This window comes from Bradyrhizobium sp. AUGA SZCCT0182, assembly GCF_018130185.1.
In the GTDB taxonomy this organism is placed as follows: domain Bacteria; phylum Pseudomonadota; class Alphaproteobacteria; order Rhizobiales; family Xanthobacteraceae; genus Bradyrhizobium.
On record NZ_JAFCLY010000027.1, the window covers coordinates 1 to 110,888 of the forward strand.

General features: G+C 63.3%; 111 protein-coding genes and 1 other RNA gene (1 of these 112 running past the window's edge). 72 read left to right on the forward strand and 40 right to left on the reverse strand.

Annotated features, from left to right (window positions below):
• Window positions 1–498 precede the first annotated feature (498 nt).
• From JQ611_RS25570 to JQ611_RS25580, 3 genes are all read right to left on the reverse strand, one after another.
• A complete protein-coding gene (locus JQ611_RS25570) occupies window positions 499–939 on the reverse strand; it encodes a hypothetical protein (RefSeq protein WP_212270113.1) in 441 nt (146 codons plus the stop codon).
• A gap of 115 nt (window positions 940–1,054) precedes the next feature.
• Window positions 1,055–1,423 carry a YqjD family protein gene (locus JQ611_RS25575; RefSeq protein ID WP_212270112.1) on the reverse strand — a complete coding sequence of 123 codons (369 nt, stop codon included), beginning with the start codon at window positions 1,421–1,423 and terminating at the stop codon, window positions 1,055–1,057.
• Window positions 1,424–1,504: 81 nt separating this feature from the next.
• Window positions 1,505–2,557 (reverse strand): AI-2E family transporter, encoded by a 1,053-nt coding sequence (locus JQ611_RS25580; RefSeq protein WP_212391980.1) that lies wholly within the window; start codon window positions 2,555–2,557, stop codon window positions 1,505–1,507.
• A 482-nt stretch (window positions 2,558–3,039) separates the two neighbouring features.
• Here JQ611_RS25580 and JQ611_RS25585 point away from each other — a divergent pair, with 482 nt between their 5' ends.
• Window positions 3,040–3,801: a L,D-transpeptidase gene (locus tag JQ611_RS25585; protein ID WP_212391943.1), complete on the forward strand. Its 762-nt coding sequence runs from the start codon at window positions 3,040–3,042 to the stop codon at window positions 3,799–3,801.
• A gap of 26 nt (window positions 3,802–3,827) precedes the next feature.
• Window positions 3,828–4,463, forward strand: a complete 636-nt coding sequence (locus JQ611_RS25590) for a DUF2865 domain-containing protein (RefSeq protein WP_212466953.1) — start codon at window positions 3,828–3,830, stop codon at window positions 4,461–4,463.
• A 145-nt stretch (window positions 4,464–4,608) separates the two neighbouring features.
• Here JQ611_RS25590 and JQ611_RS25595 read toward each other — a convergent pair whose 3' ends face one another.
• Complete coding sequence (locus JQ611_RS25595) at window positions 4,609–6,702, reverse strand: methyl-accepting chemotaxis protein (protein ID WP_212466954.1); 2,094 nt, start codon at window positions 6,700–6,702, stop codon at window positions 4,609–4,611.
• Between the two features lie 193 nt (window positions 6,703–6,895).
• Between JQ611_RS25595 and JQ611_RS25600 the strand changes: the two genes are divergently transcribed.
• Window positions 6,896–7,051 carry a Thivi_2564 family membrane protein gene (locus tag JQ611_RS25600; protein WP_211999735.1) on the forward strand — a complete coding sequence of 52 codons (156 nt, stop codon included), beginning with the start codon at window positions 6,896–6,898 and terminating at the stop codon, window positions 7,049–7,051.
• A gap of 54 nt (window positions 7,052–7,105) precedes the next feature.
• Here the strand turns inward: JQ611_RS25600 and JQ611_RS25605 are convergent, their stop codons facing one another.
• A complete protein-coding gene (locus JQ611_RS25605; protein WP_211999734.1) occupies window positions 7,106–7,306 on the reverse strand; it encodes a CsbD family protein in 201 nt (66 codons plus the stop codon).
• 268 nt (window positions 7,307–7,574) lie between these two features.
• On the opposite strand from JQ611_RS25605, the gene JQ611_RS25610 reads away from it, so the two are divergent.
• Window positions 7,575–9,263 carry a methyl-accepting chemotaxis protein gene (locus JQ611_RS25610; RefSeq protein ID WP_212466955.1) on the forward strand — a complete coding sequence of 563 codons (1,689 nt, stop codon included), beginning with the start codon at window positions 7,575–7,577 and terminating at the stop codon, window positions 9,261–9,263.
• 27 nt (window positions 9,264–9,290) lie between these two features.
• Here the strand turns inward: JQ611_RS25610 and JQ611_RS25615 are convergent, their stop codons facing one another.
• From JQ611_RS25615 to cysD, 3 genes are all read right to left on the reverse strand, one after another.
• Window positions 9,291–11,453 (reverse strand): malate synthase G, encoded by a 2,163-nt coding sequence (locus tag JQ611_RS25615; RefSeq protein ID WP_212466956.1) that lies wholly within the window; start codon window positions 11,451–11,453, stop codon window positions 9,291–9,293.
• Between the two features lie 136 nt (window positions 11,454–11,589).
• Entirely contained in the window at window positions 11,590–13,506 is a 1,917-nt protein-coding gene (gene cysC / locus JQ611_RS25620) for an adenylyl-sulfate kinase (RefSeq protein WP_212466957.1), read from the reverse strand.
• Window positions 13,507–13,530: 24 nt separating this feature from the next.
• The gene (cysD, locus tag JQ611_RS25625) at window positions 13,531–14,325 is read right to left on the reverse strand and encodes a sulfate adenylyltransferase subunit CysD (protein ID WP_212270115.1); all 795 of its coding nucleotides are present in this window, start codon (window positions 14,323–14,325) and stop codon (window positions 13,531–13,533) included.
• 254 nt (window positions 14,326–14,579) lie between these two features.
• On the opposite strand from cysD, the gene cysG reads away from it, so the two are divergent.
• The 12 genes from cysG to JQ611_RS25685 all read left to right on the forward strand — a co-directional run bounded on the left by cysG (window position 14,580) and on the right by JQ611_RS25685 (window position 25,973).
• A complete protein-coding gene (gene cysG, locus JQ611_RS25630) occupies window positions 14,580–16,031 on the forward strand; it encodes a siroheme synthase CysG (protein WP_212466958.1) in 1,452 nt (483 codons plus the stop codon).
• Window positions 16,028–16,345, forward strand: a complete 318-nt coding sequence (locus tag JQ611_RS25635; RefSeq protein WP_192737192.1) for a DUF2849 domain-containing protein — start codon at window positions 16,028–16,030, stop codon at window positions 16,343–16,345. The genes cysG and JQ611_RS25635 overlap by 4 nt, the downstream gene beginning before the upstream one ends.
• A gap of 12 nt (window positions 16,346–16,357) precedes the next feature.
• Window positions 16,358–18,013 carry a nitrite/sulfite reductase gene (locus tag JQ611_RS25640; protein WP_212466959.1) on the forward strand — a complete coding sequence of 552 codons (1,656 nt, stop codon included), beginning with the start codon at window positions 16,358–16,360 and terminating at the stop codon, window positions 18,011–18,013.
• Window positions 18,000–18,515 carry a DUF934 domain-containing protein gene (locus JQ611_RS25645; protein WP_212270103.1) on the forward strand — a complete coding sequence of 172 codons (516 nt, stop codon included), beginning with the start codon at window positions 18,000–18,002 and terminating at the stop codon, window positions 18,513–18,515. Before JQ611_RS25640 ends, JQ611_RS25645 begins: the two co-directional genes overlap by 14 nt.
• Window positions 18,512–19,243, forward strand: coding sequence for a phosphoadenylyl-sulfate reductase (locus JQ611_RS25650; RefSeq protein WP_212391957.1), 732 nt, complete (start codon window positions 18,512–18,514; stop codon window positions 19,241–19,243). Before JQ611_RS25645 ends, JQ611_RS25650 begins: the two co-directional genes overlap by 4 nt.
• Window positions 19,244–19,353: 110 nt before the next feature.
• Window positions 19,354–20,355, forward strand: a complete 1,002-nt coding sequence (locus JQ611_RS25655; RefSeq protein WP_212270101.1) for a sulfate ABC transporter substrate-binding protein — start codon at window positions 19,354–19,356, stop codon at window positions 20,353–20,355.
• Between the two features lie 64 nt (window positions 20,356–20,419).
• Entirely contained in the window at window positions 20,420–21,226 is an 807-nt protein-coding gene (gene cysT, locus JQ611_RS25660) for a sulfate ABC transporter permease subunit CysT (protein WP_283813791.1), read from the forward strand.
• Window positions 21,227–21,233: 7 nt separating this feature from the next.
• The gene (gene cysW, locus JQ611_RS25665; RefSeq protein ID WP_212466960.1) at window positions 21,234–22,196 is read left to right on the forward strand and encodes a sulfate ABC transporter permease subunit CysW; all 963 of its coding nucleotides are present in this window, start codon (window positions 21,234–21,236) and stop codon (window positions 22,194–22,196) included.
• The gene (locus tag JQ611_RS25670) at window positions 22,186–23,235 is read left to right on the forward strand and encodes a sulfate/molybdate ABC transporter ATP-binding protein (RefSeq protein WP_192737199.1); all 1,050 of its coding nucleotides are present in this window, start codon (window positions 22,186–22,188) and stop codon (window positions 23,233–23,235) included. The genes cysW and JQ611_RS25670 overlap by 11 nt, the downstream gene beginning before the upstream one ends.
• Before the next feature lie 163 nt (window positions 23,236–23,398).
• Window positions 23,399–23,896 carry a CAP domain-containing protein gene (locus JQ611_RS25675; RefSeq protein ID WP_212270098.1) on the forward strand — a complete coding sequence of 166 codons (498 nt, stop codon included), beginning with the start codon at window positions 23,399–23,401 and terminating at the stop codon, window positions 23,894–23,896.
• A gap of 104 nt (window positions 23,897–24,000) precedes the next feature.
• Window positions 24,001–25,179, forward strand: coding sequence for a DUF3734 domain-containing protein (locus JQ611_RS25680; protein ID WP_212270097.1), 1,179 nt, complete (start codon window positions 24,001–24,003; stop codon window positions 25,177–25,179).
• Between the two features lie 5 nt (window positions 25,180–25,184).
• Window positions 25,185–25,973, forward strand: coding sequence for a 3-hydroxybutyrate dehydrogenase (locus tag JQ611_RS25685; protein WP_212270096.1), 789 nt, complete (start codon window positions 25,185–25,187; stop codon window positions 25,971–25,973).
• A gap of 123 nt (window positions 25,974–26,096) precedes the next feature.
• Here the strand turns inward: JQ611_RS25685 and JQ611_RS25690 are convergent, their stop codons facing one another.
• Window positions 26,097–27,473: a flippase gene (locus tag JQ611_RS25690; protein ID WP_212467000.1), complete on the reverse strand. Its 1,377-nt coding sequence runs from the start codon at window positions 27,471–27,473 to the stop codon at window positions 26,097–26,099.
• A 239-nt stretch (window positions 27,474–27,712) separates the two neighbouring features.
• A complete protein-coding gene (locus JQ611_RS25695; RefSeq protein WP_212466961.1) occupies window positions 27,713–28,552 on the reverse strand; it encodes a protein-disulfide reductase DsbD domain-containing protein in 840 nt (279 codons plus the stop codon).
• A gap of 149 nt (window positions 28,553–28,701) precedes the next feature.
• Here JQ611_RS25695 and JQ611_RS25700 point away from each other — a divergent pair, with 149 nt between their 5' ends.
• From JQ611_RS25700 to JQ611_RS25710, 3 genes are all read left to right on the forward strand, one after another.
• On the forward strand, window positions 28,702–29,379 hold the full coding sequence (locus JQ611_RS25700) for a YqgE/AlgH family protein (RefSeq protein ID WP_212270093.1): 678 nt from the start codon (window positions 28,702–28,704) through the stop codon (window positions 29,377–29,379).
• A 335-nt stretch (window positions 29,380–29,714) separates the two neighbouring features.
• The gene (locus tag JQ611_RS25705; RefSeq protein ID WP_212466962.1) at window positions 29,715–31,205 is read left to right on the forward strand and encodes an amidohydrolase family protein; all 1,491 of its coding nucleotides are present in this window, start codon (window positions 29,715–29,717) and stop codon (window positions 31,203–31,205) included.
• Window position 31,206: 1 nt separating this feature from the next.
• Window positions 31,207–32,142, forward strand: a complete 936-nt coding sequence (locus JQ611_RS25710) for a GTP-binding protein (protein ID WP_212265514.1) — start codon at window positions 31,207–31,209, stop codon at window positions 32,140–32,142.
• A 163-nt stretch (window positions 32,143–32,305) separates the two neighbouring features.
• On the opposite strand, the gene JQ611_RS25715 is transcribed toward JQ611_RS25710, so the two are convergent.
• Window positions 32,306–33,193 (reverse strand): TauD/TfdA family dioxygenase, encoded by an 888-nt coding sequence (locus JQ611_RS25715; protein ID WP_212265515.1) that lies wholly within the window; start codon window positions 33,191–33,193, stop codon window positions 32,306–32,308.
• Between the two features lie 240 nt (window positions 33,194–33,433).
• Window positions 33,434–34,213, reverse strand: coding sequence for an SDR family NAD(P)-dependent oxidoreductase (locus JQ611_RS25720; protein WP_212466963.1), 780 nt, complete (start codon window positions 34,211–34,213; stop codon window positions 33,434–33,436).
• A gap of 95 nt (window positions 34,214–34,308) precedes the next feature.
• On the opposite strand from JQ611_RS25720, the gene JQ611_RS25725 reads away from it, so the two are divergent.
• The 3 genes from JQ611_RS25725 to JQ611_RS25735 all read left to right on the forward strand — a co-directional run bounded on the left by JQ611_RS25725 (window position 34,309) and on the right by JQ611_RS25735 (window position 36,092).
• Window positions 34,309–34,827: a GNAT family N-acetyltransferase gene (locus JQ611_RS25725; protein WP_312012180.1), complete on the forward strand. Its 519-nt coding sequence runs from the start codon at window positions 34,309–34,311 to the stop codon at window positions 34,825–34,827.
• A 14-nt stretch (window positions 34,828–34,841) separates the two neighbouring features.
• Window positions 34,842–35,576, forward strand: coding sequence for an SDR family NAD(P)-dependent oxidoreductase (locus JQ611_RS25730; RefSeq protein WP_212208565.1), 735 nt, complete (start codon window positions 34,842–34,844; stop codon window positions 35,574–35,576).
• A gap of 117 nt (window positions 35,577–35,693) precedes the next feature.
• On the forward strand, window positions 35,694–36,092 hold the full coding sequence (locus JQ611_RS25735) for a CsbD family protein (protein ID WP_212391970.1): 399 nt from the start codon (window positions 35,694–35,696) through the stop codon (window positions 36,090–36,092).
• A gap of 131 nt (window positions 36,093–36,223) precedes the next feature.
• On the opposite strand, the gene JQ611_RS25740 is transcribed toward JQ611_RS25735, so the two are convergent.
• The gene (locus JQ611_RS25740) at window positions 36,224–37,921 is read right to left on the reverse strand and encodes an SGNH family hydrolase (protein WP_212466964.1); all 1,698 of its coding nucleotides are present in this window, start codon (window positions 37,919–37,921) and stop codon (window positions 36,224–36,226) included.
• 158 nt (window positions 37,922–38,079) lie between these two features.
• On the reverse strand, window positions 38,080–39,504 hold the full coding sequence (locus JQ611_RS25745) for a lytic murein transglycosylase (RefSeq protein ID WP_212466965.1): 1,425 nt from the start codon (window positions 39,502–39,504) through the stop codon (window positions 38,080–38,082).
• Window positions 39,505–39,717: 213 nt separating this feature from the next.
• On the opposite strand from JQ611_RS25745, the gene JQ611_RS25750 reads away from it, so the two are divergent.
• The gene (locus tag JQ611_RS25750; RefSeq protein ID WP_212466966.1) at window positions 39,718–40,596 is read left to right on the forward strand and encodes a UTP--glucose-1-phosphate uridylyltransferase; all 879 of its coding nucleotides are present in this window, start codon (window positions 39,718–39,720) and stop codon (window positions 40,594–40,596) included.
• Between the two features lie 131 nt (window positions 40,597–40,727).
• On the opposite strand, the gene JQ611_RS25755 is transcribed toward JQ611_RS25750, so the two are convergent.
• Window positions 40,728–42,236, reverse strand: coding sequence for a diguanylate cyclase (locus JQ611_RS25755; protein WP_212265522.1), 1,509 nt, complete (start codon window positions 42,234–42,236; stop codon window positions 40,728–40,730).
• Window positions 42,237–42,365: 129 nt separating this feature from the next.
• On the opposite strand from JQ611_RS25755, the gene JQ611_RS25760 reads away from it, so the two are divergent.
• The 8 genes from JQ611_RS25760 to JQ611_RS25795 all read left to right on the forward strand — a co-directional run bounded on the left by JQ611_RS25760 (window position 42,366) and on the right by JQ611_RS25795 (window position 48,432).
• Complete coding sequence (locus JQ611_RS25760; protein WP_192736901.1) at window positions 42,366–42,623, forward strand: hypothetical protein; 258 nt, start codon at window positions 42,366–42,368, stop codon at window positions 42,621–42,623.
• Window position 42,624: 1 nt separating this feature from the next.
• The gene (locus JQ611_RS25765) at window positions 42,625–42,927 is read left to right on the forward strand and encodes a hypothetical protein (protein ID WP_212466967.1); all 303 of its coding nucleotides are present in this window, start codon (window positions 42,625–42,627) and stop codon (window positions 42,925–42,927) included.
• Window positions 42,928–43,057: 130 nt separating this feature from the next.
• Window positions 43,058–43,489 (forward strand): helix-turn-helix transcriptional regulator, encoded by a 432-nt coding sequence (locus tag JQ611_RS43075; RefSeq protein WP_409411298.1) that lies wholly within the window; start codon window positions 43,058–43,060, stop codon window positions 43,487–43,489.
• 129 nt (window positions 43,490–43,618) lie between these two features.
• Window positions 43,619–44,416 carry an enoyl-CoA hydratase/isomerase family protein gene (locus JQ611_RS25775; RefSeq protein ID WP_212466969.1) on the forward strand — a complete coding sequence of 266 codons (798 nt, stop codon included), beginning with the start codon at window positions 43,619–43,621 and terminating at the stop codon, window positions 44,414–44,416.
• 317 nt (window positions 44,417–44,733) lie between these two features.
• Window positions 44,734–45,228, forward strand: coding sequence for a copper chaperone PCu(A)C (locus JQ611_RS25780; protein ID WP_212265525.1), 495 nt, complete (start codon window positions 44,734–44,736; stop codon window positions 45,226–45,228).
• A gap of 185 nt (window positions 45,229–45,413) precedes the next feature.
• Window positions 45,414–47,174 (forward strand): PQQ-dependent dehydrogenase, methanol/ethanol family, encoded by a 1,761-nt coding sequence (locus JQ611_RS25785; protein WP_212265526.1) that lies wholly within the window; start codon window positions 45,414–45,416, stop codon window positions 47,172–47,174.
• 92 nt (window positions 47,175–47,266) lie between these two features.
• Window positions 47,267–47,785 (forward strand): c-type cytochrome, encoded by a 519-nt coding sequence (locus tag JQ611_RS25790; protein ID WP_212265664.1) that lies wholly within the window; start codon window positions 47,267–47,269, stop codon window positions 47,783–47,785.
• Window positions 47,782–48,432 carry a hypothetical protein gene (locus tag JQ611_RS25795; protein WP_249133450.1) on the forward strand — a complete coding sequence of 217 codons (651 nt, stop codon included), beginning with the start codon at window positions 47,782–47,784 and terminating at the stop codon, window positions 48,430–48,432. Before JQ611_RS25790 ends, JQ611_RS25795 begins: the two co-directional genes overlap by 4 nt.
• Window positions 48,433–48,804: 372 nt before the next feature.
• On the opposite strand, the gene JQ611_RS25800 is transcribed toward JQ611_RS25795, so the two are convergent.
• On the reverse strand, window positions 48,805–49,665 hold the full coding sequence (locus JQ611_RS25800; protein WP_212265527.1) for a L,D-transpeptidase: 861 nt from the start codon (window positions 49,663–49,665) through the stop codon (window positions 48,805–48,807).
• Between the two features lie 881 nt (window positions 49,666–50,546).
• Here JQ611_RS25800 and JQ611_RS25805 point away from each other — a divergent pair.
• Both JQ611_RS25805 and JQ611_RS25810 read left to right on the forward strand, forming a co-directional pair.
• Entirely contained in the window at window positions 50,547–50,948 is a 402-nt protein-coding gene (locus tag JQ611_RS25805; protein ID WP_212466970.1) for a hypothetical protein, read from the forward strand.
• A 607-nt stretch (window positions 50,949–51,555) separates the two neighbouring features.
• On the forward strand, window positions 51,556–51,984 hold the full coding sequence (locus JQ611_RS25810) for a universal stress protein (protein WP_212466971.1): 429 nt from the start codon (window positions 51,556–51,558) through the stop codon (window positions 51,982–51,984).
• A 1,268-nt stretch (window positions 51,985–53,252) separates the two neighbouring features.
• Here JQ611_RS25810 and JQ611_RS25815 read toward each other — a convergent pair.
• Both JQ611_RS25815 and JQ611_RS25820 read right to left on the reverse strand, forming a co-directional pair.
• The gene (locus JQ611_RS25815; protein ID WP_212466972.1) at window positions 53,253–56,129 is read right to left on the reverse strand and encodes an EAL domain-containing protein; all 2,877 of its coding nucleotides are present in this window, start codon (window positions 56,127–56,129) and stop codon (window positions 53,253–53,255) included.
• A 120-nt stretch (window positions 56,130–56,249) separates the two neighbouring features.
• Entirely contained in the window at window positions 56,250–57,248 is a 999-nt protein-coding gene (locus JQ611_RS25820) for an NAD(P)H-quinone oxidoreductase (protein ID WP_212466973.1), read from the reverse strand.
• Between the two features lie 105 nt (window positions 57,249–57,353).
• Here JQ611_RS25820 and JQ611_RS25825 point away from each other — a divergent pair, with 105 nt between their 5' ends.
• The 3 genes from JQ611_RS25825 (at window position 57,354) to JQ611_RS25835 (ending at window position 58,767) form a co-directional block, all read left to right on the forward strand.
• Window positions 57,354–57,545: a DUF1192 domain-containing protein gene (locus JQ611_RS25825; RefSeq protein WP_192736889.1), complete on the forward strand. Its 192-nt coding sequence runs from the start codon at window positions 57,354–57,356 to the stop codon at window positions 57,543–57,545.
• A 51-nt stretch (window positions 57,546–57,596) separates the two neighbouring features.
• The gene (locus tag JQ611_RS25830) at window positions 57,597–57,875 is read left to right on the forward strand and encodes a hypothetical protein (protein ID WP_212391534.1); all 279 of its coding nucleotides are present in this window, start codon (window positions 57,597–57,599) and stop codon (window positions 57,873–57,875) included.
• A 379-nt stretch (window positions 57,876–58,254) separates the two neighbouring features.
• A complete protein-coding gene (locus JQ611_RS25835; RefSeq protein ID WP_212466974.1) occupies window positions 58,255–58,767 on the forward strand; it encodes a DUF1465 family protein in 513 nt (170 codons plus the stop codon).
• A 107-nt stretch (window positions 58,768–58,874) separates the two neighbouring features.
• On the opposite strand, the gene rpmE is transcribed toward JQ611_RS25835, so the two are convergent.
• Window positions 58,875–59,102: a 50S ribosomal protein L31 gene (rpmE, locus tag JQ611_RS25840; protein ID WP_192736886.1), complete on the reverse strand. Its 228-nt coding sequence runs from the start codon at window positions 59,100–59,102 to the stop codon at window positions 58,875–58,877.
• Window positions 59,103–59,283: 181 nt separating this feature from the next.
• Between rpmE and JQ611_RS25845 the strand changes: the two genes are divergently transcribed.
• Entirely contained in the window at window positions 59,284–61,143 is a 1,860-nt protein-coding gene (locus JQ611_RS25845; RefSeq protein WP_212466975.1) for an ABC transporter ATP-binding protein/permease, read from the forward strand.
• Between the two features lie 131 nt (window positions 61,144–61,274).
• Here JQ611_RS25845 and JQ611_RS25850 read toward each other — a convergent pair whose 3' ends face one another.
• Together JQ611_RS25850 and JQ611_RS25855 are read right to left on the reverse strand one after the other, a co-directional pair.
• Window positions 61,275–62,306 carry a peptidoglycan -binding protein gene (locus JQ611_RS25850; protein ID WP_212265535.1) on the reverse strand — a complete coding sequence of 344 codons (1,032 nt, stop codon included), beginning with the start codon at window positions 62,304–62,306 and terminating at the stop codon, window positions 61,275–61,277.
• Between the two features lie 12 nt (window positions 62,307–62,318).
• Entirely contained in the window at window positions 62,319–63,317 is a 999-nt protein-coding gene (locus tag JQ611_RS25855) for a flagellar motor protein MotA (protein WP_212213250.1), read from the reverse strand.
• 175 nt (window positions 63,318–63,492) lie between these two features.
• On the opposite strand from JQ611_RS25855, the gene JQ611_RS25860 reads away from it, so the two are divergent.
• The 4 genes from JQ611_RS25860 to JQ611_RS25875 all read left to right on the forward strand — a co-directional run bounded on the left by JQ611_RS25860 (window position 63,493) and on the right by JQ611_RS25875 (window position 69,504).
• Complete coding sequence (locus JQ611_RS25860; RefSeq protein WP_212466976.1) at window positions 63,493–63,774, forward strand: hypothetical protein; 282 nt, start codon at window positions 63,493–63,495, stop codon at window positions 63,772–63,774.
• Window positions 63,775–63,806: 32 nt separating this feature from the next.
• Window positions 63,807–64,835 (forward strand): cyclopropane-fatty-acyl-phospholipid synthase family protein, encoded by a 1,029-nt coding sequence (locus JQ611_RS25865; RefSeq protein WP_212466977.1) that lies wholly within the window; start codon window positions 63,807–63,809, stop codon window positions 64,833–64,835.
• Window positions 64,836–65,146: 311 nt separating this feature from the next.
• Window positions 65,147–66,352 (forward strand): efflux RND transporter periplasmic adaptor subunit, encoded by a 1,206-nt coding sequence (locus JQ611_RS25870; RefSeq protein WP_212265538.1) that lies wholly within the window; start codon window positions 65,147–65,149, stop codon window positions 66,350–66,352.
• A 5-nt stretch (window positions 66,353–66,357) separates the two neighbouring features.
• On the forward strand, window positions 66,358–69,504 hold the full coding sequence (locus JQ611_RS25875; RefSeq protein ID WP_212466978.1) for a multidrug efflux RND transporter permease subunit: 3,147 nt from the start codon (window positions 66,358–66,360) through the stop codon (window positions 69,502–69,504).
• A gap of 85 nt (window positions 69,505–69,589) precedes the next feature.
• Here the strand turns inward: JQ611_RS25875 and JQ611_RS25880 are convergent, their stop codons facing one another.
• The 8 genes from JQ611_RS25880 to tkt form a co-directional block, all read right to left on the reverse strand.
• Window positions 69,590–70,378 carry an inositol monophosphatase family protein gene (locus tag JQ611_RS25880; protein ID WP_212466979.1) on the reverse strand — a complete coding sequence of 263 codons (789 nt, stop codon included), beginning with the start codon at window positions 70,376–70,378 and terminating at the stop codon, window positions 69,590–69,592.
• A 102-nt stretch (window positions 70,379–70,480) separates the two neighbouring features.
• Window positions 70,481–71,599, reverse strand: a complete 1,119-nt coding sequence (locus JQ611_RS25885) for a tetratricopeptide repeat protein (RefSeq protein ID WP_212466980.1) — start codon at window positions 71,597–71,599, stop codon at window positions 70,481–70,483.
• Between the two features lie 8 nt (window positions 71,600–71,607).
• Window positions 71,608–72,312 (reverse strand): thiamine phosphate synthase, encoded by a 705-nt coding sequence (locus tag JQ611_RS25890; RefSeq protein WP_212466981.1) that lies wholly within the window; start codon window positions 72,310–72,312, stop codon window positions 71,608–71,610.
• Between the two features lie 2 nt (window positions 72,313–72,314).
• The gene (locus JQ611_RS25895; protein ID WP_212466982.1) at window positions 72,315–73,340 is read right to left on the reverse strand and encodes a class I fructose-bisphosphate aldolase; all 1,026 of its coding nucleotides are present in this window, start codon (window positions 73,338–73,340) and stop codon (window positions 72,315–72,317) included.
• Window positions 73,341–73,450: 110 nt separating this feature from the next.
• Window positions 73,451–74,518 carry a class II fructose-bisphosphate aldolase gene (fba, locus tag JQ611_RS25900; RefSeq protein ID WP_212032941.1) on the reverse strand — a complete coding sequence of 356 codons (1,068 nt, stop codon included), beginning with the start codon at window positions 74,516–74,518 and terminating at the stop codon, window positions 73,451–73,453.
• A gap of 58 nt (window positions 74,519–74,576) precedes the next feature.
• Window positions 74,577–75,773: a phosphoglycerate kinase gene (locus tag JQ611_RS25905; RefSeq protein WP_212466983.1), complete on the reverse strand. Its 1,197-nt coding sequence runs from the start codon at window positions 75,771–75,773 to the stop codon at window positions 74,577–74,579.
• A gap of 151 nt (window positions 75,774–75,924) precedes the next feature.
• Window positions 75,925–76,932 carry a type I glyceraldehyde-3-phosphate dehydrogenase gene (gene gap, locus JQ611_RS25910; protein ID WP_212265545.1) on the reverse strand — a complete coding sequence of 336 codons (1,008 nt, stop codon included), beginning with the start codon at window positions 76,930–76,932 and terminating at the stop codon, window positions 75,925–75,927.
• A 381-nt stretch (window positions 76,933–77,313) separates the two neighbouring features.
• The gene (gene tkt / locus JQ611_RS25915; RefSeq protein WP_212391553.1) at window positions 77,314–79,296 is read right to left on the reverse strand and encodes a transketolase; all 1,983 of its coding nucleotides are present in this window, start codon (window positions 79,294–79,296) and stop codon (window positions 77,314–77,316) included.
• Between the two features lie 376 nt (window positions 79,297–79,672).
• On the opposite strand from tkt, the gene JQ611_RS25920 reads away from it, so the two are divergent.
• The 8 genes from JQ611_RS25920 to JQ611_RS25955 all read left to right on the forward strand — a co-directional run bounded on the left by JQ611_RS25920 (window position 79,673) and on the right by JQ611_RS25955 (window position 84,467).
• Window positions 79,673–79,993, forward strand: coding sequence for a DUF4164 domain-containing protein (locus JQ611_RS25920; protein WP_192736870.1), 321 nt, complete (start codon window positions 79,673–79,675; stop codon window positions 79,991–79,993).
• A complete protein-coding gene (locus JQ611_RS25925) occupies window positions 79,990–80,373 on the forward strand; it encodes a cell division protein ZapA (protein WP_212265547.1) in 384 nt (127 codons plus the stop codon). Before JQ611_RS25920 ends, JQ611_RS25925 begins: the two co-directional genes overlap by 4 nt.
• Before the next feature lie 219 nt (window positions 80,374–80,592).
• Window positions 80,593–81,486: a LysR family transcriptional regulator gene (locus tag JQ611_RS25930; RefSeq protein WP_212391555.1), complete on the forward strand. Its 894-nt coding sequence runs from the start codon at window positions 80,593–80,595 to the stop codon at window positions 81,484–81,486.
• A gap of 95 nt (window positions 81,487–81,581) precedes the next feature.
• Window positions 81,582–82,067 (forward strand): nuclear transport factor 2 family protein, encoded by a 486-nt coding sequence (locus tag JQ611_RS25935; protein WP_212466984.1) that lies wholly within the window; start codon window positions 81,582–81,584, stop codon window positions 82,065–82,067.
• A 52-nt stretch (window positions 82,068–82,119) separates the two neighbouring features.
• Window positions 82,120–82,280, forward strand: a non-coding RNA gene (gene ssrS, locus JQ611_RS25940) — 6S RNA.
• Window positions 82,281–82,397: 117 nt separating this feature from the next.
• Window positions 82,398–82,973: a 5-formyltetrahydrofolate cyclo-ligase gene (locus JQ611_RS25945; protein WP_212265550.1), complete on the forward strand. Its 576-nt coding sequence runs from the start codon at window positions 82,398–82,400 to the stop codon at window positions 82,971–82,973.
• 3 nt (window positions 82,974–82,976) lie between these two features.
• Window positions 82,977–83,804 carry a TIGR00282 family metallophosphoesterase gene (locus JQ611_RS25950; protein WP_212466985.1) on the forward strand — a complete coding sequence of 276 codons (828 nt, stop codon included), beginning with the start codon at window positions 82,977–82,979 and terminating at the stop codon, window positions 83,802–83,804.
• Between the two features lie 21 nt (window positions 83,805–83,825).
• On the forward strand, window positions 83,826–84,467 hold the full coding sequence (locus JQ611_RS25955; RefSeq protein ID WP_212466986.1) for a hypothetical protein: 642 nt from the start codon (window positions 83,826–83,828) through the stop codon (window positions 84,465–84,467).
• 50 nt (window positions 84,468–84,517) lie between these two features.
• Here the strand turns inward: JQ611_RS25955 and ppk2 are convergent, their stop codons facing one another.
• From ppk2 to JQ611_RS25970, 3 genes are all read right to left on the reverse strand, one after another.
• On the reverse strand, window positions 84,518–85,438 hold the full coding sequence (ppk2, locus tag JQ611_RS25960) for a polyphosphate kinase 2 (RefSeq protein WP_212416203.1): 921 nt from the start codon (window positions 85,436–85,438) through the stop codon (window positions 84,518–84,520).
• Window positions 85,439–85,555: 117 nt separating this feature from the next.
• A complete protein-coding gene (locus JQ611_RS25965; protein ID WP_212466987.1) occupies window positions 85,556–86,980 on the reverse strand; it encodes a methyl-accepting chemotaxis protein in 1,425 nt (474 codons plus the stop codon).
• 195 nt (window positions 86,981–87,175) lie between these two features.
• A complete protein-coding gene (locus tag JQ611_RS25970; RefSeq protein ID WP_212466988.1) occupies window positions 87,176–88,933 on the reverse strand; it encodes a methyl-accepting chemotaxis protein in 1,758 nt (585 codons plus the stop codon).
• Window positions 88,934–89,134: 201 nt separating this feature from the next.
• Between JQ611_RS25970 and JQ611_RS25975 the strand changes: the two genes are divergently transcribed.
• The 13 genes from JQ611_RS25975 to JQ611_RS26035 all read left to right on the forward strand — a co-directional run bounded on the left by JQ611_RS25975 (window position 89,135) and on the right by JQ611_RS26035 (window position 97,311).
• Entirely contained in the window at window positions 89,135–89,881 is a 747-nt protein-coding gene (locus tag JQ611_RS25975; protein WP_212466989.1) for a YebC/PmpR family DNA-binding transcriptional regulator, read from the forward strand.
• 241 nt (window positions 89,882–90,122) lie between these two features.
• A complete protein-coding gene (ruvC, locus tag JQ611_RS25980; protein WP_212265556.1) occupies window positions 90,123–90,650 on the forward strand; it encodes a crossover junction endodeoxyribonuclease RuvC in 528 nt (175 codons plus the stop codon).
• Complete coding sequence (ruvA, locus tag JQ611_RS25985; protein ID WP_209837862.1) at window positions 90,647–91,264, forward strand: Holliday junction branch migration protein RuvA; 618 nt, start codon at window positions 90,647–90,649, stop codon at window positions 91,262–91,264. Before ruvC ends, ruvA begins: the two co-directional genes overlap by 4 nt.
• Before the next feature lie 25 nt (window positions 91,265–91,289).
• Window positions 91,290–91,607, forward strand: coding sequence for an NIPSNAP family protein (locus JQ611_RS25990; RefSeq protein WP_212265557.1), 318 nt, complete (start codon window positions 91,290–91,292; stop codon window positions 91,605–91,607).
• Window positions 91,604–92,158: a hypothetical protein gene (locus JQ611_RS25995; protein ID WP_212265558.1), complete on the forward strand. Its 555-nt coding sequence runs from the start codon at window positions 91,604–91,606 to the stop codon at window positions 92,156–92,158. Before JQ611_RS25990 ends, JQ611_RS25995 begins: the two co-directional genes overlap by 4 nt.
• Window positions 92,155–93,204 carry a Holliday junction branch migration DNA helicase RuvB gene (gene ruvB, locus JQ611_RS26000; RefSeq protein ID WP_212265559.1) on the forward strand — a complete coding sequence of 350 codons (1,050 nt, stop codon included), beginning with the start codon at window positions 92,155–92,157 and terminating at the stop codon, window positions 93,202–93,204. The genes JQ611_RS25995 and ruvB overlap by 4 nt, the downstream gene beginning before the upstream one ends.
• A gap of 104 nt (window positions 93,205–93,308) precedes the next feature.
• Window positions 93,309–94,172, forward strand: a complete 864-nt coding sequence (locus JQ611_RS26005; RefSeq protein ID WP_212466990.1) for a DUF6869 domain-containing protein — start codon at window positions 93,309–93,311, stop codon at window positions 94,170–94,172.
• Between the two features lie 91 nt (window positions 94,173–94,263).
• Window positions 94,264–95,175, forward strand: coding sequence for a metallophosphoesterase (locus JQ611_RS26010; RefSeq protein WP_212265561.1), 912 nt, complete (start codon window positions 94,264–94,266; stop codon window positions 95,173–95,175).
• A gap of 72 nt (window positions 95,176–95,247) precedes the next feature.
• A complete protein-coding gene (locus JQ611_RS26015; protein ID WP_212265562.1) occupies window positions 95,248–95,463 on the forward strand; it encodes a hypothetical protein in 216 nt (71 codons plus the stop codon).
• Between the two features lie 8 nt (window positions 95,464–95,471).
• On the forward strand, window positions 95,472–95,762 hold the full coding sequence (locus JQ611_RS26020) for a type II toxin-antitoxin system RelE/ParE family toxin (RefSeq protein ID WP_212265563.1): 291 nt from the start codon (window positions 95,472–95,474) through the stop codon (window positions 95,760–95,762).
• Window positions 95,759–96,205, forward strand: a complete 447-nt coding sequence (ybgC, locus tag JQ611_RS26025; protein ID WP_212265564.1) for a tol-pal system-associated acyl-CoA thioesterase — start codon at window positions 95,759–95,761, stop codon at window positions 96,203–96,205. The genes JQ611_RS26020 and ybgC overlap by 4 nt, the downstream gene beginning before the upstream one ends.
• A 71-nt stretch (window positions 96,206–96,276) precedes the next feature.
• Window positions 96,277–96,744 carry a nuclear transport factor 2 family protein gene (locus tag JQ611_RS26030; RefSeq protein ID WP_212466991.1) on the forward strand — a complete coding sequence of 156 codons (468 nt, stop codon included), beginning with the start codon at window positions 96,277–96,279 and terminating at the stop codon, window positions 96,742–96,744.
• A 6-nt stretch (window positions 96,745–96,750) separates the two neighbouring features.
• The gene (locus JQ611_RS26035; protein ID WP_212466992.1) at window positions 96,751–97,311 is read left to right on the forward strand and encodes a TetR/AcrR family transcriptional regulator; all 561 of its coding nucleotides are present in this window, start codon (window positions 96,751–96,753) and stop codon (window positions 97,309–97,311) included.
• A 172-nt stretch (window positions 97,312–97,483) separates the two neighbouring features.
• Here JQ611_RS26035 and JQ611_RS26040 read toward each other — a convergent pair whose 3' ends face one another.
• Complete coding sequence (locus JQ611_RS26040) at window positions 97,484–98,128, reverse strand: glutathione S-transferase family protein (protein WP_212466993.1); 645 nt, start codon at window positions 98,126–98,128, stop codon at window positions 97,484–97,486.
• A 109-nt stretch (window positions 98,129–98,237) separates the two neighbouring features.
• Between JQ611_RS26040 and JQ611_RS26045 the strand changes: the two genes are divergently transcribed.
• Window positions 98,238–98,948, forward strand: coding sequence for a TetR/AcrR family transcriptional regulator (locus JQ611_RS26045; RefSeq protein WP_212466994.1), 711 nt, complete (start codon window positions 98,238–98,240; stop codon window positions 98,946–98,948).
• 154 nt (window positions 98,949–99,102) lie between these two features.
• Here the strand turns inward: JQ611_RS26045 and JQ611_RS26050 are convergent, their stop codons facing one another.
• Window positions 99,103–100,068, reverse strand: a complete 966-nt coding sequence (locus JQ611_RS26050) for a glyoxylate/hydroxypyruvate reductase A (RefSeq protein ID WP_212466995.1) — start codon at window positions 100,066–100,068, stop codon at window positions 99,103–99,105.
• 316 nt (window positions 100,069–100,384) lie between these two features.
• On the opposite strand from JQ611_RS26050, the gene JQ611_RS26055 reads away from it, so the two are divergent.
• From JQ611_RS26055 to JQ611_RS26065, 3 genes are all read left to right on the forward strand, one after another.
• Entirely contained in the window at window positions 100,385–100,753 is a 369-nt protein-coding gene (locus JQ611_RS26055; RefSeq protein ID WP_212391583.1) for a YciI family protein, read from the forward strand.
• On the forward strand, window positions 100,750–102,024 hold the full coding sequence (locus JQ611_RS26060; protein WP_212391584.1) for an RNA polymerase sigma factor: 1,275 nt from the start codon (window positions 100,750–100,752) through the stop codon (window positions 102,022–102,024). Before JQ611_RS26055 ends, JQ611_RS26060 begins: the two co-directional genes overlap by 4 nt.
• 94 nt (window positions 102,025–102,118) lie before the next feature.
• Window positions 102,119–102,337, forward strand: coding sequence for a hypothetical protein (locus tag JQ611_RS26065; RefSeq protein WP_192736847.1), 219 nt, complete (start codon window positions 102,119–102,121; stop codon window positions 102,335–102,337).
• On the opposite strand, the gene JQ611_RS26070 is transcribed toward JQ611_RS26065, so the two are convergent.
• Window positions 102,338–102,634 carry a hypothetical protein gene (locus JQ611_RS26070; protein ID WP_212391588.1) on the reverse strand — a complete coding sequence of 99 codons (297 nt, stop codon included), beginning with the start codon at window positions 102,632–102,634 and terminating at the stop codon, window positions 102,338–102,340. It lies immediately after the preceding gene.
• An 81-nt stretch (window positions 102,635–102,715) separates the two neighbouring features.
• The gene (locus tag JQ611_RS26075; RefSeq protein WP_211999484.1) at window positions 102,716–103,141 is read right to left on the reverse strand and encodes a globin family protein; all 426 of its coding nucleotides are present in this window, start codon (window positions 103,139–103,141) and stop codon (window positions 102,716–102,718) included.
• Window positions 103,142–103,792: 651 nt separating this feature from the next.
• Here JQ611_RS26075 and JQ611_RS26080 point away from each other — a divergent pair.
• From JQ611_RS26080 to JQ611_RS26090, 3 genes are read left to right on the forward strand one after another with little or no spacing between them, the layout of a single operon-like run.
• A complete protein-coding gene (locus tag JQ611_RS26080; protein ID WP_212391614.1) occupies window positions 103,793–104,218 on the forward strand; it encodes a DoxX family protein in 426 nt (141 codons plus the stop codon).
• Between the two features lie 24 nt (window positions 104,219–104,242).
• Window positions 104,243–104,779 carry an SRPBCC family protein gene (locus JQ611_RS26085; RefSeq protein ID WP_212466996.1) on the forward strand — a complete coding sequence of 179 codons (537 nt, stop codon included), beginning with the start codon at window positions 104,243–104,245 and terminating at the stop codon, window positions 104,777–104,779.
• A gap of 55 nt (window positions 104,780–104,834) precedes the next feature.
• Window positions 104,835–105,251, forward strand: coding sequence for a VOC family protein (locus tag JQ611_RS26090; protein ID WP_212391592.1), 417 nt, complete (start codon window positions 104,835–104,837; stop codon window positions 105,249–105,251).
• A gap of 122 nt (window positions 105,252–105,373) precedes the next feature.
• On the opposite strand, the gene JQ611_RS26095 is transcribed toward JQ611_RS26090, so the two are convergent.
• Window positions 105,374–105,805 (reverse strand): hypothetical protein, encoded by a 432-nt coding sequence (locus JQ611_RS26095; RefSeq protein WP_249133455.1) that lies wholly within the window; start codon window positions 105,803–105,805, stop codon window positions 105,374–105,376.
• A gap of 69 nt (window positions 105,806–105,874) precedes the next feature.
• On the reverse strand, window positions 105,875–106,663 hold the full coding sequence (locus tag JQ611_RS26100; RefSeq protein WP_212265577.1) for an SDR family NAD(P)-dependent oxidoreductase: 789 nt from the start codon (window positions 106,661–106,663) through the stop codon (window positions 105,875–105,877).
• A 153-nt stretch (window positions 106,664–106,816) separates the two neighbouring features.
• On the opposite strand from JQ611_RS26100, the gene JQ611_RS26105 reads away from it, so the two are divergent.
• Entirely contained in the window at window positions 106,817–107,200 is a 384-nt protein-coding gene (locus tag JQ611_RS26105) for a cupin domain-containing protein (protein WP_312011107.1), read from the forward strand.
• A gap of 125 nt (window positions 107,201–107,325) precedes the next feature.
• Here the strand turns inward: JQ611_RS26105 and JQ611_RS26110 are convergent, their stop codons facing one another.
• A complete protein-coding gene (locus JQ611_RS26110) occupies window positions 107,326–108,993 on the reverse strand; it encodes a PAS domain-containing methyl-accepting chemotaxis protein (RefSeq protein ID WP_212466997.1) in 1,668 nt (555 codons plus the stop codon).
• Between the two features lie 273 nt (window positions 108,994–109,266).
• On the reverse strand, window positions 109,267–109,761 hold the full coding sequence (locus JQ611_RS26115) for a helix-turn-helix domain-containing protein (protein WP_212391596.1): 495 nt from the start codon (window positions 109,759–109,761) through the stop codon (window positions 109,267–109,269).
• 93 nt (window positions 109,762–109,854) lie between these two features.
• Here JQ611_RS26115 and JQ611_RS26120 point away from each other — a divergent pair, with 93 nt between their 5' ends.
• Window positions 109,855–110,406 carry a dihydrofolate reductase family protein gene (locus tag JQ611_RS26120; protein WP_212391597.1) on the forward strand — a complete coding sequence of 184 codons (552 nt, stop codon included), beginning with the start codon at window positions 109,855–109,857 and terminating at the stop codon, window positions 110,404–110,406.
• Between the two features lie 71 nt (window positions 110,407–110,477).
• Window positions 110,478–110,888, forward strand: the 5' portion of a protein-coding gene (locus JQ611_RS26125; protein ID WP_212391598.1) for a glutathione S-transferase family protein. The gene runs 243 nt beyond the window's last position; the window shows 411 of its 654 coding nt (coding positions 1–411); it begins with the start codon at window positions 110,478–110,480; the stop codon falls past the right edge of the window.

Below are 110,888 nucleotides of genomic sequence, written 5' to 3' on the forward strand. Positions count from 1 at the left end.
TTACGCCTCGACGACGGCGTGGATAAGCGTACGGCAAAACCGTGTGGTCCTGGCGCCCGTTGCAGGCGTCAAGCTGTTGGAGAAGCGCAAGCGGGAACGGCAGCGACGGAGTCAACCAAGAACTCGTCTCCGGGGAGATCACGGCATAAGCCGTAAAGCCATTGCGCAGGGAAGGCCGGGTGTTCTCCGCTGCCCTGTATGCTCGTGTGCACTTTGTTTTGTGCAAACCGCACGCGAGACCGCGGGTGCAGCGCGCACCCGGTCTTCCCTGCGCCCTCTGTTTGAAGAGGGCGGGAAGTTTCCAGCAAAGCTCGGGCGCAACGCGCCGCGAGATCGCAAACTCATATTCAGTGGGTCATCGTCCGCGAAGGCGGACGATCCAGTATTCCAGAGAAGCCTATGATAGAACCGAGAAGCCGCGGCGTACTGAATCCCCCGCTTTCGCGGAGGATGACAGCTTTCATCGGGGCGCGATGCGCCAACGCTCACGAACGAACTTCACTCCGCCGGCGCCTCGCCACCGGCCTGGCTTTGCCCGCGGCTCGCCAAGAATCCCAGCGCCAGTCCCCCGACCGCCAAAATCGGAATCAACTTCTTGATGCCGATCGCGCGCACCACCTGGATGCCGGCCGCGACCAGCATCGGATCGGCCAGCATGGTTTGGGCGGCGGATTTTGTCGTCTCCTTGACGCGCGTCTCGATCTGTTTCTTGCGCACTATATAGGAGATCGCCGCGATCATCGTCACCACGAAGAAGATGCCGGCGCCGGTCAGGCAAGCATAAACGGGGCCGTACTTCTCCAGCACGAAGATGAAGGCGGCCGCGCACAGAAACGATGTGGTGACGAGCAAAGCAACTGCGGCTGCTGCCGCGAGCGAGGTCAGCCGGAGCGCAGTGCCGGTCGAATCCTTGAAGTCATCGATCAGTCGCTGAAACATGGGCCCGCCTCGATCTGAAAAGAACATCAATAAAAGAAACGACCTCGCGCCAGCGCCGCGATCGGGAGATGAGGGCTGGCTTTCCGGCGCGGGTCATCATTGCCATCATCGCCGATTATCGGCGCCACATTGCGCCGAGCAGGAAGCCCACGCCCAGCGCAAGGCCTACCGTTGCCAGCGGCCGCTGCGTGATGACGTCTTCCAGCGATTCCTCGATCGAGGAGGCCGCATCCTGAGCCGCGTCCATCATGGCGCTGCCGCGCTCGGACATGTCGTCCACCGCCTGCTCCGCATTGGCGCGCGCCTGCTTGTAGCCGCGGCGGGCCTGCTTGCCCGCGGTGCCGGCAAAACTGTTGAGCGCATCGGTGATCTGGTCGGTGAGGGCTGCGATATCGTTTTTCACGGCGGTTACATCCTTTTCCAGGCGTTCGTAGGTCGCTTTATCCGTCAGGTTCTTTGCGGCGTCGCCATTCGTCATCGACATCAAAAGCTCCCGGGTACTAAATTTGCGTACCGAGGAAACGCCTGCCTGAAGCGGAAGTTCCTGCTGCGAAACCCTTTGATTCTAGGGCAACTGCGGCGAATTGACCGGCATCAGATGCTCCTTGAGGATCAGCGCGACGATCAGGATCGGCGACGCCAGGAACGCGCCCATCGGTCCCCACAGCCAGGTCCAGAATGCCAGCGCGATGAACACCGCCAGCGCGTTGAGCTCGAGCCTGCGGCCGACGATCGTCGGGGTGACGAAATGGCCCTCGAGGAAGGTCATCGCGGCAAACAGCAGCGGCGCGAGCAGCCCCGCGCTGATCGTCGGGAAGGCGACAAGGCCGACCACGATCAGCACGACGAACATCGCGACCGGTCCGATGATCGGAATGAAGTTCAGGGTCGCGGCCAGCGCACCGAGGCCGGCCGGATTAGGCATGCCCGTGACCGCGCATATGATGCCGGTTGCGATGCCGACGCCGACATTGATCATCGTCACCATCAGCAGATAGCTGCCCAGATGCTCCTCGATCTCATTGAGGATCCGCAGCGTTCGCAACCGCACCGGCCGGTCGCCGAAATTCATCACCATTGCCCGGCGCAGGTCCTTCCAGCTCGCGATGAACAGGATCAGGGTGGCGACGAACAGCAGGAACTCGGCGAGGGTCGGCGACAGGAATTCAAGCGTCGGCTGCACCCATTCGAATTTCGGCATGTGGAAGGTCGCCAGCGTGTCGGAGCTGCCGAGCATGCCTTGCAGCTGCTGCCACAGCGCCAGCGGCCTGTCGAAGACGTGCATTTTTTCCTTCAGCTGCGCCCCCAGTTCCGGAAGCTTGTTGCTCCATTCCATTACCGGCGATGCAATCAGGCCGACCATGAAGGCTGCGCCGGTGACGACGGCGGCCACGATCAGGACGGCGCCCAGCGCACGGGGAATACGATAGCGCTCGAGGAAACTCGCCGCCGGCGACAGCATCGTGCCGACGATGAATGCCATCGTGATCGGCAGGAAGAACGCTTTCGCGGCGTAGAGCACGGCGACGATGCAGATGATCAGCAGCGATACCAGCGAAAAGGCGACGATTTCGGCGCGGCTGATCAGCGGAGGCAATTCGACATTACTGTCGGGCAGCGGTTTGCCTTCCGGCGCATTGGCTTTCTGGCGGTCGCCCGGCGAAGTCCTTTGGTCAGAGGCCCTGTGGTCGGAGGACTTGTTGTCAGAAGGCTTGCGGTCGGATGGCTTGCGTTCGGTTGTCTTGTGCTCGCCTTGCGCCGGCTTTCGTTCCGACGGCTTGTTTTCATCGGACGGTGCCTTGGACGGTGCCTTGCGATCTTCAGGCGCCCTGCGTTCTTCAGGCAAAGGCTTGGGGGGCAATACGCGCACAACGGTTCTCCCCCGCGCGAGGCGGTGTTCACATGGCAGCCGCGACGTCGCCCCGCGAACCGTTCTCAACCGCCCTAACGAGCGCCGGGAGCAGAAGTTCCATCGCGGAAGCGTGAGCACGGGCGCGCTTGACAGCAGGCCTGTCAACGTGAGTCGCAGGGAACTGCACAGCCCCGGTCGCGTTGCCAATTCAGAGCATCACACGATGCGCATCCAACCGGGGCAGTCCCATGACACAGTCCTCTCATCGCCGGCGTCAGTCGCGCGTAACCCACGCGCTCGTCTTCATCAGCACCATGCTGCTGGCCCCCTCGGTATTTTCCAGCGCGGCGAGCGCACAGCTGCTGGGTTACGCGTCCACCCAGCCAAACTCGTTTCCCTCCGATGAGATGATGGTTGAGCCGGTAACGCCCGACGCGGGCGTCGTGCCGGAGCGGCTGCGCCGTGCCGTCGTCGCTTTCAACACGTCGGAGGCGCCCGGCACCATCGTGATCGATACCGGCAACACCGCGCTGTATTACGTGCTCGGTCAGGGCCGCGCCGTTCGCTACGGCGTCGGTGTCGGCCGCGAAGGCTTTACCTGGTCCGGCGTACAGACCATCAGCCGCAAGGCGGAGTGGCCGGATTGGCATCCGCCGGCCGAGATGATCGCGCGCCAGCCCTATCTGCCGCGCTTCATGGCCGGAGGCCCCGGCAATCCGCTCGGCGCCCGGGCGATGTATCTCGGCTCCAGCCAGTACCGCATCCACGGCACCAACGATCCCTCGACGATCGGCAAGTTCGTTTCCTCAGGCTGCATCCGCCTGACCAATGAGGACGTCAGCGATCTCTTCAGCCGGGTCGACGTCGGCACCAGGGTCGTGGTGCTGCCGAAGAATGCGCCGCGCATGGAAACGCGCACCACCATCAGCGTGCGGCCGGCGCGTCCGGCGGTGACGCCGCCGCCGTCGGGGCGGCAGGCAATGAATTTGACGGCGTCGCAGCTCAACTGAGCGGCCGAACGTAACGGGAGACGCGAATGGCCGTGAGTAGAATGGCAATCCTGGGCGCGGCGGCTTTGGCAGGCGCTGCCGCGCTGGCGCCTGCGGCGCAGGCCCAGGACTTCTTCTCGGCCCTGTTCGGCGGCATGGGCCGGGCGAGGGGCCCCCATATTTCGTTGCCGTTTGTGAACGACGGCGGACCGATGCCCCTTCAGCGCGGCGAGACGCGGCGTTATGGCGGCGGCGGTCAGGCGTTTTGCGTGCGTACCTGCGACGGGCGCTATTTCCCCGTGACGGCCTCCGACAATGCCAGCCGTGTGGCGTCCTGCGACAGCTTCTGCCCGGCCAGCGAGACCAAAGTGTTCTACGGCAGCAACATCGACAACGCCGCCGCCGAGAACGGAAAGCCCTATTCGGAACTGCCGAACGCGTTCCGCTATCGCAATGAGCTGGTGGCCGGGTGCACCTGCAACGGCAAGGATCAGACCGGGCTCGCGCCGGTCAAGATCGAGGCCGATCCGACCTTGCGCAAGGGCGACATCGTCGCCGGCGAAAACGGTTTGCTGGTGGCCGGCCGCAGCGCCGACAAGCGCGGCGCCGAGCTGAACTTCTCACCCGCCTCGGACAAGCTGCGCGCGAAGTATGAACGCGTGCCGGTAGTGGCGCGGGAGTGATGGCAGGGAATTACATTTTGGGGCGTGATATTTCAACGTCCGTCATGGCCGGGCTTGACCCGGCCATCCACGTCTTTGGTGTGGGTGGAAAAGTAAGTAGTGGATGCCCGGCACAAGGCCGGGCATGACGAGATCGTGGAGATGACTACGCCGCGCGGATCTTGCCGAGGAACTGAGTGACCTGAGTACCCAATTGCTTGCTCTGCGTTTCCAGCGTCTCGGAGGCGTGCTTGACGTCGTCGGCGGCGGCCGCTGCCGCGTCGGCGTCGGTCTTCACGCCCGAGATGTTGTCGGAGACGTTCTTGGTGCCCTGGGCGGCGAATTGCGTGCTGCGCGTGATCTCCTGCGTCGCGGCGCCCTGTTCCTGCACGGCGGCCGCAATCGCGGTCGCGACCTCGTTGACCTCGCCGATGATGCCGCCGATGCCCTTGATGGCCTCGATGGCCTCATTCGCGACTTTCTGAATGTCGGAGATCTGCTCCGAGATTTCCTCGGTCGCCTTCGCGGTCTGGCTTGCCAGCGATTTGACTTCGGAAGCCACCACCGCAAAGCCGCGGCCGGCTTCACCGGCGCGGGCGGCCTCGATGGTCGCGTTCAGCGCCAGCAAATTGGTCTGGGCGGCGATCGAGTTGATCAGCCCGACGACTTCGCCGATCCGGCCTGCCGATGTGGCAAGGCCCTGCACGGTGCCGTCGGTCTCACGCGCCTGGCTCACCGCGCGGCTGGCAATGCCGGCGGCGTGTGCCGCCTGCTGGCTGATGTCGTTTATCGAGGCGCTCAATTCTTCCGACGCGGCCGCGACCGTCTCGACGCTCATCGAGGCTTCGCTGGAGGCCTTTTCGGCCACCTCAACCCGCGCGTTGGTCTGGCGGGAAACCGCAGACAGGCCGTCCGAGGTGATCCGCATCTGACCGGACGCGTCGCCCAGCTGGTCGAGCGTCTGGCGAACCATGCTCTCGAATTCGCCGACATAGCTTTCGATCGCCTGCTGGCGCGTGGTAGCGCCGGCATTGCGTTCGCGCTCCTGCGCCTCGATCCGGACCTTGTCTTCGGCCTGCTGCTTGAACGTCTCCAGCGCGCCGGCGAGCGCACCGATTTCGTCCTTGCGCACCGCATAGCCGGTGTCGACCGTCAGGTCGCCGGCGGCGACTTTCAACATGGCGTCGCGCATATTGTGCAGCGGCTTGATGACGCGGCGGGTGACGAGAATCAACGCGCCGCACGTCAACACCAACGCGCCGACGAGCAGCACCAGTTGCACCACCAGCGCGCGGCGGGCCGAGGAATACTGCACCACGGTGTGGTCCCGGGCGGCGTCGAGCGCCGTTTCGGCGACCTTGACCGCGCTGCCGAGGCGCCCGACCGTAATCGGCGTCCACTGGTTTGCGGTCAGTTCGGGCTGCCCGCCGGCGACCATCGTCGTCATCAGGCGATCGCGCAAAGTGATGTAGTCCGGTTCGAAATAGGCGGTCTTGGTCGCGGCTATCGCGGCGACGAGCGCCGGCGGCAACTGCATTCCCGAGGCGGTCAGTTCCAGCGCGTTCCATGCGGCGTCGATGCCGCCAGAAAATTTCAGATATTTGAGCTGTGTTTCCGGCGCCGCCTTTCCTGCGGAGAGCCCGTTGGAAACCAGCAGCGATGCTTCGCCCGCGGTGTTGCGGAGCAGCCAGGCGACCTGCTTGATCGCCAGCAATTGGTCGATCATCGGGTCCTGATGGTTGACCACGGTGGAAAGCGCTGCGGACAATTTGTCGAGCGTCTCCAGCAGCGCGGTCGCGGTCTCCATGTATTCCTTGCCTTGCGTCGGACGGCGGGAGGCCTTCGGCTTGTTCACCTCGTCCCAGAATTCCTTCTGCTGCGTGCTCAGCTTCTTGAACAGACGATCGAGCTCAGGCACCAGTGTCTGGGCTTGCGCGAATTCGATGGACGGGAGCAGCGTCAGCGCGTTGCTCAAGGCGGGCATCTGCGTATCGCGGATGTTGCGCAGATATTTTTCGATATCGCTGTCCATCGGCGCATCGGCATTCAACAGCCGGTTGGTCGTGGAGCGGTCGGTGCGCAGATTATGCATCGCCTTGAACATATTGGCGGATGCGTCGGTGACCACCGAGATGCGGTTTGCCACCTGCAGGCGGCCCCAGGCATCCCAGGCGTTGAGCGAGAATCCCACCACGATGCAGAAGGCGGTGGCGAGGATGACGGTCTTCAGCAGCGTGGATACGGTCAGACGGTTCAACATGATGCTCCCCCAAGCTGCGGGGCATTTGGGGGGAAAAGGGTAAATACTTAGACAGCGCCCGCGCCGTAAAACTACGGAACCATTGAAATATTTGAGGTTTTTATGTCCGCCCGCAGGTTCCCGGGCCGGAACCCAAGTTGACGTGCCACGTTAACAAAACACTAACCGCGCTATTTCAGCCGAGGGGGCCCGCATGCTCGTCAGCGTACTCGTCACGTTTCTTGTCGTTATCCTCGTTCTCTATCTCATCAACCTGCTGCCGCTTGATGGCCGCGCCAAACAGATCGCGCGAGTCGTCGTGATCATCCTCGGCGTGATCTCGCTGTTGAAATACATCGCGGTGATCTAGCGACCGCCCAAACAAAAAGCCCCGGCGCTGCCGGGGCTTTTCATTTTGAGGATTCTATTTCAGTGTCCCGAACCAGTCGTCCACGTCCTTGCGGATCTGGTCCTTGGCGAAGCCATAGCGTTGCTGCAGCTTGCCTTCGAGTTGTTCACGACGGCCTTCGATCACATTGAGATCGTCGTCAGTGAGCTTGCCCCATTTCTCCTTGGCGGCGCCCTTGAACTGTTTCCAGTTTCCTTCAACCCGGTTCCAATCCATCGTCATTTCTCCCTGTGAGTTGAGATGAATTCTCAACGGGCGCACGATCCAAACGTTCCTGTGATGCGGCAAAGCGGCACCAGCCCTGCGACAGATCGCGCGCCGCCTCCCGTATTTAAACGGGGCGTCCGACCGGCTGCGGAACCGAGGTTGCATGCGAAGACAAACTGAACGTTAACGCGAATAGTCAATAGTCCTCGCGTTTCAAGCGAATTTAAGTTCGGCTCGCCAAGAGCGGAACCGGATCGATTTTTAGGAAACGTTGGCAATGAAGCTTCGTTTGACGATTACGCGCGCCATAGTCCTGTTCGGCCTTGTCACGGCAATCGGTCTTGGAGCCGTGGTGTTCACCGGCATCTTCGCGCTCAGCGAGGTCAAGGTCGGCGGACCCCTCTACAACAAGCTCAAGCTCGGCAACGATCTGATCGCCGACATCCTGCCGCCGCCGGAATATGTGATCGAATCCTATCTCGAAGCCACTCTTGCCCTGAACAATCCGGCTGAACTCGCCAACCGTCGCGAGCGGCTGAAGCAATTGAAAAAGGAATATGACGAGCGCCACGAGTTCTGGGTGAAGGCGGACCTCGAGCCTGGGGTCAAGGCCAAGTTCGTCATGGATTCGCATCGCGAGGTGCAGCGTTTCTGGAACGCCATCGAGCAGGCGTTCCTGCCGGCTCTGGCCAAGGCAGATGCCGCCGCCGCGGCAAAGGCGTATTCGGAAATCTCGGCCGCCTATCTGGCGCACCGCGCCCTGATCGACGAAATCGTCAAGAAGACCACTGACGACAACGCGGCCATCGAAACTGCCGCGACCCAGCGTGTCGGCACGTTCAACGTTATTCTGTGGGGCATCTCGGCCCTGGTCTTCCTGATCATTGGCGGCGGCCTTGTCGGCGTTGGCCTCGGTGTGATCCGGCCGATGACCCGCATGACCGGCGTGATGGCACGGCTCGCCGGCGGCGGATTGGACATTGAAATACCGTCCCTCAAACGAACGGATGAAGTCGGCGCCATTGCCCGCGCCGTCCAGGTGTTCAGGGAAAACGCGCTGCGCGTTCAGGCCATGGAATCCGAGAAGGCCGGCCTCAAGCTCAGGGCGGAGGAAGAACGCAAGCTGGCGATGAGCCAGGTCGCCGACGGCTTCGAGCAGGCGATCGGCAAGATCATCGAGGCCGTATCAACGGCCTCTTCCGAAATCGAACTCGCCGCCGGCAGCCTGACCAGGACGGCCGAAACCAGCCATAAGCATACGGCAGAGGCGGCATCCGCTTCCGACCGTTCATCGGCCAATGCGCAATCGGCGGCTGCCGCTTCGGAGCAGATGGCTTCCTCGGTGACCGAAATCGGCCGCCAGGTGAAGCAATCGGACGACATCACCCATGCAGCCGTGCGTCAGGCCGAACAGACCAATGAGCGGATCGCGGAACTGTCGCAGGCGGCCGGCCGCATCGGCGAAGTCGTCAAGCTGATCGCGGCGGTGGCCGAGCAGACCAACCTGCTGGCGCTCAATGCGACCATCGAAGCGGCGCGCGCCGGCGAGGCGGGTCGCGGCTTTGCGGTGGTGGCTTCCGAGGTCAAAGCGCTTGCCGCCCAAACCGCCAAGGCGACCGAGGAAATCGGCGCCCAGATCACGCAGATGCAGTCGGCAACGGAGCAGTCAGTGTCCGCGATCAAGGCGATCGGCGGCACGATCGGGCAGATCTCCCAGATTTCAACGGCGATCGCCGCCGCCGTCGAACAGCAGGGCACCGCGACGCAGGAGATCGCGCGAAACGTCCAGCAAGCCGCTCAGGGCGCCATCGAAGTTGGCGGTTGCCTCGCCGATGTCAGCCGAGGTTCGGCCGACACGCAGGCGGCGGCCGAACAGGTTCATGGTTCCGCCCGTTCGCTCTCGCAGGAAGGCCATTCCCTCAAGCTCGAAGTCGGGAAATTCCTGCATACGATACGCGCGGCCTGATATCCGGATGGAGCTCAGGCCGGCCGGTCAGCCGGCCGCCTTGGCTTCGCGGCGGCGGGCGGTGAGGATGTATTCGGTGTAGCCGTTCGGCTGCTCGCGGCCCTTGAACACCAGGTCGCACGCCGCCTTGAAGGCGATGCCGTCGAAGCCGGGCGCCATCGGCTTGTACAGCGCATCGCCCTTGTTCTGGCCGTCGACGACGACCGCCATGCGCTTCAGCGACTCCATCACCTGATCCTTGGTGATGACGCCCTGATGCAGCCAGTTCGCCAGATGCTGGCTGGAAATGCGCAAGGTCGCGCGGTCTTCCATCAGGCCGACGTCGTGGATATCAGGCACCTTGGAGCAGCCGACGCCCTGGTCGATCCAGCGCACCACATAGCCCAAAATGCCCTGGCAGTTGTTGTCGATCTCCTGCTTCACGTCGTCGGGGGCCCAGTTCGACTGCGACACCGGAATGGTGAGGATGTCGGAAAGTTTCGCGCGCTGGCCGCCCTTGGCGAGCTCCTGCTGGCGCGCCTGTACGTTGATCTGATGATAATGCAGCGCGTGCAGCGTGGCGGCGGTCGGTGACGGCACCCAGGCGGTGGTGGCGCCGGCCTGCGGATGGCCGAGCTTCTGCGTCAGCATGTCGGCCATCTTGTCGGGGGCTGCCCACATGCCCTTGCCGATCTGGGCATGGCCGGGCAGGCCGTCGATCAGGCCCATGTCGACGTTCCAGTCTTCATAGGCCTTGATCCAGGGCTGCGCCTTCATGTCGTTCTTGCGGATCATCGGACCCGCTTCCATCGAGGTATGGATCTCGTCGCCGGTGCGGTCGAGGAAGCCGGTGTTGATGAAGCAGATCCGCTTCGAGGCGTTCTGGATGCAGGCCTTGAGGTTGACCGTGGTGCGGCGCTCCTCGTCCATGATGCCGACCTTCATGGTGTTCTCGGGCAGCGACAGCATCTTCTCGACCTCGCCGAACAATTCGCAGGTCAGCGCGACCTCGTCGGGGCCGTGCATCTTCGGCTTGACGATGTAGACCGAGCCGGTGCGGCTGTTCTTGGTCTTCGAGCCGCCCTTGAGATCGTGGATCGCCAGCAGGCCGGCGACGGCGGCATCGAGCAGGCCTTCGGGAATCTCCTCGCCCTTTGAGTCCAGCACGGCGTCGGTGAACATGTGATGGCCGACATTGCGCATCAATAGCAGGCTGCGGCCGTGCAGCGTGAGGTCCTTGCCGTCGGCCGTCTTGTAGACGCGGTCGGGGTTGAGCGAACGCTTGAGCGTCTTGCCGCCCTTGTCGAAATCCGCCGACAGCGTGCCGTCCATCAGGCCGAGCGTGTTGCGATAGACCAGCACCTTGTCCTCGGCATCGACGGCGGCGACGCTGTCTTCCATGTCGAGGATGGTCGAGACCGCCGATTCCAGGATCATGTCGGCGACACCGGCAGGATCGTCCTTGCCGATGGTGCTGCTGCGATCGATTTTGATTTCGACATGCATGCCGTTGTTGACCAGCAGGATCGCGGTCGGCTCGGCAGCGTCGCCCAGATAGCCGGCGAACTGTTCGGCCGACTTCAGCGCGGTGGCGTTGCCGCTCTTCAGTTTGACCGCGAGCTGGCCGGCGATCACGCTGTAAGACGTCACGTCGGTGTGGCTGCCGGTCGCGAGCGGCGCGGCGGCGTCGAGGAACGCCTTGGCCTTGGCGATCACCTTGTCGCCGCGCGCCTTGTTGTAGCCGCGGCCAGCCTCGCTCGCCTCGTGCGGGATCGCATCCGTGCCGTAGAAAGCATCATACAGGCTGCCCCAGCGGGCATTCGCCGCGTTCAAGGCATAGCGGGCGTTGGTGAGGGGGACGACGAGCTGCGGTCCGCAGATCTTGCCGATTTCCTCGTCGACATCAGCGGTTTCGACCTTGTGGGTCGCGGGCTCCGGCAAGAGGTAGCCGATCTCCTTGAGGAAGGACGTATAGGCGTTCATGTCGAACGCCTTGCCCTTGTTGGCGCGGTGCCAGCCGTCGATCTTGGCCTGCAGTGCGTCGCGGACGGCGAGCAGTTCGCGGTTTTTCGGTCCCAATTTGGCGATGATGGCGGCAAGCCCGGCCCAGAATGCGTCGGGGGAAATCCCGGTTTTGGGGGTCGCCTCCTTGGCGATGAAATCGAACAGTTCAGGGGCGATCTTCAATCCGTGGGCATCGACACGATTCATGATGGGCTTTCTCGGGGTAGAAACGGCGAACAGGAAGGCGTTTTCAGTGTGAAAACAGCAAAAAGCGCGCCAAAAGGGGCGGCGTCGGCCGCCCTTTTAGCGCTAAAGCCGGGTCGATGAGAAGGCCCCAAAAAGCCTAGATATTGGCCGCCAGGTCCACCAGTTCGTCGAACAAAACGCCGGTCTCGGCCAGCATCCGTTCAATCGCGTCGGTGGCATCGGCCACCGTCCGGGTTGAGGTGTCGATCGTCAACTCGCAACTAGCCGGCGGCTGATAGTCGTTGGTGATCCCGGTGAACGAGGGGAGCGTGCCAGCACGGGCCTTGGCATAGTGGCCTTTGGGATCGCGGCTCTCGCACACCTCGGCAGGAGCGGCGACGTGGATTTCGCGGAAGGCGGTATCGGCGATGCGGCGCGCCACTGCGCGATCCGCAATCGCGGGCGAAACCGCGGCGACGATCGCGACGTGGCCGTTGCGCGCCAGATGGGTGGCGACTTCCGCGAGGCGGCGAATGTTTTCGCTGCGGTCCTGCGGCGAAAAGCCGAGATCGTTGTTGAGGCCGGCACGCAGGGTGTCGCCATCAAGCAGGATCGGTGAACCGCCGCGAGAGAACAGCCGGCGCTCCAACGCGCGGGCCAGCGTCGATTTTCCGGAGCCGGGCAGGCCCGTCAGCCAGATTACCGCGCCGTTATGGTGATAGCGCGCCGAACGCTCCTCGGGACGCAGCGCGGACTCAACGGGAACGATGTCGATCGGGACAGCGCGTTGTCCGGCGTCGACCGACAGCACGAGGCCGCCGCCGGCAATGCGGCCATTGACCTCGATCACCAGCCGTCCGGTGCGCGGATTGTCCTGATAGGGGTCGGCCGCAACCGGCTGCGCCAGCGAGATGTCGATTTCGCCAACGTGATTGCGCGCGATCGACTTGGTCTCCGCATTGGAGAGTTCGCCGGGATCCACCGCCTTCTCGATCGCGACCACCTGGGCGCGGCTTTCGCGGGTGCCGAGGCGGATCAGGATCTGCTCGCCCTTGGCGAGCGGCTTGTCGTGCAGCCAGAAAATCCGGGCGCGAATCCGCCGCGTGTCGCGCGGGGTCGCGCCGGCATGTGCGATCACGTCGCCGCGTTCGATGAACAATTCGCGGTCGAGCGTGATGCCGACCGAGCGGCCGGCGCCGTGGCTGCCGTTGACCGGGGTCACCGGCCAGCTCTCGACGGTTTTGATCTTCGCGATCTTGCCGGCGGGCATGATGACGATCTCATCGCCGGCGCTGAGGCTGCCGGATTCGATGCGGCCGGCGACGATGCGGCGATCGTCGAATTTGTAGATCGCCTGCACCGGCAGCCGCAGCGCGAGCTGCTCCAGCGGCCGGGCCGGCTCGAGCGCATCGAGCGCCTCGACCACGCTCGGCCCCTGGTACCAGGAGATCCGTGGCGTGCGTTCGGCAACGCCGTCGCCGTCGCGCGCGGAAATCGGAATCACCGCCGATGGCGTCACGCCGAGGCCGATCAGATGCGCCGAAATCTCGTCGCTGATCTCCTTGAAACGTTCCGCGCTGAAGTCGACCCGGTCCATCTTGTTGACGACGATGGCGACCTGCTTGATGCCGAGCAGATGCAACAGATAGCCGTGCCGGCGGGTCTGGTCGCGCACGCCTTCCAGCGCGTCGATGATCAGCACCGCGCCGTCGGCCTGCGAGGCGCCGGTGATCATGTTGCGCAGGAATTCGGCGTGGCCGGGCGCATCGATCAGCACGACGTCGCGCGACATGGTGCGAAAGCGGATCTGCGTGGTGTCGATGGTGATGCCCTGGTCGCGTTCGGTTTGCAGCGCATCCAGCAGAAACGACCATTCGAACGGCATGCCGCGCCGCGCGCTGACGGCTTTGAGCATTTCCAGCTTGCCCTCGGGCAGGCTGCCGGTTTCATGCAGCAGGCGGCCGACGAGGGTGGATTTGCCATGGTCGACATGGCCGACGATGACGATGCGAATCTGTGGCCGCGTCGTGCCGTTGGGTGTCGCCAATACGCTTGAGGGGAGGATCATGTTCATCGCAGCACTCACACCTAATGTCCGTCAGAGATAGCCGGCGACACGCAGCCGCTCGAATGCATCTTCGGTTTCGTGATCGAGCGCGCGGCCCGCACGTTCCGGCACCTTGGTGCCGTCGAGTTCGGTCAGGATCTCATCGATGCTGGAAGCGGTCGACGCCACCGGATTGGTGATGTCCTGATCGCCCAGCGAGCGATAACGCTTGCCGTCCTTCGACAGGTACAGCGGGATGATCGGAATGTTCTCGCGCTTGGTGTAGGCCCAGATGTCGGCCTCGGTCCAATGCAGGATCGGGTGGATGCGCAAATGCGCGCCTTGCGGCGGCGAGGCGTTGAAATGGTCCCAGAATTCCGGGGGCTGATCGCGCACATCCCAGCCGCCTTCGAGGCCGCGCGGCGAGAACACACGCTCCTTGGCGCGGGTGGCTTCCTCGTCGCGGCGAATGCCGGCGATCAATCCGTCAAAACCGTATTTGGTCAGCGCCCATTTCAGGCCTTCGGTCTTGCGGGCGGCGGAACGCGCGGCCGGCGGCAGTGTCGGATCGACGGCGTCGATCGACGGGCAGGGCTCGATCTTGAGATCGAGTTCCCATTCCTTGCCGAAGCGATCGCGGAACGCATACATCTCGGCAAATTTCTTGCCGGTGTCGACATGCAGGGCCGGGAACGGCACGCGGCCGAAGAAGGCCTTGCGCGCCAACCAGATCATGACGTTGGAATCCTTGCCCAGCGACCACAGCAGCGCCAGCTTCTTCAACCGCGCGAAGGCTTCGCGCAGGATGTAGATGCTCTGCGCCTCGAGTTCGTCGAGATGGTCCATCGAGGGCGGCGGCAGCTGCCCATGGGCCAGAACTTTGGGCGCGGATGAGGCCTGGTTGAAGGCCGCGGGCTGTAACCCGTGTCCGCCGGATTCCTTGTTGAGAAGATGCATCTCTTGGCCTTGGACTTGAGAGTGGAAAAATTCTAAAGTTGCGCTGCAAAAGAGAAGGAATAATTTTCTCTTTTTTGGCCTTGATCCAGAGATAAATAGAAAATAATTTCAGTCAACCCCAAATTTGGGGAAGCGAGTATCTGATGCGCTATCTGCCTGTGTTTCTTGATCTGCAAAGCGGCAAGGTGCTGCTCGTTGGAGCGGGCGACCTCGCACGCGCCAAATTGCGGTTGCTCGCCGCTGCCGGTGCGCAGGTCCGCTGGTTCGCGACCGACGGCGATCATGATCTCTCCGGCATTGCCGCTGAGGACGTGGCGCGGATCGAGCCTGATGCCGGCGATCCGCTCACGGCCGATCTGTCCGGGGTGATCGCGATCCTCTGCGCCGGCGCCGGCGACATTGGCGTGGCGATGTCGGCACGCGCCAAGGCGGTCGGACTGCCCGTCAATGTGATGGACGACCTCGTCCATTCGACTTTCATCTTTCCCGCCATTGTCGATCGCGGCGACGTCGTCGTTGCCGTCGGCACCGGCGGCACCTCGCCGGTCGTGGCGCGCCGCGTGCGCGAGTCTATCGAGGCTGTCCTGCCGGCGCGGATCGGCGACCTCGCCAGCTTCATCGGCGGCTTTCGCAAAGCGATGCATGCGCGCATCCCCGAATTTTCGTTGCGCCGCCGTTTCTGGGAACGCGTGATCGACGGACCGATCGGCGCGCTGGTCTTGGCCGGGCGCAAGGACGAAGCCGAAAAGGAACTGCAGGCGATCGCGAACCCTTCCGCTTTCGCCGGCGCCAATGATCAGGGCAAGGCCGATGGCCGGGTGACGCTGGTCGGCGCCGGGCCGGGCGATCCGGACCTGCTCACCATCAAGGCGCTGCGCGCGCTGCAGGACGCCGACGTCGTGTTCTACGACGAACTGGTATCGCCGGAGATTCTCGATCGCGTGCGCCGTGATGCCTCGCGCATTCCGGTCGGCCGCCGCGTCGGCAAGCCCGGTATCGGCCAGGATGCGATTAACAAATTGCTGATCGAGGCAGCGAGATCAGGACAACGCGCGGTGCGGCTGAAGGGCGGCGATCCCTTCATCTTCGGCCGCGGCGGCGAGGAAATCGAAGTGTTGCGCGCGGCCGGCGTCGCCTATTCGGTGGTGCCGGGCATCACCGCTGGATTGGGCGCCGCGGCGCAATTCGAAGCGCCGCTGACCTATCGCCACGAGGCGCTGCGCATCACCTTCCTCACCGCGCACAAGGCGAGGGACGCCGAAACCGTCGACTGGTCGGTGCTGACAGACAAGAAGATGACCATCGTGGTCTATATGGGCATGACCGCGGCACCCGCGATCCGTGCGGGCCTGCTCGCCGCCGGACGCTTGCCGCAAACGCCGGTCGGCGTGTTCGCGCGGGTGACACGGCCGGACGCCCAGGCGGTGGTCGGCACGCTCGAACATTTGCCGGCGCTGGTCGAACAAATCGACGGCGGTCCCGCCGTCCTCATCATCGGCGACGTGGTTGCGCATTCCGCACCGTGGCGCCTTGCTAGTTCAAACCTTGCCGATCTCGATCAAGTGATCTCCGAATTGAGGGATGCTGCAGAATGACTTCTCCGTTACAACAAAAGATCAAGATCACGGGGCCTTCGATGGTCACCGCCAACCGTACCTGGGATGGCGTCGTGATCTATCGCACCGCGCAGCAAGGCTGGTCGGCGAACCTGTCGGACGCCGCGATCGTGCGCACCTCGGATGAGGCGCGGACACTGCTTGGTGAAGCCACCGCCGATGACGTCGGCGCGATCGGCCCCTATATCGCGCCGGTCGAGCTCAAGGACGGCGGCGAAATCAAGCCCGGCAATCTCCGCGAACATATCCGGTCGGAAGGCCTCACCATCGATCTGCTTCCGGTTCCGGCGTAAGGCGCATCCATCATGTACGCATATGACGAACTCGATCGCACGCTGATCAACGAACGCGTGTCTGAATTCCGCGACCAGGTGAAGCGCCGTCTCTCCGGCGAACTCACCGAGGACGAATTCAAGATGCTGCGCCTGCAGAACGGCGTCTATCTGCAACTGCACGCCTACATGTTCCGCGTCGCGATTCCCTACGGCACGCTGTCGTCCAAGCAGTTGCGCGCGCTGGCCCGCGTCGGACGCCGCTACGACCGCGGCTATGGCCATTTCACCACAAGGCAGAACATCCAGTTCAACTGGATCAAGCTGGCCGAATTGCCGGACGCGCTGGCGGACCTTGCCGAGGTCGGCATCCATGCGATGCAGACGTCCGGCAACAACATGCGCAACGTCACCTCGGACCAGTGGGCCGGCGTCGCGCCGGGCGAGGTCGAGGATCCCCGCATCTGGTCGGAAATCCTGCGCCAGCACACCACGCTGCATCCGGAATTCTCGTTCCTGCCGCGCAAGTTCAAAATCGCCATCACGGCATCCGAGCACGACCGCGCCGCGATCAAGGTGCACGACATCGGGCTCCGCCTGTACAAGAACGCGGAAGGCGAAACCGGCTTCGAGGTGCTGGTCGGCGGCGGTCTCGGCCGCACGCCGTTCATCGGCAAGACCATCAAGCCGTTCGTGCACGGCCGCGACATCCTGAGCTATGTCGAGGCGATCCTGCGCGTCTACAACCAGTACGGCCGCCGCGACAACATCTACAAGGCCCGCATCAAGATTCTGGTGCACGAGCTCGGCATCGAGAAGTTCGCGCGCGAGGTCGACGACGAATGGAAGCAGATGGGCGACGTCGGATTGACGCTCGACCATTCCGTCATCGAGGAGGTGCGTTCGCGCTTCTCCTATCCGGCCTATGAGAAGCTGCCGCACATGCCGGACGAGCTGAAACAGGCCGCACATGATCCGCTGTTCGAGCGCTGGCGCAGGAACTCGGTGTTCCCGCACAAGGTCCAGGGCTATTCGATCGTGACGCTGTCGCTGAAGCCGGTGGGCGCACCGCCCGGCGACGCCACCTCCGACCAGATGGACGCGGTCGCCGATCTCGCCGACCGATATTCCTTCGGCGAAATCCGCGTCGGCCACGAACAGAATCTGTGCCTGCCGCATGTCGCCAAGCGCGACCTGCCGCAGCTATGGAAGGCGCTCGACCGCATTGGGCTCGCCACGCCGAACGTCAATCTGGTCACCGACATCATCGCCTGCCCCGGGCTGGATTATTGCTCGCTGGCCAATGCGCGCTCGATCCCGATCGCGCAGGAGCTGACCCGTCGCTTCGCCAATCACGACACCGCCGAGATGATCGGCCGGCTGCACATCAACATTTCCGGCTGCATCAACGCCTGCGGACATCACCACGTCGGCCATATCGGCATTCTCGGCGTCGAGAAGAACGGCGAGGAGTATTACCAGATCACGATCGGCGGGCGCGCCGACGAGGGCGCGCAGATGGGTACGCTGATCGGCCCGGCGATTCCCTATGCGGAAGTCGCCGACGTGATCGAGGATATTGTCGAAGCCTATCTCGCACTGCGCGACCGCCCCGAGGAGTTGTTCGTGGATGCGGTGAAGCGCCTGGGTGTCGAGCCATTCAAGGAGCGGGTCTATGCCACTCGTTAAGCAGGGTAGAATCACCACCGATCTGTTCGCCCATGTTGCCGACGGCGCCGAGTTGCCGGGCGATGGCGCGATCCTCATTCCGGCGGCGCGGTTCCTGGAGGATCCGGAAACCCTTCTCAAGCGCGCCGGCAAGGTCGGCGTGATCTGGCCGAACAACCGCGACCTCGACGAGCTCGTGCCGTATCTCGGCCGGCTGGCCGCGGTGGCGCTGGTGTTTCCCTCGTTTCGCGACGGCCGCGCCTACAGCCAGGCGCGCCTGCTGCGCGAGCGTCACGGCTTCGACGGCGAATTGCGTGCCACCGGCCAGGTGCTGCGCGACCAGTTCGTGTTCATGCTGCGCGCCGGCTTCGACACGTTCGAGGTCAGGAAGGACAGCGACGCCGAGGCGTTTGCCTCTACCGCAAAAAGCTATTCGGTGTTCTACCAGCCGACCGGCGACGGCCGCCTCACCGCGCTGCATCGGCGGATGCAGTTGCGTCATTCGGAGAGTGCCGGCCAGTGAACGCGCTCGTACCTCAGTCAGTGATAGAGAAAGCTTTGGACCTGCCGCCGGCGCAGGCGCTCGATCGTGCGCTCCGCAGCGCCTCATCAGCGGAAGTCATTGAAGCGGCGTTGAAGACCGTCGGCCGCGAGAAGTTGGCGGTGGTCTCGTCGTTCGGCACCGAATCGGCGGCACTGCTCAAGGTGATGGCAGACGTCGATCCGGCGATTCCCGTGATCTTCCTCGACACCGGCTGGCTGTTCGAGGAGACGCTGGCCTATCGCGACACGTTGATCGCAACGCTCGGCCTGCGCGACGTCCGCTCGATCAAGCCGCTGGAAGAAACTTTGTCGCGCGCGGATCCGGACCGCGAATTGTGGTTCTCCGATCCCGACGCCTGCTGCCGTATCCGTAAAGTCGAGCCGCTGGCGCGGGCGTTGGCGCCGTTCTCGGCCTGGATCAACGGCCGCAAGCGCTTCCAGGGCGGCCAGCGCGCCGAGATGGCGGTTGTCGAAGACGACGGCGCCAGGCTGAAATTCAACCCGTTCGCCAATGTCGCGCGCGAAGACATCGAGGCGATCTACCAGCTTTCGAAATTGCCGCCGCATCCGCTGGTGGCGTCGGGCTACCTGTCGGTCGGATGCATGCCGTGCAGCAGCCGGACCTCGCCTGATGAAGACGCGCGTGCCGGTCGCTGGCGCGGAAGAGCCAAGACAGAATGCGGCATCCACACGATCAAGACTTCATAGGACAATGACGCTGCACCGCCGCAAACAATGAAATGCGGTTTCGTTGACTAAAGGCCACTTCGCCGCGAGTTATGTCCGGTGTGCTGCGATGATATCCTTCATCAGGCCGAATGGAGATTGAGATGTTCCGTCGTATTCTGCCCCTCGTCGCGGGACTGCTCTGGGCAGGTTCTGCGCTCGCCGCCGATGTGTCGCTGCTCAACGTGTCCTACGATCCGACGCGCGAGCTCTATGCCGATTTCAACAAGGCGTTCATTGCCGCTTACAGTAAGGAAACCGGCAAGAGCGTCGAGATCAAGCAGTCGCACGGCGGCTCCGGCTCGCAGGCGCGTTCTGTGATCGACGGGTTGCAGGCGGATGTGGTCACGCTGGCGCTGGCCTATGATATCGATGCGATCGCCGGCAAGGGCCTGGTGGCGCCGGATTGGCAGAAGCGCCTGCCGCTCAACGCCTCGCCCTACACGTCGACGATCGTGTTTCTGGTGCGCAAGGGCAATCCCAAGGCCATCAAGGATTGGGACGATTTGATTAAACCCGGCGTCAGCGTCATCACGCCGAACCCGAAAACGTCGGGCGGAGCGCGCTGGAACTATCTGGCGGCATGGGGCTATGCCGAGAAAAAATTTGGCTCGTCCGACAAGGCCAAAAAATTCGTCGGCGATCTCTTCAAGAACGTGCCGGTACTCGATACCGGCGCACGGGGCTCGACCGTGACCTTCGTCGAGCGCGGTGTCGGCGACGTGCTACTGGCGTGGGAGAACGAGGCTTTCCTGGCGCAGCGCGAATTCGGCAAGGACAAGTTCGAGATCGTCTCGCCGCCGCTGTCGATCCTGGCCGAGCCGCCGGTCTCCGTGGTCGACAAGGTGGCCGACAAGAAAGGCACCCGCGCGGCGGCTGAAGCCTACCTGAAATACTGGTATACCAAGGAAGGTCAGGAAATCGCCGCACGCAACTCCTACCGTCCGCGCGATTCGGAGATCGCCAAGGAATACGAAAAATCTTTCGCCAAGGTCGAACTTTTCACCATCGACGACGTTTTCGGTGGTTGGGCAAAGGCGCAGAAGGAACATTTCGCCGAAGGCGGTATCTTCGACCAGATCTACAAGAACTGATCTGGGACGATTTACCGAGCAATCAGGGGGACTTGTGAGCATAGCGGTGGCACGGCGGAGCAGCTTGCCGGGGTTTGGTCTCACCATGGGACTGACCCTGACATGGCTCTCCATTATTATCCTGTTGCCGCTGGCCGGCCTGTTCCTTAAGACGTTCGAGCTCAGCCTCGATCAGTTCTGGGGCATCATCACCAGCCGCCGCACGCTCAATGCGCTGAAGATCTCGTTCGGGCTTTCGTTTCTCGCCGCCCTGGTCAATCTGGTGATGGGGACCATCATCGTCTGGGCGCTGGTGCGTTATCGCTTTCCCGGCCGCCGGCTGTTCGACGCCATCGTCGACATCCCCTTTGCGCTGCCGACCGCGGTCGCCGGCGTCGCGCTCACGCAACTGTTTGCGCAAAAAGGCTGGCTCGGTGCGCCGCTGGCCGAACTCGGCATCAAGGTCGCGTTCACGCCGATCGGGATCTTCATCGCGATGGTGTTCATCGGCATTCCCTTTGTGGTCCGGACCGTGCAGCCTGTCCTGATCGATCTCGACGTCGAAATCGAGGAGGCGGCGGCAAGCCTCGGGGCCAACCGCTGGCACACCGTGTTCAGGGTGATCCTGCCGAGTTTGATTCCGGCGCTGTTGACCGGATTTGCGCTGGCGTTCGCGCGCGCGGTCGGCGAATACGGCTCCGTCATCTTCATTGCCGGCAATCTGCCGAACGTGTCGGAAATCGCGCCTCTTCTGATCGTGATCCGGCTCTCCGAGTTCCGCTACGCCGATGCGACCGCGATTGCGGTTGTCATGCTGCTGGCGTCGTTCCTGATCATCTTCGCGGTCAATCGCCTGCAGCGCTGGGCCCAAACCCGTATTCCGGCGCATTGAGGGACTGATGTCGACGCAATCGAGTGTGGTGACGTCAGCGACCGAGTTACGGGCCTATGCCCCGACGGCGGACCTCACCGTTTCCCCGCCGCCTTCGCGCATCGAGCGTGCGCGCCCGCGCACCGGGACATCGCCGGACAATCTGCGTACCGAGCCTGGGCCGGTCCGTTTCATCATCATCACCCTTGCGGTTACCTTCCTGTCGGTGTTCGTCGTGCTGCCGCTGGTCGTGGTGTTCGCAAGCGCCTTTTCCAAAGGCATCGGCGCCTACCTGGCGGCGCTGGCCGAACCGGAGGCGCTTTCCGCGATCAAGCTGACGCTGCTGGTGGCGGCGATCTCCGTCACCCTCAATCTGGTGTTCGGCGTGATTGCGGCCTGGGCGATCGCCAAGTTCGATTTCACCGGCAAGACCTTCCTGATCACGCTGATCGATCTGCCTTTCTCGGTCAGCCCCGTGATCTCGGGTCTCGTTTTCGTGCTGCTGTTCGGCGCGCAGGGCTTTTTCGGCACATGGCTGCAGGCGCATGACATTCACATCCTGTTCGCCGTGCCCGGCATCGCACTGGCGACCATCTTCGTGACGTTTCCCTTCGTGGCGCGGTCGCTGATCCCGCTGATGCAGGAGCAGGGCACCCAGGAGGAGGAGGCGGCGATCTCGCTCGGTGCGTCAGGCCTGCAGACCTTCTTCCGCGTCACCCTGCCCAATATCAAGTGGGGCCTGCTGTACGGCGTATTGCTGTGCAACGCGCGCGCCATGGGCGAGTTCGGCGCGGTGTCGGTCGTGTCCGGCCATATCCGCGGCGAGACCAACACCATGCCGCTGCTGGTCGAAATCCTCTATAATGAATATCAATTCGTGGCGTCGTTCGCGATTGCGTCATTGCTGGCGATGCTGGCGTTGATCACGCTGGTCGTGAAGACCGTTCTCGAGCGACGTCTGGACGAAGGACAGGAACCGCGTGACCATTGAAGTCAAAAACATCGTCAAGAAGTTCGGCAGCTTCGCTGCGCTCGACAATGTCGACCTGAAAGTCGACCAGGGCGAATTGCTGGCGCTGCTCGGCCCCTCCGGCTCGGGCAAGACCACGCTGCTGCGGATCATCGCCGGGCTCGACTGGCCGGATGCCGGCGAGGTGTTGATCGACGGCGAGAACGCGCTGGCGCGCGGCGCCAGCGAGCGCCACGTCGGTTTCGTGTTCCAGCATTACGCGCTGTTCCGCCACATGACGGTGTTCGAAAACGTCGCCTTCGGCCTGCGGGTGCAGCCGCGCGCCATCCGCAAGGACGAAGCCACCATCCGCGCCCGCGTCAAGGAATTGCTGGATCTGGTGCAGCTCGACTGGCTGTCCGACCGCTACCCCAGCCAATTGTCCGGCGGCCAGCGCCAGCGCATTGCTCTGGCGCGTGCACTTGCGATCGAGCCGCGCATCCTGCTGCTCGACGAGCCGTTCGGCGCGCTCGACGCCAAGGTGCGCAAGGAATTGCGGCAATGGCTGCGCTCGCTGCATTCGGAAATCCACGTCACCTCGATCTTCGTCACCCACGATCAGGAAGAGGCGCTCGAAGTCGCCAACCGCGTGGTGGTCATGGACAAGGGCCGGATCGAGCAGATCGGCACGCCCGGCGAGGTCTATGATCACCCGGCGACCGCGTTCGTGCATGGCTTCATCGGCGAGTCGATCGTGCTGCCGGTGGATGTCAGCGGCGGTTCGGTGCGGCTCGGCGGGCGGCCGCTCAATATCGCCGCCAATGGCGCGGCTTCCGGGGCCTCGAAACTGTTCGTCCGGCGCCATGACATGCAGATCGGGCCGGCCGGTTCCGGATCGCTGGAGGGCGCGGTGCGCCATGTCCGTTCGTTTGGTCCGATCCAGCGGGCCGAGGTGGCGCTGTCCGGCGGCGAGGGCAAGACCATCATCGAGATCGACGCCCCCCGTGACCGGGAACTCCAGGCCGGCGAAATCGTCAGCCTGCAGCCCCGCCGCTACCGTATTTTTGCGGCCCAGGATTGAGGACGAAATCGTCATTCCGGGGCGCGAAGCGAACCCGGAATCTCGAGATTCCGGGTTCGTTCGCTTCGCTCACGCCCCGGAATGACGGCTAGAATTAGCCCCGCGTTCACCATTCAGCCACGGTTGGTATGCAACAACTGCGTGACATCACGGGGGTTGATTCATGCGCGCCGCGGCCGCGATAGCTGGACTTTTGTTGCTGGGCGGCTGCATGGCCGACACCGCCAGGGCGCCGGACCAGCCGACCATGTATCTCAGCATGGCCAATGGCGGCGCCACGCTGGATCCGCAGGCCGCGGCTTCGATTATTTCGCTCTACCGCCAGAACAACGGCCTTGCCGCCGTGGCTGTTGACCCTGACCTGATGAAACTCGCCGAAGCGCAATCTCAGGCCATGGCGAAACGCAACAAGCTCGATCATGACGTCAAGGGCCCGCTGGAAAAGCGCCTCGGCGCTTCCGGATATCCGGCCAAGCTGGCGGTTGAAAACGTGTCGGCCGGCTATCACACGCTGGCGGAAGCGTTTTCGGGCTGGCGCGACTCGCCGCCGCACAAGGCCAACATGCTCAAGAACGGTGTCACAAAATTGGGCATCGCGGCGATTTATGCTCCCAACACCAAGTACAAGGTGTTCTGGACGCTCATTCTGGCGTCAACCTAGAACCTGATAAATTAGGCGTGATCTTTGCTTGGGTCTCGCCGATTGACGCCGTCGCGAACTGCCGCCACGGTACCAACGCTATTGCCCTCTAGTTGGCGGTCACGATGGACAGTTCCGGCTCCGCGCCCGCAACGACGCCCGCCAAAGCGCAACGCGTGCTGGTGCTGCAAGGCGGCGGTGCGCTCGGCTCCTACCAGGCCGGCGCCTTTCAGGCGCTATGCCGTTCCGGGTTCGAGCCGGAATGGGTGGCGGGCATCTCGATCGGTGCGATCAATGCCGCGATCATTGCCGGCAACGACCCTGCGACGCGCGTCGATCGCCTGAAGGAATTCTGGGACATGGTGTCGTCCCCGGTGTCGTGGAATCCGATTACGCCGGGTGACCGCGCGCGGTCGCTGTTCAACGAGACCAGCGCCGCCTTGATCGCGACCTTCGGCGTGCCCGGATTCTTCACGCCGCGGCTTCCGCCGGCGCCGCTGTGGCCGCCCGGCAGCGCGCAATCGCTGAGCTATTACGATACCGCACCACTGAAGAAGACGCTGGAAAACCTGGTCGACTTCGACCGCATCAACGACCTGAAGATGCGGCTTTCCGTCGGCGCCGTCGGCGTCACCTCGGGCAATTTCAAATATTTCGACAATGTGGAATTCAAGAAGCTCGGCAAGAAGATCGGGCCGGAGCACATCATGGCGTCCGGCGCGCTGCCGCCGGGTTTTCCTTCCATCCTCATCGACGGTGAGCATTACTGGGACGGCGGCATCGCCTCCAACACGCCGCTCGATTTCGTGCTGGATGAGGAAAGCGACCGCGATCTCCTGATCTTCCAGGTCGACCTGTTCAGCGCGCGCGGCGATCTGCCGGCCACGCTGCTGGAGGCCGCCGAGCGTGAAAAAGACATCCGCTTTTCCAGCCGTACCCGGATGAACACCGACAAGAACAAGCAGGTGCACAACACACGCAAGGCGCTCCGTGAATTGATCGCCAAATTGCCCGATGATCTCAAGAGCGATCCGTCGGTGGCGATACTGTGCAATGCGGTCAAGGAAAACACCGTCACGGTGGTGCACCTGATCTACCGCAGCAAGAACTACGAATCCTCGTCCAAGGATTACGATTTCTCGCATGTCGGGGTGGTCGAGCACTGGAATGCGGGCGCCCGGGACGTGCATTTGTCGATGCGTCACAAAGAATGGCTAGAACGGCCGCAGTCCGGGGAGACCATGGTGACCTACGATCTCACGAGGGACGTTTCCAGCGCCCCCGAAAGCAAAAAACAGGAGTGACCAGAATGGGTATTTTGAAAGGCAAGACCGCCGTCGTGACCGGCTCGACCAGCGGCATCGGATTGGCTTACGCGCGCGCTTTCGCCGCCGCCGGCGCCAATATCGTTCTCAACGGCATGGGCGTGCCGTCCGATATCGAGAAGGAGCGTTCCGGCATCGAGACCGATTTCAAGGTTCGGGCCGTGCATTCGCCCGCCGACATGACCAAGCCCGCCGAGATCGCCGAAATGATCGCGCTCGGCGAGAAGACCTTTGGTTCGGTCGATATCCTGGTCAACAATGCCGGCATCCAGTTCGTGTCGCCGATCGAGGAATTCCCGATCGAAAAGTGGGATGCGATCATCGCGATCAACCTGTCGTCGGCATTTCATGCCATCCGCGCCGCCGTGCCCGGCATGAAGAAGCGCGGCTGGGGCCGCATCATCAACACCGCTTCCGCCCATTCGCTGGTGGCCTCGCCGTTCAAGTCGGCCTATGTCTCGGCCAAGCACGGCATTGCCGGCCTCACCAAGACGGTGGCGCTGGAGCTCGCGACCCACAAGATCACCTGCAACTGCATCAGCCCCGGCTATGTCTGGACGCCGCTGGTCGAGAAGCAGATTCCCGACACCATGAAGGCGCGCAACCTCACCAAGGAGCAGGTCATCCACGACGTGCTGCTGGAAGCCCAGCCGACCAAGGAATTCGTGACCTCCGAGCAGGTCGCGGCCCTGGCGCTGTTCCTGTGCGGCGACGATGCCGCCCAGATCACCGGCGCCAACCTCTCGATCGACGGCGGCTGGACCGCGGAGTGATCCGTCATGCCCCGCGAAAGCGGGGCATCCAGTACGCCGTGTCTTCTCGATTTAAACTGAGTTCTCTGGAATACTGGACCACCCGCCTTCGCGGGTGGTGACAGTCTGTGTGATGGTGGCGAATTAAGCCGCGCGCTTCCCGAACGCCAGCACGTGCAGGCCGAGCCGCTGCCGGACGATCCAGAACAACAGCACGGTCTCGAACGCCAGCGAGATCGTGGTCGCGGCCGCGGCGCCGTGGCCGCCGTAGCGCGGCACCAGCAGCAGGCACAGCACCACGTTCATGACAAAGGCGAGCGCATAGGCCAGCGCGCAGATGTGCTGGTGGCCGAGCATGTTGAGCAGCCGTTCGACCGGCCCGATCGCCGAACGCACCACGAGGCCAACGGCAGCGATGAACATGATGTCGTAGCCGACCACGAATTGCGGTCCGAACAGCCAGAGCAGCGGCTTGCCCAGCGCCAGGAGCGCGATGGTGGCCGCGAGCGAGGGCCAGAACGTCCATTGGATGGCGTGCGCCACATAGGCCGACAACCGGGCCTTGTCGCCGAGCGCATGATATTCCGCAAAGCGATGCGCTGTGGTTGCCGACATCGCGTAGTGGATGAAGGAAACCAGCGCCAGCGTCTTCACGACCGCGAAATAGACGCCGACTTCCTCCGAGGAACGGAATTGCTGCAGCATCAGCACGTCGGTGTAGGAGAGCAGCAGATAGAAGCTTTCGACCAGCAGGATCGGCAGCGAGACCGCAAGCCAGCCGCGGAAATCATAGGCCTTGGCGCCGGCCTCAACGTGGCCGGCGAGCCGGCGGTTCAAGACCACCATCTGGCCGATCATCGCGAGCCACACCGCGGCGGCGCTGGCCAGCATCGCCACCGTGGCGCCGAGATTGAAACCGAGCGCGAAGGCGCCGGCGGTAAGGCCGATGATCAGCGACTGGCGCACGATGAATTGCGGCATCAGGCCCAGGCGCATCCAGTCATGCGAGCGCGCGATGCCGTCCTGGGTGTTGGCGACGACGAAGGCGGGCAGGGTCAGGCAGCCGATATAGAGCGGCAGAACCGTGTTGGGCTCCATCCACGGCGACAGTGTTTTCACCACGCCCGCCAGCGCCAGCGAGACCAGCGACGACACCGCGAACGTCATCCAGCGGCTGCCGGAGAGGAAGCCGCGCAGCAGCGCGTGCTGGCCGCTGGCGCGGTATTCCGGAATGATCTTTTGCGCGGACGCCGAAATGCCGAAGTCCATCATGCTGCCGAGCAGCAGCACCCAGGTCCAGACATAGACATAGACGCCGTAATCCGAGCCGCCCATCCAGCGCGCCAGCAGGATCTGCGAGAAATAGGCCAATGCCGCACTGATCACGCGGATGATGAAGATCGTGCCGGCCAGCCGTTTTGTCAGCGAAGCTTCGCCCGAACCACCAAAGAGACCGCGAAGCAGCGATCGCAGGCGCGCGATCGGGCCGGCAGGCGAAGCGGAGGCGGATTCGGTGTCCATCACGGCCACAGCAAGGCATCCTCGAAAGGCCGCGAGGCGGCGGCGATGCTCCGATGTATCAACGATTCGTTAAGATTCGGTTGGGTGCGGACGCACGCGTCAATCTCCGCGTCGTCCCGGCGAACGCCGGGACCCATAACCACAGGGCGTTGTTGCATGAAAAAGGCGTCTACCCGCGGCGTCCTAAAACATCCGCCGCGGCGTATGGGTCCCGGCGTTCGCCGGGACGACGGAAAAAGCTACGGCAAATTCACATTGAACTCATAGGCGCGGTCGCCGCCGACCAGCGTCAGTTTCAGCGCGGCGCCGTCGGCGCTCGCGCCCGGCGGCAGGCCGTCGAGTTCGAAGGCAAAGCGTTTGACGCCGGGCGGACCGCCCTCGATCAGCTTCGGAATCGGCAACGCCCAGTCCGGCGTCGGGCCCTCGACGAACAGGCTGACCTCCTTGCCGCCGGGCGCGGTGACGTCGACCAGCACGTTGGCCTTGCCCTCGCGCTTGACGTCGCGAATGGTGAGGGAATTGGGATCGCCGACATTGGCCGGCTTCGGCACCGCGTTGAGCGCATCGGACAGATTGCCGTCCTCGGTGCTCGCCACACCGGCAAAGGCCAGCTCCGCCTTGGCGTCGACCGGGATGCAGAGCTTGTCGCAGACCGCGTAGTTGATGTCGGCGCGCAGCGTCACCGGCTTGTCGGTGTTCTTGGCGACGATCCGCAGCGGCAGCACGACCTGCTGCTTGTAGCCGAGCGAGACGCCGCCCGCGCCGTCATCGAACTTCATCGGCGCCGGCCACAACACCGTCACCGCCTCGACATTGTCCGACTTGGAGAAATCGAAGCGGGGCGGAACGCCGGAATCGCCGGGCGTCCGCCAATAGGTTTTCCACCCTGGCTGCAGCTGGATTGCGATACCGCCGAGCAGCACTGCGCCGCTGCGCGATCCCGCCAGCAGCCGGATCGCGGAATGGGTGTCGCGCTGCCAGGGCGAGGCATCCTCGGCGCGAACCTCGATGGCCGTGCATGCGACAGCCAGAGTGGCGGCAATGCCGAGCGCGGCCCGCATGGGAACAATGACGGTCATGAGACGTCTTTACAGGCAAGTTTGGCCGCAAACCATTGAATTGCTTGTGATCCGCGGTCGAATACAACGCAGGTCTAACAAGCCTTCGCTTGATTGACAGAACCGCCACCCGATATCAGGATACGGATCAGCAAGAGAGGCCTTTGCGGATGAGCCCTGAAGGCAAGACACCGAAGACGGCACCACCGAAGACGACAACGAAGGCCGCGCGCCGCAAAGCCGCAGGCGTGGGCGACAATTCGTCCGGTGAAGGCTATCTGGACGGCCAGCTGCTGATCGCCATGCCGGTCATGGGCGATCCGCGCTTCGAGCGCTCGGTCATTTACATGTGCGCCCATTCGTCCGAGGGGGCGATGGGCATCATCGTCAACCGTCCGGCCGGCAGCATCGATTTCCCGGGGCTCCTGGTGCAGCTCGATATCATCAAGACATCGGACCAGATCACGCTGCCGGAAAACGCCGAGACCATGAAGGTGCTCAAGGGAGGTCCGGTCGATACCGGCCGCGGCTTCGTGCTGCATTCCAGCGACTTCTTCATCAAGGATGCCACGCTCAATATCGACGACGGCATCTGCCTGACCGCGACCGTCGATATCCTGAAAGCGATCGCCAAGGGCTCGGGACCCAAGCACGCGATCCTGGCGCTGGGCTATGCCGGCTGGGCGCCGGGGCAGCTCGAGGACGAAATCCAGCACAATGGCTGGCTGCATTGCGCCGCCGACGCGGACCTGATCTTCGGCGACGACGTCGACGAGAAATACCAGCGTGCGCTGCGCAAGATCGGGATCGATCTGGCGATGCTGTCGAACGAAGCCGGGCACGCGTAGACACATCCTCTGTGTCGTCCCGGCCTTGAGCCGGGACCCATAACCCCTAAAGCCAATTGTTTTAAGGTGGTGGTCGCTCCATCGCTCTGTCGACCATCTCATCTCGTATGAGAGGTCACGGCGTATGGGTCCCGGCGTTCGCCGGGACGTCGGTGAAAATCTGCCCCGTTGCCTGTTGAGCGCTTTCGGATGCGTGCCCTCCGCCGGCAGAGGTTGTTGCCCGTCCGAAAATCTGCCTCTATGGGATCGCGACGGCCCTTATTCGCCAGTCTGCGCGCCTTCGAAGCTGAGCCGGCTTCGCAGGGAACAGGTCTTCAGTACGCGGGAGTGACGAGATGGCTGGTTTGGTAATCACGGGTGGCCGGGTGGTGGATCCGGCCAGCGGCATGGACGCCATCGGCGATGTGGCGGTGCTCGATGGCAAGATCGCCGCCGTCGGCACCGGGCTTGGCAGCGCCGAGCGCACGATCGACGCTACGGGACTGGTGATCGCCCCCGGATTCATCGATTTGCACGCGCATGGCCAGTCGATCCCGGCCGACCGCATGCAGGCCTTCGACGGCGTCACGACGTCGCTCGACCTCGAGGCCGGCGTCTTGCCGGTCGCATCCTGGTATCGACGCCAGGCCGAGAAGGGCCGCGTGCTGAACTACGGCGCCGCGGTCAACTGGGCGTTCGCGCGTATCGGTGCGATGACCGGCTCCAACGCGGAAAGCTCGCTGGAGGCGTTCGGCAATGCGATGCGCGACCGCCGCTGGATCGACAACGTGGCCAGCGACACCGAAGTGGCAGGGATCCTCGAGCGAATCGCGGGCGGGCTGAGCGAGGGCGGCATCGGCATCGGCATCCTCAACGCCTATGCCCCGGGCGCCGGCGTGCAGGAGCTGACCGCCGTGTGCCAGCTGGCGGCGGCGCGCGAGGTGCCGACCTTCACCCACGTCGCCTACATGTCCCGCATCGATCCGGAGAGCGCTGCGGAAGCCTATATCCGCCTGATCGGCTATGCCGGGGCCACCGGCGCGCACATGCACATCTGCCATTTCAATTCTTCCAGCAAGACCGACATCGAGCGCTGTGTCGCGCTGGTCGCCAAGGCGCAGGCGCAGGGGCTGCCCATCACGGTCGAAGCCTATCCCTACGGTACCGGCTCGACGGTGCTGGCGGCGGCGTTCTTCAGCGACCCCGAATTCGAGGCGCGCAACGGCCTCGGCTATGATTCGGTGCAGCGGGTGACCGACGGGCATCGCTTCCGCGACCGGCAGGAACTGCTGGCGGCACAGGCCGCCGAACCTTCCACGCTGGTTCTGTGGCACGTTCTGGATATCGACAATAACGCGCATCATCGCGACCTCCTCGACATGGCGGTGCTCTATCCCGGCGGCGCGATCGCCTCCGACGCCATGCCCTGGACGCTGACGGACGGCCGCGCCTACACCGGCGACGCCTGGCCGCTGCCTGACGACGCGACCTCGCATCCGCGCTCGGCAGGTTGCTTCACGCGCTTCATCCGCGAGTGGGTGCGCGAGCGCCGCAAAGTGTCGCTGCTCGAAGGCATCCGAAAATGCGCGCTGATCCCCGCGGAAATTCTTGGCGCCTCTACGCCGGCGATGCGCGCGAAAGGCAGGCTGCAGGCGGGTGCGGATGCCGACGTCGTCGTGTTCGATTACGAAACGCTGAGCGACCGGGCGACATTCTCGGCGATGAACCGCCCGTCGGAAGGCGTGCGTCATCTGGTGGTCAGCGGCCAGCCGCTGATATCGGACGGCGTGCTCGATGTGGCGGCGCGGCCCGGCCAGCCGGTGCGCCGGCCCGTTACCGGAGGCTGAGGTGCCGGTCCCGGTCGTGCTCGTGGCCGGCTTCCTCGGGGCGGGCAAGACCACGGTCGTGAACCATCTCTTGGCACATGCCGGGGGCAGGCGGATTGCCGCCGTCGTCAACGATTTCGGCGCGATCAATATCGATGCGGAGCTGATCACCGGCGCCGCCGACGGCGTGGTCAGCCTGAGCAATGGCTGCATCTGTTGCTCGCTCGAAGGCGATCTCTTACGCACGCTGGCTGGCTTGTTGCGGCGTGATCCGCGTCCGGAATTCATCGTGATCGAAACCAGCGGGGTCGCCGATCCCCAGGACATCGTGCGCAACCTGATGGATCCGGTGATCTGGCGGGAAGCGCCGCTCGAAACGGTGCTGTGCGTCGTGGATGCCACAACTTCGGTCGCCAGGTTCGACGACGCCCTGCTGCGGTCCCAGATACGGGCGGCCGATGTGATCGCGCTGAGCAAGGTAGACCTCGTGGACGCGGCCAGCCACACGCCGGTCCGCGATGCGATCCGCGCGATACGTCCGGCTGCGGTGCTGGTCGATGCGCCGCATGGCGAGGTTCCGATGGCGCTCCTCTTCCCTTCGGATCCGGATCGGGCGCCGGTGCCACGCGAGCCGGGGCAGCGACGGCCAGCGACGGATCGCTTTGAGACGCTGAGCTGGACGTCGGAACGGCCGCTGTCGTTGTCCCGCTTGCAGGCGGCGATCAATCGGCTCGCGCCGAAGCTGGCGCGGGCGAAGGGGCTGTTCGAATCCGTGGAGCAGCCCGGCAGGTTGATGTTGCTTCAGTTCGCCGGCGGACGCGCGACGCTGGCCCCTGGCGGGCCGCTGCCAGCAGGAATGCCGCGGACCCGGATGGTGTTCATTGCCGAGATCGGCGTCCTCTCGCGCGCGGAGGTCGATGGGATCATGGAGGGGTGCGTCGAAGGCGCGCGCGCGTAGCCACACCCACGGTGTCGTCCCGGCCTTGAGCCGGGACCCATAACCCCAAATGTGTATTGTTGAGTGCGTTGGTCGCTCCAACGCGCTTGTGTCTGCCGCCTCGATTTCACTATCGAGGTCACGGCGTATGGGTCCCGGCCTTCGCCGGGACGACGACGAAGCTCTACTCCGCCGCCTGCTGCGCCACCGTCGGCGCGGTGCCCGCCACCGTGGCGCGGCGCATGTCGCGGGGCTGCGACTGGTCGTAGCGGCGCACGCGATGCATGGTCTGGCGGTTGTCCCACATCACGAGGTCATGCAGCGTCCATTTGTGGACGTAGACGAATTCGCCCTGCGTGGCGTGCTCGTTGAGGTCGCGCAGCAACAGCCGCGCCTCCGGCATGGTCATGCCCCTGATGGCGCCGGCATGCGACGACAGATACAGCGACTTGCGGCCGTGCACCGGATGGGTGCGCACCAGCCGCTGCAGCACCGGCTTGAACAATTGCTTCTCTTCATCGGTGTAGTCGAGAAAGCCGAGCGATCCCCGCGAATACATCAGCGAATGCTCGCAGATCATGTCCTCGATCTCGGCCTTGGTCTCGTCGTCGAGCGCGTCATAGGCCGCGCGCATGTCGGCGAATTCGGTGTTGCCGCCCTTCGGGTTCACCACCCGCGCCGACAGCAGCGAGAACTTCGCCGGAATCGGGCGGAACGAACTGTCCGAATGCCACAGGCAATTGCCAAGGTTGAACAGGTTGATGCGGCTGTCGCGCGGCAGCGGCTTGCCGTCCTTGCCGAGGTTGGAGACGTCGTTGAGCCCGGTCTGCAGCCGCGAATCCTCCGGCTTGACGACACTGCCGCCGCGCGGATTTTCCCGCTCGCCGAAATTCAGCGCGAACGCCATCTGCTGCTCGTCGGTAACGTCCTGGTCGCGAAACAGCAGCACGGCGTATTTATCCATGCCGGCTTCGATGTCGGCGGCCTCCTGCGGCGTCAGCGGCTTGCGCAGATCGACGCCGGAAACCTCGCCAAAAAAATGCTTCCCCAGCTGCCGGATCGTGACCGTCATGGCGTTTCTCCGTAAAGCGGCGGGCGTTTGTCCCGCTTCGTTTGGTAAAAAACTACTCCGTGATGGGCCCAAGTCAACGTTTGGGAGCGCTTGCCGAGCGCACAGCTGTCATGCCCGGACTTGATCCGGGCATCCATCAATCTTCATAAATGCCTTTCGATGGAAATGGATTGCCGGGTCATAGGCGAGCGGAAGCGACTCCGTCCTTCAGACGGCTATGCCCGGCAATGACGCGCCCTGCTACGCGTTCCGCGCCATCAGGCCGCCGTCCACCGGAATAACCACGCCGGTCAGGTATGATGCGGCCGGCAGGCACAGGCTCAAGGTCATGTGGGCGACTTCCTCGGGATCGCCGTAGCGGCCGAGTGCGGTGCGGCGTTTGGCGAAGATGGTCTTGTGCTCCTCCGCAATCCGCTCGGTGATCCCGGTCCGGATCGGTCCCGGGCAGATGCAGTTCACCGTAATGCCCTCGCGGCCGAGTTCCACGGCAAGCGCGCGGGTCAGGCCGGTGACGCCGGCCTTGGCGGCTGCGTACGGGCTGTTGGTGGCGGTGGCGCCGAGCGCTTCGGTGGAGGCGATGTTGACGATCCGCGGGCACTTGGATCGGCGCAAATGCGGCAACGCGGCACGAATGATGCGCGGATGCGCTGATAGCATCACAGCCAGCGCCTTGGTCCAGGCCTCCTCATAGCCGTCCGCGTCGATCGGGGCGCGCAGCGACAGGCCGGCATTGTTGATCAGGATGTCGAGGCTGCCGAAATGCGCCGCGATGGCGCCGACGATTTTGATGATGTCATCGGCCTTGGCGACGTCGAGCGTCCAGGCCTTTGCGGTACCGCCTCTTTCTTTGATTTCACCGGCGACCGCCTGCGTGGCCTCGGCGTTGATATCAGTGACGGCAACATTGGCGCCTTCGGCGGCGAACACCAGCGCGGTGGCGCGGCCCATGCCGCTGGCGGCGCCGGTGACGAGAACGGTCAGGCCCTTGACCGAACGGCTGAGTTCTCTGAAATCTGACATGAAATGACTCGCGGAATTTGTGCGATGCGTTGCAGGATTGACAAGGCTGGCACCGATCCGCAGACAGGTCAAACCAGGCAGTAACAGGGTGCAACGTGGCCAATATTCCCGATCTGCAAATTCGCCGTCTGGAGATTTCGGACGCCGCTCTTTACCGGGACATCCGGCTGGAGGCGCTGCAGAAAAATCCCGAAGCGTTCGGCAGCACGTTCGAGAAAGAAAGCGCAGAGCCGCTGTCGTGGTTCGAGGCGAGGCTCGGGCTTGCGGATATTTTCGGTGCGTTCCTCGATAGGACGCTCGCCGGAATAGCCGGATATTCCGCGCAGGAAAATTTGAAGCAGGCGCACAAGGGACGCCTCTGGACCATGTATGTCCGGGCCGCGGCGCGGAACATGGGGCTTGGAAAAATCCTGGTTGCGGCGGTGCTCGACCATGCGCGCGGGCGCGTGGAGCTGGTGCAACTGACTGTGGTGAGCGAGAATGAAAGCGCGCGAAAACTTTATCGCGCGATGGGTTTCGTCGAATACGGCCATGAAAAGAAAGCCCTCAAGCACAACGGGCGATATTACGACGAGGTTCTCATGGTCAACTTCCTCGATGAGAGCTCAAGCTAGAAAGGATGCAGGCGATGAACGAACTCGATTTCAGCGGCAAGCAGGTGCTGGTGGTCGGCGGCTCCAGCGGGATCGGCAACGGCATCGCGCAGGCGTTCCGCGCCAAGGGGGCGCGGGTTGCGGTCTGCGGCACCCGCGCCAAGGCGGCGGATTACTTCGCCGGTGAAGGATCGGATCTTCAAGGTCTCGAATATGCGCAGCTCGACGTCAGCAACGCGCAGGCGATCGAGCAATTCAAGCCGTCGTTCGATGGGCTGGACGTGCTGGTGCTGGCGCAGGGCGCGGTGATCTACCGGCGCGGCGAATTCGAAATGGATGGCTTTCGCAAGGTGCTCGAGGTCAACCTGATGAGCCTGATGGCGTGCGCGACGAAATTTCACGCGATGCTGAGCGCCAGCAAGGGATCGCTGATCATCGTCAGTTCGACCGCGGCCTATCATTCGACCATGGGCAATCCCGCCTACAACGCCTCGAAGACCGGCGCGGTCGGCTTGACGCGCACGCTGGGCGAGGCATGGGCCGAGAACGGCATCCGCGTCAACGGCATCGCGCCTGGCCTGGTCGACACCAAGATGACCAAGGCGACGACGGCCAATCCGAAGCGGCTTGAAGGCGCGCTCGAGCGGATTCCGCTGAAGCGTCTTGGCACCCCCGCCGACATGGCCGGCGCCGCCTTGTTCCTGGCGTCGCCGCTGGCGTCGTATGTCATCGGCCAGACCATTGTGGTCGATGGCGGGCTCATCCTCTGAATAGCGTTTTCGAGCGAAGTGGATACCGGTTCGCGTGAAGAAAACGCGTAAAACTAATGACGCAGGAACTTGCAAGCGTCTCGTCGGTTACTTCCTCTGAAAAAGGGAGTGATCGTGATGGACAAGGATCGAATTGCAGGATCGGCCAAGGATTTCGCCGGTAAGGTCGAAGGCGCTGTCGGTAGTATGACGGGCGATGCCAAAACGCAGGCCGAAGGCCGCGCGCGCGAGGCTGCAGGCACCGTGCAGAATCTGTACGGCCAGGCCAAGGACGCCGCGCGCGACGCCACCGATGCCGCGGCCAACTACGCCAAGGATGCCGTGGATACCGTCAAGGACGCCTACGACAACAGCGGCGACACCCTCCGCGACGGCCAGAAGGCGATGGCGAAAACCGTGCAGGACAATCCGCTCGGCGCGCTCCTGGTCGCGGGCGGAATTGGATTTGCACTGGCGCTGTTGATGACCCGACAGCCGCGCCGCCCGCCGCCGTCGCGCTGGCGGTATTACGGCTAGGCCTAACGCCGTCATTCCCCGGTGCGCAATTGCGCACCTGAGGGCGATGCGAAAGCATCGAACCCGGAATCTCGAGCGATAACTTCTAGATTCCGGGTTCGCGCTCTCAGCGCGCCCCGGAACGACTCATGTCATCTTGTGAGCGCGCCTGCCGGGGCTTCTGCTGCTCGCCCGACGTTAGCCGGCGGGCGCGGCACGCCCGGCGCGATGGGTCCAGGCGCGCGCGGCGGCGCTGGTGCAATCTGGCGCGGCGGCGCACCGAAGCCGCCGAAGAAATCGCGCAATGCCGGCTGTTCGGTCTGCGCGGGACGGAATTGCTTCTTCGGCGCAAGGGGTTTCGGCGGCGCGGCGGGCGGGACCGTACCGTCAGGCGCGGTGGCCGCGACCGGCGATTCACCCTTGGCCAAATCCTTGGCCAAGTCCTTGCCCTGATCTTTGGCCTGTTCGCGGCCGATTTCGCGGCGCGGCCAGGCGAAATCATCGGCGCGGCCGGCCGGCGCCGCCAGCGGTTCGCCCTTCACCAGCGTTCGCGCAGCAAGCGCATCGACCGCGGCGGGACGCGTGCCCGGTCCGCCGAGCAATTGATCGGTACCGACGGAAGAGGCCACCAGCGGCAAAATAGGTCCGGCCAGCGGCCGCGGCGCCGGTTGGCCCGGCACGGCATTGGCGTCGGGCGTCGCCGGTTCGACCGGCAGCGCGATCGGTCCGGAGCGGGAGGCCAAGAGGCGGGTGACTTCACGCTCGACATAATGCGCGAGCTTGCGCGCGCCGGGCTTGGTGAAATACACGCCGTCATAGGAACGCAGCTGGCGGATCTGGCCTTCGAAGTCGGGGCCCTTCTGCAGGAAGCGGCCGGCCTCGTCGACAAAGCCATCCCAGATATCGACATAAGTGATGCCGGCCTTGGCCGATGCGTCGCGATAGAGCGCATTGAGGAACAGCGAGTCGGAAGTGCCCTTGACGCCGCGCACTGCTGGTAGCCCGACCCACAGCACCGGCACGCCCTTGGATTTCAGGATGCCGATCATCTCTTCGATTTTCTTGGCGTAGAGCTCGACCCAGCGCTCGTCGCGGAATTCGTAGAGCCCGCCCGCCGAGCGCGAACTCTTCTCGGGTGCTGCGACCTGCGGCGCATCGCTGTCGGCGTCGTCGGCCGCTTCGGCATCGGCCGGCTTGTCATCCGGCTTGGCGGCGGTGTCCGCCGAGCCATCCGGTTTCGCGCCGGGCTTGGCTTCGGCCGGCTTGGCGGTCTTCTTGTCGTCTTTCTTCGACTTGTCGACCGCGGGCTCACGCATCGCGACGCGGTCGTTGAGGCCGAGCATGACGACGATGGCGTCCGGTTTCTCGTTGGCGAGGATGCTGCGCGCGGCGGCGGCCCAATCGGACGGCTCACTCTTGGGCTGATATTTGATCAGGCCGGATACGGTCCTATGCTTGCGGATCACGCCCATGTCGAGCTGTTCGGAGTAGGCGTCTTCCAGGCCGTAGGCGAGCCAGTCCGCCATGCCGTCGCCGAGCACCAGCACGTTCCGTTCGGGCGCGGTGTCGCGCTTGGCGGGCGCCGGCGCCCGGGAGAAATCCTGGCGCGGCGCTTGTTGCGGGGCCTGCTGCTGGAACGGCGTAAAGAAGTCGCCGCCAAACCAGCCGCCATTGTTGTTGCGTGGCGCCTGCCGCTGCTGCGGTTGCGGCGGGCCGCCGAAGCCGCCGAAATTGAAGAACTGCGCGGACGCAGGTCCCGCGATCCCGATCAACAGCGCGATCGCCACCGCCACCGCAGTCAGCGGACCGGTTTCGGTGAACACGCGGAAAAAGGACTTTGGCTTTTGCATCCGGTTCGGTCGCAATGGGTTGTGAAGGCGCAGTTATAATAGCGGAATCAGGCCGCAAGCGGGCATATTCCTTGCCATAAATCGGGCAACGGCCGCCACCGTCAAGGGCGGCACGAAAATGTGCGCTACAGGGTTACTTTTGGGGCGAAATCCCCGTTTCACCGCCCCCGCAGCCGCTCCAGCACGTCGGAAGAGGCGAATCCGTCCGCAGGGGCGCCGATCGAGGCCTGGAAGCCGCGCAGCGCCTCGCGGGTCATGCCGCCGAACTGGCCGTCCGGGGTGCCCCGGTAGAAGCCGCGCTGGGCCAGCAGTTGCTGCAGCTCCAGCCGTTCGGCCCGCGACAGCACCCGTTCCTGTCGCGGCCAAGGCTGCACGAACGGCGCGCCGCCGCGCAGGCGGTCGGCGAAATGCCCGATCGCCAGCGCATAGGCCTCGGCCGGGTTGTATTTCATGATCACCCGGAAATTCTGCAGCATCAGGAAGCCCGGCCCGTCAGCGCCGGCCGGCGCCAGCAGATAGGCCTTCTCGGCCGGATTCGGGAACGGCTTGCCGCCGGCGCGCGTAAGGCCCTGCTGTTCCCACTGCGCAACCGTCATCGCCTTGGCCTTGTCGGCCAGCATGAAGTTGAAACCCTTGGGCAGCACGACCTCATAGCCCCAGGTCTGCCCGGTCTGCCAGCCGTCTTTCCTGAGGTTGTTGGCGGTCGAGGCGATCAGGTCGGCCGCATTGTCGACAACGTCGCGGCGGCCGTCGCCATCGGCGTCGACGGCGTAGCGCTTGAAGGCGGTCGGCATGAACTGCGTCGGCCCGAACGCGCCGGCCCACGAGCCGCGCATCTGTTCGGGACGCAGATCGCCGCGGTTCAGGATCTCCAGCGCGGTCAGGAACTCGTCCTTGAAATAGCCCTGGCGGCGGCCGATGCAAGCCAGCGTCGCGGTCGAATTGAGCACGTTGCGATCGCCCATCTGCGTCGAGTAGTTCGATTCGATGCCCCAGATCGACGCGATGGCGTAGCGGTCGACGCCATAGGCTTTCTCCACCGCGTCGAATTGCGGCTTGTACTTGGCGAGGATCTCGCGGCCTTTGGCGAGCCGGTTGTCATTCACGAGGATGTCGAGATAGTCCCAGATCGCCTTGGTGAATTCGGGCTGTGAATCCATCAAGTCCATGATGCGCAGGTCGGGCGAAAGGTCCGCGGTGAAGCGTTCGAAATTCGCTTGCGTCACGTGACGCCGTGCGGCATCGGGCCACATCGCGGCGACGCAATTTGGAAAATTCGCTGCCGCCTGCCGGATTGCGCTTGCGGTCATCAGGGGATGGCCCGAACCGCCGTCTTCGCCGCTCCAGGGCGGCGGTGCGGATGGTGCTGATGGCGCGGATGGTGCGCCTTCCGGGGCAGGCGCTGCCTGCGCCTGCGGCGAGGTGGCTGATTTCTGGCCGAAGATGTTGCCGAAGAAGTTCGAGACGCCGTTGTTGCCGGATGATTGGGCAAAAGCCTGGGTGCAAAAAACAGCATGCAGCAGCGTCACCGCAATGATGATCGCGGCGGTCCGGTAGGTCACCGCGGTTCCCGCCCAACGCATGTCGTCTCCGCCCTTCAACGTCCCCGTTTCACAAGGCCCTGTCACGGTTTCCAACAGCTTAACAAAGGCCGGAATTTGTTTCTCCCCCTTTTCCGCCGCAAGGGGGCGCGGCCGACTTGCCGCACCACACATCCGCCTTTGTTCCCGGCTGCAAACGGGCTACCAACTGCTAACACGCATACTCCTCACGCTTAAGGGACTACCGATATTCCCATGAAAATCCGCAAAGCCGTCTTCCCGGTCGCCGGCCTCGGCACCCGCGTCCTGCCCGCCACCAAGGCGATGCCGAAGGAAATGCTGACCATCGTCGACAAGCCGCTGATCCAGTACGTCTATGACGAGGCCAAGGAAGCCGGCATTGAGCATTTCATCTTCGTCACCGGGCGCAACAAGGGCGTGATCGAGGACCATTTCGACCGCGTGTTCGAGCTCGACACCACGCTCGCCGCGCGCGGCAACAAGAAGGCCGAGCAGGAAATCCTGGCGCGCGACCAGCCCGCTGCCGGCGCCACCAGTTTCACCCGCCAGCAGGCGCCGCTGGGTCTTGGCCATGCGGTCTGGTGCGCGCGCGACATCGTCGGCGATGAACCGTTCGCTGTGGTGCTGCCGGACGAGCTGGTGCTGAACACGCCGGGCTGCCTCGCGCAGATGATCGAGGCCGCTAGCAAACTCGGTGAGAAATCCAACGTGCTCGCGGTCGAGGCGGTGCCCGAAGACATGACCCATCAATACGGCATCTGCGGCGTCGGCAAGCGCACCGGCAAGATGTTCGAGGTCGATGGCATGGTGGAGAAGCCGGCCAAAGGCACCGCGCCGTCAAACCTGTCGATCACCGGGCGCTACATCCTGCAGCCGGAGATCTTCAAGATTCTCGAGACGCAGGAGCGCGGCGCCGGCGGCGAGATCCAGCTCACCGATGCGATGCGAGCGCTCGCCAACACGCAAAAATTCTACGGCCTGGAGTTCGAGGGCGAGCGGCACGATTGCGGCTCCAAGCCCGGCTTCCTGCGCGCCAATATCGCCTACGGCATGGCCCGCGCCGATCTGCGCGACGGCCTGCGCGCGGAGATGAAGAAGTATCTGGAGAAGTGACTTCAAAAGCGCACGCGCTTTTGAAGTCATCCCGGGGCGCATCGAAGATGCGAACCTCAGATGTGCAATTGCACATCGGGGGATCTCGAGATTCCGGGTCTGGTGCTAACGCACCATCCCGGAATGACCGCCTAAGCCACCATCGCCAATTGCGGAAGGTTGGCGACCACGGTCTGGTTGCGGCCATTGGCTTTGGCGGCATAGAGCGCCTTGTCGGCGGCCGCGATCAGGTCAGGCCAGTCCAGCCCCGCTGATGGCATCATGCTGGCGACGCCGATGCTGACGGTCGTGACTTCCGGCTCCTCCGACCAATGCGCGACCTTGTGCCGGATGTTTTCGGCGACCGCGAGCGCCTCAGTGACCGAGATCCCCGGCAACAGCACCGCGAATTCCTCGCCGCCGAACCGTGCCCCGCAATCGCCGGCGCGTCTGACCGAGTCGGAGATGCAGATCGCAATGCCGACCAGCACCTGGTCGCCGGCCTGGTGGCCATAATTGTCGTTGTAGGATTTGAAATGATCGGCATCGATCATCAATAGCGCGACCGGCGTCCTGCTGCGCACCGCGCGCCGCCACTCCATATCGATCTCGAGATCGAACTTGCGCCGGTTCTTCAGGCCGGTGAGCGCGTCGGTGGTGGCGAGTTCCTCGAGCTTGTCCTCGGCCTGGGCGCGGCGGCTGATCTCGCGCCCGAGGAAGAAGGTGGTGCCGAGCACGAACAGGATCAGCGCGGTCATGATGGCGCCGATCCGGATCACTTCCCGTTGCCAAAGCCGGAAGACGGCTTCGAGCGGTTTTCCGACCACGACATAGAGCGGACCGCTGCTGTCTCGCCGGACATAGAGCCGGGGTGTCGCATCGACAGGGCCTTGCCCGGCATATGACCCGCTGGGCTTCAGATTGTTCGCGTTCCAGCTTCGCACCGTCGCCAGGTTCTTGCCGATGATGTCGAGGTTGAACGGCTTGCGCATGATGATGGTGCGGTCGCGGCGCAGCACGGTGATCGTATCGTCGGGACTGAGGTTCAATCGGTCGAACAGCTCGTGGAAGTAGCTGAACCGGATCGAACCCGCGGCCACGCCGAGAAAGCGGCCTTCGGCGTCGGCGATGCGCCGGCTCAGCACGATCGAATAGGCGCCGCGATGCAGCATCGGGCGGCTGACGAACAGGCCCTCGTCCGGATTGCTGCGATGGACCGCAAAATATTCCTCATCGGCGCGGTTCTCCGGCCGCGGGTCGAGCGAGGAAGCATCGATCCACAATCGCCCCGACGCGTCGAACACCTGGATCGCGCCGAAATGCTTGGCGGAGGCGGCGCGGTCGAACAGGATCAGATGGCGGATTTCCTTGCTGACGTCCTTGAGCTCCGGCATCACCAGATTGCTGGCGACCGCGCGCAGCGACTGGTCGTAGAGCTCGATGTTGCGTCCGATGTCGGCGTCGATGCCGGCGGCGAGGTTTTCGAGCGTCTGGCGGGCCAGCTCTTCCTCGCCGCGCCGCATGTCGAGCATCACGTTGGCGCAGATCGCGGAGAAGCCGATCACGGTCGCCACGGAGGAGGCGATCAGCAACTTCGCCGACAGCCGCCATGGCCGATGGGCCCGTTTTTTGGCCAAGTCTATGCGCCGTCCGAACAACATCGTCCGCTCCCAGCCTTCCTGAATGCACCGGAAACCTTGTCGCGGCTTTAAATGGCGACAACGATGCGCCGATCGGTTAACGCTTGGTTGCCGGGATCGGCGGCATTGCGCAAAACGACGGGGACACGGGTGAACGATTACGATTTGCTGCGGGACTATCTGAAGAAGCAGAAACTGCCCGAATTCGTGCTGACCTTCGAACAGATCGAGGAGATCATCGATGCCGCTCTGCCGCGCGCGGCGCACCGGGCCTCGTGGTGGGAAACCGAGCGCAGCCCGCAGGAGAAGATGCCGCAGCGCGAAGCCTGCCTCGAGGCCGGCTACATCGCGACAAGGCAGGCGGACGGCAAGAGCGTGAAGTTCAAGAAGATGAAGGTGAGGAGATAGGTTGGCCACGCGAACCATCCGGATAACCGAAGATGGCGAACATCTGTTCGCGCGTCCCTCTTTTTACGCCGAGTTCGCACCGCTGCAGGACCACAGCAAGTTTGTAGATTCAATCTACGTCCTGAAGGATCGGGGGCGGCTGACGGCAGACCGCCTGACGTTTGCCTCTCCGCTCAGGGAACTCGCCTTCAGCTTTCGAGAAAGCGTCCCGGGATCAGGACATAGCGGCAAAGTGGTCGTGAAAACCAAGCTTTGGTCATCGGAAGAAGGGCAGGGCGTTTTCCGGCTGGATCATCGGCATTAAGTTCAAGCCGAATTGGTCGGGTCCGTTGCGCACGGAAGACCCGACGATTGTCGCGTGCCAGGAGACCCTGGCGCGCGTCATCAGTACAAGTCCATCGTGTCTCGACATCCTGAATTCCCTGGACCAGGTCGTGCTTGCGCTTTCGCAACACGCGCCGCACGGCTCACTCATCAGTAGCGATTACTTTGAGACGTCACGCGACCGGGTTGGCAATCTTGCAAGCCACGTAGGCGGCTCGGTCAGGACGCTTCACCGGAGGATGAGAACAGCGACCGGTTTTCCGCCGAAGCGCTTCATGGCAATGCAGCGGTTCCGCCGCTCAGTCTATGAAATTGCGACCCGAGGTGCCGGGCTGTCAGCTATCGCCTTTAATCTCGGGTTTTCCGACCAGGCTCACCTGACCAGGGAGTTTCGGCGGCACGCCGGTGTTACGCCCGGTGCATTCAAGCAAGCATGGCGCGGGCGTCACGCGCGGGCTGTCCGATTTCTTCAAGACACAGGTCCGTCCAGCCGTCTAAGGATCGCGGTATGGCCCCTTGAGGCCACAACCAAAGCTGGTTGAGCCGGTTCGCGTTCGCCATTGGCCGGCACGCGCATTCGTGCGCAACAGGCCCGATGGTGCCAAAGCTCAGTCGGCATTCCTGGCGCGCAACGCCCGGCGCTTGTTCAAGCTGCCTGAGAGGATCGCCCGATGCCCTGGACCATCGAACGCCAGCACCCGCATGTCGCTGTGGTGACCATGAACACCAGCAAGGTCAACGCACAAAATCCGGCTTTCTTCGCCGATCTCCATGCAGCATTCGACCGTCTCGAAACCGAGTTCGGCGATTGCGCTGTGGTCCTGACCGGATCGGGTGCGGTTTTCACCGCCGGCCTCGACTTTGACCATCACTTTCCGTTATTCGCGCGCCGCTCGCTCAAGGAGATCGACGCCTGGTTCGACGCTTACCGGGCTACGAACCTGCGTCTGTTCACCTACCCACGGCCAACGGTGGCGGCAATCAACGGTCACGCCTACGCTGGTGGGTTGATTACTGCGCTTGATTGTGATCACCGCATAGCGGGCGAAGGTCCACTGCAATTCTCATTGAACGAGGTGCCAATCGGCATCCCGATGCCAGCCGTCTACTGCGAGATCATCAAACACGCCGTCGGTCCGCGCGCGGCATTCGAGTTGACGCTGTTCGGTCAAATCCATGATCTTGCGGCCGCGACTCGATTGGGCATTGTTCAGCAGACGGTCGCACCGGATCAGGTGCGGGATGCAGCCATCGCCTGGGCGGCGCTGGTGCCACCGGACTGCTATACTGCCTATGCCTTCTCGAAGCGCGCGCTTCAGGCGACCACCATGGCAGCAATCGACAATGCCGCTCGCCTTGATCGGGATTGGCTGTCGCGCGGCATGTCCGATCTCGGAAGCATCAGTGCTCACGCGCGACGCTACAAGGAACTGAAGGGCAAGGATATCACCTGGCCCTTGCCTGCCTAAGGGTGGCGACCACGACCGCGTAGGCCGCGTCAGCGCAGCGAGTCCGGCGGGCAAAGCTCAACGAGTGAAGCGGCTCGGGTATGGCAGAGACGTCAGTGATGGATCGCCACGGTGTACTGTATGCCACGGCGCTCGGCTCGCTGCCTCAAGCCGCTCTGACATCAACACCGGCGCGCGGCATACCCGGGGAGAGCGGGTTGCTGGAATCATTTTCCACACGCGGCCCTATCGCCGCCCCAATTTGGGAAGAAGTGGAATACCCAAGGGCGTAATCTAAGAGCCAAGAAACAAGAAAAGATCGTGGGAGGATGGCGCCGATGAATCGGACAGCCTGTTCCTTTAGGCATCCTTTGCCTGCAAGTCCCCGCTGGCCGCTGCTGGCGCTTGGACTTGCCGCCGGGCTTGGGCTGAAACTTGCGCTGACGCCCGGCTTCGCCGCTGCCGGTGATGCGCTGCAGGTGACCAACGCTTGGGTGTCCGCGTCCGACGAGATTGGCATCAATCTCCCGCTGCTGATGACGATCAAAAACGATGCGGCCGAAGCCGACGCCCTGCTGCGCGTCCGTTGTCCGTTTGCGAATTTCTCCGAGAAGCACACCGTCGATCGCGGCGAGGGCGCGCCCGCGAAGCGCGAGATCAAGTCGATCCCGATTCCGCAAGGCAAGACGATCGAACTCAAGCCGGACGGCTATCACGTCATGCTGCTGCAGACGCGGCAGAAGCTCGTCGCCGGCGAGGCCTTCACATGCGCCATCGTATTCCAGAAGGCCGGCACCAAAGAAACGGAGGTGCACATTTCGCGAACGCCCTGATCGCGACAGCAGACTGGTGAAGCTCTGAACAGGGCCCGTCGGCGGGACGCCCGGACAAGCCGGACGTTTAATCCGACAAGAACTGCCAACAAGAACTGCCAACAACAATGCCAACATGAACTGCCAACAACAACCCGCCAACAAGGAAGGCATTAATCATGGAGCGATCTTCAGGTCACACGAAAATGTCAACGCGAGCCTGTTTGCTTGCCGTTGCATTGGCAGCCGCAAGCGCTGCGGGCGTACTGCCTGCCTCCGCCGCGGACGAGGTTAATCAGGAACGGCTGCTCAACGTCGACAAGGAAGCCGGCAACTGGCTTCATCATCATCAGAATTATGCGGGTCACCGGTTCTCCACGCTGAAGGAGATCAACCGCGATACCGTGAAGAACCTGAAGGTCGCCTGGACGATGCACCTTGGCGGCATCGAGCCCGGCGGCATCTGGAGCCATGGCGGCTTGGAAGGCACGCCCATTGCCGAGAACGGCTTTCTCTACGTCACCGATGGATGGGGCTCGGTCTACAAGATCGATGCGCATGGCGGGCGCGGCGCGCTGGTCTGGAAGATGGATCCCAAGACCGACCGTGACTGGGCGGGTGCCGTCGCCTGTTGCGGCGTCGATAATCGCGGCGTCGCATTGTGGGGCGATCTCGTGATTTCCCACACGCTGGACGGCCGGCTGATCGCAACCAAGAAGGACTCCGGCCAGGTCGCCTGGCAGCGCTCCGTGGCCGATCCGGACAAGGGCGAGGTCATCACCGGCGCACCGCTGATCGTCAAGAACATGGCGATCACAGGCGTGGCCGGCGCGGAATACGGTATCCGCGGCTGGATCGCCGCCACCGATCTTTCGACCCAGAAGGAAGTCTGGCGCACCTATACGATCCCCGGCAAGGGCGAGCCCGGCAGCGAGACCTGGAAGGACAACAACAACGCGATGGCCGCCGGCGGCGGCTCGACCTGGGTGACCGGCACCTATGATCCCGCGACCGACACCATCATCTGGGGCGTCGGCAATCCCGGGCCGGACTGGGATAACGCGTACCGGCCGGGCGACAACCTCTACACCGACAGTTCGCTGGCGCTTGACGCCAATACCGGCAAGATCAAGTGGCACTATCAGCACACGCCAAACGACCCTTACGACTATGACAGCGTGGCGGAAAACGTGCTGGTGGACATCCCCGGGCCGAGCGGTACGCGCAAGCTCGCGCTCGAAGCGGACCGCAACGGTTTCGCCTATGCGATCGATCGCACGAATGGAAAATTCGTTTGGGGCCTGCCGTTCGTCAAGAAGGTCACATGGACCAAGGGGCTCGACCCGGAGAGCGGCAAGCCGATCGAGTACGATCCGAACAAGGCCGTGCAGACCTATGTCGCGTCGGTGACGCCAAGCCGCACCAATATGGAAACCGACATCTGCCCCGGCAACATGGGCGGCAAGAACTGGCCGCCGACGGCCTACAATCCGGACCTCAAGCTCTGGTACATCCCGGTGATCGAGAGCTGCAACCGCATCAAGGTTGAGGTGATGACGCCGGACAAGCTGAAGCCGCGGGAGTTCTGGACCGGCGGTGGCCCGAGCCAGCCCTTCAGGATCACCGGCAGCGTCACGGCGATCGACGTCACCACCGGCAAGATCGCCGGCAAACTGGAAACGCCGTTCCCGAATCTCGGCGGCATGCTGGCGACATCAGATCTCGTCTTCACCGGCCAGCCATCCGGCGAGGTGATGGCGCTTGATGCCAAGTCGTTGCAGAAGCTCTGGGAGTTCAACACCGGCGGCGGCGTCAATGCACCGCCGATGACCTTCTCGGTCGACGGCAAACAATATCTCGCCATCCTGGTCGGCCTCGGCGGCGCCTGGGACAAGTGGTTCATCGATTCGACGCCCGAGCTGAAGAAGATACAGCCGGGATCGATGCTCTACGTCTTCGCGCTCTGACATTCCCGAAGGAGGGCCCGCCAGCGGCGGGCCCTCCCGCTTCCCCGACAAGAGACGCCATAATGATGTCAAACAAACTCCCGGCGGCGGGCATGCTGCTCGTGAGCGTCGTCGCGCTGAATTTTTCTGCCTATGGTCAGTCGGCGCAGGTTTCAGATCCGACCAGCGCCGGCAAGGCGGTGTTCGGCCGCGCCAACTGCATGGGCTGCCACAAATGGCACGGCAATGGCGGCGGCGGTTACGGCGGCGATGCGTTGTCGCTGCGCAAGACCGAGCTGACGCGCGAACAGATCATCGAAACCGTCGGCTGCGGACGGCCGGGCACGGGGATGCCGTTCTTCGTGCGCGGCGCCTACGATGAGGTGAAATGCTTTGACATGAACCGCCAGGACGCGGGGGCACAGATGCCGCCCGAGGGCGGAACGTTTCTGCGGCCAAAGGATATCGAAGCCGTCGCCGATTACGTGATCGCCCACATCAAGGGAGCGGGCGAGCCCACCTACGCCGAATGCGTCGCCTTCTTCTCAAGCTCGTCGCGGGTCTGCGACGTCTACAAGGCCGAGGCGCCGAAGCCGGATCATGCCACCGCCAACACGGGGAAGAGCCAATGATGAGCAGATTGACGCTATCGGGTGTTGTTGCTGCGGGCCTGCTTGTCTGGCAGGCGGTCGCATTGGCGCACTCTCCGGCACGGACGGAAGAATTCGGCGGCAACGACCTGCGTGACATCAGGCTCGGAATGGCCGCGAGCGATCTGAATGAAACCGGCTATGTCGAATTTGCGTGCGCGGATGATCCGAAGCGAACGCTGGCCGGCTGGAAGAACTGGCACGACTGTCCTGCCGACGCGAAGGCCATGCGGGCGATTCGGTTTGGCTACGATCCGTTCACCAGCCGCGACGGCACGATGGTGGCGGGCCATCCGGCGATCCTGACCCTGCTGATCGACGACACCGGCCATGTCGCCGGCCTGCAGATCGAGACCGACCCGAAGGCGCGTCTCTATATCCGGAAGAAGGCGTTCCTGCTCGGGATCCAGGCCAAGTCGCGCTACGGCCCGGAGGGGTGGAATTGCAGCGAAGGTCAGCCCGATGCCGGAGACCAGCCGGTGGGCGGCGTCTACCTGAAGGAGCGCTGCACCAAGACGGTCAGCGGCCGTTCGCTCACCGTCGAACGCAATCTGTTCCGCAGGCCCGATCAGGACATCAAGAACTTCGTCGACGAAACCCGGATCAGCATCTTGCGCGCGAGGGAATAGGGAGCAAACCTCGGTCGCTTCGCGGCGCGAGATCGCGAACGCATATTCGGTGTCATCGTCCGCCCGAGTGCGCAATTGCGCACGGGGGCGGACGATCCAGTATTCCAGAGGCGTCAGTGATAGAATCGAAAGGCCGCGGCGTACTGGATGCCCGCCTTCGCGGGCATGACAGCGGTAATGCCGCTCAGCTCGCCCGTTGCCAGCCGCTCGTCCGTCAACAGGCGCATCACCGTATCCGGAGGCGTTGGCTGATGTCCGCTCTGGTGCCCATGACGAACTCGACCGGGAAATTGCGCGAGGTGCGAAAAGTGCCCCAGAAGCTGACTCAAAAGCGGCGACCCGAATGTTGCAGACCGAGGGCGGAGGACTGAGTTACTGGACCTCGGCGATCTTCGGTCCAGATGACAGCATCTGCGCGTTGGTTGCCGGGGGCCGGTTCGACGGCAATACCGGGTCCGGCGATCGGAAAGCGGCGTCGGGCGGCGCTCCCTGGGATGGTCGACGGGCAGCGGTTGCCGGAAGCACGATCACTTTCGTTCCCACTTTCACCCGCTCATAGAGGTCCACGACGTCCTCATTGGTCAGCCGGATACAGCCGGACGAAACCCGCTTCCCGATCGTATCGGGCTTGTTGGTACCGTGAATTCTATATTCAGTCTCGCCTAGATACATCGCCCGCGCGCCGAGCGGGTTGCCGGGACCGCCTGCCATGAATCGCGGCAGATAAGGCTGACGCACAAGCATGTCTGCAGGCGGACGCCAATCCGGCCATTCTGTCTTACGGGCCACCGCCTGTTCACCGGACCACGTGAAACCTTCGCGGCCAACACCGATTCCGTAGCGCATCGCTTGCGCGTCGTTCAGAACGAAATAAAGGAATGTGTTTTTGGTATCGATGATCACGGTGCCCGGCGTCTGGTGGCTGGCGTAGTCAACCACCTGCCGAACAAATGCTCCGGGAACGTCAGCGGCTTTTGGTGTTTCGAATTGAGGCGGCGGAGCCGAAATCGGAGCCGGAGCTGACGCTGGTGCATGAACTGGAGCTGACACGTAAACCGGAGTTGACGACGCCATGGCTTGGTGCGCGGACGGCTTTCGTATCGGTTGCACGCTCGTCGGGCGAGACAGCAAACTGTACCCCAATGCGGCGACCGCCACGGCGCCAATTGCAACTCTCCCGACCATTGGTAGTGCGAATGTCTCCGCCTTTCCACGTTTGGCCCGCTTACTCATATCTTTCCCCAGGTCACTATGCCCGGAAGAGGTACCCAACAAAATTTAAGAAACTTCCAAGCGATTTCGCCCAGACTGGAACCGTTAGCGGTGGTTAACGCCGAACTCTTGTTCGGCAACATAAAAATTAGGCCGAGCGGACACGCTCCTCTCTTTCGTTAACGGCGGCTTTGGGTCAATCGCGTCACCCTGGCAGCGCGCCGCGAGCTTCCGCTTTCCCCCGATCAGCGGACATCGCCGATTCGCTGCGCTAGGTCCGAAAAGTGCCACAACCGGACATTACAACCGCGGTCGTCGAAGACTGGTTTTGCCAGATCATCCGGCGTTGCGACGGTATCATCGGGGGTGACAAGACCGGCGGTGGCTGCGCATTCATTTCGGAAGGCATTCCACATTGTAGGCAATGATAATCTGCGCCGGGTCAGCTTTGCCTATGGTCTTCAAGTCTTCTAGGCCACCTCGCAACTTGACTCCGGCGTCCCTTAAACTTGCGTCCAGCGCGGACTTTGCCGCCCTGCAGCGTTCTTCGTTCGAGAACTCCTGAAACACTACGGTCGGAAGGAGCCTCCATTCCGCCCTGTCGTTGGTGGCGGCCGGGCTGACTGAGTAGGAGAAGACGTACATCAGTACCCACATTGGCATGCTCGCTGTGGTACGGGGATGTGCCGGAGCGGCCGTGGACTTCCTACCGACTTCGGCCTTTTTCCTTGATTGTGGGATCGAGACCAAGGCTCCAAGGCACGGCGCGCCAGGGCGAGTTGTTCAGGTCGCGATTTCAGTGAGCGTCCGGGTTCTCGGGTAGACGTTGATCTAGGTCAACGTCGCCCGTAGGAGGCGCAGCAGTCTCCTCCCTCACGAACTCCAAGGTCGGGAGGAGCACGATGCTCAGATACATTCTCGCCGGTCTAGCGGCATTTGTTCTGCTCACTGCAACTCTCATCCCCGATGATGCGTATGCGCGCCGCGGCGGAGGCGGCGGCTTCCGTGGCGGTGGAGGCGGTTTTCATGGCGGCGCTGGAGGGATTCATGGCGGAGGCTATCGCCATGCGGGAGGTGTTCGACCCTCACATCCGATAGCAGGTCGCCCGATAGCCGGTCGCCCCGGCCGTCCGATAGCAGGCCGCCCCGGTTATGGTGGCTACTATCGACCGGGTTGGGGCTACGGTGCTGCCGCAGTGGGCGCAGCCGCTGCGTATGGTGCCTATGGCTACTACGGCAACAACTACGGCTGCTATTACGACAATTACGGTCAGTATATCTGTCCGCAGCAGTACCAGTATTAAGCGGCCGAAGTTCAGGATGGCGGTTTGTCGCCGCCGTCCCACTTACGCTTGGGCGGAGCTAACTCGTCAGCGGCCGTCGTCGATTTGTAGGATGACCAGAATGCCCACCGCGCGGCGGCTTCTGCGATCTCGGACGGCGAACTGATTTGCAGTTTCTTCAACAGGCGCTTCCGCTGTTCGCCGACCTGGTCGTCTCTCCCGCGATCTGATGGGCAATGGCGTGATCAGAGTAGCCTCGGGCTAGACGCCGCAAGAGGCGCTTCTCACGCTGGCTTAGTAATGTGGTAGTCCATCAGATGAGGACCGCGATTGCGGTTAACACGATGGGCATCGGCCCCAACACGACCTAGCCCAACCGTCGATCGATGGCATGTGCAGTTTGTGCCAACGGCTGGAGACCCGCGGCTTGTGGGGCACGCGCTTCTTGACAACTGGGAAAGCGAGACGGGTCTTTCCCAGCTCGAAAAGTCGCCGCTGAGGGACAGCGGACATCCGGGTCGCGACACGATGGGCCGATGGATTGATTTAACTCAAGACTGTATCCGAAACGCGGGCCCAGCTTACATTCGGAAGGCAGCGATACGTCCAGACCAGCAGGAGGTGAAGCATGTATCGGCATATTCTCATTCCGACAGATGGGTCGGAGCTAGCGGAGCATGGGGTGACGCATGGGTTGGCGCTGGCGAAATCCCTTGGAGCCAGGGTGTCTGTAATCTTCGTTGTTGAACCTTTTTCAGAAATGACAGCGCGGTACCTTGAAGCAATCGAAAGATATGCTGAGCTGCGCAAGGAACAGGCCACGAGCGTATTGGATCGCGCGGCAAAGGCGGCCAAGGAGGCTGGTGTTTCCTGCGAGACGGTTCAAGTGGAGAACGGGTACCCCCATCAAGCCATCAACGCAGCAGCCGAGGGCAAGGGCTGCGATCTCATTGTTATGTCATCGCATGGGCGCAGTGGACTTTCCATGCTTCTAATCGGCAGTGTGACAAACAAGGTGCTGACGCTCGCGAAAACTCCCGTACTGGTTTGTCAGTGAATGTGCAGATCGCTCGATGGGTCAAATAAACGCCCGGTCGATGGAGATAATGTCCGGTTGGGGTCATTTGCGGACAGCAGTGTTTGTGACCGTGAGGTCTGCTTTACTCCGTTGATCGGACATCGTTTGCTTTGCGCACCGCGGAACAAGCTCGAGAAGGCAGCCAAGAAGCTGCCAACTGCAGTTCGCTAAGTGAGCATCAAAGCCATAAGGCCTGAGCACAGCAGGACGATACCTGCAGCGGTCACAGCAAGAAACGCGTATGAGGCAAATTCGTCGCGCATGGTGCACCTGTGAAACAGTCATGCCGTCGAACTTTGGAAGAACGGCTGATGCACAGGTTACCGGGAAATCGTGTTGGGTAGATTTCGAGCTGGCGACAAAATGACTTCAGGACAGTTTCGTGGATCGTTACCGATGAAGTCTAACGACGCAAGCGCGACCAAGAGTGGATGGCGTCGCTTTTTCGACATGGAGCGCCGCGCACGCTGGCTAGCAGAAGATGCCTCACGTCGGCCGCCGACCCGGCGTCATGCAATCTGAACGGGGGTGCGACAAATCAACCCGACGGGCAAATCAATTCTGATTTACGGAAACCGTGTCAAGCCCCGAAATAAAAAATATTTCTGTTTTACGGAATTGAAAAGCAGGTTATATAATAGCCATCCCGTCCCACTCAGAGGGCGTCGGCCGTCGTCACGGACGTTGGACGGGTTGCGGTGGACGCTTGTTTACGCTGAGACGATGGCGTGGATGGGCGTACGGCAAAACCGTGTGGTCCTGGCACCCGTTGCAGGTGTCAAGCTGTCGGGTAGGCGAGAGCTGAACGGCAGCGACGGAGTCAACCAAGAACTCGTCTCCGGGGAGATCACGGCATAAGCCGTAAAGCCATTGCGCAGGGAAGGCCGGGTGTTCTCCGCTGCCCTGTATGCTCGTGTGCAGCTTTTTTAGTGCAAACCGCACACGGGACCGCGGGTGCAGCGCGCACCCGGTCTTCCCTGCGCCCTCTCATTTGAGAGGGCGGGAAGTTTCCAGCAAAGCTCGGGCGCAATGCGTCGCGAGATCGCGAAGCTGCGTTTGGGCCATGGTGCAGCAACAAACACCGCCGTCGTCCCGGCCTTGAGCCGGGACCCATACGCCGCGGCCCATCGGTTGGAGCGCTGGCGTTAGAGACCTTCTGCAAACAATAACTGCCGCAGCGTATGGGTCCCCCTATGCGCAATTGCGCATCTGAGTTCGCCGGGACGACGGACAGAGTTGTGCGAAAACTAGCTCGCCGCTTCGAGCCGCTCTTCGGTCAGCAGCCGCATCGCTGCATCCGCGTCCATCGGTTCGCCAAAGGCAAAACCTTGCGCGTATTCGCAGCCCAATTGATAGAGCTCGACTGCGTCCGAATCGGTCTCGGCGCCCTCGGCGACCACGTCCATGCCGAGGTCGTGGGCGAGCGCGATGATCGATTTCAGGATCACCGGGCGGGTGCCGCGGCTGGTGGTGCGCACGAACGACTGGTCGATCTTGATGGTGTCGAACGGGAAGCGCTGCAGATAGGCCAGCGAGGAATGGCCGGTGCCGAAATCGTCCAGCGAGAGGCCGGTGCCGAGTTCGCGGATCCGCGTCAGCATCTGCGCCGCGTGTTCCGGGTTCTCCATGACCAGCGACTCGGTCAATTCGAGCTTCAGCGTGCCGCGCGCCACCGAGGAGCGCGACAGCACGGTTCTGATATCGTGGATCAGGTCGTGGCGCAGCAATTGCCGCGAGGAGACGTTGACGCTCGCGAAGATCGGCTCGCGCGAGCGCATCGCGCGCTGCCACACCGCGAGCTGCTTGGCGGTCTGGTCCATCACGAACATGCCGAGGTCGACGATAAGGCCGATCTCTTCGGCAATCGAAATGAATTCCGACGGGGACATCCGCCCGAGTTTGGGGTGATCCCAGCGGGCGAGGGCCTCGAAGCCGGCGATCGAGCGATCCTCCAGCCGCACGATCGGCTGGTAGAGGATCGTGATTTCCTGCCGCTCGATGGCGCGGCGCAATTCGCTTTCCAGCGTCAGCCGGTCGGTCTTGCGGGCGCGCATTGCCGGCTTGTAGACGTCGATGCGGTCGCCGCCGATGCGCTTGGAATGATACATCGCAAGCTCGGCATCCTTGATGATCTCGTCGGACAGCTGCGTCTGCGGATCGCTCAATGCGAGGCCGATCGAAGCGGTCAGGAAGATCTCGCGGTCGTTGAAGGCGATCGGGGCGCGGATGGTCTTGCGGATGGTCTCGGCAAAGGCGGTGATGCGCGCCGAATCCTGTTCCGACATCAGGATCAGGCCGAACTGGTCGCCGGCGAGCCGCGCCAGCGTGTCCTGGGGTTTAAGGATCCGGGTCAGCCGCCGCGCCAGCGTCAGCAGGATGGAGTCGCCGACCGCAATGCCGACGGAATCATTGACCTGCTTGAAGCGGTCGAGGTCGATCACCATCAGCGTCGGCCGCAGGTTCGGCATGGTCTTGGCGAAATTCGCCACCGCGCCGAGGCGGTCGATGAACAATTTGCGGTTCGGCAGGCCGGTGAGGTTGTCGTGCACGCTGTCATGCAGCATGCGCTCCTCGGCGTTCTTCTGCTCGGTGACGTCGGTCAGGGTGCCGACAACTCGGGAAACTTCGCCGTCGGAGCCGACCACCGGGCGTGCCTTGAGCGCGAACCACATGAAGTGGCCGTCCGGGGTACGAAGGCGGAAATCCTGCACCAGCCGGCCGCGGCGCTGGTCGAGCACGCTGTCGAGGGCGGCGCGGAAACGGTCCTGGTCGAGCGGATGCAGCACCTCGAGCCATTTGGCGGCCGGGCCTTCCAGCGTGCCGCGTTTGAGGCCGAGCAGGCTTTCGGTCTCCGGGCTGGTGAACACCTTGTCGGCGGAGACGTCCCAGTCCCAGATCAGGTCGCCGGAACCGGTCAGCGCCAGCGCGCGGCGCTCGACGTCGGAGACCACGCCGGTGGTGGCGCCGCCGCCGGCGAAGGCGTGCTGCATGACCGTAAATCCGATCAGCATCACGATCAGCACGAGGCCGCCGAGCAGCGCCGGGCCGACGATGTCGTTGGTGACGTTTCCGGCCACCGCCATGCCGGCCGCGACCACCCAGACCACCAGCAGGAACCAGGTCGGGATCAACAGCACCGCGCGGTCGAAGCCGTGCGTGGAGAGATAGACGATGAGGGCAAAACCGGCGAAGGCGATCATGACCAGCGACATCCGCGCGATGCCGGAAGCCACCGCGGGATCGAACAGCGCCAGCGCCACCAAGGATCCGAGGAAGGTCAGCCAGCCGACGGTGATGTGGGAATAGCGCACATGCCAGCGGCTGAGATTGAGATAGGCGAACAGGAACACCAGCAGCGTCGCCGCCAGAATGGCTTCACCCGCCGCGCGCCAGACGCGCTCGGCGTTGTTCTGCATGTCCAGAACCTTGCCCCAGAAGCCGAAATCGACGCCGATATAGACCAGCACCGCCCAGGCCAGCGCGGCGGCGGCCGGGAACATGATGCTGCCCTTGACCACGAACAGAATGGTGAGCACGAGGGCCAGAAGGCCGGAGATGCCGATCACGATGCCCTGGTAGAGCGTGAACGAGTTGACCTTGTCCTTGTAGGCGTCCGGTTCCCACAGATAGAGCTGCGGCAGCTTATCGGTGCGCAGTTCCGCGACGAAGGTGACGACGGCGCCGGGATCGAGCGTGATGCGGAAGATGTCGGCGGTGGCGCTTTCCTGGCGCTCGGGCCGGTCGCCGGTCGAGGGCGTGATGGTGGCGATGCGCGACAATCCGAGATCGGGCCACAACAGGCCCGACGACACGATGCGGTAGTGCGGGGCAACGATCAGGCGGTCGAGCTGGTCGTCGGTGTTGTTGGCGAGCGCGAACACCACCCAGTTCTGGCCGCCTTCACGGGCGCGCACCTCGATGCGGCGGACGATGCCGTCGGTGCCGGGCGCGGTCGAAACCTGGATACGGTCGGCATCGCTGCGCTGATGGTCGAGCACTGCGGTGAGGTCGATGGCAGGCGCGTCACTGCGGACGCTGACGGCGTCGACGGCGTGCGCCGGAAGCGCATACGCAACAATCATGAGGCCCAGCGCGAGCCGCGCAAGGCACCTGATCAGACGCAATTTCAGTACTCCGCGATCAACGATGTTCCCGGGCCAGCGAACAGCCCAAACGTTGCCGCGATAAATGACATGAAAGCGAAGGAAATCAAAGGGTTTCCGCCTTCGCTTCGGTCCGGAGCGTTAAACCTCCAACACAATTTTGCCAATATGTGCGCTGGTCTCCATCCGCCGGTGCGCATCAGCCGCCTTTTCCAGCGGGAATGCGCTGTCCATCAGCGGCTTTACCCGCCCTTCGCGCATCAAGGGCATCACTTTGGCCTCGATCGCCGCGACCATCGCCGCCTTATCCGCATTAGTACGGGGACGCAGGGTGGAACCGGTGTGGGTCAGCCGCTTCACCATGACCTTGGCGATGTTGACGGTAACCTTGGGCCCATTGAGCGTTGCGATCTGCACGATACGGCCATCGACCGCGGCGGCATCATAGTTGCGATCGACGTAGTCGCCGGCAACCATGTCGAGGATGACGTTGGCGCCCGCGCCATCGGTCGCGGCCTTGACCTCGGCGACGAAGTCCTCGGTCTTGTAGTTGATGGCGCGGTCGGCGCCGAGCTTCAGGCACGCATCGACCTTGTCCTGGCCGCCGACGGTGACGATCACCTTGGAACCAAAGGCCTTGGCGAGCTGGATCGCCATGGTGCCGATGCCGGACGAGCCGCCATGGATCAGCAGCGTTTCGCCGGGCTTCAGCGCGCCGCGCTCGAACACATTGTGCCAGACCGTCATCAGCGTCTCGGGAATCGCACCGGCTTCCTGCATCGAAAGAACAGGCGGCACACTCATCGCCTGCGCGTCCTGCGCGATGCAATATTGTGCGTAGCCGCCACCGGCCACCAGCGACATCACCTTGTCGCCGAGCTTGTGCTTGCTCGCACCGGCGCCGAGCGCGACCACTTCGCCCGCAATTTCGAGGCCTGGCAGGTCGCTGGCGCCGGGCGGCGGCGGGTAGGCGCCGGATCGCTGCGCAACATCGGGACGGTTGACGCCGGCGGCGGCGACCTTGACCAGGATTTCGCCGGGGCCGGGAACGGGAACGCTGCGGGTTTCCGGCAACAGCACTTCGGGGCCGCCGGGCTTGCTGATGCCGACGACGGTCATTTGCGCGGGCAGCTTTTCCATGATTTGTCCTTGCGAAATACGGGAATTTTGAAGGCGGCCCTTGATTAGCCAGCCGTCATGCGGCTGGCAACCGCCTCAAGGGATCGCCAAGCACGGAGGAAACGCATGGCCATCGAGGATGACGACAAGCCGAGGAAGAAAATCACCCACGAGATCGGGCAAGACCTGTCGCTGCTGTCGGTCGAGGAATTGACCGAGCGCATCGCGCTGATGAATTCCGAGATCGAACGGCTGCAGGCGGCGATGGCCAAGAAGCGCGCGTCCAAGGATGCGGCGAACAGTTTTTTCAAGTCGTAGCCGAGGGCCGGAATGGGAATGCGCGGAAGGCGTCTCGTTGGCGCGGTCGTCATGGGCGCGGTCGTCTTGGGTATTGTGCTTGCCGGACTGAGTGCGCCGGCCGATGCGCGGACCCCGGCGAGCTGTGTCGGGATCGACATGACCTCGGGCGAATGCAAGGCGCAGCGCTGCAAGAAGCCGTTCCAAAAAAATCTCGCCGCGTGCGCCGAATTGCCATCCAACAAATCGTGTCCGGTCCTCGCCCGGCAGCAAAAGCGCCAGTGCGACCGAAGCTGCGACCAGACCTATATGAAGCGGTTCCCGCCGGGGTTTACCTGCGATGAACAATAAGTGGCCAATGGCCTAATTCGGGCAGGCGTCTCGCGTTGAATGGTGCAAGGAATGCTGCAAGTCCCAAACTGGGCCAATGGCCGACATGGCAAACAAAGCCTGAAGAAAATCGCTCGTTTACGATCAATTAAGCTTTCTGGTTTATGACTGGCGTCGTCCTCGTTTGGACACCGAGTGGCTCCTGTCCACTCTGTTTGACGCCTCCCTGTTATCAACTTCAAAAGCCGCCGGAAACGGCGGCTCTTTTTTGTCTCCGCAGGCTGGAAACCATATTTCCGGTTGCGGCTGGACTCTCGCCCTCGCAAGCGCAATGATTTGTTCATCATAAGTCGGCGGTTTGAAAAGCCGGCAGCGTATCAGTGGCGTGAGGGCGTTAACTATGGCGGACCGGCTGCACAGCGATTCCGCGCTCGTTCAATTCAGCGAGCGGCTGACTAATTCGGCGGCATTCGGAACCTTGTTCCGCGAGGGCATGGATCTGGTCGAGGAGACCGCCGCCTATCTCGACGGTGACGGCCGCGCCGAGGCCAAGGCGCTCGAACGCTCCGTCAGTCTCACCTATGCGACCGAAAGCATGCGGCTGACCACCCGCCTGATGCAGCTCGCCTCCTGGCTGCTGCTGCATCGCGCGGTCAAGGAAGGCGAGATGACGCTGACCCAGGCCAACCGCGAAAAGACCAAGGTCAAGCTCTCCGCCGCCGATCCCGGTCCCGAAGACATGATCGCCAAACTGCCGCAGCAATTGCAGCACCTGATCGAGCGTTCGATGAACCTGCAGTCGCGGGTGCGGCGGCTCGACACTTCGATCCATGCGCCGGCGGCCGAACGCGCCCCGATCGGCAATCCGCTGGTGCCGCAGCTCAATCGCCTGAAGGCGGCCTTCGAGCGGTAATTCCGCCACCGTCTTGGTCCATAAAAAGTCTTGGTCCATAAAAAAACGCCCCGGGAAACCGGGGCGTTTTGCATTCCTGGGCCGAATGGCGAGGGGTCGAAAATCCCTCAGTCCTTCTTGAGGAAGCCCGAAAACTTCTTCTGGAAGCGCGACACGCGGCCGCCGCGGTCGAGCATCTGCTGGGTGCCGCCGGTCCAGGCGGGATGCGACTTGGAGTCGATGTCGAGGTTCAGCTTGTCGCCTTCCTTGCCCCAGGTGGAACGGGTCTGATACTCCGTACCGTCGGTCATAACGACCGTAATCGTATGATAATTCGGGTGAATTTCGGCTTTCATGGCATATCCTTCGGCGCGCCTGCGCCCGTCTCGAAATGTCAGGGGTACGGGATTTGGGCGGGTCTATAACGCAACAAGGCCGCCAAAACAAGCTGCTAGGGCCGTCTGATTGGCCGATCTGCCGCATTTGCCAGCGCCGCTCCCGGGGCCTATCTGGGGGCATCGAAACTGGTCCCTTTTCATGAGCGCAGCCGAACAGCTTGAAGACCCACCCGGCGGCCTGCCGCCGCGGCGCGACGCGCTGCTCGAGGAAGAGGCCTTCATCGAAACCCAGCTCACGCAGTCGCCGGCCAAAACCGGCGCAAAACTGCGCCCCCTGCTGGCGCTGGCGCCCTACGTCGCGCGCTATCGCGGGCGGGCGATATTGGCGTTCATCTCGCTGACCGTCGCGGCGGTGACGACCCTGGTGGTGCCGATTGCGGTGCGGCGCATGATCGACTTCGGCTTCAGCCCCGAAGGCATCGCGATGATCAACAGCTACTTCAGCGTGATGATCGCGGTCGTTGCGGTGCTGGCCTGCGCCAGCGCATCGCGGTTCTATCTGGTCATGACGATCGGCGAGCGCATCGTTGCGGACCTGCGGCGCGACGTGTTCGCGCATCTGATCTCGCTGTCGCCTTCGTTCTTCGATTCCGCCCGCAGCGGCGAACTGGTGTCGCGGCTCACGGCTGACACCACCCAGATCAAGTCGGCGGTGGGCGCGTCGGTGTCGATCGCGCTGCGCAATCTGATGCTGTTCATCGGCGCCACCACCATGATGGTGATCACAAGCCCGAAGCTTTCGCTGTTCGTGCTGCTGGCAATTCCGGTGATCGTGATTCCGCTGGTCGCGTTCGGACGCTGGGTGCGGCGGCTGTCTCGCAACGCGCAGGATACGCTGGCCGACGCCAGCGCCTATGCCTCCGAGCTGGTCGGCGCTATCCGAACCGTGCAGGCCTATACCAGCGAGCGGCTGGCCGCGACGCGCTTCGGCCGCGAGGTCGAACAAGCCTATGACGCCGCGCGCAGTTCGACGCGGGCGCGCGCGGTGCTGACCTTGATCATCATCTTCATCGTGTTTTCCAGCGTCGTGGTGATCCTTTGGGTCGGCTCGCACGACGTGCTGACCGGTTCGATCAGCCCGGGCCGGCTCGGCCAGTTCGTGCTGTATGCGGCGTTCGCCGCGACGGGCCTCGGCCAGCTCAGCGAGGTCTGGGGTGAAGTCTCGGCCGCCTCGGGCGCCGCCGAACGGTTGTTCGAGATCCTGCGCGTCAAGCCGCAGATCACGGCGCCGGCCTCGCCGGTCGCCCTGCCGTCGCCGGCGCGCGGCGATGTCAGCTTTGAAAATGTCAGCTTCAACTACCCAACGCGCCCGGATGTACGGGCGATCGACAGCGTCTCGCTGTCGGTACGGGCCGGAGAGAAGGTCGCGATCGTCGGCCCGTCAGGCGCCGGCAAGAGCACGCTGTTTCATCTGCTGCTGCGGTTCTACGATCCCGCCAGCGGAACGATTTCGGTCGACGCCGTGCCGATCAAATCGGCCGATCCACGCGAAGTGCGCGCGCGCATCGCGCTGGTGCCGCAGGACTCGGTGGTGTTCGCGGCAAGCGCCCGTGAAAACATCCGCTTCGGCCGGCCTGATGCCAGCGATGCCGAGGTCGAACGCGCGGCCGATCAGGCGCATGCCACCGAATTCATTCGCCGCCTGCCTGAGGGTTTCGAGGCGCAGCTTGGCGAGCGCGGCGTGACGCTGTCGGGTGGCCAGCGCCAGCGCATCGCCATTGCCCGAGCCATCCTGCGCGACGCCCCGCTGTTGCTGCTCGATGAAGCAACCTCCGCGCTCGATGCCGAAAGCGAGACCCTGGTGCAGACCGCGCTGGAAGAATTGATGCGCCACCGCACCACGCTCGTGATCGCGCACCGGCTCGCGACCGTTCTGTCCTGCGACCGCATCATGGTGATGGACCAGGGCCGCATCGTCGAGCAGGGCACGCATGCCTCGCTGGTTGCCGCGAACGGGCTCTATGCGAGGCTGGCAAGATTGCAGTTCGAGGGGATTTGACTTCCGTTAAGGTGAGCGCGCTCTACACTCCGTCATTGCGAGTGCAGCGAAGCAATCCATCTCACCACGGAAGGAAAGAATGGATTGCTTCGTCGCTGCGCTCCTCGCAATGACGGGATTGGCTGCCGCGACTACCGTTCTGTCAGCTTCAGCTCGATGCGGCGGTTGCGTTTGTAGGCTTCCTCGGTCGGCGCCGTGTCGAGCGGCTGGAATTCGGCAAAGCCTGCGGCGACGAGCCGCTGCGCGGGGACGCCGAGCGAGACCAGATATTGCACCACCGAGATCGCACGCGCCGACGATAGTTCCCAGTTCGACTTGAACACCGGGCTGTTCATGATCGGCCGCACGTCGGTGTGGCCGTCGACCCGCAGCACCCAGGCGATTTCGCTCGGGATCTGCTTGTCGAGATCAACCAGCGCGGATGCAAGCTTGTCGAGCTCGGAGCGGCCTTCGGGCAGCAGCAAGGCCTGTCCGGTGTCGAAGAACACTTCGGATTGGAACACGAAGCGATCGCCGACGATCCGGACATCCGGCCGATTGCCGAGAATCGCACGCAGCCGCCCGAAGAACTCGGAACGGTAACGCGTCAGTTCCTGCACCCGCTGCGCCAGCGCCACGTTGAGCCGTTGGCCGAGATCGGCAATGCGGCCCTGCGATTCCTTGTCGCGTTTTTCGGAGGCGTCGAGCGCTTCTTCAAGCGCGGCGAGCTGCCGGCGCAGCGCGCTGATCTGCTGGTTCAGCACCTCGATCTGCGCCAGCGCGCGCGACGTCACCGCCTTCTCGGAATCCAGCGCCTTGTTGAGTTCGTTGGCGCGGCCCTGGGCGTCGTTGCCGGCGCCGGCGAGCCCCTCATAAAGGCCCTTGATGCGATCGCGCTCCGCTTCCACCGATGTCAATCCGGCGCGCGCCTGCGAGAGCTGGTCGCTAAGGTTCAATCCGGTGAGTTTTTCCAGCGACAGCAGGTCGTTCAACTGCGCGATCTTGGCGTTGAGCGCCTCCAGCGCCTTGTCCTTGCCGGTGACTTCCTGCGACAGGAAGAACTGCACGACGAGAAACACCGAGAGCAGGAACACGATCGACAGCACAAGCGTCGACAGCGCGTCGACGAAGCCCGGCCAGTAGTTCATTCCCGATTCGTTGCGGCGTGCACGTGCGAGGGCCATCGGCTAAATACCTCAGCTTTTCTCGGGTTGGCGCGCGATCCGCTCGAGCAGCTTCTTGATCTCGCGGTTCTGTTCGCCCTGGCCGTCGGCCCATTCGCGGATCATCTGCTGCTCGGTGCGCATATGCGCGACCAGGCCCTGAATGGCTTCGGCGAGGTTGGCCATCGCCGCCGTGGTGCTGCGGCTGCTGCCGCCTTCCTCGACCACCGCGCGCAGCCGCTCCATCGCGTGCTGCAGCTCGCCGGAAACGCCGGTGGTGCCGTCGCCTGAATATTCGCGCACGGTCGAGGCGAGCCAGTCTTCCAGGTCGGTATAGAAGCGGTTCTGCGCCTGGCTCGATTGCAGGTCGAGGAAACCCAGGATCAGCGATCCGGCGAGGCCGAACAGCGAGGATGAAAACGAGATGCCCATGCCCTTGAGCGGCGCCGCCAGACCCTCCTTCAGGGTATCGAACAGCGAGCCCGAATCACCACCGACCTTCAGCCCCTCGATCACCTGGCCGACGGAGCCTACGGTTTCGATCAGGCCCCAGAAGGTGCCGAGCAGGCCGAGAAAGACCAGCAGGCCCGTCATGTAGCGGGAGATGTCGCGGGCTTCGTCCAGCCTTGTTGCGATCGAATCCAGCAAATGCCGCATGGTCTGCTGCGAGATCGACATCCGCCCGGTGCGCTCGCCGCCGAGGATTGCCGCCATCGGCGCCAGAAGCGTCGGGCGGCGGTCGATGGCGAGGCCGGGGTCGGCGATGCGGAAGTTGTTGACCCAGGAGACTTCCGGGTAGAGCCGGATCACCTGCCGGAACGAAAGGATGATGCCGATCAGAAGCACCGCGCCGATCAGGGCGTTGAGGCCGGGATTGGCGAAGAACGCGGTGACGATCTGCTTGTAGAGCACGGTCATGACCAGGCCGCACAGCACCAGGAACACCAGCATCCGCACCAGAAAAATCTGTGGCGACGACAATTTGGTGAGCTCGATCTCCATTTCGGAGCGGGCGGAGGGGCCTTGGGGCATTGCGGGGGTCTTCCGTTGCGAAAAGCCGCGTTTGGGGGGCCAATATGGCACAGCGCGGCTGAGAAAAAAGATCGGAAAAGCGCTGTTTCAGGCAGACGACGGGGAACTTCACGCCGAAACTGGGCTTTGACTTGAGCGTATTTTGGAAACGTTCTTTGTCCAACCGGGATTTTTCATGACGGCCCTGTATCTCGAAGTGCTGGCGGCGATGGCCGTTTTGCTCCCGGTCCGGATGGCGGGCACCTGGATGGTGCAGCCACGCACCGGCAACGCCGGCTGGGTGGATACAATCTGGACCGTTTCGCCCGGTTTGGCCCGCGTAACCGGCATTCCGTCGCGGGAGCCGCAGCTGCTGCGCCCGCGCGATGACCGCTATCGCGACTGTCAGTTGCGTGTCCGTCCGTTCTTCTCGCTGTCGCCGCAAGATGATTCCCGAAAGTGGAGGCCGGTTTTCTAAAAAGGATCGTGCTCAAGAAAGGGAGTGGTCACATGAGCTTCGTTTCCACGATCATCGGCACCGCTGAGCGGGTGCCGCTGCCTGACGTGATCATCCGCGCCGCGATCCACCGGCTGTGTTCGCGCACCGCAACAAGGCTCGCCATCGGCAACGCCGAAAGCGACGCCTGGTTTGCCGACGAGATGGCCGCGCGCGCCATCGCCGAATACAGCGACGAGGCCACCGCGCAGCATCACGAGGTGCCGTCGGCGTTCTTCGCGCTTGTCCTCGGGCCACACCGCAAATATTCCTCGTGCTTCTACCGGGAGCCGGCCACGACATTGCAGGAGGCCGAAGAGGAGGCGCTGCGTCAGACCGTCGGGCATGCCGATATCGCCGACGGCCAATCGATTCTCGAATTCGGCTGCGGCTGGGGTTCGCTGTCGCTGTGGATGGCGCGGCAGTTCCTGCATTCGGAAGTGACGGCAGTATCGAATTCCGCGTCGCAGCGCCAATTCATCGAGGGCGAAGCCGGCAAGCGCGGATTGAAGAATCTGCGTGTGGTCACCTCGGAGATGAATCTGTTCGACCCGCAGATGCAGTTCGACCGCATCGTCTCCGTCGAGATGTTCGAGCACCTGTTGAACTGGCGCGAATTGATGTCGCGGATCCGTTCCTGGCTGAAGCCCGACGGTCGCTTCTTCATGCACATCTTCACCCATCGCTCGGGCGCCTATCTGTTCGACCGCGCCGATGGCGAGGACTGGGTCGCGCAGCATTTCTTCACCGGCGGCATGATGCCGAGCCACCATCTGATCCGGCAATATTCCGATCTGCTCGAAATCGAAAAGGAATGGCGCTGGAGCGGGCTGCATTATCACCGCACCGCGCAGGATTGGCTGGCCAATTTCGATCTGCACCGCGAGGAGATCGAAGCGGTGTTGCGTCCCGTCTATGGCGGCGAGACCGCGTTGTGGATGCGGCGCTGGCGCTGGTTCTTTCTCGCGACGTCAGGCCTGTTCGGTTACGCCGACGGCAGCGAATGGGGCATCAGCCACTACCGGATGAAGGCGGTTCGTTAACGGGCAGCAGGTGATTCGCGCCGGTTTTCCGCAAATTCGCGGGATGCCGCGTTTTGAGCTCTGGTTCCCGCTCACACTTGTTGCGTTCCATTCCGACGCGCTGAAGCGTGACGTTGTCACAATCCGGTGAGTCGCCAAAATCGCCGTTTGTTCAGTGCGATAGCGTCGTGTGACATTGGGCCGCCGCGCATGCGCATTGCATCGCAGCAAACTCACCCTATCCTTGTCTCAACAAGAACGCGATGTCTTCGCGACAGTATCGCGCAAACAGTTGTTTGCGCTTCAACTCGACTAAAGGGGCGATATTTTCGATGTCTGGAATTCGTGCGCAATCATGCATCGCTCTGATGCTCCTTGCGATGGCGCCGCTGTTGGCTGGATGCAAAGAGCCAACCGCTGCAACGGCTGCTGTGCAGCCTTCTTCCGAGCCAGACGTCAGTGTTGTTACCGTGAGGCCGCAGTCGCGTGCGATCATCCGCGAATTGCCGGGGCGTATCGCGCCGACCCGCGTTTCTGAAGTGCGCCCGCGCGTGTCCGGCATCGTGGTCGAGCGCCTGTTCCACCAGGGCAGCGAGGTCAAGGCCGGCGACGCCCTCTACAGGATCGATCCGCGGCCGTTCGAGGTCGAGGTGCAGTCGACCGAAGCCGCGCTGGCGCGCGCCAGCGCAACGTTCGATCAGGCCGCATCGCATGCGCGCCGTATCGCCACGCTGACCAGCCAGCGCGCAGCCCCCGAAGCCGAGAACGAAAAAGCCATCTCGGCCGAGCGTCAGGCGGCTGCGGACGTCGAGGGCCGCAAGGCCGACGTCGCCCGCGCCAAACTCAATCTTGATTATGCCACCATCCGCGCTCCGATCGACGGCGTCGTCGGCGCCGCGCTGGTGAGCGAAGGCGCGCTTGTCGTGCAGAACGAAAGCACGAGCCTTGCGACCATCCAGCAACTCGATCCGATCTATGCCGATTTCACCCAATCGGTGAACGAGCTCAATCAGCTGCGCCGGGCGGTGGAGAGCGGCGATCTCGACCGTATCGCGCCTGACGCCATGAAGGTTCGCCTGGTGCTGGACGACGGCTCGGTTTATCCGATTGCCGGCAGATTGCTGTTCTCGGAGGCCAAGGTCGATGCCCATACCGGGCAGGTGACGTTGCGCGGCGAGTTCCCCAATCCGAGGCGCGAATTGCTGCCGGGCATGTACGTCCGCGTGCTGATCGAGCAGGGCATCGATACCGACGCCATCGCGGTGCCGCAGCAGGCGATCCAGCGCAATGGCGGCGGTGGCAGCGAAGTGTTCGTGGTCAAGAGCGACAACCTCGTCGCCGTCCAGCCGGTACGCACCGGCTCGTTGCAGGGCGGCCAGTGGTTCGTCACCGAGGGCCTGAAGGCCGGTGACAGGGTCATCGTCGAGGGCTTCCAGAAGTTTGCCGCCGGCGATAAGGTCCGGCCGCAGCTGCTGACCGAGGCCGACGCGTCCGCCGATTTCGCCGGTGCCAGGCCGTCCGCGCAAGCGACACGGTAGATTCCATGCCGAGTTTCTTCATCGACAGGCCGATCTTCGCCTGGGTCGTCGCGCTTTTCATCTGTCTGATCGGCGCGATCTCGATCCCGCTGCTGGCGATCGCGCAGTATCCGATCATCGCACCGCCCTCGATCTCGATATCGACCAGCTATCCCGGCGCGTCGCCGGAAAACCTCTACAACAGCGTCACGCGGCTGATCGAGGAAGAGCTCAACGGCGCCAACGGCATCCTGAACTTTGAATCCACCAGCGACTCGCTGGGCCAGGTCGAGATCATCGCCAATTTCGTGCCGGGTACCGACACCGGGACGGCGTCGGTGGAGGTGCAGAACCGCATCAAGCGCGTCGAGGCGCGGCTGCCGCGCGCGGTGATCCAGCAGGGCATCCTGATCGAGGAAGCTTCCAGCGCCGTGCTGCAGATCATCACGCTGCGCTCGACCGACGGCAGCCTCGACGAGGTCGGCCTCGGCGACTTCATGATTCGCAGCGTTCTCGGCGAAATCAGGCGCATTCCCGGCGTCGGCCGCGCGACGCTCTATTCCACCGAACGCAGTCTGCGTATCTGGGTCGATCCGGCCAAGCTGGTCGGCTATGGGCTGACCGCCGATGACGTCAACAAGGCGATCACGGCGCAGAACGCGCAAGTAGCCTCCGGCAGCATCGGCGCCGAGCCGAGCACGGATGACCAGAAGATTTCGGCGCTGGTGCTGGTCAAGGGACAGCTCTCGTCGCCGGACGAATTCGGCGCGATCATCCTGCGTGCCAATGCGGACGGCTCGACGGTGCGTTTGCGCGACGTGGCCCGGATCGAGATCGGCGGATTAAGCTATCAGTTCAACACGCGGCTTAACGGCAAACCGACGGCGGGTCTGTCGGTGCTGATGTCGCCGACCGGCAACGCGCTGGCGACCGCAAGCGCGGTCGAAGCCAAGATGAAGGAGCTGTCGCGCTTCTTTCCGGCCAACATCGCCTATGAGATTCCCTACAACATCACACCTGTCGTGAAGGCCTCGATCGAGAAGGTGCTGATGACGCTGGTCGAAGCCATCGTGCTGGTCTTCATCGTGATGTTCCTGTTCCTGCAGAACATCCGCTACACCATCATTCCGACCATCGTGGTGCCGGTGGCGCTGCTCGGCACCTGCGCGATCCTGCTTGCGGCCGGCTACTCCATCAACATGTTGACGATGTTCGGCATGGTGCTGGCGGTCGGCATCCTGGTCGACGACGCCATCGTGGTGGTCGAGAACGTCGAGCGTATCATGGCCGAAGAGGGCCTGCCGCCGAAGGAGGCCACCCGCAAGGCGATGTCGCAGATCACAGGCGCCATCATCGGCATTACACTGGTGCTGATCGCGGTGTTCGTGCCGATGGCGTTCTTCCCGGGATCGGTCGGCGTCATCTATCGGCAGTTCTCGGTAACGATGGTTGCGGCGATCGCGTTCTCCGCGCTGCTGGCGATGTCGCTGACGCCGGCGCTGTGCGCGACCTTGCTGAAGCCGGTCGTGGCCGGCCACGGCCATGCCAGGAAGGGCGTGTTCGGCTGGTTCAACCGCGCGCTCGACGGCACCAAGGACGGTTATACGCGCGTCGTCGGACATTCGCTGAAGCGAACCGGCCGCCTGATGCTGATCTATGCGGCGCTGATCGTCGGGCTGAGCTGGGCCTTTATTCGCTTGCCCGGCGGCTTCCTCCCGGTCGACGACCAGGGCTTCATCACCACCGACGTGCAGACACCGGCTGACTCGTCCTATGCCCGCACCGAGGCGGCGGTCGAGAAGGTCGAGCAATATCTGGCGAAGCGTTCCGGCGTCGAGAACGTCACCTTCCTCACCGGCTTCAGCTTCCTCGGCCAGGGCATCAACACCGCCCAGGCCTTCATCACGCTGAAGGACTGGTCGGAACGCGGGCCGAAGGATTCGGCCGCCTCGATCGTCAACGACATCAACCGCGATCTGTCGTCGATCCGCGACGCCCGGATTTCCGCGCTGCAGCCGCCGCCGATCGACAATCTCGGCAACTCCTCGGGCTTCTCGTTCCGCCTGCAGGACCGCGGCCAGAAGGGTTATCCGGCGCTGGTCAGCGCCGCCGAGCAGCTGATCGCGGAAGCCAATGCCAGCCGCGTGCTGCAAAAGGTCTATGTCGAAGGCCTGCCGCCGGGGCCGCAGGTCAATCTGATGATCGACCGCGAAAAGGCCGGTGCGTTCGGCGTCACCTTCGAGGACATCAACAACACCATCTCGACCAATCTCGGATCGAACTACATCAACGACTTCCCGAACCGGGGCCGGATGCAGCGCGTGATCGTGCAGGCCGACCGCGGCAGCCGCATGAATGCCGACGACATCCTGAACTACAACGTCAAGAACAGCCGCGGCCAGCTGGTGCCGCTGTCCTCGTTCGCCTCCGTCGAATGGTCGAAGGGGCCGACGCAGATCGCCGGCTTCAACTACTATCCCGCGGTGCGCATCAGCGGCGAAGCGAAGCCCGGCTTTACCTCGGGCGATGCCATCGCCGAGATGGAGCGGCTCGCGGGCAAGCTGCCGCGCGGCTTCGGCTATGAGTGGACCGGACAATCGCTGCAGGAAAAGCTCTCGGGCTCGCAGGCGCCGTTCCTGCTCGGCCTGTCGGCGCTGGTGGTGTTCCTGTGTCTGGCGGCGCTCTATGAAAGCTGGACCATTCCGCTCGCTGTGCTGCTGACGGTGCCGCTCGGCATCTGCGGTTCGGTGCTGGCCGCGTCGTTGCGCGGCCTGCCGAACGACGTTTACTTCACCGTCGCCCTGATCACCATCATCGGACTGGCTGCGAAAGATGCCATTCTGATCATCGAGTTTGCCAAGGAGCTGCGCGCGCAAGGCAAGCCGCTGGTCGAAGCGACGATCGAGGCCTGTACCTTGCGTTTCCGCCCGATCCTGATGACCGGTCTCGCCTTCGTTTGCGGCGTGCTGCCGATGGTGATCGCGACCGGCGCCGGCGGCGCCAGCCAGCAGGCGCTCGGCACCAGCGTGATGGGCGGTATGATCGCGGTCGTGATCCTGGCGCTGTTGATGGTGCCGGTGTTCTTCGTCGTGGTGCAAAGGTTCTTTGCGGGGGACCGGGAAGTGGTGGCGGAAGCGAAGCCGCCGCAGGCGGCGCCGAGGCCTGCTGAGTAGCGATTATTCGCCACACCGACTTGTCACCTCCACCGGCAAGCTCCTGGCGCGGCCGTGGCAGCGGCCTTTGCGCATCGCTGCGCCGTTAGAGCGGCTTCAGAATCTTCACCAGCTCTTTGTGCACGAACTCGTTGCCGCAGATCAGGTGTCCGGTCGTGAGCGGATCGTCGTCGCCCGCCATGCCTGACACGACGCCGCCGGCCTCGCGGATCATGATCTGTCCGGCCGCCATGTCCCATGGCTGCAGATTGCGCTCCCAATAACCGTCGAGGCGGCCGGCGGCGACGAAGGCCATGTCGAGCGAGGCGGCGCCGAACCTTCGAAGGCCTGCAACCCGCTCCTGGATCGCGGTCATTTCCAGCCGCGACTGAGCATGATCGCCGCGCCCGATATGCGGCAGGCCGCAGCCGACCACGCATTCGTCGAGCAGGCGCCGGCCGGCGACGCGCAGCCGCTGGTCGTTGAGGAACGCGCCCTTGCCGCGCTCGGCGATGTAGAGCTCGTCATTGGCCGGATTGTAGATCACGCCGGCGATGATGGTGCCTTCGCGCTGCAGGCCGATCGAGATCGCGAATTGCGGAATGCCGTGCAGGAAGTTCGTCGTGCCGTCCAGGGGATCGACGATCCAGGTATGGCTCTTGTCGGCGCCTTCGCGCGTGCCGCCTTCCTCGCCGATGAAGCCGTAACCCGGCCGCGACTTGGTCAGATCCGCATAGAGCAGTTCCTCGGCGCGCTTGTCGGCCATGGTGACGAAATTCGCAGGCCCCTTCAGCGACACCTGCAGATGCTCGACCTCGCCGAGGTCGCGCTTGAGGCTGCGGCCGGCGTGGCGCGCGGCTTTCACCATGACGTTGATAAGGGCTGAATGCAGCATGATGCGGGGCTTATGGGTTAGGAGGAAAACGGCCAATGCCGCCCAAGGGTTTAGCGAGGGGTGAGGGACTGGGTGCCCTGACGATGTGTCGCCGTCAAGGCGTCATTTCTTGTCGTTGCCGATCCATTTGCGGGCGGCCTCCTGGGCCTTGGCGCGGTCCTCGGGACTGAGGCCCGCCAGCGCGTCGTCCAGCATCGGATCGCCCTTGCCTGCGGTTTTGGCGACTATGTGCCATTTCAGGGCCTCGACCTTGTCGACCGCCACGCCCTGTCCACTGACCAGCACGCGGGCGAGGCGGTTCTGCGCAATCGGGCTGTTCTGCCGGGCCGCCTTGCGGAGCAGCGCGACCCCGGCTGCCTCGTTCTTCGGCGTGCCGGTGCCGTTATAGAGCGCGATCGCGTATTCGACCTCGGCATCGACATTGTCGGCCAGCGACGCGGCTTGCAGCAGGCGCACCGCCTTGTCGATGTCCTTGGGCACGCCGGTGCCTTCCTTGTAAAAGGTCGCAAGCGCGTATTGCGCTTCCGGGTTGCCGGCGTCGGCCGCGATCCGCAGCAATTCGGCGGAACGTTTCACATCCTGCGGCAGTGTCTGGCCGTCGAGATACAGCAGCGCCAGGTTATACGCCGCCTTGGGATTGCCGAGCTTGGCGGCGGAAGCCAGCAGCTTGACCGCTTGCTCGCGGTTGACCGGGCCGCCGCGGCCGGAAAGCTTCATCATCGCCAGCGCAAACATGCCCTCGCGGTCGCCGGCGTCGGCGGCGCGCTGGTACCACTCGATGGCCTTCGCGTAGTCGCGCTTGACGCCGAGGGCGCCGGAGTAGAGCTCGCCGATCATCGTCATCGCCTTGGCGTCGCCGGCATATTGCGCCCGCGTCAGCGCCAGATCGAGCGCGGTCTTGTAGAGGCCACGCTGATAGGCGCCGTAGACGAGATCGACATTAGGATCGTCAAAGCTGGGCGTGGGTGAAGCTGCCGGAGTGGGCGGCGCGGCCGGTTTGGGCGTGGCTGCAGGCTTCTTGGCGACAGTGGGCGCCTTCGGCTTCGGGGCCTCCTTGGAAGCATCCTTGGAAGTCTCTTTGGGCGCATCTTTCTTCGCGGCCGGCTTGCTGGCAGGCGCGGGCGTCTGCGCCGCGGGGGGCGTCAGCGAGATCTGCGCCGATGCGCCGGCCGCCGCCATCAGGCAGCAGCCAAGGATCGATATCGGACGCAGCAGTCTCATGTCCGGCGCTATCCCCGTCCGGTCGTCTGCTCGGTGGTGTCCGTGCTCTTGTTTTTTCCAAACGCGGCGGCGTGCGCTTGCGTGATCGCCTGCTCGATATCGATCAGCGCCGCCTCGGGCCCGCGCGGATCGGCCCAGATGAAATCGCCGACAAGCACGAAATCCGCACCTGCGGCGGCAAATTCGCAGGCCTCCTCGCGTGAGGCCGCATAACCGACGCAGGGCGGTTCGAACAATTCATCCCACCATTGCAGGCGCTCGGCGATCGCTTCCGCCGATGGCCGCTCGCCCCTGGCGTCGGGTTCACCGAACAGCACGTAGTCCGCGCCCGCTTCGCCCGCGGCCATCGAATCGTGCCGCGTGGCGAGGCCGCCGACGCCGGCGATGCGATCGGGCTTGAGGGACGGGAAGGCGTCTTCGATGGAAGCTAACCCGGTCAGATGCGCGCCATCGGCGCCGCCGCGCGCCACCAGCTCGACATGGCCATCCAGCAACAGCGCCGCGCCGCCGTCCTGAACCGGGGCGGCGAGCGCCTTGATGCGCGAGATCATGGTGCGCTGGTCGATCTCGCGCAGCCGCAGCAGCACGGCGGCGACGTCGGCGGCGGCGAGCAGGCCGGGGAGGCTGGCGATGAGCTGCGACGGATCGTCCACGACTGATGTCGCGAGATAGAGGCGCGGCACCGGGCGCTGCGGAACGGGTTTGGCGGCCAATGCTATGCGACCTTCTTTTCCAGGCCGGCTTCCCACTCACCCTTGCTCGCCAGCGCATTCATTCGCGCCCGGTGCGTGAATGCGCGCTGGCCGGCCGCGACGTTCTCGGCCTTGCCCGACCACGCTTTTTGCGGCGCCGCCTGCAGCGCGCGGCCGTAGGAGAAGGTCAGCCGCCAGGGTAAACCACCGATCCGGTTCATGGCATTGAGATGCGCGGTCGCATCCTCGTCGGATTGTCCGCCGGAGAGGAAGGCGATGCCGGGAACGGCCGCCGGAACGCAGCTCTTCAATAGCCGGATGGTCTTCTCCGCGACCTCTTCAACGGGCGATGGCTTTGCGCTTTTCTTGCCTGCGATCGCCATGTTGGGTTTCAGGATCATGCCCTCCAGCGCGACGCGCTGGATCCGCAATTCCTGGAATGTCTTGTTCAGGACGCGCTGGGTCACTTCGTAGCAGCGGTCGATGTCGTGATCGCCGTCCATCAACACTTCCGGCTCGACGATCGGCACGATCTGCGCTTGCTGGCACAACGCGGCGTAACGGGCGAGCGCATGCGCGTTGACATGGATCGCGGTCATGGTGGGAATATTCTGGCCGATGTCGATCACCGCCCGCCATTTGGCGAACCGTGCGCCGCGCTCGTAATATTTCTTCAGACGCTCGGCGAGCTTGTCGAGCCCAGCCGTGATCAATTCGCCGGGGCAGTTCGGCAAGCCCTGGGTTCCTTCATCCACCTTGATGCCGGGGATGGCGCCGGACTGTTCGATCAGCTTGACCAGCGGCGTGCCGTCCTTGGCATTCTGCCAGATGGTTTCGTCATAGAGGATGACGCCCGAGACGTATTTGCTCATCGCCTCCTGCGAGCGAAACAGCATTTCCCGGTAGTCGCGGCGCGTCTCCTCGGTCGACTCGACGCTGATGGCGTCGAAGCGCTTCTTGATCGTACCTGAGGACTCGTCGGCGGCGAGTACGCCCTTGCCCGGCGTGACCATGGCGAGGGCGACCTTGTTGAGGTCAGCGAGATTCATTGATCCGTTCTCCAGACACCTGCCTTGCAAACCAAAATAGGCGGTTCTCGGGCAATTGCCTAGAAAACGTTCGTCGCGGCCGGCAGCCTCCGCGGCGCGATGGCGCGGGGTCAGGCAACCTTCGGGTCAAGCTCGCCCTTGCTGTAGCGCTTGGCCATTTCGGCCGTGGTCAGCACCTTCTTGATCTTGCTGGCTTGGCCCGCGGTGTTGAATTCCTGCAGCCGCTGCTTGCACAGCTTGGTCATCGCTTCCATCGCCGGCTTGAGATATTTGCGCGGGTCGAACTCTTCCGGATTGTCCTTCAAAACCTTGCGGATCTGCCCGGTCATCGCCATCCGGTTGTCGGTGTCGATGTTGATCTTGCGCACGCCGTGCTTGATGCCGCGCTGGATCTCGGAAACCGGCACGCCCCAGGTCGGCTTCATCTTGCCGCCGTTGGCGTTGATGATTTCCTGCAGGTCCTGCGGCACCGAGGACGAACCATGCATCACCAGATGCGTGTTCGGCAGCTTGCGGTGGATCTCCTCGATCACGTTCATGGCGAGGATGTCGCCGTCGGGTTTGCGGGTGAACTTGTAGGCGCCGTGCGAGGTGCCCATCGCGATCGCCAGGGCGTCGACCTTGGTCTCCTGGACGAATTTTACCGCCTCGTCCGGGTTGGTCAGCAGCTGGTCGTGCGACAATTTACCTTCGGCGCCGTGGCCGTCTTCCTTGTCGCCCATGCCGGTTTCGAGCGAGCCGAGCACGCCGAGCTCGCCTTCCACCGAGATGCCGCCGAGATGGGCCATGTCGGTGACGGTCTTGGTGACGCCGACGTTGTAGGTCCAGTCGGCCGGGCTCTTGCCGTCGGCCTTCAGCGAACCGTCCATCATGACCGAGGTGAAGCCGGCCTGGATCGCGGTCATGCAGGTGTCGGGAGCATTGCCGTGATCGAGGTGCACGCAGACCGGGATCTGCGGATAGATTTCGGTGACGGCGTCCATCATGTGCTTGAGCATGATGTCGTTGGCGTAGGAGCGCGCGCCGCGCGAGGCCTGGATGATGACCGGCGCATCGAGGCTGGAGGCGGCCTCCATGATCGCGAGCGCCTGCTCCATATTGTTGATGTTGAAGGCCGGCACGCCGTAATCATGCTCCGCCGCGTGGTCGAGCAGTTGACGCAACGTAATCCGAGCCATCCGAATTCTCCTTGTATTTACAGCGCCCTAAGCGCTCATCTGCTGTCAGTTGAAGGTACTAGCGAATTTTTAGAACTTCGACACCGGGTAAGGGTTTCCCCTCCATCCATTCAAGAAACGCGCCGCCCGCGGTCGAAACATAGGAAAAATCGCCGGCCACGCCGGCCTGGTTCAGGGCAGCGACAGTGTCGCCGCCGCCCGCGACCGAGATCAGCTTCTTGGCCTTGGTGCGCTCGGCGGCGTGCCTGGCCGATACCATGGTGCCGCGGTCGAACGGCGTCATTTCGAAGGCGCCAAGCGGGCCGTTCCAGACCAGCGTCGCGGCGTCGTCGATCGCAGCGTGGATCCGCGCAATCGATTGCGGGCCGACGTCGAGGATCATGCCGTCGGCCGGAATGGCGTCGAGGCCATAGGCATGCGAGGGCGAATTGGCCGCGAAATGATAGGCGACCACGGCGTCCACGGGCAGGATGATGGCGCAGTTGGCGGCCTCGGCCTTTTCCATGATCCGCAGCGCGGTCGCCGCCAGATCCTTTTCCGCCAGCGATTTGCCGACGCCGATGCCCTGGGCGTGCAGGAAGGTGTTGGCCATGCCGCCGCCGATGACGAGCGCGTCGACCTTGCTGACGAGGTTTTCCAGAAGATCGATCTTGGTCGAGACTTTGGCGCCGCCGATGATTGCAATGACGGGCTTGGTCGGCGCTTCCAGCGCTTTGCCGAGCGCGTCGAGCTCGGCCTGCATGGTGCGGCCGGCATAGCCCGGCAGCTTGTGGCCGAGACCTTCGGTCGAGGCGTGGGCGCGGTGCGCCGCCGAGAACGCGTCGTTGACCCAGACGTCGCCGAGCTTTGCCAATTCGGCGACAAACGCCGGATCGTTCTTTTCTTCCTCTTTGTGAAAACGGGTGTTTTCCAGGCAGAGGATGTCGCCGTCCTTCATCGCGGCGACCGCGTTTGCGGCGGCCTCGCCAATGCAGTCATCGGCAAAGCCGACCGGCTTCTTGATGACCTGCGACAGCGCCGCCGCGACGGGCTTCAGCGACTCCTTGGCGTCGCGTCCCTTCGGCCTGCCGAAATGCGCCAGCAGGATGACCTTGCCGCCCTTGCCCGAGATCTCGGTGATGGTGGGGGCGACGCGCTCGAGCCGGGTGGCGTCGGTGACGCGGCCATTGTCGGTGGGGACGTTGAGGTCGACGCGCAGCAGCACGCGTTTGCCCTTCACGTCGACGTCATCGAGGGTGCGGAATGATTTTGTCATTGGGGTGGTCTCTTGTCCCGGGCGCACTGCGGCGCGAAACGCCGCCGTGCAGAACCGGGACCCATGGTTGGGCGGGTCGCGGTGCAAATGGGTCCCGGCTCTGCGGAGCAGCGTGAAGAACGCTGCACCGCGTCCGGGACACGAGACTAACTTACAGCAGCTTCCCCATCGCCACGGCGGTGTCGCCCATGCGGTTGGAGAAACCCCATTCATTGTCGTACCAGGACATCACCCGCACCAGCGTGCCGTTCTGCACCTTGGTCTGGTCCACATGGAAGGTGGACGAGTGGGGGTCGTGGTTGAAGTCGATCGAGACGTTGGGCGCGGTGGTATAGCCCAAAATGCCCTTCAGCTCCTGCTCGGAGGCGCGCTTCATCGCCGCGTTGATTTCCTTCACGTCGGTGGCGCGCTTGGCGACGATCTTGAGATCGACCACCGAGACGTTCGGGGTCGGCACGCGGATCGCGACGCCGTCGAGCTTGCCCTGAAGTTCGGGCAGCACGAGGCCGATCGCCTTGGCCGCACCGGTGGAGGTCGGGATCATCGACATCGCTGCCGCACGGCCGCGATAGAGGTCGCTGTGCAGGGTGTCGAGCGTCGGCTGGTCGCCGGTATAGGCGTGGATCGTGGTCATGAAGCCGGTTTCGATACCGACGGTGTCGTTCAACACCTTGGCGATCGGAGCCAGGCAGTTCGTGGTGCAGGAACCGTTGGAGACGACGAGGTGCTCCCTGGTCAGCTTGTCGTGATTGACGCCGTAGACGATCGTGGCGTCGGCGCCATCCGACGGCGCGGAAACCAGCACGCGCTTGGCGCCGGCGGTCAGGTGCGCAGTGGCCTTGGCCTTGGCACTGAAGATGCCGGTGCATTCCATCGCGATGTCGACGCCGAGTTCCTTCCACGGCAGCTTCGAGGGATCGCGCTCGGAGGAAACCTTGATCTTGCCGTTGCCGAGGTTGATCGAATCGCCGTCGACGGTCACGGTGCCGGGGAAACGGCCATGCACGGAATCGAAACGCAGCAGATGGGCGTTGGTCTCGACCGGGCCGAGATCGTTGATCCCTACGACTTCGATATCCTTGCGGCCGGATTCCGCAATCGCCCGCAAGATGTTGCGGCCGATGCGGCCAAATCCGTTGATCGCGACCCGGATTGCCATGCTCGTTTCTCCTTTAATAGCTGGTGTCACCCCCGTGGAATGGTTCCACGGCGGTGCTTACGGCGGATCGCCCGGTTCGGCCGGGCGAGAACGGTCAAGATGAGCTTTTAGGTAGACCTTTTTGCCAACAAGCTCAACCGTCAGCAGCGCGCCGCCGAGTTGAAGTTCCTGCAATGGTTGCGCAGAGCACGGTCAGGAACTTCGATAAGCGGCACACCAAAGTTAACTGCCGTCTACTGCCCTTTTGTGTCCGAAGTTCGCAGGGCCGCAAATGGCGCGCGAACTTCGGAAACGGGCAATAGTGCGTTTTCGAGCGAAGGAAAACGCGTCAAAACAAGAGTCTAGAGCTTCGGTTCTGATTCAATCAGAACCGACAAGGTTCTAGAGGCGCTTCAGGGCAGCGTTAACCGCAGCCTCGGCGGTAATCCCGAAGTGCTTGTAGAGGTCCTTGGCGGGCGCGCTGGCGCCGAAGCCGTGCATGCCTATGAATTCACCATCCTGGCCAATCACGGCGTCCCAGCCCCAGCGCACCGCGGCCTCGATCGCGATCTTGACCGGCGCGTTGCCGATAACGGCCTTCTGGCGGTCCGCCGGCTGCGCCAGCAGCAATTCGAGCGAGGGCACCGAAACCACCCGCGACGCGATGCCGCGTTCGGCCAACTGCTTCTGGGCGGCGACCGCGATCTCGACCTCGGATCCGGAGGCGAACAGCGAAACCTTTGCCTCGCCCTGGGCGGCGACCAGTTCATAGGCGCCGTGGCTGCAGGGATTGTCGTTCGGCGCGGTCGTGCGCAATTGCGGCAGGTTCTGGCGCGTCAGCGCCAGCACGGTCGGGCCGTCGATGCGGTTGAGCGCGAGCTCCCAGCATTCGGTGACCTCGACGGCGTCGCAGGGCCGGAACACGCGCATGTTGGGAATCGCCCGCAGCGCCGCCAGATGCTCGACCGGCTGATGCGTCGGTCCGTCTTCGCCCAGCCCGATCGAATCATGAGTCATGACATAGACGACGCCCGCGCCCATCAGCGCCGCGAGCCGCATTGCCGGCCGCGCGTAATCGGTGAACACCAGGAAGGTGGCGCCATTGGGCGCAAAACCGCCATGCAGGAAGACGCCGTTCATGGCCGCGGCCATGCCGTGCTCGCGGATGCCGTAATGGATGAAGCGGCCCTTCGGCGTCTTGGCGGAAAACGCGACAGCCGATTTTGCCTTGTTGTTGTTGGAGCCGGTCAGATCGGCCGAGCCGGCGAGGAATTCCATCGGCATTGCGCCGGCGATTGCCTCGATCGCCGATTCCGAGGATTTCCGGGTCGCGACGTTCTGCGGCGTCTCGAGCAGCTTCTTCTTGTGGTCGCGCAGCGCCTTGGCGAGCGAGGCCGGGCGCTCATGGCGCAGCCGGCGCTCGAATTCGGCGCGCTTGCGCGGACCCAGTTCGCCGAACACGCCTTCCCATTCCTGGCGCGCAGCGGCGCCTCGGCTGCCGGCGGCGCGCCACGCCTTCAGGACGTCGTCGGGCACCGAGAACGGCTCGAGCGAGATGCCGAGCTTTTCCTTGGCGCCCTTCAGTTCTTCGGCGCCGAGCGCCTCGCCATGGGCTTTTGCAGTGCCGGCGCGAGTCGGTGCGCCGAAGCCGATGGTGGTCTTGCAGGCGATCATCGACGGCTTGTTGGACTTCTGGGCACGGGTGATGGCGGCTGCGATCGCCTTCGGATCATGGCCGTCGATCAGTTCGGCGGCCCAGCCGGCCGACTTGAAGCGCTTCACCTGATCGACGGAATCGGCGATCGAGGTCGGGCCGTCGATCGAAATGCCGTTGTCGTCATACAGCACGATCAGCTTGTTGAGCTTCCAGTGACCGGCCATCGCGATCGCTTCCTGCGACACGCCTTCCATCAGGTCGCCGTCGGAGGCGAGCACATAGGTGTGATGGCCGACCACCTTCTTGCCGAACTCGGCGGCGAGCATCTTCTCCGCCAGCGCCATGCCGACCGACGTTGCGATGCCCTGGCCGAGCGGACCCGTCGTGGTCTCGATACCCTTGGTGTGGAAGTTCTCGGGGTGACCCGGCGTCAGCGATCCCAATGCGCGGAAATTCTTGATCTGGTCGAGCGTCATGTCCTTGTTGCCGGTCAGGTACAGCAACGCATACAGCAGCATCGAGCCGTGCCCGGCCGAGAGAACGAAACGGTCGCGGTCCGGCCACTTTGGCTCGGCGGCATCGAATTTCAGGAACTGGGTGAACAGCACGGTCGCGATGTCGGCGGCGCCCATCGGCAGGCCGGGATGGCCGGATTTCGCCTTCTCGACGGCATCCATGGCGAGGCCACGGATCGCATTGGCCATACGGGAATGATCGACCTGCGTCATGATGAAAATCCGCCTGAAATGAGGTGCTTGGTTGCGGGGTGCGTACCGGGAAGGGCCGCAATACGAGGGCTTTGGCCTAGGGAAGTCTGGGCTGGATAGCACCTCAAATCCCGGAGTCCAAGGCAAGGAAACGCCAATCCGGTGCGAAAGGTTGCTTAATGCATGACCCGGAAAAGTGGAGACCGGTTTTCCGAAGAGGTCATGCTCAGACAAGACCGGTAGATCGGGATGACCGGTGGTCCCGATCTACCGGTGCATAGCTTCGCGCGGGCGTTGCGCTGTCCTCGCTTGCCACGTAAATTTAGCGGCCTAACCGCTTGCCGAACCGCAGATTTTGCTGTGCGGCCGGCTTAACCGAAGGTGCGCGCTGTCTCTCATGAGCGATCGTCCCGCCAACGGGGCCGGCAACCCCGAGCTCGCCTTTGCCGACATCGACGCTGCAACCCGGCGGCTGATGGCGGCGCTCGATGCGCTGGAAGCTGCGGCCGAGCGGCGGCGCGATGCCGACCGTGACGAGAATGAACTCGCGAGCCGGATCCAGGCACTCGGCGCCGACCGCTCACGCCTGGCCGACGAACTCGACGGCTCGCTGGTGAAGACCCGGCGGCTGGAGCGCACCAACCGCGAGATATCGGAAAAACTCGACGCCGCGATCGGCACCATCCGCGCCGTGCTGGACGCCGGAGAAAGCTCATGAGCCACATCAACGTCACCATCAACGGCCGGCAGTACCGCATGGCCTGCGAGGAAGGGCAGGAAGTGCGTCTGCTCAAGCTCGCCGAGAACCTCGAAGCGCGCGTCGAATCGCTGCGCGGCAAGTTCGGCGAGATCGGCGATGCGCGGCTTACCGTGATGGCGGCGCTCACCGTGTGCGACGAACTGCTCGACGCCAACCAGCGTATCCGTGCGCTCGAGGAAGAACTCGACGCCTTGCGCAATGTGCGCGTCGCAGCCACCGATCGCGCCCGAACGACGCAGACCGCGGTCGCCAACGCGCTCAATGCCGCAGCCGACCGCATCGAAAAGACCACGCAGATGCTGAACCGCACCATCGGCGGCGGCGTCGCGATCGGGTAGGACGTTGCCCGCCGCAGGCTGATCCGCCTTTGCGGGGAGCACAACGACGAAGCAACCCATCCTGTCTTGATGACCCATGGATTGCTTCGCGGAGCCTGTCACGAGGCGCGCATTCACGCGACCCGCTGGTTCGCAATGCCGCATCCGTCCTCCATTCGGTTTTTGCAAGTCATTGCCGGAGATGTTACCGAAATGGAATGTTCGTGACGGGAGGCTTTCGTGAACCTGAACGAGATTCGTACATTTGTGACGGTGGCGCGGGTCGGGTCGATCCAGGGCGCCGCCAGACAGTTGCATATGACGCAGTCTGCGGTGTCACGGCTGGTTCAGCGGCTTGAGCTCGATCTCGGCGCGACGTTGTTTGACCGACAGACCAAGCCCCTGATTCTGACGCACGATGGTCGGGTCGCGCTTGAGCATGGGCAACGTGTCCTCCGTGCGACGGACGCGTTTTCCGAGGCTCTCTCGCCCGCGGCGGCACCGAGCGGCGTGTTGCGTATCGGTGCCGCTCACGTGCTGGCTGAGCTTGTCGCAGAACGCCCGCTGGATTTGTTGCGATCCACGTTTCCGGATCTCACCCTCCAGATTTCCATCGACTGGGCCGGAGCCTTGATCGAGCGATTGCATAGCGGAGCTCTCGACGCTGCAGTGATTTCGCTGCTCACCGAGGGCAAGCCAAGAAGCGAACTTCCGGCGCGCCGACTTGGCAAGGAGCAGGTACGAATCATGGGTGCTGCCAATCTTTCGCCGACGCGCTGGCGCTCGCTGCGGGCGATGAATGAAATCGGCTGGGTGATTCAGCCGGAAGGCTGCGGCTATCGCACGGCCCTGACACAGGCGCTTGAGCGCGAGGGCGCCGGGCCGCCGAAGGTGATCGTCGAAGCGTTCAGCAAGGATCTGCAGCTATCGGTCGTCGCGCGCGGCGCTGGCTTTGGGCTGTTGCCCGTGAGCCAATTGAATGCGGTTGCGGGCAAGCGAAAGATCAAGACATTTCATGTCCCTGACTTTCAGCCTGCGGTCTCGACATGGTTCATTCGCCGGCTTCAATTGGGACGGTTGTCTCGACCGCTTGATGACATCGAGCAGGCGCTTTCGCTCGTCATCGCGAAGTGACCGATATGGAATATTGGAACTACATATTATGAATTTGCTACCGGTCGTGCCGCCGGCGTAACGGAAGCGGGCCAGTTGAAATGCCCTGACCTCAGGTGCGGCGGCTGGTCCTGTTCATCCGTCAAACGGAGGCTTCGATGACCCCAACTTCTCAAGGCGTGGTTTTTCAAGAGTTGACCGCGCCCGCCGTGAGCCCTGCTAGCCGAACCAGCCTGACTCAGGCCGTGCAGAAATATTTCGACCTTATGTACGATTGCGATACGTCGCACCTCCTTGAGGTCTTTCGATCCACCGCCCACCTTCACGGATTTCGCGACGGGCAGATGATGTCGTGGTCGATGGAGACCTACAAAAACGTCCTCGATAAGCGCCAATCGCCGAAGTCGCTTGGCGCCGCTCGCGCCGATGAGATCCTGCAGATGGATTTTGCTTCCGCGGATATGGCCTTCGTGAAGGCGCGCGTGCAGATCGCTACGATGGAATTCGTGGATTATCTGACTTGGCACTGCATCGATGGCAAATGGCTGATTACGTCGAAGGGCTTTTACCTTATGTCCGATGGCGATCCCGGAAAACGCTGAAAACTCACGCTTAACGCTGGCGGTTTGGCCGCATCGTAGCTACATTGGCAGGGCGAAGCTGTGTTGCGCGTCAGAAGCCATATATCCCCGGGGCCTTATCGATCCTTCCGGGAACTGTCCCTGGCCGGGTCCGTGGATCCGGTCATATGGTGCCCACCTACTTTCGTAGGGAACTCCGGGATCGAGCGCTTCAACGGCCATTACGGCTTCGCACTTTTGTTTCGGTTGATTTTTGCGTCGAGCTTTTACTCTACCGGCTTCACCACCTAGGCCCTGCAACTTTCGCTTCGTCCGTCTTCGCGGGCGATGTTCGGCGGAACAGAACGCTGCATGACGGCAAGTGCTTCGAAAGCAGAACTTCGCGCTGCCGCTTTGGCAAAGCGCGATGCATTGAGCGACGAGCAGCGCGCCGACGCGGCGCAAGCCCTCGCCAAGCGTAAACTGCCGTTCGAGATCGCGCCCGGAATGGTTGTCTCCGGCTATTCGCCGATCCGCAGCGAGATCGACCCGGCGCCGTTGATGCGCAAGCTCGCGGAAGCGGGCGCCAGGCTGGCGCTGCCGGCCGTGATGGCGCGCGGCAAGTCGCTGGCGTTCCGGGCGTGGTCCCCCAACGACCGGCTGATGTTAGGGCCGCTCGGCATTCTCGAACCGTCGCCGGCGGCCGCTGAACTCATTCCCGACATCATGCTGGTGCCGCTGGCGGCGTTCGACGCCGCGGGGCACCGGATCGGCTATGGCGCCGGACATTACGATTTCACGCTGGAGCATTTGCGCAAGGCGAAAGCCATTGTCGCCGTCGGTGCTGCGTTTGCCGTGCAGCAAATAAAGGCGGTTCCGGCCCAGCCGCACGACGTGGCGCTGGATTTTGTGCTAACGGAAAAGAAAGTGTTCGATTTCCGGAGCTGAATTTTGCGCATCCTCTTCATCGGTGACGTCGTCGGCAAGACCGGCCGCACCGCCATTTCCGAGCATCTCCCCGGCATGGTCAGAGACTGGTCGCTCGATCTCGTCATCGTCAACGGCGAGAACGCGGCCGGCGGCTTCGGGATCACCGAGGCGATCTATCAGGATTTCCTCGACGCCGGCGCGGATGCGGTCACGCTCGGCAACCACGCCTGGAATCAGAAGGAGGCGCTGGTGTTCATCGAGCGCGCGCCGCGCCTGATCCGCCCCTTGAACTTTCCGCGCCATACGCCGGGCCGCGGCGCCGCCCTGATCGATACCAAGAACGGCAAGCGTGCGCTGGTCATCAACGCCATGGGCCGCGTCTTCATGGAGCCGCTGAACGATCCCTTCAACGCGGTCGGCAAGGAGCTCGACGCCTGTCCGCTGCGCGAGGCCGCCGATGCCATCGTGATCGATTTTCATGGCGAGGCGACCAGCGAGAAGCAGGGCATGGGATTTTTCTGCGACGGCCGCGCCAGCCTCGTGGTCGGCACCCATACCCACGTTCCGACCGCCGATCATCAGGTGCTGCCCGGCGGCACCGCCTATATGAGCGACGCCGGCATGACCGGCGATTACGATTCGATCATCGGCATGCAGAAGGAAGAGCCGCTGCACCGCTTCGTCACCGGCATTCCCTCCGGCCGATTCGAACCGGCGTTCGGTGTGGCGACACTAAGCGGGGTCGCGGTCGAAACCGACGATGCCACCGGACTGGCGCTGCGAATAGCGCCAGTGCGGGCGGGCGGCAGGCTGGAGCCGGCAGTGCCGGGATTTTGGACCGGCCACTGAACCGGGTTACGAGAAGGTGTGATGCAAAGGTTTCTGGTCTTCCTGCTGGCGTTGTTGCTGTCGCAGGCGGCGTCCGCGCAAGAGCTCACCCAGCGCCCGGTATCGCAGGACCCGGTATCGCTGCAAGACATGACCGGGCGACTGGAGAAGTCCGCGATCGACACGGCGAAGGTCGCGCCGAAGGGCGCGGCAAGAGGATCCTCGGTGGATTTCTCCTGGGCTTCCAGTCCCGAAGAACACCGCGCGCTCGCCAAGCATGTGCTCGTGCTCGTCAGCGTGGTGACGCAGGACTCAGCTGAGCTGCCGCTGCGCCGGGTCTATGTGAATATCGACGGCCGCGAAACCGAGCTGATCAGGTTGAGCAGCCAGCTCAGCGGAGTCCGGAAAGGCTCGAAGACCTACTCGATGCTCGGGCCCTATCGTGAGGACGGATTCTACCTCGCGCCTGCCGGCACCATGATGGCGGACGGCTATTTGCAGGCCGATTTCGCGGTGCGGCGGAACGGCTTCAATCTCTACAAATTGCCGGGGACGCCACCGGATTTCATCAAGGCGGACAGCAATCCGCTGCCCGGGCCCGACGCCAAGCCGGAAATGCCGGTGCTCAAGGCGATGCTGCTGCGCGAGTACAAGGGCTTCGAATTGCCCGCAGCCCTGCGCTAGATTCCGGGCCAGCGGTCCGGACGCGGGTTTGCCGGATTAGCGGTACGCGCTCAGTAGCGCGCCGGTACGTACATCTCCGGCGGGACCGGACCGCGCTGGTAATCCGGATTGCGCACGCGCGGCGGCAGGATGACGGGGGTCTGCGGGACCTCGTTGTAGGGAATCTGTTCAAGCAGATGGGCGATGCAGTTCAGCCGCGCCTTCTTCTTGTCGACGGCCTCGACCAGGTGCCACGGCGCCTCGGCGATATGGGTGCGCTCCAGCATCGCTTCCTTGGCCTTGGTGTACTGCTCCCAGCGGCTGCGCGCCTCCACGTCCATCGGGCTGAGCTTCCACTGCTTCAGGGGATCGTGGATCCGCATGGTGAAGCGCAGATGCTGTACCTCGTCGGTGATCGAGAACCAGTATTTGATCAGGATGATGCCGGAACGCACCAGCATGCGTTCGAATTCCGGCACCGAGCGGAAGAATTCCTCGACGTCGGCTTCGGTACAAAATCCCATCACCCGCTCGACGCCCGCGCGGTTGTACCAGCTGCGGTCGAACAGCACGATCTCGCCGCCGGCCGGCAGATGCGAGACGTAACGCTGGAAATACCATTGGGTGCGTTCGCGCTCGTTCGGCGCCGGCAGTGCGGCGACCCGGCAGACCCGCGGGTTCAGCCGCTGCGTGATGCGCTTGATGACGCCGCCCTTGCCGGCGGAATCGCGTCCCTCGAAGATGACAACCACTTTCAGCTTCTGGTGCTGCACCCAGCTCTGCAGTTTGACCAGTTCGCCCTGCAGGCGGAACAGTTCCTTGAAATAAAGCCGGCGGTCGACGGTCTCCTCGGCGGAATGGCTTTCGAATTCGTTGGTCAGCGCGTCGAGGCGGTCGTCGTCGATCTCGAGTTCCAGTTCCTCGTCGAAACTGTCCATCATTTCCGCGTGGATGCGATCATGGATCGAGCCATTGACTGGTTTTTCGGTCATCAGGATACTCCGCCCAGGGAAGCGCAAAAGGAAATGCACGGCATCACCGTTAGTTTCAAATGCGCATGTCAGGGGTGTGACAGCGCGCGCCGGGCAAGGCGTTTTGACGTCTGTCGCTCAGGACTGCCGGAAACCCATGCGGAAGGCGCCCCAATGGCGGCCGCGCACGTGGATGGGCGAGGAGAGGTCTTTCATCAGCACGAAATTGCCGCCGCCCATGTCGCGGCGATAGGTCTGCAGCAGGAACGGTTTTGTGTTCGTCGCCACCTTCTTCACCGCGCGATCGCTGAACAGGCGGCGGTTGCGGCAATTGGCGTTGTTCCAGACGGGGTCGGGCCCCTGCGGCAGGCGGTAGTTCGGATTGTGGGTCGGCAGATAGCCGCCTTTGGCCCAGGCGACGCAGAACACGATGCGCGGATCGCTCTTCTGGATCGGGTCCTGGATCGAAGGCAGGACGCGGTCGGTGAAGGCGACATAGTCGGTCAGATATTGCTTCGGATCGGTCCCTGATATTTCGCGGTATTTCTCGTCCATCAACTGCTCGACCGTGATCTCGCCGCGTGCGACGGCGGCCTCAAACGCGTCGGAAATCTGCTTTGCGGTGTCGATCACCACGCGGATCAACGGCGCATCCGAAGTCTCGACGCCGCTGTCGGCGATCAATGCGATCAGGCCTTCCGACAGTTCGAGCAGCTTCGCCACCCGTCCGTCGGCCTGCTTCAGCTCGCTGGAGGACAAATCGACGCCCTGGGCAAGCTGGCCGAGTTCCTCGATCACGCGGTCGCAATGGCCGAGATTGGACGTCGCGGCCTTGGCGACGCCGTCGATCTCATAGCCTACGGACGCGATGCCCTGGTGCACGCGCGCGATGATGCCGCTGATCTGCTGTGCGCCTTCACCAGCGCTCTTGGCGCGGAGCGAGGCGTCGCTGCTCTCGCCGATCAGGCTGCCGATCTGGCCGTCGAGATCGCGCATGGTCTCGGAAATCTGCTGCGTGGCCTGGCGCGTCCCCTCCGCCAGGCTCTTCACCTCGTTCGCGACCACGGCAAAGCCACGGCCGGCGGTTCCGGCGCGCGCCGCCTCGATCGTGGCATTGAGCGCCAAAAGGTTAGTCTGTTTCGCAATCGCCTCGATCGAGCCGGAAACTTTTGCAACCTGCGACAGGGCCGAGCCGACGGCGCTGAGCCGGGCCTCGATACGGCCGACCGCGTCGACGAGTTCGGCGATGTGCTTGACGGCCGTATCCACCGCGCTGCGCGACTGAACGATCTCTCCGACGGCTGCGGACGTGGTCGATTGCACCGCCTGCGATGCATTGGCGATGTCGCGGTTGGCCGAGACCATCGTCTGGGCCGTCTTCTGCAAGTGGTGGAACCGGTCCGACTGGTTCGCGACGCGGCTGGCGACCTCCTGGACGTTGCCGGCGATATCGGCAAGTTCCACGCCGAGCCCGCCGATGCGGTCGGCAAGCTGGTCAATGAGGCGTTCGGCCAGTGTCTGGTTGGAGTGAGTGTCCAGGACCGCACGCTGCACAAAGGACATGCTCGAGCTTTCTCCAGTCAGAGCCGATGATCGGCTCACCGCGGCGAGCGCATTCCAATTGCAAGTCTAGAACGCGATTCGCGCCTTGGTGTCTTGCCTGAGAGCGAACTGGAGCATTTTCGAGCGAAGCATGCCCTCGGACTTGATCCGGGGGTTGATACCGGTTCGCGTCGAGAAAACGCGTCAATCAAGAATCTAGAGCCTGTAGGCTGTACGGAACCCGCCCCAATGGCGGCCCTTGACGCGGATCGGCACGTCGATCTCGCGCATCATCACCGTGTTGCCGTTGCCCATGTCGCGGGCGTAGCTCTGCACCAGGTAGGCGCGCTGGTTGCGGCCGGCTGCGAGGCCCGCGGGATCGTTGAAGATGCGGCGGTTGCGGCTGTTGGCGGTGTTCCAGGTGACGTCGCCCGGACGTTGCGGATGCGAATAGATCTTGTTGTGAACCGGCAGATAGCCGTTGGTGTCGATGACAGCGCAGAACGCCATGCGCTTGTCTTTGGCGAGGAAGGCTTCCTGGAACGGTGGCAGCGCGCGGTCCGCCCAGTCCAGAATTTTGGTGCGGTGCTGCACCGGGTTGCTGCCGGATATTTCGACATAGTTGGTGTCGAACATGTCCTCGATCGAGATCGCGCCGCTGGCGACGCCCTGCTCGAAAATCCTGGTCAACGCGGCGCCTGCTTCCATGGCGCGGGTGACGAACTCGGTGTTCTCGTCGTGGATCGCCCACAATTTGTCTTCGATCGCCTCGCGCAAAGCGGCGTTCGGCCGCTCGAACTGCGCCTGCGCGCCGGCCTTGGAACGCTCGCTGATGCGAATTTTGCAGGCGCCGATATCCGGCAGCGTGGCGTCGAGGCTTTGGTTGGGCGTCAGCTTTTCGGCGTCGGGACCGCTGATCAGGATGCCGTCGATCGAAATCTCGTAGACCGGCGCCGTGATCAGGCCGCGCGCGGTCTGGATTTCGATTTGGAGGCTGCAGGGCAGCTTTTCCTGTTTGCGCTGGCCCTGGCGCTCGCTTTGGCGCAGCAGCACCGCGCAGCGCGATTTGAGCTTCTGCGCAAAGGTCGTGACCGCCCTTCCGGCATTGGCGACGTTTTCGCCATGCGCTTCGGCTTCCTTGGTCGCGACGCCGATCTCGGAGGCGCTTTCGCCGACCGAGACGATGAAGCGCGACGCGGAGGCGGCATTGTCGGACATTTCTCCGGTGGTCTGGCTTTGCTCGGCGACCGCGCCGTTGACGTTGTCGAACACCGGCCGGATCAACTCGATCGCCTGCGAAATCCGATGCACGGCGTCGACCGAGCCGGCGGCGTCGCGCTGCAGCGCTTCGATCTTCCTGGTGATTTCCTCGGTGGCGTTCTGGGTCTGCACCGCGAGCGCCTTCACCTCGGTGGCGACGACGGCAAAGCCGCGCCCGGCTTCGCCGGCGCGCGCGGCCTCGATGGTGGAATTGAGGGCCAGCAGCGTGGTCTGCCTTGCGATCTGCGCGATCAGATTGACGACATTGCCGATCGCCGCGGACGATTCGCGCAACCGGTCCACATTGGCGCTGGCTTCGCGGGCGGCCTCGCTGGCCTGGTCGGCGAGCTTGCCGGCATCGCGGACCTGCTCGCCGATGCCCTGGGCCGAATGGGTGAATTTGTCAGCGGCCTGCGAGAAGGTGGTTGCGGTGCTCTGGGCTGCGGTGGTGCGGCCGGTCAGGGCGTCAGTGCGGTGGCGGATGGTGGTCAGTGTGGCCGCGGTCGCCTCGGCGCCCCCGGCGACCGAATGGGCCGCGCGCTCGAGCTGGCGGATCATGCCACCGAGTTCGAGTTCCAGCAGTTCAAGGATTTCCTTGGCTGAATCGCCTTCGGGCGCGGGCGCGTCGGCCGCAGCCGCAACCGCCGGAACCTTAAGCTCGACGGCAGCCGTGGTCGCTTCCGGCTCTCGCTTTCGAAATAAACCGAACGCCATGAGGGCTCTTAAAAGTTGAGAATGTGGGGCGCATCCTCTCATCCGGGCATGAAGTCATGGTTAACAACTGCCTGATATTCCGGCATACGGGGCACTACTTAAGTACCAAAACGGCCGTGAATCTTTGATTTTGGCCGGTTGTCGGCCTATAAGGCCGCGTTTTCATCCAAATCCGCTCACGAACGAATCCAAGAGACCCGCATGGCCGGCCATTCCCAATTCAAGAACATCATGCACCGCAAGGGGCGGCAGGATGCCCAGAAGTCGAAACTGTTCGGCAAGCTGGCGCGGGAAATCACGGTCGCGGCCAAGATGGGCCAGCCTGATCCGTCGATGAACGCCCGGCTGCGCGCGGCGATCATTTCCGCTCGCCAGGAAAACATGTCGAAGGATTCGATCGAGCGCGCCGTGAAGAAGGCGAGCGGCGGCGAGGGCGAGAACTACGACGAGATTCGCTACGAGGGCTATGGCCCCGGCGGCGTCGCCGTCATCGTCGAGGCGCTGACCGACAACCGCAACCGCGCGGCCTCCGATATCCGCTCCTACTTCACCAAGTCCGGCGGCAACCTCGGCGAAACCGGATCGGTTTCCTTCATGTTCGATCACACCGGCATCATCGAATACGACGCCAAGGTGGCCTCCGACGATGAGATGCTGGATGCGGCGATCGAAGCCGGCGCCGACGACGTGATCTCGAGCGAGAGCGGCCACGAAATCTATGCCTCCAAGGAAACGTTTCGCGAGGTCGCCAAGGCGCTGGAGACGAAATTCGGCGAGGCCCGCAAGGCGGCGCTGACCTGGAAGCCGCAGAACACGGTGCCGGTGGACGACGAGACCGGCGAGAAGCTGCTCAAGCTGATCGACCATTTGAACGAGCACGACGACGTGCAGAACGTCTACGCCAATTTCGAGGTCTCGGACGCGCTGATGGCGAAGATGGGCGGGTAGGGATCTCGTGTCCCGGACGCGGTGCAGCGCGGAGCGCTGCTCCGCAGAGCTCAGATGCGCAATTGCGCATCGGGGGACCCATGTCTCCGCAGAATGAGCTGATGGATGGGCCCCGGCTCAGCAACGCACCACGCCGCAAACGCGGCGCACTGCGTTGCGTCCGGGGCACGTCCCACCGCTTTAGCGGGGATGACTGTTCTCTTTATGTTTCGTTCACGGTGCTATGGCGTTATCACAGGCCATGACATCTCCTCCGATTCGCCAACCCGTCCGGATTATCGGCATCGACCCCGGCCTGCGCCGCACCGGCTGGGGCGTGATCGAGACCGAGGGCAACCGCCTGGTCTTCATCGGCTGCGGCTCGGTAGAGCCGCCGGACGACCTGCCGCTGGCGAGCCGGCTGCTCGCGATCCATGAAGGCCTCGCTGCCGTGCTCGGCGACTACAGCCCCATGGAGGCTGCGGTCGAACAGACCTTTGTGAACAAGGACGGCGTCGCAACGCTAAAACTCGGGCAGGCGCGCGGCGTCGCCATGCTGGCGCCGGCGATGTTCGGCATATCGGTTGCCGAATACGCGCCCAACCAGGTCAAGAAGACCGTGGTCGGCGCCGGTCATGCCGACAAGAACCAGATCGCTGTCATGCTCAAGATCCTGCTGCCGAAGGCCGAGCCGAAATCCGCCGACGCCGCCGACGCGCTGGCGATCGCGATCACGCACGCCCATCACCGCGCCGGCACGGCGCTGCGGCTGAAGGTGGCAGGCCTATGATCGGCAAACTGAAAGGCCTGATCGACTCCTACGGCGAGGACTACGTGATCCTCGACGTCGGCGGCGTCGGCTATCAGGTGCACTGTTCGTCGCGCACGCTGCAGGCGCTGCCCGCGCCCGGCGAGGCCGCGGTGCTCTCGATCGAGACCTATGTGCGCGAAGACCAGATCAAGTTGTTCGGCTTTCGCGGTGACATCGAGCGCGAATGGTTCCGCCTCTTGCAGACCGTGCAGGGCGTCGGCGCCAAGGTGGCGTTGGCGGTGCTCTCGACGCTGCCGCCGGCCGAGCTTGCGAATGCGATCGCGCTGCGCGACAAGGCCGCGGTGACGCGCACGCCCGGCGTCGGCCCGAAAGTCGCCGAGCGCATCGTCACCGAATTGAAGGACAAGGCGCCGGCCTTTGCCAACGTCGATCCGGCGCTGGTGCATCTTTCCGGCGCCATCGACAACGACCGCGCGCCGCGCCCGGTCACCGACGCGATCTCGGCGCTGGTCAATCTCGGTTACGGCCAGCCGCAGGCCGCGGCCGCCATCGCGTCGGCCTCGCGCAGCGCCGGCGAGAATGCGGAAACAGCGCAGCTGATCCGCTTGGGCCTGAAGGAACTCGCGAAGTGAGCGAACTGCGCTGGAGCATTACAAAATGATTACGTGTTATCTGCGTTACCGGCTCGATCCGGACAAGCTCGCCGATTTCGAGGCGTACGGCGCCATGTGGCTGGAGCTGCTGCCGCGCTTCGGCGGCGTCCATCACGGCTACTTTCTGCCATCCGAAGGCGAGAGCGACGTCGCTTTGGCGATGTTCAGCTTTCCGAGCCTCGCGGCCTATGAACAGTATCGTAAGGATGCCAGCACCGATCCCGACTGCCAGAAGGCGGTCGCCTTTGCAAAACGGACGCGCTGCTTCATCCGTTATGAACGGTCATTTTTCCGGCCATTGTTTCCGAAAACGGCCGCATGACCAGGCCCTCCCGCAACGTCACGGCAGAACGTCGCGACTATTCGGCAGGCGCCGTTGCCGGGCGTTTCGCGCGCGCGATCGGCATCGTCCTGATTTTTTCCATTGCAGGACCGCTGACGATTGCGGCGCTGATTTCGCTGATCGTGGTCGGTTTCGGAGCCGCGCTGCTGCAAATGTTTCTCGCGCTTCTCGAACTCGAAGCACTGCGCACCATCGTCTCTGTCGCGATCGTGCTGCTTGCACTGGCGACGATGCTCGCGTCGTTCCTGCCATCGGTCGCGGCCGGCCTGATATTCGCACTGGCTGCGGTCTATGGCGGCATCAACATGATCTGGATGGCGTGGCTCGCCGCGGCCATTGCCGTCGCCGGTTTCGTCGTATTCGGCATATTCTTGGTGCCCTCGGAATCATCGGCCGTGATTTTGCCGGATGTCCGGTCTGCACGACAGGCGCTGTCGCTGTCAGCGATCCTTGCCGTGCTGGCGGTCATTCCGGCCAGCCTGTGCTGGTGGCTCGCGAAACCCCTGCATCGTGCTAGAACTGCCGCATGAACACGCCGTCCCGCATTGTCACCCCCGAACGCCGCAGCGACGATGTCGGCGACACCGCGCTGCGCCCGCAATTGCTGTCCGAGTTCGTCGGCCAGGCGCAGGCGCGCAAAAACCTTTCGATCTTCATCGAGGCGGCGCGCAAGCGCGGCGAGGCGCTCGATCACGTGCTGTTCGTCGGCCCTCCCGGTCTCGGCAAGACCACGCTGGCGCAGATCGTGGCGCGTGAACTTGGCGTCGGCTTTCGCGCCACTTCCGGACCTGTGATCGCCAAGGCCGGCGACCTCGCAGCGCTTCTGACCAATCTCGAAGAGCGCGACGTGCTGTTCATCGACGAAATCCATCGCCTCAGCCCGGCGGTCGAGGAAGTGCTCTATCCTGCGATGGAGGACTTTCAGCTCGATCTCATCATCGGCGAGGGGCCGGCAGCGCGATCCGTAAAAATCGAGCTGGCGAAATTCACCCTCGTCGGCGCCACCACGCGCGCGGGCCTGCTCACCAATCCGCTGCGCGACCGCTTCGGCATTCCGGTGCGGCTGAATTTCTACACCGTGGAAGAGCTGGAGATGATCGTCACCCGCGGCGCCCGCGTGCTCAACATCGGCATGACGCCTGATGGCGCCAACGAGATCGCGCGCCGCGCCCGCGGCACGCCGCGCATCGCCGGTCGGCTGCTGCGCCGGGTGCGGGATTTTGCGTCCGCCGCGGATGCCACCTCTGTCGATCGCGCCATCGCCGACCACGCGCTGAGCGCGCTGGAAGTCGATGCCGCCGGCCTCGATGCGATGGACCGGCGATATCTTTCGACCATCGCGCTGAACTATGGCGGCGGTCCGGTCGGCGTGGAAACCATGGCGGCGGCGCTGTCGGAGCCGCGCGATGCGATCGAGGACATCATCGAGCCGTTCCTGATCCAGTGTGGCTATCTCCAGCGCACCCCGCGCGGCCGGCTGTTGACCTCGCACGCCTTCAAGCATCTCGGCCTCGCCGAACCCGCCCGCGATACGGCGCAGTTCGGCCTGTTCGGCGGCGGTGACAGCGATGACTGAACGCTATCGAACCGAATCGGCCTAATCACGCACTAACGGTAAATATCAACAAGTCGGCGACGCGCCTCGGCGCGGGACCGGCTGTTTTTGCCGTGGAGTGCCAGATGAAATCGACCGAAGACGCCAAGGTGCTGGCCATTGTCGCAGCGCCGGAACTGGGCACGCCCGACGATTCCGACGTCCTCAACGCGATGCCTGTCGACGAGCTGGCCTCATTGTGGGCTGTGCTGCAGCGGCTGAGCAAGCGCGACCAGACTTCCGGCGCCTGGGCGGCCAAGCTCTATTTCGATCATCTGCCGCACCGCAAGCCGGATCGCGCGCTCGATCTTGCGCTTGAAGTGCTGCGCAGTGAATCCGACAAACCGACCGTGATGCAGCTCAATGAAAAGTTCATGATGTCGCTGATGTATGCCCACGGCGAAAGCGTGATCGACCGGATCGAGGCCGAGGCGAAGAATAACGCCCGGCTGCGCTGGCTGCTCGGCGGCGTTCTGCTCGGTCCAAACAAGCCGTTGAAGCAACGCATCCAGGCGATCGCCGACCTCAAGGGCTGGAAGGCCGACGACATCGCGCGACGGACCCCAAAACAGCCGCTCGATTGCGAAGCCATGACGCTGCCGGAGCTGGCTCGCGCCTGGGTCGAACAACATTCGAAATCCGACTGCGACCGCGATGACAATTTCTTTGCGATGATGGATTATGAGAGCGAACTGCGTGGTGAGGATCCGGACAGGGCTATTGATCTGATCGTCGCTATCCTCGAGATCGAGACCAATCCGGCGCTGCTGTCGCTGCTCGCCGCCGGTCCGCTCGAGGATGTCATCAGCATGGAAACCATCGACCGCATCGAGCGCGAGGCGCAGGCCAGCGATCGTTTTCGAGATCTCTTGGGCGGCGTCTGGTACTACCGCGCCTCCGACGAATTGAGGGCCCGGCTCGACGCGCTGGTCGGGGAGAACAGGTGGTAACCTTAATGCGACTGCTGACGATCTGCACAAACGCACCCCAATTCCGGCTCAATACCCGCCCATGTTTGCGATGCATCACGATTGACCAGCCATGATTTCACGCCGACATTTCTTTCGATTCTTTGGTGGATTGGGCGCCCTCGGCGTCACGACCACGGCCTACGGATTCTCCGAACCCGCGCTGCAGCTTCGCGTCACGCGATACAACCTTGCGCCGCCGCAATGGCCCACCGATCTCAAGCTCAAGATCGCCGTCATCACCGACCTGCACGCCTGCGATCCCTGGATGTCGCTCGACCGCATCCAGGGGATCGTTGAACGAACCAACGCACTGAAGGCCGACGTCATCGTCATGCTCGGCGACTACGTGGCCGGGCACCGCAAGGTGACGCGCTTCATCCCGGCCGATGAATGGGCGCCGGTGCTGGCCGGGCTGAAGGCCCCGCTCGGCGTGCACGCCATTCTCGGCAATCATGATTGGTGGGATGACAAGGAAGTGCAGCGCGAAGGCAAGGGGCACACCTTCGCCCGCCGCGCGCTGGAGGCGTCAGGCATTCCGGTTTACGACAATGACGCCAGGCGCCTCACCAAGGACGGGCGGCCGTTCTGGCTGGCTGGCCTTGGCGATCAACTGGCCTATTTCCCGGCACGCCGTTTCCGCCCGGTGCGGCGGGTCGGCGTCGACGATCTCGGCGCCACGCTGGCGAAGGTCACCGATGACGCGCCGGTCATTCTGCTGGCGCATGAGCCCGACATCGCCAAGCGCGTGCCGTCGCGGGTGTCACTGCAGCTCTCCGGTCATACCCATGGCGGTCAGGTGCGGTTGCTGGGTTGGTCGCCAGTCGCACCGTCCGGCCAGCGGCTCGCTTATGGCCACATCCGCATGAAGCACGACATCGTCGTCTCCGGTGGCCTCGGCTGCAGCATCATGCCGTTCCGCATCGGCGTTCCCCCGGAGATCGTGCTGGTGACGCTGGGCGGGCAGGGCCCGGCCGTGGCATAAGTTGTCGGAAACGCAATGGCGTGAGCTGCGGTGCACCTGTGCACCCGGTCTGAAATATGTTAATCTATCTTCATGACCTCAGCCGTCGAAAAAGCTGTCGAAGCCCTGGAACTGCTGCCTGCGGAAATGCAGGAGCAGGCCGCCGATTATTTGCTGTCTCAGGCCCGAAAATTCCGTGCGCTCAAGGACGCCATTGACGAAGGAATGGCTGACGTCGAAGCGGGAAGGGTTGTTCCCTGGGATTTGGAAGCCTTCCTCAAGCAAGCACGGGCAAAGGCGCAGGGGTAGGTGCTGTCGTGCGGGTCGTCGTTTCGTTGCGGGCTCGTTCCGATATTCTCGATATTCATTCATATCTCTCTGAACGCAGTCCCGTCGTCGCCGATCGAATGTTGGCCAGATTTTCTCAACGGTTCGATGAACTCCGCGAGTTTCCCTTCCTTGGACCTGATCGGAGCGAACTGCGCGCGTCGCTGCGAGGACTTTTAATGGACGGCTATACTGCATTCTACATGGTCGAACCGGACCAGATTGTTATCGTTCGTGTGCTTGACAGCCGGATGGATATCGAGCGGGAGTTGTCGAAATGACGCCCCACATCGACGGCGAGGTCCGCGACGGCCGCCATCACATGCAGGTCCGCGTCTATTATGAGGACACGGATTTCTCCGGCATCGTTTACCACGCCAATTATCTGCGCTTCATGGAGCGCGGCCGCACCAATCATCTGCGGCTGATGGGTGCCGATCAGCAGGCGCTGTTCGAACAGGCTCAGGCTGAGACGCCGGGCTTTGCCTTCGTGGTGCGCTCGATGGAGATCGATTTCCTGCGCCCGGCGCGGATGGACGATCTGCTCGATGTGGTGACCTGGCCGATCGCGGTGAAGGGCGCCTCGATCACGCTGGCGCAGGAGGTGCGGCGCGGCGAAGAGGCGCTGGTCACCGCCAAGGTGCGCGTCGCGTTCATCTGCGAGGGCCGCGCAAAACCGATCCCGAAATCGCTGCGGCAGCTGATGAAGGCCGATCTGGATTAATTTCGCCGAGTACTTGACTCTCTGTACCGATCGGTACAGTCTCGAGCTCTATTCAGAGCTGGAGATACTTGATGTCGCGTCCGCCATTGCCGCCGTTCACGCGCGAGACCGCCGCCCAGAAAGCCCGCATGGCGGAGGACGCCTGGAATTCGCGCGATCCGGTCCGCGTCTCGCTGGCCTATACCGAGGACAGCCGCTGGCGGAACCGCGCCGAATTTTTTCAGGGCCGTGATGCGATCGTCGAATTCCTCACCCGCAAATGGGCGAAGGAGCACGAATACCGCCTGATCAAGGATCTCTGGGCGTTCGATGCCAACCGCATCGCGGTGCGCTTTCAATATGAATGGCATGACGAGGCCGGGCAGTGGCACCGCTCCTACGGCAACGAGCAGTGGGAGTTCGACGAGCATGGCCTGATGCGCCGGCGCGAGGCCAGCATCAATCATGTCGAGATTGCCGAGAAAGACCGCCGCTTTCATTGGGCCGCGCCTGGACCGCGTCCGGCGGATGTCACGGGCTTGAGCGAGAGCCCGTTCTAGCTGGCTATGGCCAAAACCGTTTCCGAACGCGCCGATCTGTTGCCGCTGATCTCGGAGGTGTTCCGCAGCCACGGCTATGAAGGCGCGACGCTGGCGCTGATCGGCAAGGCCACCGGTCTGGGGAAGGGCAGCCTCTATCATTTCTTCCCCGACGGCAAAGCGCAGATGGCCGCGGAAGTCCTGGCCGAGATCGATCACTGGTTCGAGGTCAATATCTTCGCGGCCCTGCGCAAGTCCGATGATCCCGCACAGGCGATTGCCGACATGACCGCGGGTGTCGATCGCTATTTCCGCTCGGGCCACCGCGTCTGCCTAGTCGGCGTGATTGCGCTCGGGGCATCGCGGGATATTTTCAGCTCGCAGGTGCAGGATTATTTCAGCCGCTGGAACGATGCGCTGGCGCAAACGCTGCGGCGCGCCGGCTTCAGTGCAGGCGTGGCGCGGCGGCGCTCCGCCGATGCGCTGCTGACCATTCAGGGCGCGCTGGTGCTGGCGCGCGCGCTCGACGATACCAAAGTGTTCGGGCAGGCGATGGTGGATATGAAGGCGCGTTTGCTGGCGAAGTGAGACACACCATCCGCGTCGTCCCGGCCTTGAGCTCAGATGTGCAATTGCACATCGGGGGACCCATACCGCGTGATCTATCGGTAAAAAGCCGGCAGACACCGCCTGCAATTTACACTCGCCGCGGAGTATGGGTCCCGGCGTTCGCCGGGACGACTCGTGGTGAGATTCCGCCTTACGCCGCCGCCTTGTGCCGCGCGACCTCGGCCTGGTACAGCGCGAACTCTTCGGCCAGCGCCTTGGCGACGCTCGGCCGCTTCTTCATCCGCTCGAGATAATCCTTCACGGCTGGATATTTCGAAAAGTCGATCATCGGGGTTGCGATGCTCCAGTTCAGCACGGTGGTGAGATAAGCGTCCGCCACGCTGAAATGATCGAGCACGAATTCACGGCCCTCGAGATATTTGTTGAGGTAGTCGAGGCGCGACAGATACCGCTCCAGCGTATAGGCCTTGACCTCCGCCGGCACGGTCTTGCCGAGCAGCGGCGTGAACAGGCCCTTGTGCAGTTCGGTGCCGATGAAGCACAGCCATTGCTGCAGCTTGGACCGTTCGATGCCGGGTCTGGCGCCGATATTGGAATCGGACAACCACTCGGCGACGTGCTGCAGGATCGCGGCGTTCTCGGTCAGCGTTACGCCGTCGTCGGTCCGCACCACGGGCACGAGGCCGAGCGGATTGACCGCGTAGAAATCCGAATCGTCCTTCAACACGCGTTTGGTCTTGGGGTCGACCTCGATGAAGTTGACCTGGCTGCCGGCCTCATACAGCGCGATCCTGGTTGCCATCGAGCAGGCGAGGGGCGAGAAATAAAGGTCCATGTACGAATCTCCCTTGGGTCACTTTTGCGCTTGGGTTCAGGCGGTCGTAACGGCTAAGCTTGATTTATGTACCGCTCAGTATAAATAAGCGTCAAGGATTATTTGCAAGATGGTACAAAAAAGAAACCCGCCGGCGCCACGGGCCCGGCCCGAGGCTGCATCGCTGAAGCCCGCAAAGCCTCAGCCTGCGAAGCCGCAGCCCCCGGCCGGCGGCGCCCCACCAAAACGCCGCGGCCGGCCGCGCGCCTATGAGCCCGACGTGGCGCTGTCCCGCGCGCTCGATGTGTTCTGGAAGGACGGATTTGCCGCGACCTCGCTTGACGATCTCAGCGCCGCCACCGGCATGAACCGGCCGAGCCTCTATGGCGCGTTCGGCGACAAGCGCGAACTCTACAAGAAGACCTATGAGAGCTATCGCAACCGCGCCCGCGCGCGGATGAGCGAAGCCTTCGCGGCCGACATGCCGCTGCGGCCGATGCTGCTTCGGATCTATGGCATCGCGCTCGACATGTATCTGTCGGGCGAAGGCGGCCCGCGCGGCTGCTTCACAGTGATGACCGCGACTTCGGAAGCGGTGTTCGACCCTGACATCCGCGCCCTGGTGGTCAGCGGCCTCGTCGAGATGGACCGCTTCTTCGCCCGTCTGTTCAAGATCGCCCAGGAACGGGGTGAACTGTCCGCCTCCGCCGATCCGCAAGTGCTGGCGAATCTCGCGTCGGCGACGATCCACACCATCGCAATCCGCGCCCGCGCCCAGATGCCGCGCGCCGAACTGGAAGCGCTCGTCAACGGCGCGGTCGATGTGATGGCGCGGGGGTAGTTGTCGTCCCGGCGAAGGCCGGGACCCATACGCCGCGGCGGATGTTGTCTGACAAGAAGGCAACGATCAGCGTGCAAACCAATAATCGCCGGTGGTTATGGGTCCCCCGATGCGCAATTGCGCATCTGTGCTCAAGGCCGGGACGACATCCCAATCAATACCCTTGCTTGCGATCCACCACGTTCTCGAGCGCTCCGCCGGCCTCGAAGCGCTCGATCTGGCGCGCGACGTATTTCGAGATTTCCTCGGGGTCGGTATCGGCGGCGTTGTGCGGGGTCAGCACGACCTTCGGATGGGTCCAGAACGGGCTGTCGGCAGGCAAGGGCTCCGTGACGTAGACGTCGAGCGAGGCGCCGCCGAGCGTGCCGTCTTCCAGGCAGCTCAGAATATCCGCCTCGTTCTGCGAAGCCCCGCGGCCGGCATTGATCAGGACCGGCGCGCCCATTGGGCTTGAGCGGTTGAGTTTTTCGAACACGGCGCGATTGAGGATACCGCGCGTATCCGTCGTTAGCGGCAGCAGGCTGACCAAAATGTCGGTCTGCCGCAAAAACGCTTCCAATTGCTGCTCGCCGTGAAAGCAGGGGACGCCGGCGATCTCCTTGGGGCTGCGGCTCCAGCCCACGACCTTGAAGCCGACATGTTTGAGGACGCCGGCGGCATGGGCACCCAGCGCGCCCAGCCCCATGATGCCGACCGTGATCGCGCCGGCCGCCCATTGCGGCTGCGGCGACCAGCGTTTCACCCGCTGGCTCTCGCGCAGATAAAGCTCCTGCCGGTGATGCATCAGCGCGTGCAGCACGACATATTCCGTCATCCGCTCGGTCAAATCGGGGACCGCGACCCGCACCAGCGGCACGTCGGGCAGCGTGGAATCCACCATCAGCGCATCGACGCCGGCGCCGAGATTGAAGATGATACGCAAATTCCTGAACGCGGCGACCTCCCCGGGCTTCGGCTTCCACACCGCGGCGTAATGGACCTCGGCCGGGTCGAACGACGCATCCGGCATCTCCACTATGGAGCGATCCGGGCAGACGTCGCCAAACCGCTTCATCCACCGCGACGCTGCCCAGTTATCAGTCCCGCCACGCACCAGCAGCGCAAGCGCCCCTTTTTTCATTGATTTTCCCTTCGTATCGCCACGCAGCGCGACCGGTACCTTCTGAGGATTGAACCATTCCTCTAACCTCCTTTCACCAAGCAAGGGAGATACCAAATGACCAAATCATCGTAATTCCGGCTGTGGTCATGGCTGTCATGCACCTGCCGGCATTTCGATTGTCGGTCTCTGACCGGGCGTGGAACACTCGAAAATTTCTTTCGCTCCGCTGTCGGCAGCGGGCATAATCGTTCGTCCTAGGCATGATCCGGAAAAGTGGGCTCCGGTTTTCCGATAAGATCATGCCTCATCAAGAGACAACGGAGATGCGGGTCGCATGCTGTACGCCATCCTTTGCTACCACGACGAAGATTTTACGGGTTCCTGGACCAAGGAACAGGACGCCGCGGTCATGACGAAACTGCGGGTCGTGCAGGACAAGCTCACCAAGCAGGGCCGGCTCGGCCCGGTGGCGCGGCTGTTGCCGACCACGTCGGCGACCACCTTGCGCAAGGACGATCCGCCGGTCGTGATCGACGGCCCCTATGCCGAGACCAAGGAGCAATTGCTCGGCTTCTATGTCGTCGATTGCGAGAATCTCGACGCGGCGCTCGATGTCGCGCGGGATCTCGGCAAGGCCAATCCCGGCGGTGCCTATGAGATCCGCCCGGTCGGCATGTTCACGCCGGGGAGTGTGCCGAAATGACCGACACCGCCTGGATCGATAGCGCGCTGACCTCGGCGCGCCCCCAGGCGGTCGGCGCGCTGCTGCGCTATTTCCGCAATCTCGACACCGCCGAGGAAGCCTTCCAGAACGCCTGCCTGCGAGCGCTGAAGAGCTGGCCGCAGAATGGCCCGCCGCGCGATCCCGCGGCGTGGCTGATCATGGTCGGGCGCAACGTCGCGATCGACGACATCAGGCGAGGCCGCAAGCAGGAGCCGCTGCCCGAGGACGACCACGCGATCTCGGATACCGGCGACGCCGAGGAGCAACTCGCCGAGCGGCTCGACGGCTCGCATTACCGTGACGACATTCTGCGGCTGCTGTTCATCTGCTGCCATCCGGATTTGCCGGCAACGCAGCAGATCGCGCTGGCGCTGCGCATCGTCTCGGGCCTCTCCGTCAAGCAGATCGCGCGCGCTTTCCTGGTTTCGGAAGCCGCGATGGAGCAGCGCATCACCCGCGCCAAGGCGCGCGTCGCGGATGCCGATGTGCCGTTCGAGACCCCGGGCGCGGTGGAGCGCACCGAACGGCTGGCTGCGGTAGCCGCGATGATCTACCTGATCTTCAACGAGGGTTATTCGGCGAGCGGCGATACCGCCGAGATCCGCAGTCCTTTGTGCGAGGAAGCGATCCGGCTGGCGCGGCTGTTGCTGCGGCTGTTCCAGAGCGAGCCCGAGATCATGGGGCTGACCGCGCTGCTGTTGCTGCAGCACGCGCGCGCCGCGGCGCGGTTCGATGCCGACGGCGCGGTGATCCTGCTCGACGACCAGGATCGCACGCTGTGGAATGGCAAGATGATCGCCGAGGGGCTGGCGCTGATCGACAAGGCGATGCGCCATCGCCGCAGCGGGCCCTATCAGATTCAGGCGGCGATATCCGCCCTGCATGCCCGCGCCGAAAAGCCTGAGGATACCGACTGGACCCAGATCGATCTGCTGTATGGCGCGCTCGAAATCATGCAGCCGTCACCCGTGGTGACGCTCAACCGCTCTGTCGCCGTTTCGAAGGTGAAAGGTCCCGAAGCCGCGCTGGACATGATCGAGCCGCTGGCGGCGCGGCTGTCGAATTACTTTCATTACTTCGGCGTGCGCGGCGCCTTCCTGATGCAGCTCGGGCGCAACGAGGAAGCCCGTGTCGCCTTCGACCGCGCCATCGCACTGGCCAACACCTCGGCCGAAGCCGCCCACATCCGCATGCATCTCGACCGCCTGATGCGCGACAGCAAGCCCCGCGGCGCCAAGGCCGGGAAATAGCCTCGTTCCGCGCGGCGTCAGGCCATCCGGCCTCCCGGATTTGAACCGCGCCCTAACGCCCCGCGACCAATCGGCAACGGTGGAGCACGGGCTCGTGATGATCGGTATTCTGCGAAAAGTCGCTTTCGGCGAACCTGCCAGCGCGAGATTTTTCTGCCTGCGCTGGATCGCCCGGCCGCTTCTGTTCGCCTTGCCCGTTCCTGTCGTGGCGGCGTGGTGTGACATCCAGCCAAGCTGGAACATCTTCGTGTTCACGTTGTTCTGCGTGGCCTGGTCTGATTGCGTGGACGGAATTGGAAAGCAGGATCGATAGCTAGCGCCTGGAGGACGGCTTCCGCTTGGGCTGAAGCGCCGCTGGAAACGGCGCGCTGACCACCGAATCAATCTTGTCGCAAATCGTCTTTCCAAGGCCGCAATAATAGCGTGACGCGGCGAGCGCATTCCTGACCCGGTTGTCGCGCCGCGCCATCTTGATGATCTTGTCGACCAGTTGCGGCGGCGCGACATGAAGCAGGGACGCCAGATCGCCCCGGCCGATCTCCGCTTGCTCCTCGAGGCTTGCGCCGCGCAGGGCGATCAGGATCGAATCGAGCTCCAATTGCGGATCCATGTCCTTCCACTCTCGTTCGAGATGAACGGACCTATGTCGCCTCAACCTCGCCCGAGGTTCGACAAGCAGCAGCGGCGCCGGTCATGCGGCGTTCGGAACCGTCTTCGCCGCATTGCGCATCACGCCGGCAACCGCCGTGTATGCCGCGATCCAGGCGTCCTGCACAGGCGGTGTCCACGCGGTTTGCAGGCCTTGTTCGAGCGTCCACAGCAACGCGGCGCCGACCGAATCGTAATGCTTGTCGAGGACGCCGTACGCGACATGTTTCCTGCCGAGCGTTTCCAGCACCGGGATCAGCGGCGCGAGGTTGTCGAGACCGCCGATCACGGTCGCCAGTGCCTGCATCAGCTTCTTGCGCTGCTCCGGCATGTCGGTGCTCTTGAACATGGGGCGCGTCGAGGGGTCGATTTCGAACAGCCGGCCGTAGAACAATGTCGCGGCGGTATCGGCGATCGGGACCACGAGGCTCCAGGTCGTTTTGACAAGCGCTTTCTGGTCGGGGGTCATGGTCGTGCTCCAGAATGAATGATCTGCAATGATTGGTCTTCGATGAATTTTGTTGGCCGTGCTTTCGCTATCAAAAGCTGCGCGGAAGCTGCGATCGCAATTAACCCTGCTGAGAATATGCAGCCGGGAGATGGCGTTCCCTCGCCGGCGCTTGCGCAGTCAGGACGCGACGCAGGCCGTTTGCAACAGCAGAATAAATTGCTGCCGCGAGATTTCCGGCACCGCCGCCGATGACGATCATCGCGTAGGACATCGAGTCCTCAGGCCGGGTTGTTTTGACAAGCGTCGTTTGTTCGCAGGACATTGGTCGTGCTCCAGAATGGATGGGTTTTGCCGGGGGTGGCTGTTTCGATTGACAGCCGTTAGTCGCGCCTTCGCGATGAAAGGTTCGTGCCAGGCGCGCGGTTATTTCAATCGCATGTCGCTGATCGCACGCATGAAATCGGCCATGGTGATGTGTGCCATCTCGATCAGAGATGCCCTCGCCAGAGACTGCGTTGGCGGCGTGCTCCGTCGATTCATGTGGCCCACCTCCCATTGCTTGTGCGGCGTGAGGTGCGGCCGCTGAAAAAAGTTCGGCCCGCCAGTCTGTTTGCGTCAGGCTCGTTCGTCCTGGAATTGTGCAAATGACAGGAGAAAGCCATGTCCACCATGTCTGCGATTGCCGAGCCCGCGCCGGTCGCCAAAACTGCCCGCTTGATCGGCCGTACTCTCTCCGGCCTGGTCATCGTGTTCCTGCTGTTCGACGGCGCCATCAAGCTGGTGCCGTGGCCGGTCGTCACGGAAACGATGGACAAGATGGGTTATGGTTCGAGCGAAACGCTGGCGCGCAGCCTCGGCATCATCACCATCGTCTGCACGGTGCTGTATTCGGTACCGCCGACCTCGATCCTCGGCGCCATCCTGCTGACCGGTTATCTCGGCGGCGCGATGGCATCCCATGTCCGGATCGACAGCCCGCTGTTCACCCACACGCTGTTCGGGCTTTATCTCGGCCTGATGGTATGGGGCGGGTTGTGGCTGCGCGATCCGGCCTTGCGCAATTTCATTCCTTTCCGCCGCCGACCTGCATCATAATCACCAGCCCGTACGGAGACTGACATGCTCGACATCATTGCCATCGTCGCCGTCGTACTGGCGATTGCCATCGCCGCGGTGCTGATTCTGGCCGCGACCAAGCCGGATACGTTCCAGGTCCAGCGCGCGATCAGCATCAAGGCGCCGGCGGACCGGATATTTCCGCTGATCAACGATTTTCACCAATGGCGCAGCTGGTCGCCCTATGAGGACAGGGATCCGGCGCTGAAGCGCACCTATGGCGGCGCCGACAGCGGCAAGGGCGCGGTCTATGCCTGGGACGGCAACAAGAATGTCGGGTCCGGCCGCATGGAAATCCTCGAAACGTCAGTACCCTCGAGGATCCTCATCAAGCTCGATTTCTTCAAGCCGTTCGAAGGTCACAACACCGCCGAATTCACAATGCTGCCGCAGGGCGATGCTACCCATCTGACCTGGACGATGACCGGGCCCGCCGTGTTCCTGTCCAAGGTGATGCAGGTGTTCATGAACCTGGACCGCATGATCGGCAAGGATTTCGAGACTGGTCTTGCCAATCTGAAAAAGCTCACCGAGAAGTAGCGTACGTTCATCGCAAATTCGTTCACGCCAAATCTGTCCACCCAAGGAGCCAACGATGCAGGTCAATCCCTATCTGTTCTTCAACGGAAATTGCGAGGAAGCACTGAAGTATTATGAAAAAGTGCTCGGCGCCAAGGTTGACGCGATGATGCGCTATGAAGGCGGGCCGGCCGACATGCCGACCCCGGCGGAATGGAAGAAGAAGATCATGCACGCCAGTTTCACGGTCGATGGCGAGGTGGTGATGGCCTCCGATGCATTTCCCGGCGACTTCCATCAGCCGCAGGGTTTTGCGGTCGCGCTGCAGGTCGATGATCCCGCCGATGCCGAACGCCGCTTCAAGGCATTGGCCGATGGCGGCACCGTGAAGATGCCGTTTGCCAAGACCTTTTTCTCCAATGGTTTCGGCATGTGCGTCGACAAGTTCGGCACGCCCTGGATGGTCAACTGCCCGGCAGATATGCAGTCATGATGGTGGGTAATTGACGTTGTAGGGTGGGCAAAGGCGCACTTGCGCCGTGCCCACCATCTACGTCGCGCAGGGATTGGTGGGCACGCTTGCGCTCTACCCATCCTACAAAGCTACAAAGCCCTTCACCTGCACGACGGGTAAATCGCGGCGAGTTCGCGCCCGCGCAGCAACAACATCCGCGACGTCAATCCGCCGCGGCGGCTGATCCAGTTACGGACCGGCTCCGGATAGGCTTCCAGCACCGCCTGCGACGCTTCCGGTTCGGCATACATCCGGCCGCGGCGGTCGATCGAGCGCGCGCCGTGGAAGCCGAGCACGGCGCGGCGCGTCACGCAGATGCGCTCGTTCGGCACCGTGCTCAGCACCAGCGTGCAGGCCGACAGGCATGGCCCGTCGATCACGACGCGCTCGCCGGACGCGCGCAGGCGCTCGAACAGGTCGAGAAACGGGCCGACCTGTCCGCCGGGGCTGGCGAGGATGCGCACCTCGGCACGAACAGGTGAAACCGCAGCGCACAGCGCCGCCGCAACAGCAATTGCCTTGATGAGCGCCATTCGCATGTGCGGCTCCTTCGTCCCGGAGCTGTTGAATTAGTCAACGTTGGCGCGTCCGGCAAGGCTCCGTCAGCCGTTCCTTCGTTCCCCGCGCAGCGTCGGCAAGCCGATGCCGGCGGCATCAAAACCGCCGTCGACGGCCAGGACCTGCCCGGTGATGTAGCTGGAACGGTCGCTGCACAGGAAGAACACCGCTTCCGCCAGTTCTTCTTCGAGGCCATAGCGATTGAGCGGAATGGCATCGTGGTAATCGGCGCGGATTTCCGGGGTATGAACCGCCTTCGCCATCGCGGTCTCGACCGGGCCTGGAGCGACGGCGTTGACGCGGATGCCGAGCGAAGCCAGTTCGACCGCGAGCTGCTTCGTCAAATGCGCAAGTCCCGCTTTGCTGGTGCCGTAGGCCGAGCGCAGCGTGGAGGCGCGCACCGCCGAGATCGACGTGATGTTCACCACTGCGCCGCCGCCATGTTCGCGCATCAGGGGGGCTGCGGCCTTGGTGCAGATAAATGGCCCGGTGAGATTGACCGCGAGGATCCGGTTCCAGTCCTCGTCCGATGTCTCGAGCAGGGGTGCGAACACCGCGACACCTGCGTTGTTGACCAGCGCATCGAGCCGGCCAAAACGCCCGATCACATTTGTCATCGCGGAGGCCACCGCGCCGGCATCGCTGACGTCGCAATGCAGCGCCAGCGTGTTGTCGGGATCGGCCAGCGCCGCGACCGCGCCACGCAGCAATTCGCCCTCGATGTCGAGCAGCGCCACCCGCCAGCCATCGGCGAGAAAGCGTTTTGCGGTCGCAAGCCCGATGCCACGCGCGGCGCCGGTGACAAGTGCGACTTTTGATAGGGAAGGAGGCATGGAGGGGGTCCGCTGGTGATTGATTCTTTCGCTCTATACCCCACGCCGCTCATTGTGTCTCGAACCTGCCGGCAGCCCGCGCTTGCATGCTGCGCCGCATCCGGCGCACGTTCTCAAACCACGCGAGGTCACGGCAACCGAAAGGGTCCGGCAATGATGGTGGTCGACGTCAGGGATATGCCACCGGAGCAATGGCGGCTGGGAGTGGAAACCCGCATGCTGGTTTCGGCGCGCAACGGCGCGGCACATTTGTGCATCTTCGAGCAATGGATCGCGCCCGGCGCCGGCGCCCCGACGCATTCGCACCCCGTAGAGGAGGTGCTCACCGTGCGCGAGGGCGAGGCCGAGATGTGGCTCGGCGAGGAACGCAGCATCGTCACGTCGGGGCAATCCCTGATCGTGCCGGCCGGGCAACTGCACGGCTTCCGCAATTCCGGCACCGACATGCTACACATCCATGCCGTGCTGGCGTCGCCAATCTTCGAGGCCACGGTGGAGGGCTCAACGGAAGTGACGCGGCGGTGGGACCAGGTCTGAGCGAACGCCCCCCTATAAAAAAGCCGGCACCGCTGCGCTTCTGCGCCTGCGGTGCCGGTTAAGCTCGCCTTCGGGATGGCTCCCGAAGGCTGATTGAGCCGATACGAGGGGCTGGCTGTCCCGTATCAGGCCAATTCGGCGGAGGCGCGCTGCATGTTGGACGACATGTCCGATGTGACAGCGCTCTGCTCTTCCACGGCGGCGGCCGTGGAGGCGATGAACTCGTTGACGCTGGCGATGGCCTCCTTGATGGCCGTGAGCGAGCCCACGACTTCGCTGGCGACGCCGTTGAGCTGTTCGATCTCCTTCGAGATCGTGTCGGTGGCGTGCTTGGCCTGATTGGCGAGGTTCTTGACCTCGGAGGCCACCACGGCAAAGCCGCGGCCCGCTTCGCCCGCCCGCGCCGATTCGATGGTGGCGTTCAGCGCCAGAAGGTTGATCTGTCCGGTGATGTTGCCGATCAGCTCGACGATCCCGCTCATGGCCTGCGAAGCGGCGCTGAGCTTCACGGCTTGCGCGTCCGCGGCTTCGACCCGGGCGGTCGCGTTCGCGGCATTCGCCTTGGACTTGGTCATGGTCTCGGAGATTTCGCGGATCGAGGCGCTCATCTCCTCGCTGCCCGCCGCCACCGACTCGATCAGGCCGCGGGCGTTCTCGGCCTTCTTGCGCGCGATCGCCTGGGCGGTGATGTCGGTCGCGTATTTCACCACCTTGAACGGCTTGCCGTTGAGGTCGAGGATCGGATTGTAGGACGCCTGGATCCAGATTTCGCGGCCGCCCTTGGCGATCCGCCTGTATTCCGCCGCCTGGTACTGGCCGCGGTTGAGATTTTCCCAGAATTCGCGATACGCCGGTGCGTTACGCTCGTTCGGATCGACGAACATGCCGTGATGCTTGCCCTGGATTTCCGGCAGCGAATAGCCGAGCGCGGCGCAGAAATTCGGATTGGCGGTGCGGATGGTGCCGTCCATGTTGAATTCGATCACGGCCTGCGATTTTACGATCGCGGAGATCTGGCCGTCATTGTCGGCGGCCTTCAGCTTTTGCGCGGTGACGTCGGTGGCGAACTTGACCACCTTGAACGGTTTGCCGGCCTCGTTGAGGATCGGATTGTAGCTGGCGAGGATCCAGATTTCCTTGCCGCCCTTGCCGAGGCGCTTGTATTCGGCGGCTTCGTACTGGCCGCGGTTCAGCCGCGCCCAGAACTCGCGATAGGCGGCGCTGTCGCGCTCTTCCGGGACCACGAACATGCTGTGGTGCTTGCCTTGGATCTCGTCGAGCGGGTAACCGACCGCGCCGAGGAAGTTCTCGTTGGCGGTGACGATGGTGCCGTCCATGTTGAACTCGATCACGGCCTGGGCCCGGCCGATCGCGGCGATCTTGCCGGCGTCTTCCATGCTGTGGATCTTTTGCGCCGTAATGTCGGTCGCAAACTTGATGACCCCGACCGGCTTGCCGCCGCTATCGAGGATCGGATTGTAGGACGCCTGGATCCAGATCTCGCGGCCGCCCTTGCCGAACCGCTTGTATTGCGCGGCCTGGAATTCGCCGCGGTTCAGCCGCGCCCAGAATTCGCGATAGGCCGCGCTCTCGCGCTCGGCCGGATCGACGAACATGCCGTGATGCTTGCCCTGGATTTCGGCCAGCGTGTAACCCACGGCGCCGAGAAAATTCGGGTTCGCGGTGACGATGGTGCCGTCGAGCTTGAACTCGATCACGGCCTGCGACTTGTTGATGGCAGCGGCTTGGGCAAGCGCGCTTTGGGTGTTTGCTTTCTTTTGCAGATTGAACACGTGAGGCTCCGCGCGCTGTTTAAAAATGGATGGCTGATAATTCAGTACGGGAAAAAGTTGCAGATACCCGTTTATCAACGGTAAACCATCTCGCTCGCCAATGTTTCGCCTGATGAAATTCGTGCGACGCGCTCCCCGGTGTGAACTTCGTAGGCGCCTTCATCCATCACGATAATTTGTCGTGTGTGCACGTTGATGGGCAGAGTGAAGGCCTCCGCCCAAGCCTGCCGGCCTACGTATTCATACGGAGCGAATTCTTGAGCTTTTTGAACGTTATGTCCGGTTCACGACACTCTCATACGCCGCCTGGAGCCGCTCACCGACCGACGGACCCTTCCTGCGCCGGACCTGACCCAGATGCGTCTCGCGCAACTCGTCCATGAACTCTGCCCACATTTTAGGCCCGCCCTCGCTGAGCAGCCTGGCGCGGATGCCGAGTTCTTCGGAAACCGGGAGGTATTGGTAACCCCAGGCCGCCATCTGCGCGAGGACCGGCAGCAACTCGATGCCCTGTTCGGTCAGCGAATAGATTCCCTTCTGCTTGTGGCTGGGATCGTCCTCGCGGGTGATGATGTCGGCGTCGAGCAACGTCTTCAGCCGGTCGGCAAGGATGTTCGAGGAGATGCCTTCCTCGGACTTGGTCAATAGCTCGCGAAAATGCCGCCGGTTGCCGAACATCATGTCGCGGATGATCAGCAGGCTCCATTTGTCGCCGACCACTTCCAGCGTGAGGTTGATCGGGCAGCCGGAGCGTCGATCGTCGGTCATGGAAGCGTCCCCGAAAAACTGCTTGCAATATTGCACCGGTTGGCTCAGGCTACAACCAGTTGCAAATCGCAATCAGTTGGCAGGAGCGACGGGATGGCAAAGCTGATCATGTGGAACCTGATGACGCTGGACGGCTTCGTCGAAGGGCCGAACCGGGACATCTCCTGGCATGAAGACGTCTGGGGCGAAGAACTGGAGCGATTGTCGATCGAGCAGCTCACCGCCGCCGGCGGATTGCTGTTCGGCCGCGTCACCTATGAGCTGATGGCGAACCATTGGCCGAATGCGACCGGCGAAGTCGCCGACTTCATGAACGCGGCGCCGAAATACGTGTTCTCGCGCACCCTGAAACAATCCGGTTGGAACAACACGCGGATGTTCGCGGACGATGTGGCTGATACCGTCACCAAATTGAAGCGCGATGCGCCGAAGGATATCTTTCTGTTCGGCAGCGCCGATCTGGCGTCGCACCTGATCCCGCACGGCGTGATCGACGAATTCCGCATCGCGCTGAACCCGATCATCCTTGGCGGCGGAACGCCGTTGTTCAAACAGGGCGCGCGGATCAAGCTGAAGCTGCTGGACAGCCGGGCGTTGTCGACCGGGATCGTGATCCTGCGCTACGCACCCGCCGCTCCGAAATAATTCGGAGCAAATGTCGGCCTGCCAAACCCTGGTCCGTCTTGCTGACGTGCCCAATACACTCCGGAGTCCAGATGTCACTGACCCTGCATTTCCACCCGCTGTCATCGTTCTGCTGGAAGGCGCTGATTGCGCTGTACGAGATCGGCGTTCCGTTCACGCCTAATCTGGTCGATCTCGGCAATCCGGCCGAACGCGCCGCGCTGCTGAAGCTGTGGGGAATCGGAAAATTTCCGGTGCTGCAGGACGAAGCGCGAGGCCAGATCGTCCCGGAATCGAGCATCGTGATCGAATATCTCGACCGCCATTATCCCGGTCGCACGCGATTGATTCCCGATAATCCCGAGCGCGCCTTGCAGACCCGTCTGCGCGATCGCTTCTACGATCTCTATGTGCATCTGCCGATGCAGAAGATCATGGGCGACCGGCTTCGCCCCGATGGCAAGCAGGATCCGCACGGCGTCGAGGAGGCGCGGGCGCAGTTG

What these genes read in the sequence shown, in the direction of transcription:
- JQ611_RS26010 (WP_212265561.1), top strand. Translation starts at nt 94,264, where the DNA reads ATGATTTCACGCCGACATTTCTTTCGATTCTTTGGTGGATTGGGCGCC.
- JQ611_RS25990 (WP_212265557.1), top strand. Translation starts at nt 91,290, where the DNA reads ATGATTACGTGTTATCTGCGTTACCGGCTCGATCCGGACAAGCTCGCC.
- JQ611_RS25615 (WP_212466956.1), bottom strand. Translation starts at nt 11,453, where the DNA reads ATGAATCGTGTCGATGCCCACGGATTGAAGATCGCCCCTGAACTGTTC.
- JQ611_RS26045 (WP_212466994.1), top strand. Translation starts at nt 98,238, where the DNA reads ATGGTACAAAAAAGAAACCCGCCGGCGCCACGGGCCCGGCCCGAGGCT.
- gap (WP_212265545.1), bottom strand. Translation starts at nt 76,932, where the DNA reads ATGGCAATCCGGGTCGCGATCAACGGATTTGGCCGCATCGGCCGCAAC.
- JQ611_RS26120 (WP_212391597.1), top strand. Translation starts at nt 109,855, where the DNA reads ATGGCAAAGCTGATCATGTGGAACCTGATGACGCTGGACGGCTTCGTC.
- JQ611_RS26060 (WP_212391584.1), top strand. Translation starts at nt 100,750, where the DNA reads ATGACCGACACCGCCTGGATCGATAGCGCGCTGACCTCGGCGCGCCCC.
- JQ611_RS25850 (WP_212265535.1), bottom strand. Translation starts at nt 62,306, where the DNA reads ATGGCCCTCGCACGTGCACGCCGCAACGAATCGGGAATGAACTACTGG.
- JQ611_RS25785 (WP_212265526.1), top strand. Translation starts at nt 45,414, where the DNA reads ATGTCAACGCGAGCCTGTTTGCTTGCCGTTGCATTGGCAGCCGCAAGC.
- JQ611_RS26075 (WP_211999484.1), bottom strand. Translation starts at nt 103,141, where the DNA reads ATGACCCCCGACCAGAAAGCGCTTGTCAAAACGACCTGGAGCCTCGTG.
- JQ611_RS25635 (WP_192737192.1), top strand. Translation starts at nt 16,028, where the DNA reads ATGACTTCTCCGTTACAACAAAAGATCAAGATCACGGGGCCTTCGATG.
- JQ611_RS26005 (WP_212466990.1), top strand. Translation starts at nt 93,309, where the DNA reads ATGAAATCGACCGAAGACGCCAAGGTGCTGGCCATTGTCGCAGCGCCG.
- JQ611_RS25865 (WP_212466977.1), top strand. Translation starts at nt 63,807, where the DNA reads ATGAGCTTCGTTTCCACGATCATCGGCACCGCTGAGCGGGTGCCGCTG.
- JQ611_RS25585 (WP_212391943.1), top strand. Translation starts at nt 3,040, where the DNA reads ATGACACAGTCCTCTCATCGCCGGCGTCAGTCGCGCGTAACCCACGCG.
- JQ611_RS26105 (WP_312011107.1), top strand. Translation starts at nt 106,817, where the DNA reads ATGATGGTGGTCGACGTCAGGGATATGCCACCGGAGCAATGGCGGCTG.
- cysG (WP_212466958.1), top strand. Translation starts at nt 14,580, where the DNA reads ATGCGCTATCTGCCTGTGTTTCTTGATCTGCAAAGCGGCAAGGTGCTG.
- JQ611_RS26115 (WP_212391596.1), bottom strand. Translation starts at nt 109,761, where the DNA reads ATGACCGACGATCGACGCTCCGGCTGCCCGATCAACCTCACGCTGGAA.
- tkt (WP_212391553.1), bottom strand. Translation starts at nt 79,296, where the DNA reads ATGACGCAGGTCGATCATTCCCGTATGGCCAATGCGATCCGTGGCCTC.
- JQ611_RS25800 (WP_212265527.1), bottom strand. Translation starts at nt 49,665, where the DNA reads ATGAGTAAGCGGGCCAAACGTGGAAAGGCGGAGACATTCGCACTACCA.
- JQ611_RS25720 (WP_212466963.1), bottom strand. Translation starts at nt 34,213, where the DNA reads ATGTCAGATTTCAGAGAACTCAGCCGTTCGGTCAAGGGCCTGACCGTT.
- JQ611_RS26040 (WP_212466993.1), bottom strand. Translation starts at nt 98,128, where the DNA reads ATGGACCTTTATTTCTCGCCCCTCGCCTGCTCGATGGCAACCAGGATC.
- JQ611_RS25590 (WP_212466953.1), top strand. Translation starts at nt 3,828, where the DNA reads ATGGCCGTGAGTAGAATGGCAATCCTGGGCGCGGCGGCTTTGGCAGGC.
- JQ611_RS25885 (WP_212466980.1), bottom strand. Translation starts at nt 71,599, where the DNA reads ATGAGACTGCTGCGTCCGATATCGATCCTTGGCTGCTGCCTGATGGCG.
- JQ611_RS25610 (WP_212466955.1), top strand. Translation starts at nt 7,575, where the DNA reads ATGAAGCTTCGTTTGACGATTACGCGCGCCATAGTCCTGTTCGGCCTT.
- JQ611_RS25975 (WP_212466989.1), top strand. Translation starts at nt 89,135, where the DNA reads ATGGCCGGCCATTCCCAATTCAAGAACATCATGCACCGCAAGGGGCGG.
- JQ611_RS25685 (WP_212270096.1), top strand. Translation starts at nt 25,185, where the DNA reads ATGGGTATTTTGAAAGGCAAGACCGCCGTCGTGACCGGCTCGACCAGC.
- JQ611_RS25730 (WP_212208565.1), top strand. Translation starts at nt 34,842, where the DNA reads ATGAACGAACTCGATTTCAGCGGCAAGCAGGTGCTGGTGGTCGGCGGC.
- JQ611_RS25600 (WP_211999735.1), top strand. Translation starts at nt 6,896, where the DNA reads ATGCTCGTCAGCGTACTCGTCACGTTTCTTGTCGTTATCCTCGTTCTC.
- JQ611_RS26055 (WP_212391583.1), top strand. Translation starts at nt 100,385, where the DNA reads ATGCTGTACGCCATCCTTTGCTACCACGACGAAGATTTTACGGGTTCC.
- ybgC (WP_212265564.1), top strand. Translation starts at nt 95,759, where the DNA reads ATGACGCCCCACATCGACGGCGAGGTCCGCGACGGCCGCCATCACATG.
- JQ611_RS25965 (WP_212466987.1), bottom strand. Translation starts at nt 86,980, where the DNA reads ATGTCCTTTGTGCAGCGTGCGGTCCTGGACACTCACTCCAACCAGACA.
- JQ611_RS25845 (WP_212466975.1), top strand. Translation starts at nt 59,284, where the DNA reads ATGAGCGCAGCCGAACAGCTTGAAGACCCACCCGGCGGCCTGCCGCCG.
- fba (WP_212032941.1), bottom strand. Translation starts at nt 74,518, where the DNA reads ATGGCTCGGATTACGTTGCGTCAACTGCTCGACCACGCGGCGGAGCAT.
- JQ611_RS25675 (WP_212270098.1), top strand. Translation starts at nt 23,399, where the DNA reads ATGCGCGCCGCGGCCGCGATAGCTGGACTTTTGTTGCTGGGCGGCTGC.
- JQ611_RS25970 (WP_212466988.1), bottom strand. Translation starts at nt 88,933, where the DNA reads ATGGCGTTCGGTTTATTTCGAAAGCGAGAGCCGGAAGCGACCACGGCT.
- JQ611_RS26035 (WP_212466992.1), top strand. Translation starts at nt 96,751, where the DNA reads ATGGCCAAAACCGTTTCCGAACGCGCCGATCTGTTGCCGCTGATCTCG.
- JQ611_RS25835 (WP_212466974.1), top strand. Translation starts at nt 58,255, where the DNA reads ATGGCGGACCGGCTGCACAGCGATTCCGCGCTCGTTCAATTCAGCGAG.
- JQ611_RS25700 (WP_212270093.1), top strand. Translation starts at nt 28,702, where the DNA reads ATGAGCCCTGAAGGCAAGACACCGAAGACGGCACCACCGAAGACGACA.
- JQ611_RS25995 (WP_212265558.1), top strand. Translation starts at nt 91,604, where the DNA reads ATGACCAGGCCCTCCCGCAACGTCACGGCAGAACGTCGCGACTATTCG.
- JQ611_RS25925 (WP_212265547.1), top strand. Translation starts at nt 79,990, where the DNA reads ATGAGCCACATCAACGTCACCATCAACGGCCGGCAGTACCGCATGGCC.
- JQ611_RS25695 (WP_212466961.1), bottom strand. Translation starts at nt 28,552, where the DNA reads ATGACCGTCATTGTTCCCATGCGGGCCGCGCTCGGCATTGCCGCCACT.
- cysC (WP_212466957.1), bottom strand. Translation starts at nt 13,506, where the DNA reads ATGAACATGATCCTCCCCTCAAGCGTATTGGCGACACCCAACGGCACG.
- ruvB (WP_212265559.1), top strand. Translation starts at nt 92,155, where the DNA reads ATGAACACGCCGTCCCGCATTGTCACCCCCGAACGCCGCAGCGACGAT.
- JQ611_RS25870 (WP_212265538.1), top strand. Translation starts at nt 65,147, where the DNA reads ATGTCTGGAATTCGTGCGCAATCATGCATCGCTCTGATGCTCCTTGCG.
- JQ611_RS25920 (WP_192736870.1), top strand. Translation starts at nt 79,673, where the DNA reads ATGAGCGATCGTCCCGCCAACGGGGCCGGCAACCCCGAGCTCGCCTTT.
- JQ611_RS25655 (WP_212270101.1), top strand. Translation starts at nt 19,354, where the DNA reads ATGGAGATTGAGATGTTCCGTCGTATTCTGCCCCTCGTCGCGGGACTG.
- JQ611_RS25735 (WP_212391970.1), top strand. Translation starts at nt 35,694, where the DNA reads ATGGACAAGGATCGAATTGCAGGATCGGCCAAGGATTTCGCCGGTAAG.
- cysW (WP_212466960.1), top strand. Translation starts at nt 21,234, where the DNA reads ATGTCGACGCAATCGAGTGTGGTGACGTCAGCGACCGAGTTACGGGCC.
- JQ611_RS26080 (WP_212391614.1), top strand. Translation starts at nt 103,793, where the DNA reads ATGTCTGCGATTGCCGAGCCCGCGCCGGTCGCCAAAACTGCCCGCTTG.
- JQ611_RS26070 (WP_212391588.1), bottom strand. Translation starts at nt 102,634, where the DNA reads ATGGATCCGCAATTGGAGCTCGATTCGATCCTGATCGCCCTGCGCGGC.
- JQ611_RS25645 (WP_212270103.1), top strand. Translation starts at nt 18,000, where the DNA reads ATGCCACTCGTTAAGCAGGGTAGAATCACCACCGATCTGTTCGCCCAT.
- JQ611_RS26090 (WP_212391592.1), top strand. Translation starts at nt 104,835, where the DNA reads ATGCAGGTCAATCCCTATCTGTTCTTCAACGGAAATTGCGAGGAAGCA.
- JQ611_RS25570 (WP_212270113.1), bottom strand. Translation starts at nt 939, where the DNA reads ATGTTTCAGCGACTGATCGATGACTTCAAGGATTCGACCGGCACTGCG.
- JQ611_RS25690 (WP_212467000.1), bottom strand. Translation starts at nt 27,473, where the DNA reads ATGGACACCGAATCCGCCTCCGCTTCGCCTGCCGGCCCGATCGCGCGC.
- JQ611_RS25595 (WP_212466954.1), bottom strand. Translation starts at nt 6,702, where the DNA reads ATGTTGAACCGTCTGACCGTATCCACGCTGCTGAAGACCGTCATCCTC.
- JQ611_RS25895 (WP_212466982.1), bottom strand. Translation starts at nt 73,340, where the DNA reads ATGAATCTCGCTGACCTCAACAAGGTCGCCCTCGCCATGGTCACGCCG.
- JQ611_RS25825 (WP_192736889.1), top strand. Translation starts at nt 57,354, where the DNA reads ATGGCCATCGAGGATGACGACAAGCCGAGGAAGAAAATCACCCACGAG.
- JQ611_RS25795 (WP_249133450.1), top strand. Translation starts at nt 47,782, where the DNA reads ATGATGAGCAGATTGACGCTATCGGGTGTTGTTGCTGCGGGCCTGCTT.
- ruvC (WP_212265556.1), top strand. Translation starts at nt 90,123, where the DNA reads ATGACATCTCCTCCGATTCGCCAACCCGTCCGGATTATCGGCATCGAC.
- JQ611_RS25860 (WP_212466976.1), top strand. Translation starts at nt 63,493, where the DNA reads ATGACGGCCCTGTATCTCGAAGTGCTGGCGGCGATGGCCGTTTTGCTC.
- JQ611_RS25775 (WP_212466969.1), top strand. Translation starts at nt 43,619, where the DNA reads ATGCCCTGGACCATCGAACGCCAGCACCCGCATGTCGCTGTGGTGACC.
- ruvA (WP_209837862.1), top strand. Translation starts at nt 90,647, where the DNA reads ATGATCGGCAAACTGAAAGGCCTGATCGACTCCTACGGCGAGGACTAC.
- JQ611_RS25575 (WP_212270112.1), bottom strand. Translation starts at nt 1,423, where the DNA reads ATGTCGATGACGAATGGCGACGCCGCAAAGAACCTGACGGATAAAGCG.
- rpmE (WP_192736886.1), bottom strand. Translation starts at nt 59,102, where the DNA reads ATGAAAGCCGAAATTCACCCGAATTATCATACGATTACGGTCGTTATG.
- JQ611_RS25830 (WP_212391534.1), top strand. Translation starts at nt 57,597, where the DNA reads ATGGGCGCGGTCGTCTTGGGTATTGTGCTTGCCGGACTGAGTGCGCCG.
- JQ611_RS25780 (WP_212265525.1), top strand. Translation starts at nt 44,734, where the DNA reads ATGAATCGGACAGCCTGTTCCTTTAGGCATCCTTTGCCTGCAAGTCCC.
- JQ611_RS25605 (WP_211999734.1), bottom strand. Translation starts at nt 7,306, where the DNA reads ATGGATTGGAACCGGGTTGAAGGAAACTGGAAACAGTTCAAGGGCGCC.
- JQ611_RS25705 (WP_212466962.1), top strand. Translation starts at nt 29,715, where the DNA reads ATGGCTGGTTTGGTAATCACGGGTGGCCGGGTGGTGGATCCGGCCAGC.
- JQ611_RS25905 (WP_212466983.1), bottom strand. Translation starts at nt 75,773, where the DNA reads ATGACAAAATCATTCCGCACCCTCGATGACGTCGACGTGAAGGGCAAA.
- JQ611_RS25805 (WP_212466970.1), top strand. Translation starts at nt 50,547, where the DNA reads ATGCTCAGATACATTCTCGCCGGTCTAGCGGCATTTGTTCTGCTCACT.
- JQ611_RS25945 (WP_212265550.1), top strand. Translation starts at nt 82,398, where the DNA reads ATGACGGCAAGTGCTTCGAAAGCAGAACTTCGCGCTGCCGCTTTGGCA.
- JQ611_RS26085 (WP_212466996.1), top strand. Translation starts at nt 104,243, where the DNA reads ATGCTCGACATCATTGCCATCGTCGCCGTCGTACTGGCGATTGCCATC.
- JQ611_RS25640 (WP_212466959.1), top strand. Translation starts at nt 16,358, where the DNA reads ATGTACGCATATGACGAACTCGATCGCACGCTGATCAACGAACGCGTG.
- JQ611_RS26030 (WP_212466991.1), top strand. Translation starts at nt 96,277, where the DNA reads ATGTCGCGTCCGCCATTGCCGCCGTTCACGCGCGAGACCGCCGCCCAG.
- JQ611_RS26095 (WP_249133455.1), bottom strand. Translation starts at nt 105,805, where the DNA reads ATGGCGCTCATCAAGGCAATTGCTGTTGCGGCGGCGCTGTGCGCTGCG.
- JQ611_RS25820 (WP_212466973.1), bottom strand. Translation starts at nt 57,248, where the DNA reads ATGGAAAAGCTGCCCGCGCAAATGACCGTCGTCGGCATCAGCAAGCCC.
- JQ611_RS25790 (WP_212265664.1), top strand. Translation starts at nt 47,267, where the DNA reads ATGCTGCTCGTGAGCGTCGTCGCGCTGAATTTTTCTGCCTATGGTCAG.
- JQ611_RS25745 (WP_212466965.1), bottom strand. Translation starts at nt 39,504, where the DNA reads ATGCGTTGGGCGGGAACCGCGGTGACCTACCGGACCGCCGCGATCATC.
- JQ611_RS25680 (WP_212270097.1), top strand. Translation starts at nt 24,001, where the DNA reads ATGGACAGTTCCGGCTCCGCGCCCGCAACGACGCCCGCCAAAGCGCAA.
- JQ611_RS26100 (WP_212265577.1), bottom strand. Translation starts at nt 106,663, where the DNA reads ATGCCTCCTTCCCTATCAAAAGTCGCACTTGTCACCGGCGCCGCGCGT.
- JQ611_RS25755 (WP_212265522.1), bottom strand. Translation starts at nt 42,236, where the DNA reads ATGTTGTTCGGACGGCGCATAGACTTGGCCAAAAAACGGGCCCATCGG.
- ppk2 (WP_212416203.1), bottom strand. Translation starts at nt 85,438, where the DNA reads ATGACCGAAAAACCAGTCAATGGCTCGATCCATGATCGCATCCACGCG.
- JQ611_RS26015 (WP_212265562.1), top strand. Translation starts at nt 95,248, where the DNA reads ATGACCTCAGCCGTCGAAAAAGCTGTCGAAGCCCTGGAACTGCTGCCT.
- JQ611_RS25880 (WP_212466979.1), bottom strand. Translation starts at nt 70,378, where the DNA reads ATGCTGCATTCAGCCCTTATCAACGTCATGGTGAAAGCCGCGCGCCAC.
- JQ611_RS25740 (WP_212466964.1), bottom strand. Translation starts at nt 37,921, where the DNA reads ATGCAAAAGCCAAAGTCCTTTTTCCGCGTGTTCACCGAAACCGGTCCG.
- JQ611_RS25875 (WP_212466978.1), top strand. Translation starts at nt 66,358, where the DNA reads ATGCCGAGTTTCTTCATCGACAGGCCGATCTTCGCCTGGGTCGTCGCG.
- JQ611_RS25715 (WP_212265515.1), bottom strand. Translation starts at nt 33,193, where the DNA reads ATGACGGTCACGATCCGGCAGCTGGGGAAGCATTTTTTTGGCGAGGTT.
- cysD (WP_212270115.1), bottom strand. Translation starts at nt 14,325, where the DNA reads ATGGACCATCTCGACGAACTCGAGGCGCAGAGCATCTACATCCTGCGC.
- JQ611_RS25750 (WP_212466966.1), top strand. Translation starts at nt 39,718, where the DNA reads ATGAAAATCCGCAAAGCCGTCTTCCCGGTCGCCGGCCTCGGCACCCGC.
- JQ611_RS25955 (WP_212466986.1), top strand. Translation starts at nt 83,826, where the DNA reads ATGCAAAGGTTTCTGGTCTTCCTGCTGGCGTTGTTGCTGTCGCAGGCG.
- JQ611_RS25855 (WP_212213250.1), bottom strand. Translation starts at nt 63,317, where the DNA reads ATGCCCCAAGGCCCCTCCGCCCGCTCCGAAATGGAGATCGAGCTCACC.
- JQ611_RS26050 (WP_212466995.1), bottom strand. Translation starts at nt 100,068, where the DNA reads ATGAAAAAAGGGGCGCTTGCGCTGCTGGTGCGTGGCGGGACTGATAAC.
- JQ611_RS25810 (WP_212466971.1), top strand. Translation starts at nt 51,556, where the DNA reads ATGTATCGGCATATTCTCATTCCGACAGATGGGTCGGAGCTAGCGGAG.